The following is a 110,653-nucleotide window of genomic DNA, read 5'->3' on the forward strand; positions in this document are numbered from 1 at the left end:
TTTCTTCCTTAACCTGTACCTGCTAATTTCAACTCCCCTAACCGAAATATTCATTAGAGGTGCAATTTCTTTTGTGGATAAATTCATTCTAAGATAGGCACACATTCTTAAATCCTTTGGTGTTAATTGCGGAAAAGACGACCGTAGTCTCTTTATAAAGTTTTCATGCACCTGATCAAAATGCAACTCAAATTGTTCCCAATCCTGATCGCTATTAAATTCTGAATCCAGGGTTTTCATCAACTGACGCACTTGAACCAATGCAGTTGGGTCCTTTATCTTTTTTAAAGCCTTTTTTAATTCTCCTACCGCATACGAAAGCACCTCATTCTTATGGATAATATTCATTGTAGAACTTGCTAATTCACGAGTTTTAAAATCGACCTCACTTTTTAACTTTTCATTTCTTAATTCTACAATCTCTCTCTCTGCAATTAGTGCCTCTTCCCTAAATTTTTGTTCCTTAGCTTTAAGTTCTTCCTTCTGCTGTTTCTCCAATCTGTCTTGAATCTGTTTCATTCTTAAACGAACCAATAAAATCACACCATAAATAATGAGTAGTGAAATGAATACATATATAAAATATGCCAGTTTAGACCTGTACCAGGGAGGTAGAATTACAAATTTAAACTCATCGGGAACAGATTGAACCCCATATTGATTTTGTGCCAAGACTCTAAATACATATTCTCCCTCGCGCAAATTGGTGTATTCCTTACTTGTGATTGCCTCCCATGCCGAAGTATCCTGATCAAATCCTTGTAATTGATATTTATAATTTAACAATTGTGCATGACTTGATTGAGGAGCACTAAACTGAAAACGAATCTCATTATTCTTAAATTTTATATATTCTGCTGAATTTTCATTATTTGTTTTTTTTCCAGCATAAATCACTGAATCTTTCTTTTTACCTGAAATTCGCACCTCTCGAATCAATGTATGAAATTTATTTTCATACACTTTTCGAATTTCAGGATTGTAGTGAACAAATCCCTCTACAGTGGAAATTAATACATTTGATCTGTCTATTTCATAAACATTCTCAAAAGCCCCAATAAAAGAACCTCGAATGGAAGAAAAAGCCATTTCACGTTTCTCATAAGAGTTATCTACTTGTAATTTCAATACTCCTAACTTTTCATCCTGAAAATACCAGATGTCACCATTTGATTGCTCAAAAAGTTTTGTAACCTCCTTTTCCTTGCCAAATAGATTATTTAATGATTGGTAAGATTCAAATTTGTTGATCTCAGGAACATACTCATAAAAGCCCTTGCTAGTTGTAAAAACCTCTTTATCGCGAATTTTATGAATTCCAATACTTAAATCGGAAGGAAGACCATCTTCCTTTCCATACAGTTTAAAATTAACACATGAATCCAATGCATTGTTTAAAATAATACGATACAGTCCTTTATAACCATGGCTCATCCATATACTATTATCATCATTCCAAATTATTTCTCTGGATGATTCATGAAAACCACCAATTTTTTGTTTAAACTTCCATTTTCCCCTTTCAGAATCCCTTTCGAAAAGGATCAAGCCAGAATAAGTTCCACCTATCATTTGATTTGGGAATTCACTTTTATATAAATATTTCCATCCTCCTTCAACATCACAAATCATCTCGCCTTTATCCTGATTGATCCTAAAAGTACCTTTAGTGTGTCCACATAGGAGCTCTCCCCCTATTACTTGCAAACTCCAAACCTGACCCGAGGTTTTCTCAACAAGCCTAAACTTTTCGTTCAAATTTAAAGCCATATCTGTGAAATCGTACTTACGTGCAAACAACCCCATATTTGTTCCCAGGTACAAATATCCCTTAAAATAAATTGAGGAATATCCTGCTCCAATATCTCTAACTCTAGGAAAAGTAGTTACTGGCGAACTAATTTCAAGGAGATTAATTCCATTATCTAAACCTAGCCAAAGATTCTTTTCCGAATCCTGAAATAAACTAAGTATCGTATTATTAAGCAGGCCTAAATCGGTATTAACATGCTGAATAATTTGTCCTCTTTTGTTGAGGATATATAAACCATTTCTAACCGTTCCAAAAACAAAATGGTTATCTCTTAATGCTAGACCTGAGTAGATTTGCTCTTTAGCAAATGACTTATTTGCATCAAGATTCCAGGATTCCGTTTTTCTTCCATTATATCTAAATAAACCATTTAGAGCTGTTGCAATTAGAAGTTCATCTTCAGAGTATGGCAGTACACTTACAATTTCGATATCTTTAAATTTTTCACCGCCTGCTACCAATTGAAATCCTTGTCCATTCAATTTACAGAGCCCTTTTCCTAGAATCTGTACATAAAACGAATCATCTATTACAAAACTCTTCCGAAAATTCATTCTGTCACCAATAATGGACAATTTATTATCCTTATAGAAAATGATTTTTTCAAAGGTGTGAAATACGATTCCATTCCTGAAGTGGTAAATTTGCCATATTTCTTCGAAATCTCTTTCCGCTTCGGGAAGTAAACTGACCAAAGACCTATAAACCAACTTGCCTTTTAAATCGGGTTCCAAATACCCAAATTCATTGTATGCTCCAACATAAACCTTATCCGACTTGTCAATTGTTAAAGAACGTACCACCGATCTATTAGGCACCTCTATCAATCGCCAGCTAGTTCCGTCGAATTCCAGCACTCCTTCATTATTGGCAAAGTACATCAATCCTTTAGAAGATTGTATAATGTCCCAATTTTGAGTTCCTCCACGATATTCACTTCTTGGAAAATTCTGAATAAAGGGAACTCCTTTGTTTTTGACCTTGGCTAAACAAGAAAAATTTAAAATTAGAAATAGGAGTAGTATTGTAGTAGACTTATTCAAAGCAATGGCGATTTTGTTTATTGAAATATATGATGATTCATAAAAATATGCAAAGTTGTTTTAATACTACAAAACATCAAGAATAATTTTCCTCGCTGAAAGAAAGATTTACAATTAACAATTCTTAACATTAAAAACACCACCTCAAACACACAATCAACTATATAACTAACATTTACATCCAAAAAGCAATTTCTATAATTAACCTTATTTAACCTTGATTCACCTTAAATCATCTAATGATAAATGGATGTGAACCTATCTTTGAATGGAAATTTAAACCGAAAAATTAATGTTCAGAATTTTACTATCTATATTTTTCATCCTAATTGGATTATCCTTATTTGCTCAAAAGAGTTATACATTAACTGGAAAAGTGCTCGATTCGCAGGAAGAAGGTTCTTTACCTGGTGCAACAATTCTATTAATTAACAAATCGGATACCATTCAAAAAACAGGTACCATAACCAACGAATTGGGTAGTTTCAATATTAAGGTAAAACCGGGAGAATATGATTTTCAAGTTTCTTTTATCGGCTATAAGGATATTAAAAAATCAATCACCGTTGATAAAACAGCCCTGGATCTAGGTCAGTTTAAACTGATTGAAAACTCTGAATTTCTTCAGGAAATTAACATCACAGAAACCCTGCCTCCAACAAAAATTAAAGGCGATACCACAGTGTTTAATCCTGATGCATTCAAAGTAAATCCGGATGCTACTGCAGGAGAACTCTTGGCCAAAATGCCTGGGTTTTATGAAGTGGATGGTAAGCTGGTAGTAGAAGGACAAGAGGTTGCAGAAATATTGGTTGATGGAAAAAAGTTTTTTGGAAATAATATGAATAAGGCTTTGGCTACGATTCCAAACGATATAATTAAGAATATTGAAGTTTACGAATATAAAAGCGATGAAGAAAAGTTCACCGGCTTAAAGAGAAATGAAGAAGATAAAAAAACGCTAAATATTGTTACCTCCAAGAAAAGCAAAAGACTTGTTTTTGGAGATGTGGCTGCAGGATTTGGCAAAGACAACAGGTATGGTTTCGATGGGAATATTAACAGTTTCTCGGATAACAATAGCATTACCCTAACTGCAAAATCGAGAGATGTAAATGCACCTCTAAAATTAAGCAACCGAAATTTTGGAAACAGAAGCATTGACGGGAATGACATTCAGGATGATTCTTTCGGAATCAACTATGTGAATTCTAAAAATAAAAATGACATTGAGTTTAGTTACGAATATGGTAATCAGGAATATGAAAACAAGAGTAGCAGCGTAAGAAATTATACTTCTGATGCTCTTCTTGGCCAAATTCAAAATTCAACAAACCACTCGACCAATGACAATAATGATCACCGTATTAACCTGAGAGTATCTTTAAATTCCAATCCGAAACACAGATTAATGTTGAATACCAACATCTCTACAACAAACAGGGAATCAAATTCCAATTCGATTTCTGATACCAAAATAAATGGTAATCCTTTAAACTCGAACAATAACCATAACTCTTCTGAGAATAAAAACTACAATCTATACCAAACCGTAAATTATTCAAAAAAATTAGGTAAACAAGGCCGCTCCTTGAATTTAAATGCTGGATTTAATTACTCCAACAATGAATCGGATGGAAAGCAATTGTCCGAAACTTTAAATGAAAGCAATGAAGTAAGTCAAAGCATCAACCGAATTTCTGATTCTAAAAGGAAAAATACAGGTGTTAATGCAGGAATATCGTTTAGCGAACCCATTGGCAGAAAAGGATTTGCCAGCTTAGGATATCGTTTCAAGTTTAACGAACAAAAGTCAGATAAGTACGGATATAACTTTAATGAAAGTGAAAACTCATATAGCGATTTGGATGAGCTAACCACCAACAATTTTGAAAATTCAAGTATCAGAAATGCCGGAAGGTTCTCGTATAACCTACATGGAAAAACTCATGGTTTTAGCTTAGGGGCCGATTTTGAAATGACCACACTAAAGAATGAAGAGTCATTTCCGAATCAGACAGATTTTAACAAGGATTTCTTCTCATTCAAGCCATATGTTAGGTATTCGCTTAATTTGAAGAATCAAAAAAGAATCAACCTTAACTATATGTCGCGAACCACAACTCCAAATATTCGCGATTTACAAGAAGTTGTAGATCTTTCGAATCCATTGTACATTTCTACTGGTAATTCCGAATTGGAACAATCAAACTCTCACACTTTAATGGCACTTTATTCAGCATCAAACATGAAGAAAGGAAGTCATTTGTCGATTCATGCCATGGCAACTTCAACAAACAATACTGTAGGAAGAAGAACAATTGTTGCAGCTAAGGATACAACCATTAATGGATTGTACTTTCTGCCTGCAGGAGGGCAATTCTCGGAACCTGTAAATCTTGATGGACAATATTCAATCGGAACAAGTATTTCGTATAGCTTTCCTCTTAAAAAGTTAAAGTCTAAATTAAATATCAACACAAGAGGGCGATTTTCTCACAACCCTACTTTTGTAAACGATAAAAAGGCATATACCGATTCGTGGAACTTGAATCATGGAATGACTCTAAGCTCCAACATTAGCGAAAAAATCGATTTTACATTTACCAGCTCAAGCAACTATCAAAAATCCAATAACACATCAAATACTGGTTCGGAGTATTTATCTCAAACTACCTCGCTAAATATGTATTGGAATTTTTATAAAGATTTGGTGTTTAGAACAAATGCAAGTAACAATTATCAAAATAACTTTTCGACCAATGATGTAGATAACTTTTGGCACTTAAATCTTGGCTTATCTACGAAAGTATTTAAAAGCAAACGTGGAGAATTATCATTCACGGCCTATGATATTTTAAGTAAGGATGATCAAAGGTCTCACTTAGTTTCAGATTTATATACGGCAGATTACTACACAAATAAATTGAACAAATTCTACATCCTTACTTTCAGTTATAAATTAAGAGATGGCAAAGGAAAAGGCAGAAAGCACAGAAGAGGACATGGCATGTATCCTAGTTATGGCAATTACAACATGATGATGTAATTCCATAAACATCAAAACACCAGATTATTTTCTTTTAAATTTTCATAGTCAATATTGGCCATTCCGAAAGGGATGGCCTTTTTCAATCAAAAATTTCCAATGTGTTGTTCAAGAAAACACATTGCTAATTGGCCAACTCAAAAAAGTTCTCTGTATTTTGGTTAATTAAGGTTAACAATCCGAACATTTGCTGCTGAAAGCCAGTATATTTGTTTCATGTCTAAAAACCGATTAAATCAAAAGAAGTTTAAAATCATTTCACCAATGGTTTTAAGTATGTTTTTATTGGTAACTTTTGTAGGATACTGGTTACATTCTCAGTATAACAATGAAAAGAAAAACCTGCAGGTAGAATTATCCAGGCTTTATAATACATCCATAAACGATGGAGAGTTTATCTTCTTTTATCGAAACGTGATAAAACCGGCTTTGAATTATCAAGACACCATTAATTTCGATAGTTTAAAAATTGGAACGAAAAAAACCAATGCTGAGTTTAAAAAGGCTTACGTTAAAGATTTAAAAGCATTTGTAGATACCAATCAAATCTATATAAATGCATTTAGAGCTATTGAAAAAAATTCATTTATCCCTGATAGTTTAAAAGATGAACGATATTATGATATTTTAAGATTAGGTTATCGATATCAAATCTACCCCGCTCAAATTCTTTACAACCAAAGTAAAAATCCTAATGATACTACTCAACAATTTTTGAGAAATATATTCTTAAGAAATGTTACAATCAATTTCCCAAATTTAAAAGCTGGTCAGGAAGAAGAAATTGATAGAGAAAATATTGAGTCAATTGAAAAAACCAACAGTGAAATATTAAGAAGAGGGAGATTGGGTATCATTGTATATACCCGCAGATATGATAAAGCAAGTGTTCTATACTTTGAACATTACTTTCTTTATCTAATTACAGAAATCCTGGCACAAATTATATTTGGAATTGTATTGATTGGTTTATCCATTTTTGCCTTGGTATTTGCTTATCGGAGCTACCTTACACAAGCAAAGTTGAACATGCTTCGCTCCGATTTTGTTAGTAATATTACTCATGAATTAAAAATTCCGGTATCTACAGCCAAAGCCGCCATGGAAGCCATTCTGAATTATGGCATTACCGACGATAAAGAAAAAACAAAATCCTATTTGAAAATGGTAGCTTCGGAGATGAATCGATTGGATAGCCTTACCTCAAGGGTACTGGAACATTCAAAGCTTGAGTCAAATCAACATCTACTAAAGAAGGAAGAAACCAATTTAAACGAATTTGTCGATCGAATTGTAAAGTCGGTTCAACTCTTTTATGCAGATACGATCAATATCAAGTTTACGAAACCCGATGAATTGATAAGCATATCAATCGATCGTGTGTATATTGAAGGAGTTATTCGTAATTTGATTGAAAACAGTAAAAAATATGGTGGAAATGATGTAAGTATTGTTGTTAACCTATGGCAGAAAGGCGTACATGTTTACATATCGGTTATAGATAATGGACCAGGAATTCCAAAAGAATATTTGAGTAAAATTTTCGATCGATTTTTCAGAGTGCCAACTGGCAACCAGCACAATATAAAAGGATTTGGTTTAGGCTTGAGTTTTGCTTCTTTGGTAATGAAACAACACAATGGTTCTATTTCCGCAGACAACCTTTCAGAACAAGGTTGTGAGATTAAATTAGAGTTTCCAGCTTAAACAGTAAACAAAATTAATATATTTCGATATTCAAGCGCAACTGATATTTAAGCATTATTAACAAAATCAAATTCATATAATCATCTTACATTTCTTATCTTGCAGGGCACTCTAGCTAAGATCAATATGAATAAAACCAAGATACTTTACGTTGAAGATGAACCTAATTTAGGGCAAATTGTTTACGACTCTTTAATTTTAAAAGGATTTGATATCATTTGGGTAACAGATGGAGCCCAGGTAATGTCGAAATTTCATGATTTTACTCCTGACATTTGCGTTCTGGATATCATGCTGCCAAACGTTGATGGCTACCAACTTTGCGATCATATCAGATCCAAATTTCCAACTCTTCCAATTATTTTTCTTACAGCCAAAACTGAAACTACAGATCTTGTAAAAGGTTTTGAAGCTGGCGGTACAGATTATATCCGCAAGCCTTTTAGCATAGAAGAGTTGGTGGTTCGAATTGATAACCAATTAAAGTTACATGGCATCGGCGAAAACAAAGAAACAACGCAGGAGCAAAAAATTGAGCTTGATGAAATTAAATTAGGAACTTACACCTATTTTCCTAAAAGATATGAGCTGATCACTCCTTCAAAAACCATTAACCTTTCGAATCGTGAAGGCGAATTGCTGAAAAAATTAACCGAAATGGGAAGTAAGGTTGTGGAACGAAAAGACATTTTAATGCAGGTTTGGGGTGATGATTCATTCTTCAATTCCCGCAATCTTGATGTGTACATTAAAAAACTTCGCAACTACTTTGTCGAAGATGATAATATTGAGATACAAACATTACGAGGCAGAGGATATTTATTTTTGGTGAAATAAACAACTCTTCAAAAAATACAAAAAGGAGTATTCTAGAAATAGGTACTCCTTCTTTTGCATTAAGTGGTTTAGTTTCTATTTAAAGGTAGAATCAAGTGTTTTAATCTGAATCACACTCTTAATTTCTTCCAGTGATAATTTTGTTTCCAACTTGATGTTTACTGATTCTCCTGCCAATAAATCGAAATAATTATCAGAAAAGAATCCATCTTCATCACCAAGGGTCAAAAATACATTCTTTGCCAACACATCCGATGATATGTTTATTTGGTAGTTTTTTTCTCCTTTAACAATTACGTACTCCACATTTGGCTTAGGCAATTTGAGATCTTTCACCGGCTTAAAATATAAGGTATTCCTTGCCACTACTTCTTCACCCATTTGCAATTCAACCAAAATCATTTCCTTGTCAGGGTTTCTGTTCTGTAAGAATGATTTAAGTTCCTGCGCAAAGAAAACTTCGCTTGAATTTTCACGGATAACAATATCTTTAATCTCCGCCCAGTTTTCTTTCCCTGAAAAATCAAGCACTCTCATGATCAATTTGGCTTTGATTTCTTTCTGATGGTCATTTACCACAGCTACCTTAATACTGTCATTTTCGGCATAAGGAGAAACCAACAAAGGTTCAAAGCCTTTTTTCACATAGTATTGTAGAGCTTTCCATTCCTGGTAATAATCAGTAGAACTCCATGACGCCACAGGCCAGCAATCATTAATCTGCCAGTACAAACTTCCCATACAATATGGCATGGCTCTTCGGTGACCTTCCAAAGCAAACTTAATTCCCTCGGCTTGCAATACATGATTCACATACAGGAATGACTCAAAGTCCTTAGGCTTCTTGTAATCTTTTAGCATGTAATATTCAATGGTTTCATTCCCAATCGACGATCGCTGATGTGACTTCATAACCTCCGAATAGATATCGTAATCCTCGGGCTCGGCATATTTTCTTACCGATTTCATTTCCGGAAAAGATTGAAAACCATATTCGCTCATGAATCGTGCAATATGTGTAGCATAGGTTTCAAATGGTTCTTTTCCCCACCATACTCCCCAATAATGATCATCACCATTAATTAAATCCGGCTTTATGCCTGTTCCTGATGAAGGGCTTGAGCTCCAGTAAAATCTTGACGGATCATATGTTTCCACTGCTTTAGGCAATACTTCATGGAAGATATCAGTGTAAGCTTTCCATACCTTAGCTGTTACCTCCTCGCCTTGTTCATTGGCTTGCCTTTTCCATCCCCAATTGTTCCAGGCAACCAAAATTTCGTTATTTCCGCACCAAAGAGCAATACTTGGATGATTTCTTAGTCGCTTGATATTATCTATTGCCTCCAGCTTCACATTTTCTAAAAACTCTTGGTTTCCAGGATACATGGCACAAGCAAACATGAAATCCTGCCAGACCAAAATTCCTGCCTCATCACATAAGTCATAAAACATATCATCTTCGTAGTAACCACCTCCCCAAACGCGCAACATGTTCATATTAGATTTTTGGGCAGTAGCAATTACCTTTTTCAATTGTTCTTGACTCACTCTCGAAGGGAATATGTCATTGGGTATGTAATTGGCTCCTTTCATAAATACTGGCACACCATTAACTTTGAAGTAGAAAGAAGTCCCCTTCTCATTCTTTTCTCTAACTAATTCTACGGTTCGAATACCAATTCTATGACTTGCTTCCTCCTTTTTACCATTAATATTTACCTGTGCCTTGATATGATATAGGTTTTGATCTCCCAAGCCATTGGGCCACCAAAGTTTTGGGTTTTCAATATCGAAATTCAATTCGTATTTATAAATTCCCTTTTTCAATTGTACTTCTGAAGTAGCTAACTCCACCCCATCATTCATAATGTGAATATCGGCCTGAACTTCCTGCTCTGCTTCCAGTTCAAGAACCGCTGTAAATTTGGCAAGATCTTCACTCACCTCATTTTGTACAATCTGTAAATCCTTAATTCTTGCATTGTCCCATGCTTTGAGATAGACAGGACGCCAAATACCACTAGACACCAAGCGTGGGCCCCAATCCCAACCATAATGATAGCCTGCTTTACGAGTATAGATACTTACCCTTTTATTTCCTTCAACCTGGCCCAATTCTGCCTGATCATTCTCCGCTCCGGGATATACAAACCCATTAGCATCGTACAACTTTAAACCTTCATTAATTGGCGACTGAAACTCAATTTTCAGTTTATTTTTCCCGGTTTTTAGATATTTCTTTACATCAACAGTCCACTCTCGAAACATGTTATTTGCCGAAAGCACTTTCTGATCGTTCAGGTAAACATCAGCATAGGTATCTAAACCTTTAAAATCAAGAACAAGTCTATTTTTGTTCAAAAAATTCTGATCCAGGTCAAATTCCGTTTTGTAGATCCAATCCTTTTTATCGATCCACTGCAAATCATGTTCATATAAGCGATAGAAAGGATCTTCAATCTTACCGTTTGCAATCAAGTCGGTATGAACACAACCTGGAACTTTAGCAGGCAACCAGTTAACCGAATCCTTTTCAGAAAACTCCCAATTGGAGTTCAACTTTTTCACAATCATCGAGTTTTGATTTTGTGATTTGCAGCCCAGAAGAAATAGCAGGACCACAAGCAGCGCAAGACATAGTCGAGACATAAGTTTGTTTTTATTGTTTGGCTTTGGCTTTTAGGAATTCAAGTGCTAAAATAATCAGAAAAAAGAAACCGATGAATTGTAATCCAAACAAGTTGACAATTCATCGGTCATTATACTATCATTATTATACTCTTTTATATAAACAACACTTTTTTATCTCTGAATAGTTCTCCAAATTCGGGAGGCAAATCAATTAAATCGGCTGTTAGATCATTGATAATATCCAGACTTTTATTTGACAATAAATTCATGATATCTTCTATGGTATCTCCACAAAGCATAAAAGGCATCTGATGAAAAACCATCTCATCCTTCCAGCACAAAGCGTAAATTTGATATTCATTTACCTCATCCATAGCCTTATTTTTCACAATACAATTGTTCAGCCAAATATCGGCATCCATCAAATCATGCTTTTTCAACTCTTTATCTCTTTCTTCAACCCTACTGTTGGCTTCAAAATAGGCCGCAATTTTCTCATTCGATTCTTCTGACAGAGAATCGTGCATTTCCTGTCGGCAATCCATACAGCAGGCCAATTCGAAAACCAATTGTGGCTTATCTAAGCCAGGCTTTCTTTCGAATGCCTTCTCAATCAGATACAACTCGTTACCACCTGTTAAATTCTTACCACAAATGGTACACTCAGTGAATGGTTTCTCCTCCTTCTCCGAATAGTATATTTCAGGAATGGGTGCTGAATGTGTTATTTCAAATAATTCTGACATGCCATAATTTTTATTCAAAAATAGCAATTCAAAGTTACATTCTATTTTAAATTATATTTTAATCATATATCAATAATACTTTTTCAAAATCATTTTATCTATATAACAACACGTTCAACATTATCTGGCAGATGTGTTAATATTTCATAATTAAGACTTTCAGCAATATCGCTAAATGCAGACACTTTAATTTCCCTTTTCCCTTGCATTCCAATAATTACTACATCATCATCAACTTTCACATCTGGTAATTCCGTTACATTCGCAATGATCATATTCATATTCACCATGCCTATTATACCGCATCTTTGACCATTAATCAGAACTCTGCCCCGATTGCTTAAAGACCGACTATACCCTCCAGAGTATCCAACCGGAATTAAGGCTGTTTTAATATTCGCCTGAGCCAAAAATGAAATACCGTATCCAACAAACTCACCTTTCTTTACTTCTTTTATCGACATAATCTGACTCCTCCAACCCAATATGCGTTGAAGAGGGTCTTTGTCTCGATGAGTATAGCGTAAAAATGTTTCGGTACTTGACCAAAACCCATACTGCATAATTCCTATTCTCACCATATCCAATCTTGATTTTGGATACACAAAGGCAGCGGCCGAATTGGCTACGTGCCTGTACTCAGGAATCACCCCACTGTTCTCAAGAACACGATGTAGTTTGTGATAAGTCTTTAATTGTTTTTGAATGCGCACATGGTTTGAAATACTTTCTGCTCCTGCAAGGTGAGTGCAGAATCCTTTTACTTCAAAAATTCCAGGATTGTTTTTAATTATCGAAATTGCTTCTTCCAACTCCTTAATTGTTAGTCCTGATCGGTTCATTCCTGTTTCCACTTCCAGGTGAATTTTGGCCTTTATTCCAATTTCAATTGCTGCTTCAAGTGCTACCCTCAAACGATCAATATTGAATATATAAAACTCTATTCCTCTTTTTATGGTTTCAACAATGTTTTCATCGGCAATCCATCCCATAATCATTATACCCTTGTTATTTTTAAGGCTATTCTGAACTCTTACCCCCTCAGTAAAGTCAAAAACAGAGAAATGATCTACACCCTCATTTTCGAGTAAAGGAACAATCTGTTCTATCCCATGTCCATATGCATTCGCTTTCACAACTGATGATATACGAACATGAGTCCCCAATTTTTTTTTCAGGAATTTAATATTGTTATGAAGGGCTTCTTTTTTCAAGGTAATAAATGAACTTCCTTGCATTGGACTATTGTTTTTATAATGGTTAGTGATTTCAGTTATTTACAATTGATTTTATGATATATTGAGAAGAATATATTTACTCCTGTGCTAATAATTTCATCAGGGAAATTGTAATTGGGATTATGCAGGGCAGGTTGATTGAGACCAGCTCCTATGCCGAAAAAGCCACCCTTGTATTTTTCGGTATAATATCCAAAATCTTCTGACCATTTAAAAGGTTTTGAAATGGTTTTTATGCTCAACTGATTCTCCCTGGCAGATTCCTGAATTAACTCAACACACTCCTTATCATTCACCGTAGCAGGAAAAACTTCCGAATATTCCATTATCGATTTTAAGTTTTCTTCCCTTGCAATCCGCTTAATGATTTGCTCTGTATGGCTTGAAAGCAAATCCATATCATTGTTGTTAAAAGAACGAAGGGTAAGCCTGATTTCTGCATATCCGGGTGAAGTTCCAAAAGCAATATCGCCCAGTTGAATATGGATAATTGTTAATAAAATAACATCTTCAAATTGAGTTTTACGATTTCGAAGCTGATGTAATTGCTGAATTATTTTTGAGATTGCATTGGCAGGATTGATACCATTTTCAGGTTCTGCAGCATGAGAAGTTTTGCCAAATAGCTTAATGGTCAATCCCTTTGAAGCTGCAGCAAAACTATCTTCTTTGATCAGAATTTTATGTTTTTCTTCGCCTGGAATATTGTGTAAAGCAAAAATATAATCTGGTTGTATTTTATTAAAATCAGGATGATTAACAACATCATATGCTCCTTGCTCTACTTCCTCAGCAGGCTGAAAAAGCAGAACTACCTTTCCGTTCAGGGGACGGTGGTCTGTTATTTTTTGTGCCAAACCCGAAATAATTGCCATATGGCCATCATGCCCACAAGCATGTGCTACTCCATCATTTGCGGAGGCATAAGTCAAATTGTTCGTCTCAGCTATTGGCAATGCATCAAGTTCGGCACGAAACATTAGAGTTTTGCCATTTTCCTTCCCTTCAAAAACAAAGGCAAGCCCTGTAGGTCCAAGTTTTATGATCTTATCCGGGCACAAGTCTTCAAAAAATCTAACAATACGTCCAGATGTTTCGAATTCTTTATTGGAAAGCTCTGGATATTTATGTAATTCTTGTCTTAATGCAATTATATTTCTCATATTTTTTCTTATAAATTAATGAGAATATCAGATAAACGAAAACAGAAATTGAAATCCCAAAAATATTGGCATCCAAATCAAATGGTAATTTAACTTTTAAAGTGGTTAGGAGAACTGTTGTTGCACCTCCTGAAATCATAGAAAAGATAGCAGCAGTGGCATTTGGTTTTTTACCGTACAATGCAGCAATTACCGGAACAAACAAGCCTGATACCATAAATGCATATGAGTAAAGCATAAGTTCAAGTACATTGGTCATATAGGAAGCCAGAAACAGTGCTAGTGCACCTATCACCAAGGTAATAATCTGTGAAAGCCTCAACTGAAACTTGGAGTTTTGCCTGAATTTGAAAATTTTCTCTAAAATATCTGTTTGCACATTTCCCGAAGCAGCCATTAGGCAACTATCAGCTGTTGAAAGAATGGCCGAAAAATATGCTGAAAGCATCAGTCCCATGATCCCTGCTGGCAGAACTGTATTAAGCAAAACCGGCAAGCCCATCTCGGCATCCAAACTTGATCCTAAAGCATAGCCCAAATCTGCAAACATTGCATTTTCATATGCCACACGAGAAAACAGTCCTAATGTTACGCCCATAAATGCCATTAGTGGCCATTCAAACAAACCGGCAATAAACCATGCTTTTTTAGCTTCTTTTTCATTTTTAGAGGCATAAATACGTTGGTAAAGTGTCATACCTACAAACCAGATGGGTATAATCGTAACTCCCCAATTTACAATCTGTTGCCAAGATACATTCCCCAAGGAAAGAAATTCATTTCCAAGCGTTGATCTAATAGCCTCTATTCCTCCAATTTTGTAATAGGATACAGGTATTCCAATAAATATCAGGCCTGCCATTAAAATTATCCATTGCACCGTATCAGTATAGATTACCGCCTTCAACCCTCCAATACTGGTGTAAACAACTGCAAGCGCTCCCATAATGATTAAAGCGGTATTTAAGTCAATTTCGGTGAAAGTAGCTGAAGCCAATTTGGCACCGGCCAAAAGTTGCGAACTTGTAAATCCAATGTATCCAATTGCCGATATAATACCTGCAATCAGTGCAACCTTATGATTGTAGAAATATTCAAATATTTGAGGAAATGTAAATAGTTTCTGTTTTTTTGAAAGTTTACTAATTACCGGAATTAGCACAACCGCACTTAGCCATGCCCCAACCAAGCCAGTAAATAGCATCCATGATCCACCAAGACCTATGGCAAATCCCAAACCTCCCAATCCAATGGAAAATCCACCTCCTACATCGGTGGCTACTACCGATAGTCCAATATGCCAGGCTCCAAGTTGCCTACCGCCAACATAATAGTCTTCATTGCTTTCATTTTTCTTGAAAAAATAGACCCCAATCCCCAGCATCACAGCGAAGTAGACGAAAAAAATGATAATATCAATAATATGCATAGGAAATTTTATTTTATATAGCCTCCAACTTTTAGCTCTTACTAAAAGTACTATCTATGGATTAAATATTGTTGCGCTAATTAAACAACGTCACCAGAAATCTGATGACGTTGTGCATTTTTAGGCAATTGAGAGTAAACCTCTATAACATGGGAACTATTGACTTGGCACATCTCCACTACCTAAAAACAACTCCTGTTGAAATTAATTAGCTTATACTATTTAATCAAGATACGCTTTCCACTATCTGAATATTTTAATTTCTCTTTCTGAATTAGTTCCAAAACAATTTTTGCACCTGAATAATGTGACAAATTTAAACCTGCTAAAATATGCCCTAAGCCAACAGGCTGATTCAAACGAACAAATTCTATTATTTCTTCTTTCAATATTTTATTACTTCTCATTTACAGTACACTTTTATCACAGGGGGCCTAATCAACAACCCTTTTTTCGATATATCGGGAAGACATAATTCGTAGCACTCCCATATAATCCAAGGTAAATTCAATCAAACCACCTACTTTATACTCGTTAATATTATCACCCAAATCAACCACCAACATATCGGAGCTAGCCCCCACAAGTTCAAGAGAATGATCCTTTGGAGTAATATGTTTACTATCAACATCCAACATCCCCAAGTCGATAATTGCCCGGTAAGATGTCTCTCCAACCTGATCTACTTCCATTGTATGACTTTCGCCTTCAAGATTTGTACCCAACTCACCAGCTGGGACCATTGGCTTCTCAATTAACTCGATTATTTCAGCATATAATTTAAATACATCAGTATTTAATCCTTCAAGGGCTGTATCATTGTACACATCAGTACCCATAAACAATGATTCTCCAACCCTAAAATGATTTATACCTTTCGGCAAAATTTCATGAAGTAAAAGAGGTATGGTTACCGAAGCTCCTCCGGAAACCAAAGGAATTTTCTTATTAAACATAGCCTCTATCAACTGTCGGTACAAACTAAGCTGTATTAATTTGTCCTCGTTAGGTAATACACCATTTAAACAAGTAAGATTTGTGCCAATCCCTACAACTTCAATATTCGGCAATTCAAACACCTTCTTGTAAAAGTCGATAAAATCTTCGCGCATCACACCTTCTCTTAGTTCTCCCATTTCAATCATGATAATGATTTTATGCTTTTTATTCTGCTTTAAAGCCTCTTGAGAGAGTAAGTCAATGGTTTTTAACTCAGTGTTTACACTAACATCCGCATATTTAATAATTTCGCTTACAGATAATTTTGGTGGAGGTTTTATATATATGGTCTCAATGCTAGGATCTAATTTTTTAATCATTTTCAGATTAGATACCCTCGAATCACAAAGACTCTTAATTCCTAAAGAGATTAAGTTTTCCAAAAACAATTTGTTTCCACACAACAATTTTGAAACTACAGTCCATTGAATGTTGTTTTCTTTAAATAATTTATCCAAAAAACAGAAATTTTCCTGCAGTTTGGTAGTATTAAGAGTTACAAATGCCATTACATTTTATTTGGTGAACCTCATTTCAAGGTATTTATTCTCAAACCCCATTTTTTCATACAAATGCTTTGCAGGATTATCTGGTTCGACATGTAAAGCAATTGAACCTTTTGCAATTTTCATGGTCTCTTCCATAAGTTTTTTACCAATCCCTTTACCTCTGTGTTGCTTATGAGTTGCGATGTATACAAGTATGTTCTCAGGAATATACCCTTCCATTCCGGTCCTATTTACTACTACAGCTCCAACAATTTCATTTTCTAATTTTGCAACTATAGTAAATCCGCCCATCGATGGTGTTTCTTTCAATGCATACTGTATTGCTTTTTCTATATCTGCTTTATCATCCCCGTACTCCTCAAGATGTTCATACAAAAAATCAAGCAATTCTTTTTTTTCATAATCTTCCGGACGAAGAAAGGAGGTCATAAGTTTAATTGTAATCATACTTATATTTTTAATATTTTTGTTTCTACACAACAAATATAACAATTCAAATAGTGTAGCCAAAATATTTACTAAAACTTATAGACATTAATTAAACTTCCATAACACTCATATACGCCTCTTTACATGACTATTAAATACAACAAAACTCCTTTTGCATTATTTCAAAAAACTTATATCTTTAATTTCCTGTAAGCATTTTGTTTGCACAGAACTATTTTTATAAAATTCGTGACCAATGAGCTATCATTTAGGATTAATTTATAAGGATTCACTTTGGAAAAAGTGGAAAAAAGATCAGAATATAAAAAAGGAAAATTCGATAAAGAAAAAGACTACAAATAAAGCTCAAAGCTCTTCTTCAAAGCAAAATGAAAAACTTTAATCAAATTATTAATAACATACCTGAATCATATGGCTGCACTTGTATTCTTCATTATGGAAATCATAAAGGTAATTGCAACATTCTAACTGGCTTTTTTTAGTAGTCGTTATAATACAAGTAACTTATAAAATAAAAGCTTGGGGGATTCTAATAACATTTACATTGCTTTTAATAAGCATATCGGCATGCAGAAATCACATAGCTTGCGATTTATATCACATTCACTTTATTTCTTTTATATATTTACTCAATATCTCACTCTTTACCTTATCGATTTTGAAGAGGGTAAAAAAAAAGAGGTCTAATGACCTCTTTTTTTTAAATCTTGGCTTATAAGCCAATATGAAAATTTATATCTAAAATGATATAACAAGAAAAACCTTATTTATGAGTTTTTAATTATTTAATATCAACTCAAATTTACTATTACCTCTTAATTTTTTAAAATGAATCTCCTTATCCAACTCATCTATAAATGTCTCAGATAACCCTATCGCTTTTTCAATATCCTTTATTGCTTCATTATCTTTTTCTAAATGAGCATATGCACAAGCTCTTTGCCAATAGGCCAATGCATATTGATTATCTTTTTCAATTGCTGTATTTGCTAAATTAAGGGCCCACCTAACCTCGCCGATTTCAAGAAGAGCATCAGCCTTATACGTCATAGCTTCTACATCACTTGGATTTATATCCAATATCTCATCATAAATTGATATCTTCTCCTCTTCACTTTTCTCAATCCCAGCTCTCATCCATAATGAATGAATGGAGTTAGTTGTACTAATCTTCTTTTGCGTATCTACAATAATTTCAGATCTTTCCTTTGCTTGATTTTCTATTGCATTCAATCTCTTTTCATAATCAGCCGTAAGCTGTTGAATTTTAGCTCCAGTATCTTTTTTAATGGACTTTTTAATATCACTTAGAGACTTCCATCCTAATAACACAAGCAATGATGCTGCAGCAGTAATTATATAGAAAATATTATTTATCGTACTTGTTGTGTAATTTATTGCTCTATCAGATGACTCAAGCTTTGCATCTGCAAGTTTCTCGGCTACATATTTTTTTAGCTCAAGATTTTCCTGGCGCAAACTTTTTAATTCATCTAATATATACCTTTCTATAAATGGCTTAAACATCGGTTGATCAAGCGAATCAATTTTCACAACTTTTTCTTCTCCAACTGCTTTAAAAGAAACAAACAAAACAATTAATAAAAATAAATTCTTCATACATCTTTTAAATAACTGAATTTCCATCAATAAATTTGAAACACGCCCCATTAAAATAAGTACTATATAATCCTAATTAGCTTGCCTTAGCATTATTTACACTATAATCCTTTTTTAAGGATTTTAATAAGCTATAACACAACACCAAAAGCAGTATTGCGAAGGGCAAACCTGTAAGTATGGTTGCCGTTTGCAAGGCAGATAAGCCACCTCCAATCAGCAATATAATTGCAATCAAACCTTCCATTGAGGCCCAAAATATTTTTTGTCCAACAGGAGCATCCAGCTTTCCTCCAGATGTTAATGTATCAACCACCATGGAGCCACTATCGGATGAAGTAACAAAGAAACATGCTACCAAGATAACTGTTAGCAATGATGATATAAATGGAAATGGGTACTGCTCCAACAAATGGTAAATGGCTGTAGCAATATTGGCGTTTACTGCTTCTGATATTTGAGTATTTCCCAACAGTTCCTGATAAATGGCACTTCCTCCGAATACAGAAATCCATAAAAAGGTCAGCAGTGCTGGCACAAAAAGTACGCCCAAAACAAATTCACGAATGGTTCTTCCTTTGGATATACGAGCAATAAAAATACCTACAAATGGCGACCATGCAATCCACCATGCCCAATAGAATATGGTCCAAGAATTTTGCCAATGAGTCCCTTCTTTTGCACCCATATATGATTCGGTCCAAAAACTTAACTCCATAAAGTTACTTAGGTAATAACCTAAATTTTGAACAAATGTCTTCAATAAAAATGCAGTTGGACCAATCAACAATACAAACAATAGCAGTATAAGCGCAAGGCGCAAATTAATCTCACTTAAACGTCGAATACCTTTATCAAGGCCTAAAATTAGAGAAAGTGTAGCAAATAAGGTAATTACAGAAATCAAACCAATTTGCCAAGTTGCCCCATACTCTATATCAAACAAATAGGTTAAACCTGCGTTTACCTGCTGCACCCCAAAACCTAAAGAAGTAGCCAATCCAAATAGGGTAGCAATAACCGATACAATATCAATAATATCCCCAATTGGTCCGTAAATTTTTTCTCCAAACAAAGGGTAAAACACAGAACGAATGGTAAGTGGCAATTTTTTATTAAATGTAAAATATGCAAGAGCCAATCCTACAATAGCATACACACCCCAAGCATGAAACCCCCAATGCAAAAAAGTAACTCCCATGGCTGATTTCGCCGAGGCAACCCCTTTCATCGCAAAAGGATTGTTATCAAAGTGGAAAACTGGTTCAGCAACTCCCCAAAACAACAAACCAATCCCCATACCTGCACTAAACAACATCGCAAACCACGATGTCATCTTGAATTCAGGTTTTGCATCCTGACCTCCCAAACGGATATTTCCAAATTTTCCAAATCCCAAAAACAGGGCAAAACCAAGAAAAACATTCATTAGCAGAACAAACAACCATCCCACATTATTAGACAAAATAGTTTGTGTATTTGAGAACCAAGTTGCCATTGGCTTTCCTACAATTAAAGTAGTTGCAACTAATGCAAATACGACCAAAAAAGAAGTAATAAATACCGTACCATTGGCCTTTATTCCTAAAAAAGATTTACGGTCTGAACGAACATATACCTTTTCTTCACCAGCATTAATTGATATCGATCTTACTTTATCATTTATTTTATCAATCTTTCTTTTTAATCCCATATCAATATATATTCTTTTTATACAGTAACTTTTAAAAATAATATCCCACATTCACATTAAACCATGAGTGCCATTCCGGATTTGCAGCTCCTCTACCAAAACCATACTCGTTGGCGGATTCTCCAAATGCACCCCATGGACCTAACCAATCCTGATTTTTGCCTGATGCATAATCGATATAAGTATAAATCGGACCGGCTTTCACCATCATCCCCAATACATTCATTTGGGTATCGTTGAATTGGGAATTGCCTTTTTTCATGTAATTATAATTGTCATACACTTGCACCGATTCAATTGGTCCCCACTCCACGGGTATGGTATAAGCAATTCCTCCACATACAATACTTGCTTCGCTGGCAATATCGTAGGTGTAATTGTAGGCAGCCATCTTTATCAAATCATTATCGGCACCTTTATAATCGTATCGGGTTATCTCAAACTTCACATCCAATCTTTCATCTTTAAGAAAACGACCATGGTAATGAAGAGCGAAGGCATTGTAGTGATAATTTTTATCTTCTACATGATTTCTGTATCGAGCCAACTGTGCCGACAAACCAATTTCCTGATTGTTGAATTTTCGGGCTACACGAATGTTGAATTGCCCATTCTCTTCATTATCGCCAGCCAAATCGTAAGAGTATCTTGCCAAATCAACCGCATTTCCTGCCGATCCGTTTGAAAAGGTTGTCCACGACCTACCTCCCTCAGCATTCTTATAAAATGCAAAGGCAAAGTTCCACTTGTTCGTATCGAACACATACTTTAATCCTGTATCGTAATCATCTTCCAGTCCCACGTAGTATGGTAGATTAAAGAACCATGAGTGTGAAGCAAATGGCTGAATGCCAAATGGAACTTGATGTACTCCCAACTCCAAATGTGACTTCTCATTGAAATTATAGCCAATAAACCCATGATGTAGCATACCTCCACCAAATTCTGATGGATAGAAACGATATTCAGCATCTAGGTATAATTTTTCATACCTTGCTTTGGCATTCAAACGAAAAACATCAAGCACAGCATCTCCGCCAACGTCCTTGTTGTTTTCATCCCAATCTTTGTATCTGAAGTTAAATCGAAGGGCTCCTCCTATCTTAACATCCTTTATTTTTTGAGCTTGTGTAACATTAGCAATCACTATAAATGCCAACATTAATTTAAATCTTCTTAAGAGATTTTCTTTCATAATTCAAGTTTACCTTTTCCAATCCTCAACTACCTATCTCTTGACCACATGAAATAAAGAACAAATAGCACAGATTTAGTTTCTGCGCGACAAATCTATAAGAAATTTTATTTCTACACAACACAATTGTCGTATAACACACCATATAGAATCCACAAACTAAATATTAAGTGCTGTTTTTATGCCAGTTACAAACCATCTCCATTTGTTCAATTTAAATTACCCACTTTCATCCCCACCTATTAATTCGTGTAAAACCGTTTTCCTCTCCCAATTTAAATAGGTGATCGATACCGATTAATCACTAGTTTCAATAGCCATCCCTTAGGTTTACATGCTCCTGGTTAAATGATATAGATATAAAAGAATCATTGGAACTGAGTAAAATGGATTGTTATTTTAAGATTCAGCAAGACATTTGAAGAAATCAATATTAGTTGCGTTAAAATTAAGGCACAAAAAAAGCCATCACATTCATGATGGCTTATTCATATCATTATTTTATTCTATATATCCAGATTTTCTTCTTCCGAGTTCAATTCCTCTTTAATGATATCCTCTGCAGTAAGTAACGGCGAAGCTTCTAATTCTTCAATCTCAAGCATGTTTACAAGAATCTCCAGTGTCTCTTCAATTCTTTCCAAATCCGTATCGGGAATCTTCTTCAATTTCACAGCCAGTCGCTGCTGTAGTAAATCTGGAGTATTCTTAAGTAACTGATCTCCCAAAGATGTTAAGGCAATCACGGTAGTTCTTCGGTCTCCGGCTTTTGGCAAGCGAGCAAGAAACCCCTTTTTCTCCAATCGGCCGATAATTCCTGTTACTGTACTTGAGTTTAGGTTTAGATGTGCACGGATAGATTTTTGAGTAGCCTGATAGGTTGGTGAACTCTTTAAATACTCCAGACATAAAATCTGTGGGATGCTTACTCCATGATCCTTCTGAATCTTTTTAGACTCGAGATTAATCGATCGAACAATTCTTCTGATTTTAATAATAATATTCTTGTAATCCATATAAATCTAATGTTAGAAACTCTGATTCGGTTACAAAAGTAAGCAATCCTGCACAATTATTGAATACTACTTATTGTAAGGTTTTATTTTTTTGCATACTGCAAACGGAAATATTGCCTTGAAAGCAAATAAATGAATATCAAACACCAGTAGAATCAAACTTTCATATTACCCAACATACAATATGACTCTTATAAAAACAAACATTTTTATTGAATAACAAAGGTAGCAAACGGATGCAGCCTTTTTTATTATTAGTTCCATATAACTATAAGGCATTACCTCCAATAGTTACAACTATACACTTCTTATAGCAGTAACTATAAGCAATCCATAATTAGCACTATAATATGCCAATAATTTAAAAAACAGCTACAGTCGCACACCATAAACTGGCAAATTAATTTATCGCTTCCACACTATTTTCTTTCAACATAGAAATGGTGGCGAGCATGCAATGTATTTCCAGTGGCATCTGTCACATAGATATGAAATTTGTAATTTCCGGGTATGGCCTTGTTATTCACTTTTAATTTAAAGCTTAAAAACTCTTCTTGCTTACAACAAATTATTTCTTCATTGGTAAACGATTCATTAATAGAAGAACTGAAATATTCCTAACAGTTTAATTTCGAAAGTCCTCCCTTTTCCAAATGCATTTGATAAAATCTCAATTTTCTATCTGCGGTAAGCAATATTTCAAAAGTTAGAGTATTGCTTTGAAGTACAGTATTGTATGGAAGTGGACTTAAAAATTGAATACTATTTTTAAGTTTTTCCTTATGCTTTTTAGGTTTAACAGCCAATAGCACAGTTGTTAATAGCATAAACCCTATAAATAGAATACATCTCATATTAGAATTAGAGCTTTAATATTTTATGCTGAAGGGTTTAAAAGAGCAGAGTACGAGTAGTTGATATAGATACTACTCGTTCACTCTACCCCTTTTCATTGTATAATTAATACTAAAATTTAGACATGCTATTATCTAATTTTAGTTTCTTTGCTCACGATTCTAAGCTGAACCTGAGTCATATCTTAAGTCTCTTTTTAATAATCATATTGCCACTTACTAAAACAAGCTTTTGTACTTTTTCTTTACAGATTCATATCAATTGAAAATTAAATCTCTTCTTTTGAAATGAACCTATACTACAGAATAACTTATATTTCAACTCATTAGACATGCTACAGTTAAGGCAACACAATTCTATATCAGGTTCATAAAACCCAATACCAGATTGTTTATTTTTTTATGCAAAAACAGATATCAAGGGCAATCGGATCAAGCACAATTGCCCTTGAATTTCAGAGTATACTTATATAACGAGACAATGTGTTATATGTGTAATTTAAAGGTTAATATTCTGACACAAATGACCGAAGTTCAACTTCTCATTTTTTATGTAGGAGTACACAGCCCAGACCTTATTGCCATCATTTTTGATGATTTCAACAGTAACAGACTCTTTTAAGGTAATGCCTGCAAAGTAAAGATCAATGTCTAACACTCCATCAGGTTTAACCCCAACCGACTTGTCACCAGTGAAAAACAACTTATAGTAATAGCCATAACTACTATTCAATCCAATCATGGTCGTTCCATCAACATACGAGCTTTCTTCACTTAAGTAATACTCGTGCATATCATTGGTGTTAAAGATGTATCGACTCTCTTCATTCGCCATAATCTCTTTCAGTTCTTTTTCATCGTAAGGAATTGTAGTGGTACGAATGCTTACCGGAATGTCCAATGTTAAACCATATGAATCTGTCAATGTAATTGTTGCCTCTCCTTCTTTTGTAGCTACAAGTACAATTTCGCTATCATTTTCAATTGTTGCCGAAACAATTTCACTTTCAACACTCACCTCATAGCCCCCATTACCTTTTGTAATTGGAATTCTCATGGTTTTGGGATGTCCTAATGGCATTTTAACATTAATTTCTGTTGTTTCAATCTCAAGTACATCGTAAAAAGCCACTACGCCCAACTCTTTGTATTGGCTGTTTTTATCAGAGATAATAACAGATGTTCTCCCTCTTGATAAAGCACTCAATTTTACCACATTGCCTTCTAGTTCTACTGCAACAATATCAGGATTAGAAGAAAACACATGGTATTCTCCTCCACCCTGTGTAATTTTCACTGTACCCGTATCATCAACTTCCACATCTATAGATGATTTCTCAAGAATCAATTCCGTAACTTCTTCTGTTGGCTGCACATCAACATCATCATCGTCATCATCGCAAGCAGTAAAGCCTAAAGGCAACACCATAATTAGCAATAACAACAGTTTATTTTGTAATTTCATTTGTTTTAATTTAAGATTTTCAATTTCACTCTATAAAACCTTTCATTCCAATGTATTGAAATTGCCATTCGGCTTGTTCTATAGATTCATCATTAAATTTTAAAAGCTTCCCCCAACCGTTCTTCGCTGGGAGAAAACTTAAACAATATCAATTTGCTTAAAAAAAGGGTCAAATAAATTCCTTATTTAAGTCTACCAGTCTTTTTTATATGGCTTCTCATCATAAACCAATTCATCATCGAACAATTTGTTGGCGATACTTTCCATTGCTTGTTTCTGACGATCGAAATTATTTCGATAAGGATCCATTGCAAAAATCATGTGTGAACCATAACCATCATTTCTCATCCTCTCCAGATCTGAATCTGAGGCCCAGTAACCACGGCTAAATTCCTGTGAATATAGAGCCATTCTCGATTTTGGCATTCCCGGATAGTTCGAACTCAAATCTGAACTTCTGCCATAATCATGAATACCATAATCAACAAACTCACCTGACTGGTGTCCGTCAATCTCAGGTAAAGAACTTGTAGAACCATAAGCATAAGCACATACTAATCTATCAGGCATAGCTTGTTTGGCTTCATAGCACAAACGTGATGCTGCAGCCGATGAAGGTGCAACAAATCCTGGAGGAACAGGATTTTGATATGTCGAATACTCGTCATCAATAAAGATTCCATCTAGGTGGTAAGAGTCGCAAACCACCTTTAACTCCTGAGCAAATACTTTAGCCGTTTCATCTGCCAAATTGGAAACTCCGGCACGGTCATGATTTCCTAAAATACCCAATACAATCTTCATACCTCTGTCCTGCAATGGTTTTAAATACTTCTCTCTGTTATCTAAAATGTGCTGAACATTTGGGTTGTTGTATACATATACCTTACCCGTTTCATTATTGTAATTAATGTTCGCCGAGAAAAGAATAACGATATCAACTAAAGGTTTGCCACTCTCTTTAAGCGTAAAACACAGGTTGTTTAATGGATTGGTATCGTTCACTTCCATACAACTAATGATTTTGATACCACTAGCTTTATCAACAGTAGGAATCGTGCTTAAATCCTTTACAAAAATCAGATAAACCGATTCTTTTTCTGATAATTTAATATTACCGGATTTTACCACTGCACGAACTGGAATTACATAGGTTTTCTCGGCACTTAAGGCATCTGATGTTGCAAATTGAACCAATGTTTTTCCAGACTTGTTACTTCCCTTGCTCAATTCAATATCACTTTCAAAGCTTACCAAATCCACTGGAAACAACTCATAGTCTGAGTTATTTTCGTAATTGTAAGCATCAAGTACTTCTGCATCAAATTTCAAATTGGCCACAACATCCGTTTCGGTATTTTTTGAGGATGCCAAATAGATTTCTGCCTGGCCTTGATTGCGAAATTCTACCAATGAAGTTCCTCGTCTTCCGGCATTGTCAACAAGGTAGCCTATTGCATCAGAGCTTATAGTGTATTGGTTTTCGTCAACACTTGTCACATCAATGCTATTATCACAGGCGGTAAACATGCCCATTACTGCCAACACAGCAGCAAGCATTACATTTCTTTTGAATGATATGTTGTATTTCATCATTTTTCAGTTTTTAATTACACCTCAATTACTCACCAGGTACAGGCAATGTAACCGGAGTCCATCTTAAAGTAGAATTCGCTACTGCATTATTTCCATTCCCTGTATGATCTTCGACTGATAGTGCCGATTCATCATCAAATTTCCAGTAGGCAACCAAAGCTTCAGAAGCTGGATCTACATAATATGGATTGGAAGCAATTTCTTCGGCTGTACGTACTACATTCCAGATACGACACTCTGAAATATCACCAGCAAGGTAACGCTCATCAGCATAAGATCGACCAATACAAAATCCACTTGTTCCACCTTGTCCCAGATTTATATTTCCCAATGATTTTATGGTTTCAGACTGTTTGCTACCATTCACATAAACAGCCATTGCTCCGGTTGATGAATCGTAGGTTAATGCAATATGTACCCATTCGTTAGTTGGTAGTCCTTTGTTGGAATCTCCATCAGGGAAATTTCCGCTATTCGTAGCAATCTGTATCTGATTGCTTGGGAAGCCTGCATCTCCTAAACGAATCAAGAATTGCCCCTCAATTCCCATCACAGTGCTAATCATTCTATCAAAATTTCGCACTCTAACCAGAGCTTCCATTGTAAGTTGTGACAAATTATTACAAACATCAGGTTTGGTCCAGTTTACAGTTAAATAGTTCTCCTCAATATCAGCAACAACATTAATAAGAGCAGCACCTTTGATCACATAATACATTGTTTTGTCACTTTTCAACACATCGATCTCTTCGCTATCCATGGTAATTGGCAAAACATATACAATTTCACGATCAAGTTGACTCAAATCTTTAAACAACACTTTTAACTCTTTTGAAAGAACATTACCTGCAGTAATGGTCACCGTACTTTCAGGGAATGAATAATTTTCAGCAGGAAGCATTACAGCATTATCATAATATGCCATATTATAGGTTTCCACTAAAGCCTGATCAACTCGATATTTCACAAGAATATCCTGATTGTTAGGTTTGGCAATAGCAGCCTGAATGCTCTTCTCAACATCATTAACTCCTGCTTTTACCAACAACTCGCTTATTTTTGATGAACTACTAACGTATGCTTTATTGTCGAAATCATCATCGGAATTGTCACAACCAAATGTAAAGGTCATGAAGAATAAAACGGTATATAATATATAGTGTTTCATATCTATTTAGTTTTTAAGTGATGGATTAATGTTATCAATCGCCATTCTTGTATAATGATATACACGCTCTGAACTAAAGAAATCATTACTCACATTATAAATCCCCATACCTGCAACTGTAAAGCCTTCGTGTTCCGCAGCAACCCAAACAGATGCTCCTTCAATCGAATGCGTCTCTCCATCGGCCCAATAACCAGTCTTCTTATCTGCCGGGTCAAGAGAAATGGTTTCAACGGCAACAATAAATCTGTCTGTTGGTACTCCTTCAACAGCCGCTGAATAGATGTTGTAACTCAATTTTGAACTATTTCCTGCATCAGAACATGGTATAATGATATACTTACAGTCAGCAAGAAAACTCTTATCTAAAAGATTCTGTGGTTTCCCCTGAAACAAGACCATTTTATCAGCATTTCTGGTACTCCAATCTTTCAAAATTCCAATGAATGCATTATGATAGCTCATGTATTCTGCTTTTTCTTGCTCTGTCATGTGAAGGATACTTTTTCCTTCATAGGCGAAACATACACCATCGTAATTGTATTTCTTCACTAAAGAGAAAGAGTTGTGCAAACTGTCAACCATATAATTAATAAAAGTTGGTAGTGGAGATACGATTTCCACACCATCTTCTCTGGCTTTATCTTCCTCACTCTTCAACTGAGTATAATTTAATTTAATGGCATCGAAACTAACAGTAAATACAAACTTGGTTCCTTTATTCTCTCTTGTTTCATTGATTTCTTGAATTTCTCTTTCAACCAAATTATTTGGATAAATTAATGAAACAATATCAGTACTGTCAGGAATCACATTGATATGTTGAGCACGATTATAAGGCTGCTTTATCTGGTTATCGAAACTTACAAATATGCTTTTATGATCAGAATTCTTATATGCTCTTAAATTTTCAAGATAATCAGCATAAAGTGCAGGATTTTCACCTTCGATACCAGCTTGGTTAATATCCAATGATTCAGTCTCTACCCAGTCATCACATGAGCTAAACAGAGAAGAAACAATTAGACCCATTCCATACAGTACAAATTTATATTTTGATATATTCTTCATGTTGTGCTAGTTTTTATTCTTACAATCCCACCATACTTTAGTAGCCATATTATCAGGTCCGCCCAAGTTGTTAATGGCTTGCTGCAAATTATCACTATTTTCCTTGTACTCGCGCAAAGGATATGGAAGACGACGAGCCATTTCAGCTCCATTAACAACTCCATTACTCTGGTTGTATGGAACCTCCATCAAGCGTGGATATCCCGTACGACGGAATTCAGACCAAGCTTCGTGTCCCAAAGGAAAATTGGCAATCCATTTCTGAGTGATAATGCGTTCCAAACTTACCTCGAATTCATCCGCATCATCCCATTTAATTGTAATTGATGCTGGAACTCCTGAGTTATCGTTAGCTCCAAGAGGGTCTTTATAATTCTCAGGAATACTGGTTGCATTCTCAGCATAAGTAGCTGCACCAGAAACACCCCATTGATTGAAGGACAACTCAATACCTTGATTATAAAAATCATTGGCAGAGCCCCCCATATTCCATCCGCGCAAAGCACCTTCAGCTTTCAGAAATGCACTTTCGGCAGCATTCATCCAAAGTAACTTATTATATGATTCAGGAATATTCATATTACTGTACTTGTGAGCTGTTGCTGATGACGCAATATTGGCACCTGATCGTAAGCCATAATATCCATTTTCGAATGCAGCATTGTCGGTATTCTCGAAAGTACTCATGGTAAAATACTTTTCTCTTCGTGGATCAGCATAGCCATTCATATAAGAAGTAATATCTGCAGATACACGTGAATCACCTCCATTGTATTCATACATCACTACTCTGAATGGTGACTTAGAAACCATATTGTACGCATTATCTTCATTGCTTAACATGGTTCCTATTTCATGATTAACTGCTTCTTCAGCCTTGGATTGAGCTAAGGCAGGATCAGCATAAACAATTCTCATCGCCAAACGTAACTTCAACGAGTTGGCAAATTTGATCCACTTTAAAACTTCACCTCCATATACTTTATCTGCGTAAGGACTAAAATCGGAAGTTTGATTTGGTGTTAAAACCTCAATCGCATGGTCTAATTCTTCGAACATTTTATTATACACATCCTTTTGTAAATCGTACGGAGCTTCTAATTTACCGTCTTCCCCAATTTTAGAATAAGGAATGTGACCGTAGATATCAGTAACACGATGAATCGCTGCTACTTTAATAATATCGGCCACAGCCAAAGGTACCGGATCTGTGGTAACATTCTTTAACTGAATTTGATTGGCATAAATTTTAGGAATAATATCATTAAATGGTACTTGAATCCAGTGTTGTTCCGGATTATAAGTTGCATAATTTTTACCTACAAACCCAGAGTTTGAATCTGCCAAATATCCGCCAAAAGATCCTCCAAGCAAACACTCTGTGAACTGATTTAAATTAACATCAGCAGGAATAACATAGCCCTGCATAGCCACCATAGCTGCCCTCAAGCTATATGCATCGTATTGCATTTGCTCATCGTTGGCATCATATGGATTGGTGTTGTATTCCTCGAAATCTGAAGTACAAGAAGTAATCAATAAAATCGAAGCAGAAAACAACAAATTTATAAATGATTTTTTCATAATTATCAATATTGAATTGCTTAGAATTTAACTCTTACATTGAAACCATAACTGCGCTGGCTCGGCATCATAAAATAATCTATTCCCTGATAGTAGTTCCCGGTTGAAGCAACTGATTCAGGATCGAATGGAGCCTTGTTGTAGAACATGAATAAGTTTCTTCCAACCAGTGTGAATGTCACATCAGCGAAATTATTCAACTTGTCTCTAGTAATGGTATAGCCAATACTTGCTTCTTGCAATCTTACATTTGTAGCACTATAAGTATAAAACTGTGGAATTCCGGATTTTGCCCCAATAGTGGTGTACCAATTCTTAGCATCTATCACATCACCACCATTCACAACTACTCCACCATTATCACGGGCTTTAGCTGAAGCTTCTGATACACCATAACGATCTAAAGTAGCCTGAGTAGCAGAGTAAACAATACCTCCCAAGCGAGCCGAAAGCATAAATCCAAGTCTGAAGTTTTTGTATTTAAAATCGTTTCTCCATGCCATATTTGCATCAGGAAATACCGAGCCTAATTTTATATCCTCTACATTGTATTCTGCAGCAACATTTCCATTCTGATCTACGAAAATTTTCCCATCGCTATCGCGCTTTAGATCCGCAATGGAATACAAGTCTCCAAGGCTTCCTCCTTTTTTCAATATAAACCTTGCGTTTGATAAACCACCAATATCCAATCGATCTTTAGTAATAACTGCATTCGTTTCAGGATGAACGTAATTGTCTACCAATTCTGAAATCTCATTTTCGTTCGAACTTAGTGTAAAATTAGAACTCCATGAAAAGTCATTCCAAGTATTTTGATATCCTAATGCCAACTCAATCCCTTTGTTTTTAACACTACCAGTTTGAACATACAAAGTAGAATAACCAGAAGAAACTGATATTTGAGGATCGAAGGTTTGATTAAATGTTTTGGTACTATACAAGCTTAAATCCAAATCGAAATGTTTCAACAATTTTGTTGTCAAACCCAACTCCCATGATTGGGTTCTTTCTGGCTTTAAATCGTAAAGTGGATAGTGTGTTTTTGTTTGCCACACCTTATTTGCATTATCCCAGGCATAAGTAGGATTTGCCAAAAAACGTGCAAAAGGAAGACCTACAGATGCATAGGATGCTCTCACTTTTGCATATTGAATTTGCCTTGGCAAATCAAATATTTCAGAAAGTACAAATGAGGTACCTATGGATGGATACATAAAAGAACTCTCATTTGAATGAGGTCCTGCCAACTGAGAAGCCCAATCGTTACGACCAGTAAGAGTTAAATAGTAAGCTCCTTTATATCCCAATTCTGCACTTGCAAAAACAGATTTAGTTTGATCGTGCCATCCCGACTGCTCACGCTTGGTAGTCACATCGTCTAATTGAAATACATTAAATAAGTTTGGAATACCATCAGCACGAATCGGTCCTCGATTTGACAACACATCTTCTTTCATATCGGAGTATGAAACACCAATATTAGCCTGAATTGAAAAATCCTCACCAAACGACTTGTTGATGTTTACAAGGAAATCGGCATATGTTTGTTTTGCTTCACTTCTTGCAATACCATACAAACCATTATTAGATCCTTCGGTAAGAGTTCTGTTAGATGTGGCATATAGTTTTTCCGTGAAATCGTTAGTTGAATTATCAATTCTCACACGACCAGCAAAGTTCAACCAATTTGTTGCATCGAAACTAAATCCTGCATTCAACATGTAGCGATCCTTCTTGTTCTTTCTTATATTTCGATGTGCAATCCAATACGGATTTTGTCCTGCAAATTCATCAATTCCTTGTGGCCAATATTGTGTATATATTTTACGAGAAGAATCATATCTTTCATACATTTTGATATCTTCCCAATCGTCACCTCTCGGAAATAGATAAGCCGTTACCAATGGATTCGCATAAATCCCTTGGTTCACCATATTTTGATCTTCCTGTTTGATGTAGGAACCTCCAAAATCAATTTTCATTTTGTCATCCAAACAACTTGTTGTATTTCTGAATGTAAAGTTGTAACGATCATAGCTATTGTTTGGAACAATACCTCCTGAATTAACAGTACTTGCAGATAAATAGGTTTGGTTTTTGTCTGTTCCTGTTGAAAATGACATAGAATTTGTGAACACCATTCCGGTTTCGAAGAAATCACTCTTTGGTGAGTATCCCATTCTATTTGCATCATTCAATTTGTGTCCCCAACTAATATCCGATACCTGAACATCAGAACTCAAATCCCCAGTGCCATAAGTGTTTTGAAATTTTGGTAATGCAAAGGATTGCATCATTTCAACATTACTTGTTAGGGTCAGTGAAGTTGATCCTGCTTTCCCCTTTTTGGTTGTAATAACAATTGCGCCATTAGATGCATGGCTACCATAAAGGGCAGCAGCGGCAGCCCCAGTTAAAACAGACACATTTTCAATATCTTCCGGGTTAATGTCAGCTATTGCTTCTGTAGAACCATTAGAACCAAATTCGGTTTCGCCAGCACCACCAAAATTAAACATTGGCACCCCATCGATCACATACAATGCATTACTTGATTGAGCAATCGTTTTCGTACCACGCATAACAACTTTACTAGCTCCTCCAACTCCTGATGAACTGCTATTAATATTAACACCAGCTACTTTTCCTGAAAGAGAATTTACAAAATTGGCATCCTTATTTGATAAGATGTCTTCGCTTGAAACCTGCTGTACATTATAACTCAATGCCTTTTCGGCACGCTTAATACCCAGGGCCGTAACAACAACTTCATTCAAGCCTACAACCGATGGAACCAAAACAATATTAAAATATTCCTCTTTTGTTATAACATATTCCTGATTTTCATATCCAATAAATGAAATGGCCAAAACTTCGGATGTGAATGCTGTCAATTCAAACTCCCCATCAAAATTTGTAATCGTTCCGTTAGTGGTTCCTTTAATACTTACAGATGCACCAATAATGGATTCTCCAGTATCATCAATAACTTTCCCTTTTATTTTTACTTCTTTTTTTGCTGAGATAGCATTCTTACCTAGATCTTTCTTGGTTACGGTAATGATATTATCCTTCACAAAGCACTCAAAGCCCTGTCCTTCAAATATTTTATTAAGAACCTCCTTAAGTTCAACGTTCTTTGCTTTGTAGTCAACACGTTTATTCATATCTATATCACTGGTATTCATAGAAAAAGAATAGTTGTGTTTAGATTGTAGAACTTCAACCGCTTGTTTCAATGTTAAGTTCTTGAAATCAACCGATATTTTCTGAGAAAATATTGGTGTAATTCCTCCAAATAGCGCTACAATCAACATTATTATTGATTTTTTCAATCTTAACTGCGCCAGATTGAGGTTTACTGAAATTAAATTCATATTCTTGTAATGTTTTTTAGTTTTTTTATTAGAATTTAACTGAAAAATGTAGGTAGAGAATGTACGAGATTCTCTGCCTTTTTTGTGATTAGTATTTCTTCATTGGCAATTTTTAGATTTTGGGTTATACTTTATATTTCATTTTATATATATCATATTATTTTTTCGTTCAATAATCATCTTTCCACTTGCATTTAAAGCCGATAAGATTTCATCCAGACTTTCATTATTTACAAACATTGAATAAAAGCGCTCTTTTTTAAGAGATTCATTCTCAATATTAATCCTCACATCAAAATACCTTTCAAGAGCAACAGAAATTTCACTTAATGATTCATCCATAAAGTAGAATCCCTTACTATTAAACCATTGTTTGCGTGTTGCAATTACAAAATCACTTTTCTGTAATTCTCCTGTACTCTTCGAATATCTAACAATCTCACCCGGTTTTAATAACTTCGTCTTGCTTTCCCCTTTATAAAAGGCATTCATTCTAACAGAACCTTCCATTAAAGAAACTGCGATATATGAATCTTCGCTATAGGATTTGACATTGAATTTTGTACCCAAAACTTCAACTGTCACTTCTCCTGCCGACAAAACAAATGGACGAGACTTATCATTTGTAACCTGAGCGTATGCTTCACCTGCTACATAAACCTGACGAAGAGAATTATTAAACTTCTTTGGATAAATTAATTTGGTACCTGCATTCAACCATAGCTTAGAACTATCTGGCAAACAAACCATTTTACTTTGTCCGTATGGTACATACTCTTCAACCCATTCTTTAGGGTTTGTAGTTTCTTTATAAAAATAAAGACTCGTCAATAAAATAGGAATCAATAAAACTGCTGCTGCAATACGATACCACTCTCCAATTCTTCTAACAATCGGAGTTTTTTCAACTTTATTCTTGTCATCTAAATGAATGGACTTCTTGAATTTCTCAAATGCTTGATTCACCAGACGATCATCCTTATCAACATTTATCTCATTCAAAATCTCCTTGAGCAAAGCTTCATCCTGACTTTCAGCTTCGATAGTAGAAAGCCATTGTTGAACTTCAAGTGCTTGTTGACTGGTACATTGATTGTAAAAATAATTTTGTAATTCCTCCTTCGTCATATTATTCTAAAAATGCATTTTTTAATTGGTCGACATTAATAGAACGAAACAAGAGAGTATACTACGCAATGGAAATAAGATTTTTTTTACTTTTTTTTAATGAGTGATAACACACAACAAAAAACTGCACCTAAAAAGCTCATTTATTGAAACATTACATCCCAAGTAAAATTCCATCAAAACTCAAAAACAGGAAAAGATAATAAATAGGTAGGTGTTTACGAATGTCTTGTAATGCCAAAAACACATGACGCTCAACTGTTCGAACAGACAATTGTAACTGCTCTGCAATTTCTTTATTCGACAACATTCTGTCGCGACTCATCTGGTAAACTTTTCTTCTCTGTTCAGGCATTTTTGCAACGATTCTTGCTACACACTCGGTCATTGCTTGAACATCTAATGACTCTTCAAAATCTTCAACAAATACCCTATGATTTTCTTGCACCTCCTGATGATGCTCATTGCATTTTAGCCTAAAGTGGTCACGAATTTCATTTTTTGCTAAAACATACAAGTAATTGTGAATGGATTGATCAGGATTCAGTTTGCTCCTATTGACCCAAACTTTCATGAATATATTTTGCGTAATATCCTCGGCTAGCCAAGCATTTTTAACCATTCCTTTAATAAAAGAATGGAACAAAGTATACTTTTCATCAAAGAGTATGCGAAAGGAATTCATGTCTCCTTTTATTAACCCTTCAACCAAATCACGATCACACAAATCATTCATCACATTAAGTAAATTGGGGAAAATGACACACAAACATAAAAAATATTTGCAATTTTATACAATTATTAAAAATGTTATCATTCAACAGATAAGGTTAACAATCTATATATCCATAAAAAATAATCTCACCAGATACAGATTCAAGTGGTAATAATATAATTACACACAATTCTCGCCATTTCAAGATCTTAATATTTAAACCAATATGTTCTTCCACTTGTAATAATAAATGTTAATTATTAATGGTAAAATCTTTTTTGAACGGGTTTTTTATGATGTTATTTATATCCATTCTAAACACTAGCAAATTTTAAAGCGTTTTGTTAAGACCTAAATATTTAATGAATAAAAAATTGCCATAAACAAAAAATTAGCCTCATCAGCCTATTTTAACAGATGCTTTTGAGCAAACTCCTCAGCCGCCATCTCCAAGTATTTCCCCGCATTTTGCATAGAGTCCTGCAGATCTTTGGCGTAAACCGAAGTTTCGGAGATGTAATCTACTTTCAGCTTCTCCCTTTCTGTTTCTGACAGGTCTACCAAACCACAGAAGAGCGCCAGTTTCTGATCTTCCAATGAATCCAACACACCTCTAATTACTTTGCCTGAGAAGGTTTGAGAATCCAGTTTTCCCTCTCCTGTAATGATCCAATCGGCACCTTTAATTTTTTGATCAAAATCTGCTTCATTTTTGATGAGTTCAATTCCTGAATTCAAGTTTGCCCCAAGAAATAGTATGCATCCTGCACCAAGTCCTCCTGCGGCACCTGCTCCTTTTATATTTTGCAAATCAAGATGAAACTGAGATTTCACCACCTCATTAAAAACAATGAGACCATTATCGAGTTGCCTTACCATTTTGGGAGTAGCTCCTTTTTGAGGTGAATATACATAAGCAGCACCATTGGGTCCATATAAAGGATTATCAACATCACAGGCTACTTCGATTTTTACATTTTTGATTTGAGGATGAACGCCAGAAATTTCAATGGTTTCAATCTCTTGCAAATCTTTCCCTACTCCTGACAACTCCTTCTTATCCTTATTATAGAAGCGATACCCCAAAGCTCGAGCCATCCCCATACCAGCATCGTTGGTAGCGCTTCCTCCTATTCCTAAAATAATGTGCTCTACCCCTTTACCCAGAGCATCCTTAATGAGTTCACCTGTTCCGTACGTGCTGGTTTTTAAAGGATTTGCTTCTTCATCTCGAAGTAAACGAATCCCAGAAGCTTCCGCCATTTCGATAAAAGCAGTCTTCTTGACTTTGGAATACAAGTATGCGGCATTGACTTCTCGTCCTAAAGGATCGTTAACATTCAATGAAATCATTTCTCCATCCAAGTAGTATTGCAGTACCTCAACGGTTCCATCACCTCCGTCTGCCAAAGGCAGCTTCTCAATTTCAACATCAGGCACATGCTTTCTGATTCCTTTTTCAATGGCATTACAAAACTGAAGCCCAGTAAGAGATCCTTTAAATTTATCGGGAGCTATGATTATTTTGGTCATTTTTAATAAATCTGTATCAACAAAAGCAATATATGAATTACCTTTAATTGAATTGTAAAAACAGGTATAAAATATCATTTTTGCAGAAACATTAAATTTTAAAACATAAAATGAAACTTCCATGGCAAATAATTATGTCCCTGATAGCTATGGGAACACATTCAAGAATGATTATTTACGAATGGCAAGTTCCATCTGATAACTGGAAGAAATTACAACGATATGAAAGGAATACAAGATTACTATCCCGACCATTTTGCACAATGCTATGGATGCGGAAGATTAAATGAACATGGTCATCAATTAAAGACTTATTGGGAAGATGAACATACCGTTACCAAATTTGTACCGAAGGAATATCACACAGCAATTCCGGGATTTGTATATGGAGGCATGTTGGCTTCTGTGATTGACTGTCATGGAACTGGTTCGGCAGCATTGGCCTTTGCCAAACAACAAAACATCGACTTGTGTGAACACAATGCTCCAAGATGCGTTACTGCTTCGTTACAAGTAAAATATTTAAAACCAACACCCATTGATGGGGAGATTGAAATAAAAGGTACAATTGCCGAAATTACCGATCGTAAGGCGACCATTGTTGCAGAACTTTATGCTGGCGGCAAACTTTGTGTAACAGGTGAAATTGTTGCAGTATTGGTGCCTGATAATTTTGGAGAATAAGAGCAAAACAAAAGGCTATTCACATCAGTTGAATAGCCTTTTTATATTTTATGAGATTTCTTATTCGTTTAAGATTCCTCCGGTTAGTCGAACCAATGAGGTTCTGGATTGAATCAAATTAAAAATTGCATTCAATCGGGACAAAGCTACATTCTGATAGCCAATTTGAACATCACGGTAGTTAAAGGAATTAATACTACCCGATTCGTATTTGTCTTTCGAGATAGACAAATTCAACTCAGCAGCTTCCAAATTCTCTTCTGCCAATAAATACAACTCCCTCCTAACCTGGTACAATTCATAACTTTGTGCTAAAGCATTCGTTAGCGTATGTTTTAAATCCTCTGTTTCAATCTTACCGATCTCTTCCTGGATTTTTGCAATTTGTAATGCTCTACGATTCGAATTCCCATTAAAAATCAGATAACTCAAACTAATGTTAGCATACAAATTATGGGAATCAGTTGTACTCGACGACATGCCATCAGGTTTTAATTTTACTCTGTTTCCTTGAATCCCTGCGCCAAAATTCAACTTGGGATAAAAATTGCTTTTAGCCAGCTCAACATCTCTTCTTAAAATCATTTCCTGGATGTAACGATTTTTTAAGTTGTTGTTATTACTTAGCATTTTATCCAATAAATTGGCCAATTGATATTCGTCACTTACCGGCAAAAACTCATCTGAAAACTTGTAGGTTTTACTCTCTTTAACTCCCAATAAAAAGTTCAAATCGCGCACTGCATTGTTAAAATTAACCTCTTGCAATAAGTATGATGAGCGATCTTCGAGCCAGGCATTTTTCGATTGTAAAACATCGTAGGTAACTGCACTTCCCAGTTCTTTGCCAACCTTACTCCTTTCATACCTGTCGGAAGACAAGTTCATAATTTTCTCACTTACTTTCAATCTCTCCTTTTCGAGTAAGATTTTATAATAAGACAGGATAATCAACTCAATTCTATTTTCAATCGCTATCAGCGTATTTCCTTTTGAGAGTTGTTCCAGATCATCGAATTTATCCTTTCTGATTTGCACAGCAAAACCTTCAAAAAGTGTCCAGTTCAGATCTAGTGATGGAATTACACTCAAGCGAGTAAAATCATTGCTTTCATTATAATCTTTTATTCCTCTTCCCTGAAGATTAAACTGAATTCGCGGATATCTACCAACATTTCCCCACGAATTATTTAATTCAGAAATCTGTTCCGCTTTACGGATGATCTTTAGTTCATAGTTGTTTTCCAAGCCAACCTGAATGGCTTTTGACAAGCTCAACTCTTCCTGGGCTATCAAGCTCAAAAAAAGACAACTCAATAATAGGCTTAATGATATCTTTTTTATCATTTTTGTCTTTGTATAATGGTTCAGAGAAATTCTCTCTCCGATGATTAATCTAAACTTACTTTTGATTCTTTTACTTTAGGCTCCACATCCCTTGGATCAATTTTATAGCCTTCCCAAATTTGTTTTGAATATCGTTTCAAATCATTCAAAATCATTATTAAAACAGGAAAAAACAATAAAATAAACATCGTACCAATTAGTACTCCATATGCCAATGCAATAGCCATTGGAATCAGAAATTTTGCCTGAAATGAATTTTCAAGAATAAGAGGATACAGCCCTACAGATGTTGTAATGGTTGTTAAAACAATAGCTCTAAACCTTGCTTTTCCTGCCGCTTTCACCGCTACAAGAGGAGTCATTCCTTCCTGAATTAAGGAGTTGTACTTAGAGAGGAATACCACAGCATCGTTAATAATTACACCCGATAAGGCAACCATCCCCCATACACTCAACATCGAAACAGGAAAGCCTTCCACTCCATGTCCCCATGCAGATCCTAAAAATCCTAATGGAACCATCATTAAAACAATAATACCTTGAGTAAAACTTCGGAAGTGAATCATCACAATAAAAATGATAATCATGAATGCAATTGAGAAATAAAGCATCAATTCCTCAGCATCTTCCTTCGAACGTTTCTGCTGTCCTTGATATTCGGTTCTAACTCCTGGAAATCTATTATCCAATTCAGGGAAAATATTTGCTTCTACATATTCTAGAATTGGAGGTACAGGTTCGTTCGGATCCAAAAGCTCTGCCTCGACCCTAATCTCACGAGATCCATTATAGCGCTGAATGCTTACAGGGCCACGCTGTATATCATACTCAATTAGTTCCGACAAAGGGAAGGCGCCTTTAAGAGTTCGAATTCTCATGTCCTCCATCTGACCAATAAATATCCTATCACTTTTAGGATATCTAACCCAAACTTTTATTTCATCTTTTCCTTCCTGTAATCGTTGGGCTTGTCCTCCGAAAAAACCCTGTCGTATTTGAGAAGTAATGGTTCTAATATCCATACCCAAATAATAGGCTTTTGGTTTCAACCTAAGTCTCACCTCTCTACTTCCAAGCGGGTTATTGTCACTTATATTATATAAAGATGCCATTTTTCGAAGCTCATCCTGAAAAAATTGATTGGCACGATTCAACTCGTCCAAATCACTCCCCAACAAACTAACTGAAACTGGTGCTCCCCATCGGTTAAATGCACCAATTGTGAATTTTTCAGCCTCTGGCACTTCTCCAATTTTTGCTTTCACCCTATTTGTTATCTCAAAACTAGATATGGGAGCTCCTTCCATATCACGTAGCATAACCCACATATTTCCTGCATGCGGACCATTTTCCTGTCCACTAAATGATGAGCCTGTTGATACACCAGTATATTTAATATAGCTGGTTGTATCATTGTATTCTTTCATGATATCATCGTTCACCTCCCAGACTGCTTTCTCAAAATCTTTAAGGTAAGCAGTGGTAATATCTTTATTGCTTCCTGGCTTAAAGGCTACATTGATATTGAATGAATCAAAAGGCATATTCGGAAAGAATGTACTCTTAATCAATCCACCACTAAACAAACCATAGGTTATTAAGATTAAAGCAATAGGTGTAATAACAACAAACCATCGCCACTCAACTACCCAGCTTAAAACACCAGCATAAACCTTGTCACGCATAAAAAGGATTCCTCTTTCAATTTTGGCTCTGAATCGGTTAAATACGTTCTTGTTCTTCTTCACATTTAAAACTACATCATTCCCAACATGGCTTGGCAAAACAAAGAAACTTTCGAAGAGAGATAAGAACAAGCAACCACAAACTACAAATGCCATTTCGTAAAGAAATTCCATATTTCCTGTTACCAATAGCAGTGGCGAAAATGCCACCATGGTTGTTGTAACCGAGGTTAATACTGCTGGTATTACTTCCAATGTGCCATCTATGGCAGCTCTCCTCGGACTCTTGCCTTTTTCAAAATGAGAGTAAATATTTTCTCCAATCACAATGCCATCATCAACCAGAATACCAATAATCAATATCATTCCGAAAAGAGAAATCATATTTATGGTAACGCCCATTAGGTTGGCAATAATAAACATTCCTAGAAAAGATGCTGGAATTCCCCAGGCAACCCATAATGCCAATCGGAAACTTAAGAACAATGCAAGTGAAATTACTACCAAAGCCAGTCCGTAACCACCATTTTTATACAGGAGATCCAATCTGGATTTTAGCATATCAACAAAGTCAAAAGTCACAATCATTTGTGCATCATCATGACTGGCATTGAATTCTTCCACATACTGGTTACAGAATTCAGAAATCTCTTTTAAATCTTCATTATTCAGCTTGTTGACTACAATGTAAACCGCTGGATTTTGATTTACATAGGTAGAATTTGGAACATCCTGAAATTGAAAGTGGGTACTAGCTACATCTCTAATCCTAAGATAACTTCCATCAGGATTTGCCTTTAAAATGATTTCTCCGATCTTATCAGGATCTACAGAACGATTTCTACTTCTTATTAAAATTTCCTCTACCTCATTTTTTATGGTTCCTCCTGAAATATCAATATTATTGCTAGCAATAGCATTCGATATTTCACTAAAAGTAAGATTGTATCTTCTTAAGTTTTCTTCTTTAACTTCCACCGATAATTCTAACCTCGGAAAACCCGAAAGGCTAATCTGTGACATTTTTTTAGATCGTAGTAAATCATCATATATCTCATCGGCATATCTCTTTAGGGTTAACAATTCCACATCTCCGGTAACAACCATATTAATTGCCGGAGTTGTTGACCTTCGTTTTGCAATTACTGCTTTCTCTGCACCTGTTGGAAAACTAGGAATTCCATCAACCGCATTTTTAATATCAGCCAATGTTTCATCTAAATCGTATTCTCCCGTAGTGGTAATGGTTACCCTCGAAAAACCTTCTGACGAAACCGAGTTCATTTCCTTAATTCCCACAATTCCTCTTATGGCATCTTCAATTCTGGAGGTAATCCCTTCCTCTACTTCCTTTGGACTAGCTCCAGGATAAACCATAGAAACTGTTATGGTTTTTGATTCGGTTTGCGGAAAGAATGATTTTTTCATGAATACCAAAGAGGTAATTCCAGCAATAAGCAATAAGGCAATAATCATCTTTCCGTAAAACGGATACTTTACAAATCTTGTAACAATTCTTTCCATCTCGTAATATCTGATTAATTACCAAACTATTGTACCTGAACCTTCATATTCTCAGTCGCTTTTACTGGCGGCTCAACCACAAGCAATTCACCTTCTTTCAGTCCGTTAAAAATCAATGAATTTTCATTTCTTTTTAAAACATTAATCCTTCTCGATTTCATCACCTCATTTTCCAATACATATACCTTATTAGAACTGAAAACCGCAGTTCTAGGAATTTCCATGGCTTGTGCAATTTTTTTGCCATTGAATCGAGCTGTTAAAAATTGTCCCTGGTACAATTCTACATCATTATTCTTATAAAGTTTAACAAAAACGGAAACAGATTGAGTCCCTTGATCAACAAACTCAGATTTACGAACCAATTTGCCCTTACAAAGCACTTCTCCATTAGAATCCAAAATTTCTACCTCATCGTTGAGTTGTAGCCATTTAATGTCTTCTGATTCAATTGGCACTTGTAGTTCCAACTTATTGGATTCAATAATGCCTGCCAATTTTGAACCCATTCCTGCTACCGAACCTACCTGTGTATTCACCTCTACAAAAGATCCATTAAAAGGTGCATAGATGTTTCTCTTTTCAAGCTTCACTTCGGCACTTTTAATGGCATAATAATCACCCAAAATATTTCGGCTTGCCATAAATACTTTTTCCTGTGTAGTTTTAACCTTAGGCAATTCAGGAACATTATCATCCAAATTAATCGAATTGAAAAAATTCATCCAACTTTCGAAGTTATCTGCGTAATCAACCTTGATATCCGGAAGATTTTCAGCCAGCTTATTTAAGAAACGACTTTTTTGTGCCCTTAGATCCATTTTTGCATCCTTGTCGTAAATCTTAATCAACAAATCTCCCTTATTAAATTTCTGGCCAACTTTCAATGGTACTCCAGCCTCAACTATTCTTCCTGCTACTTCAGAACTTAAATTTACTTCCATATTAGAAGCCAACCTTCCTTTCTCAACGATAGGAGATTCAATGTAGGAATACTCAACTTTCTGGATTTTTACCGTAGGCAGTTTGTTATTATCTAGATTTTTGGCAGGATCTTCTTTCATGCCCTTAAGAAACATTGCCAAAAACATTGCTATACCCAATGTGGCTAATACAAGGATGACAATTACAATTTTCCGATTCATACAACTTTTAGGTTTAGTATTTGGTTTGTTTTACTGGAGCTTTATAAAGTTATAAATATAAGCTTTAAAGGAAAATTAATCTTTGTATTCAAAAAACAAAAATCTTACTGAAACGTTAATTTTTCGTTTAAACGGAACTAAAACTTCTTTCTTTATGTTTCTCTTTAAAATACAGATGAGATTACACGAAATACCAAAAATATTTCCATTTTTGTGCCTCCTAAACTTATCTTTGCAAAATGGATCAGGAAAAATATAATCGAATCAAACAACAGTTGCTGGATTCAACAAAATGGCCTTCGTTGTACATGTTTAAATTCATAGTCCCAAACAACGAAGAGAAACTAAATGCTGTAAGAAACTTATTTCCAAAAGAAACTGAATTCTCCTATAAAACCTCAAGGGACATTCGATTTATAGGTGTAACTGTAAAAATAATGATGAACTCTGCCGAAGATGTAGTTGAAATATATTCACGGGCACAAGGCATTAGAGGGATAATGGCACTATAAAATGAAATTAAAAATACTTAAGCTGATGTAAAATCAGCTTTTTTTATGCCCTTTTTGAAAATGCAATTACAGCATAAATATGTTCGTTTTCAATACAAACTTACTATAGGTCTATTTTTTTTTACTTTTTTTTAAATTCTCTACCAACCATTAAAACATCAATAAAAACAATACATTCAAAAACAATAATCAATCTCCTCCTGTAAAAATCTTATTATTTTTTCACATACTAGTATGTACTGGTAGTGTTTTTTTATATATTTGCTGCAAAGGTTTCCAATTAGACCTGGAGATTGAATAAATGAAGTTGAATTTTAATTGTTTACACGTTAACGTTCATTCCCATGCAAACAACAACCGTTAGACTAGTATACAGACATTCTCATCGCGGATTATTTGAATGTCTTATTTGTTGATATCTCATAATATTTGAAATAGCTACCAACTATTTCAACACCACCCAAAATTAAGCCAATTAATTTTTACAGAGAACTATTGGAGCAATACTACTGTCGTAGTATCTAATGTAATGCATTAGGATTGAAATTATGCACCAATTAGTTTTTGCCAAACGAAGAAATAAAGAAAACAGGGAAAGCTACCAACAATCCCTGTTATCAAATATTAATCGTTTGTTGTTCTGAACGCTTAAATAAAGAACAACAAAACTAACTTTTAACGCATCTAAATTTATGAAAAAAAACGCAAAAACTATTGCGCGGAATACGTACGTGCAAAAGGGCTTGGTTTCATGGATCATGAAACTTTGCATCTTAGCTGTTTTGATTGGTCCTCAGTCGCTTCAAGCAGCCGGATCTATGAAAACCAATGCAATTCAACAAAGCCAAAAAAACATTACGGGTAAGGTTGTTGATGAGCAAAATCTACCTTTAATTGGTGTTAACATTCTTGTAAAAGGAACTACTATTGGTACAGTAACTGACTTTGATGGTAATTTCCAACTTGATGTTCCTGCAAATGGTGTTATCAAATTTTCATTCATTGGCTATGTTGATCAGGAAATTACAATTGGCAATGAAACTACCCTAAACATAGTTCTTAAAGAAGATGTTCAGGGCTTGAACGAAGTAGTTGTAGTAGGTTATGGAACTCAGAAAAAATCTGATTTAACTGGTGCTGTTGCTTCTGTAAAAGCAGAAGACTTAGCAAAAACTCCATCTTCGAATCCGGTAAATGCATTACAAGGTAAAGTAGCGGGGGTAACCATTACCAAATATGGTGGAGCTCCGGGTGCAGGTTCAAACATTACTATCCGAGGAATTGGTACCATTGGCAACAACAATCCATTGTACATTATTGATGGATTACCAGGTTCAATGTCATTGCTTAATCCTGATGACATTGCTTCTATTGAAGTTTTGAAGGATGGAGCTGCTGCTGCAATTTATGGTTCTCGTGCTGCAAATGGTGTAGTTTTAATTACTACCAAAAAAGGAAAAGCTGGTAAAGTAAATGTTGATTTTAATATGCATATGGGATCGGTTAAGGCAATTGATCAATTAGACTTATTGGATTCTGAAGGGTATGTAAAAGTACACAAGATGATGTATGAAAATGCCGGCGAAGCAATTCCTGCTTATGCAACTGATCCAATCACAGCTAATACAGATTGGCAAGATGAAATAAATCAAACTGGGTTGCAACAATTCTATAACGTCAATATCAATGGAGGTAACGAGTTAGGTTATTATGGTCTTTCAGGAAGTTGGAATGATGAAGAAGGTTCTCTAATAGGTACTGAATATTTAAAAAAGACTTTACGTGCCAAATTGGGTATGAAAAAAGGTATTTTAAAAGTAGATGGTAACATTTCCTATGCTGAAACAAATTACAATTCTGTTGGAACCGATTTGAACAGCTCTTCACAGCTTAGATATTCTCTTTCCGACACTTACAAGCTAACACCATTAATCTCTCCTTTTGATGAAGATGGAAATGTGCAGCTAACTTATGGGGATATGCCTGCAAATGCCAATCCTTATGCTAATTATAAAAACAGAAAAGGTGAAACTGACCTACAGTATTTTACAGCGAATGTAACTGGAAGACTTCAATTTACAGAATACTTATCGTACCAAGTAAACCTTGGTTTAGTAAATAGCAATAAAACCAAATGGACTTACCATCCAAAATTTCAACGTAGCCCTAAAGATGGTGAAGATTGGATTTACTATGGAGAAGCAAGAAACAACTACCGCTCACAAATCATGGAGCACTTGATCAACTTCAATAAAGATTTTGGCAAGCACTCTGTAACTTCTGTAATTGGTTATACCGCATCAAAAGATACAAACCACTGGATTGGAGCTAATGTAACGGGTAAAAAAACAGAATACTCTGCCGAAGACGATAATGTGGTAACCAACGATATCCCTGCAGGTTTCCTTGATCCAAATTTCTTGACTCTGAATGGAGGTGAAGGTGGTACTTACGATGCTTATGGTAGCAAGAATGAATATACTCGTACTTCAATCTTAGGTCGAATCAACTACTCATTCAACAACAAATATTTAGTACAAGTAACTGCTCGTCGAGATGGTTCTTCTAAATTTGGTGAAGACTCACGTTTCGGTACTTTCCCATCGGTAGCTTTAGGTTGGAGAATTACTGAAGAAGACTTTATGTCGAACTACGATTTTATCGATAACCTGAAATTACGCGCATCTTGGGGTAAACTAGGTAATGAGGTAACACTTGATCTATACTCATACCAAGCTTTAATCAGTTCGGGGACCGATTCAAATACAGGAGCTGTAAAAGGAACGGGTGCGAATCCATGGACAGGAAGCATTGCTCGTGATCTTGAAAACAAGGAATTGCAATGGGAAACCACAATTTCAAAAAACTTGGGTTTAGATTTTGCTCTCTTTAACTCGAAGGTTACAGGTACAATGAACTACTATAACACAACAACAGAGGACATGTTGGTAGTTCGAAAATTACCAGGCTCAGCTGGTTTAAATGATCCTACTCTTAATGTTGGTGAGATCGAAAACAAAGGTCTTGAATTGGAGTTAGGCTATCACAAAAACCAAGGTGATTTCACATTTAATGTAAACGCTACTTTCACAACCATCAAGAATGAAGTAATTAGCTTAGCCAATAGCGATCAATCATTATTTGGTGAAGGCTTGAAATATGGTGATTCACACTTCCCAACCCAAACCAGAGTTGGTTCTGAAATTGGTGCTTTCTACCTGTATCAGACAGATGGAATCTTCCAATCGATGGATGAAATAAATGCACACGTAAACGAAGAAGGCGATTTATTACAAGCTAATGCAAAACCTGGTGATATTCGTTTTAGAGATATGAATGGTGATGGTGTTATCGACCCAGAAGATAAGGTTTATTCTGGCTCTGGCATTCCAGACTTCACTTACTCTATTAATTTCGACGCTAAATACAAGGGATTTGATTTCTCTATGATGTTCTATGGTGTTCAGGGTAATGAGTTGTATAATGGCAACCGCTACTATTTGGAAAATATGTCTGCAGGACAAAACTTCCTTGCTTCAAGCTTAAACGCATGGACAGAAAACAACCGTAATACAAATGTTCCTAGAGCTGTATTGGGTGACCCGAATATGAATACAAGAGAATCAACCAGATACCTTGAAGATGGTTCATTCTTAAGATTGAAGAACATTGAATTGGGATATACTTTACCAAAAGATGTGATCAGCAGAATTGGACTTACCAAATGTAGAGTATATATAAATGCACAAAATATTTGGACAATGACTGATTACTCAGGTATTGATCCTGAAGTTGGACGTGGTGATGTTTTGAGTTTAGGTATCGACCGTAGCTTCTATCCTATCAACAAATCATTCTTTGCTGGAGTTCAATTATCATTCTAACCAACAACAAAAAAAACATGAAAAAATTATTATATATACTTAGTGCAAGTATCCTGTTAGGATTGTCTTCATGTGATGAGGATTTTATGGATACAAAATCACCAGATCAATTGACTGGAGACAGCTTTTGGAGAAATGTAAGTGACGCCGAAGCTGGTTTGGCTGCTGCCTACTCGCAATTAGAATGTGCAACAAGTTACTGGGGTTTTGCAGAAATTAAATTTCCTGTTGAGATGTACCCTTCAGATTTAGTAAGAATAGGTGGTGACGCTTACAACTATGAAGATTGGTTATCAATCTACAACTTTAACGTAAACTCTGCGAACACACAAACTACTTCTTACTGGAATATCCATTACAAAGGAATCAACTTTGCCAACCAGGTAATCGAAAAGGTTGGTGAAATGACCGAGGAGCAAATCGATCAAACAAAGAAAAATGAAATAATTGCCGAAGCTCATTTCTTAAGAGGATACTATCATCTAAAGCTTCTATTAGCTTGGGAAAAGATTATAGTAAGAGATGCTTATCCTAAAGGCCTTTCTGATATCGATAAAGCCTTAAGTGAAAGATCTGAATGTTGGAACTTTATTATAGCTGATTTTGAAAAAGCTACAAAAAATCTGCCTGCCTCTTATGATGCACAAAATGTTGGTAGAGCAACCAAATGGGCTGCGTTTGCATACCTTGGAAAAGCAAACCTTTTCCGTGCTGGAGAAGATAGTGCAAATGCAACCGAATATTACAAAGCTGCTAAATCAGCTTTAGCAGAAGTTGTAGGTTCAAACAATTTCTCTTTGGTAGATAACTTCATTAGCATGTTTAATGGTACTAATCAAAACTCAAGTGAAGCAGTTTTCGAGTTACAGTTATCCAATAATACCGATAATGGTGCTTGGTTCAAGTTCCCACATCACCGTTGGATCAAACCTAAAGGCTTGTTTGGATGGGACGAAATTGCTGGTAGTGATTTCTTATTAGAAGAATTCAAAAAGGAAGGTAAAGTAACTACTGATGGTCGCTATGATCACCGCTCTTACGCCACTCTATTCTTTGATGATGAATACTTTAATGACTCAAGCAACCCAAGAGTTTACGGTTATACATTCAGAGAATGGTGGGACGCAAGTAGCACTGCATACGACTATACAGGCTTCAGAAAATACTTGCCATCAACTAAAAGTGATCTGGATGCCTACAGTCACGGTAACAATATGCCTTTAATGAGATATGCAGATGTATTGTTAATGTATGCCGAAACATTAAACGAACTTGATGAAACTTCATCAGCAATACCTCATATTAATAATGTGAGAGCTATACATGGTGGGCTACCTTCTATGACAGGAAGTGATAAAGCGGCTGTTAAGGCACAAATTGAACATGAAAGAATTTGTGAATTTGCTATGGAAGGATCTCGTTTCCACGACTTACGTCGATGGGGAAAACTAAATGAAACCATGGCAGCACATGGAAGAACAGGAATAACTGATGCATCACACTTCTTCCCGATTCCTGAATCAGAAGTAAACTCAAACAACGAAATAGAGTAGATTAGGTTAGTTAGTTAATTATTAAATCAGAAGTGCCCTCCGTTTGTTGAGGGCACTTCATTTGATTAGCCAATCTAACATTACGATAAAATTTAAGTAAATTCACCCCGAAGAACAAAAAGATTATTTATCATGATTACAGTTTTAGTATTAATGACCTTAGGTATCGGCTTGGGTTTTTTCGTAGGGAAGTTTCCGAAAGTGATTAAAGGAGTCGACAAAATGACTACATGGTCAATTTATTTACTTCTGTTCCTTTTAGGTATAGGGGTAGGATTAAATGAGAAAATCATTAACAACTTGCATACAATTGGATTACAAGCACTAATTCTAACGATTGGTGCCATTGTGGGTAGCTTGGTTTTCGCATACATCACCTACAAGTTATTTTTTAAAAGTAAATAAGCCAACCACAGAATAATTTTTACCATGAAAAACAGCCTTATCATACTTGGATTTTTTGCCTTGGGATTGATCTTGGGTTTAACAAGATTTCTTCCAGAAGTAATTATGGAATCAGATTTTTCACTATTTGCTCTTTACTTACTGATGTTTTTAGTTGGTATTGGAATTGGTGCTGACCGATCATCCTGGAGAGTAATTAAAGAAACCAATATTAAAATCATACTTGTCCCGTTATGTGTTATCATTGGATCGTTGGTTGGGGTTGGAGCAATTTCAATATTTACTCCAGAAATTCAATTAAAAGAAGCTTTGGCTGTTGGTGCTGGTTTCGGATACTATAGTTTATCTTCTATTTTCATTACTCAAATTAGTGGAGAAACACTAGGTGTAATCGCTCTACTTTCTAACATTTTACGTGAAATAATAACCTTACTTGCTGTACCTATTTTTGTAAAATATTTTGGCAAGCTTGCCGGTATTGCTTCGGGTGGTGCTACAGCAATGGATACAACACTTCCAATCATCTCAAAATATACAGGTAAAGAATGGGCCATTATTGCAATTTTCAGTGGAATTGTATTAACCATTCTTGTTCCATTTCTTGTTCCATTTATACTTGAAGTCCTTTAATAATAAAACCAAGTTCAACCTATATTCAATAAATATCAAATTTGTTCCTTCTCAATTCATGCTTCTACATATAAAATAACCTCTGAAAAACTACCATCCAAAAATCTAGAATTATAACTGATTAATAATTATTTAAATCAGTTATAGTTTTTACAATTTTAAAATAATTATTTGCATTTTTTTTCTAAATTTACCCAAGACAAATTCAATTGTATGTTTTTATTTAATGACTATATAACACACTACAATGATTCGTACAAAGGATTGTACGAATGCTGGATTTGTTAATCTCCCCCTTCTACAAGAACATTTCAGATATTTTTATTTATCAACAACTTATGCTTTCTATTGGAATCATTGTATCCTTTAGAATTTAATACAGCACCATAAACCCAACCTTATGTTTACGAAAGAAACTTATCAAAAACGTAGAGAATTATTAAAATCGACGGTAAAATCAGGCATTCTTCTATTTTTAGGAAATGATGAATGCGGAATGAATTATGCCGATAACACATACCATTACCGTCAGGACAGTACATTCTTGTATTTCTTTGGATCTGATTATGCTGGCTTAAACGCAATAATCGATATCAATGAAAACAGAGAAATTATTTTCGGAGATGAACTAAGCATCGATCACATTGTTTGGATGGGAACCCAGCCAACCATCAAAGAAAAAAGTGAAGCTGTAGGTATTTATGAAACAGCTCCTAGTAATGAACTTCAAGATTATTTAACTAAAGCAAGCTCGCAAGGAAGAAAAATACATTACTTGCCTCCTTATCGACCTGAACATCAGGTTAAGTTGCTTAACTGGTTGAATATTCATCCAAATCAAGCCGTAGAGAAAGCATCCGCAGAATTTATTCAAGCAGTTGTAAATCAAAGAAATTATAAATCTGAAGAAGAAATCATTCAGATTGAAGAAGCAGTAAACATTACGGCTGACATGCACCTTACTGCCATGAGAATGGCTAAACCTGGAATGAAAGAATCGGAAATTGCAGCTGCAGTACAAGAGGTTGCCATTAAAGCCGGAGGACAGCTTTCATTTCCAACCATTGCTACAATAAATGGACAGACACTTCACAATCACTATCATGGGAACACAATTAAAAGTGGCGATATGGTTTTAATTGATTGTGGTGCTGAAAATGGCATGCATTACGCAGGTGATATGTCGAGTACTTTCCCTGTGGGCAAAACTTTCACAGAACGTCAAAGAGAAATTTATCAAATCGCATTAAATGCACATGAAGCTGCTATTGCGGAACTAAGACCAGGTGTTCGATTTAAAGATGTACACTTGAAAGCTTGTAAAACCATTGCTGAAGGAATGAAACAAATGGGTTTCATGAAAGGCGATATGGATGAAGCTGTTCAGCAAGGTGCTCATGCTCTATTTTTCCAATGTGGACTTGGACATATGATGGGCTTGGATGTTCATGATATGGAAAACCTTGGAGAAGTATATGTAGGTTATAATGGTGAAGCTAAAAGTACTCAGTTTGGCTTAAAATCATTACGACTGGGAAGAGAACTAGAACCTGGATTCGTTTTGACAATCGAACCGGGAATCTATTTTATTCCGGAATTAATTGACAGATGGAAAGCTGAAAAGAAATTCACCGATTTTATCAATTACGATAAAGTAGAACAATATAAAGATTTTGGAGGCTTAAGAAATGAGGAAGATTTCTTAATTACCAATGATGGAGCTCGTCTTTTAGGTAAGCCTATTCCAAAAACCATTGAAGATGTAGAATCTCAAAGATCATAGTTAGTTTTTGTTTCCATCAGGAGGGTGAGAACTTTAGAAACTCCCCTCCGCCATTTTTGAATCCATGCTAATTCTCAACCAAAAACAAATAGAAAGCCTACACTCAAGAAGTGAGGTTCTGGAAGCAATAGAAAAGGCATTTAATGTATTTCATGAAGGCAATTTTAATATGCCAGATAGAATGCATGCACACTACGATGACATCACCCTATTGTTGATGCCATGCTTTACAAGTGAGTATTTCGGCACAAAATTGGTTAGTGTAAATCCCAAAAATCAAGCGATTGGGAAACCTTCCATTTATGGGAACATGATTTTAAATGATTCCGAAACAGGTGAACCTTTGGCGCTATTAAACGGGGCAGCTTTAACAGCCATAAGAACTGGTGCTGTTGGCGCAACTGGCATGAAATACATCAGCAAAGAATCATCCGAAAGTGTTGGAATTATTGGCACAGGAACTCAAGGATTTACTCAAACATTATTTGCTTGTGCTGTGCGTCCCATAAAAAAAATCAATGTATTTGATTTGGATGACAAGAAACGATCAGACTTCATCAATAAACTTCAAGAAAAATTACCTGGAATTGAAATTCACGCGATGAATTCTTCAGAAGAATTGGTCAATGAATCTGATATCATCGTTTGTGCAACAAGCTCAGAAAATCCGGTAATTCCAAATGATCCCAATTTACTTAAAGACAAATGCTTTATTGGGATTGGATCATACAAACCAAACATGAGAGAATTCCCAGATGCTCTGTTTTCACTAATCACAAAGGTATGGGTGGATACACCTTTTGCAGCCAAAGAAAGTGGCGATATCGCAACGCCTCTGGAAAATAATCTCATACAGGAAAACCAGGTAAATACCATTAGTAATTTGGTTGCTAACAAGCAATATGACCAAAGCGGAACAAGCTTTTTTAAATCAGTAGGAATGGCACTGTTTGATGTCGTTGTAGCTGAATATTTGTACAAAAAAGCAATTAAAGAAAATATCGGAACCCAAGCAGACTTATAAAATGAAAAGAACTCCTTACATACTCCTATTTGTTTTAATCCTTAGCTCATGCAAATTATTTGCCCAAGGAGAGCTTACAGATTACCAGGAAGCTGAAAAATGGCTTTGGAACAACATCGAAAATAAAATTTACAATAGCAATATATATCCCAATTGGATTGGAAAGGGTGATTCCCTTTGGTACAGTACAAAAACTCGAAAAGGTACAGAATACTTTCTTGTTGATATTAAGAACAAGAAACAAAAAGAGCTTTTCGATCACCAAAAAATGAGCGAGATCCTTAGCTCATATACTGGTAAAGAATTAAAAAGCTACGGCTTAAAATTAAAAAACATCAAACTTAAAAATCAAAAAGAGCTAAATTTTAGATTGGATACCTTCTTACTGTCAGTTGATTTAGTATCCTACAATGTTTCGAAAAGAGATAAACCAAAGAAATACACCAGTCAGGAATTGGTATCTCCAAACAAGGAAAAAATAGCCTTTATTAAAGATTACAATCTATTTCTTAAATCTGGCGATGAGAAAAAGCAGTTGACCACAGATGGCAATGAAGAATTGAGTTATGGAACCTCAATTTCCTGGTACTTTGTTCGAAATGAGAGTAAGAATCAACAAATGGAATACGAGATTGATGCCTATTGGTCTCCTGATTCAAGATACTTGATATGCACAAAGTACAATCGTAAGCATACGCAAAAGCTTTTCATGTACAAGTCTAAACCAAAAGATGGCTTTAGAGCTGAAGTTTATTCTTATGAAAGGCCTATTGCCGGTGACAAAGACCTTACCAGAGTATCGTATGTAATTTTTGACACGGAAACAGGCAAAACAATTGATTGCAACCTTCCTGAAAATGCAACTTTTCTGGAGTATGGCTTTCAATGGAAATCGAACACAAAAGCCTATACTTTAAGATACTATCGTGGATATCAAAAAAGAGAATTGATAGAGATAGATGTGGAAACTGGTAAAAGCAGAACAATTGTTTCAGAAACAGCTGATACCTATGTCGATCCAAACATGCACATCTATAAAGTAAATAAAGATACGGATGATGTAATTTGGTCTTCAGAGAAAGATGGTTGGCACCATATTTATCAATACGATTATGCAAGTGGTGAGTTAAAAAACCAAATCACGAAGGGTGAATTTGTTGTAAGGGAAATCTGCAAAGTAGACTATAAAAAGAAGAAAATCTACTTCAGAGCAAATGGAAATGAAAAAGGAGATCCTTACTACACCTACCTCTACTCTATCAATTTTGATGGAAATGGGATGAAGTTGTTATCACCTGAAAATGCCTACCACACTTGTAACATAAGCCCTAATGGCAAATACATATTCGACAATTACTCCCGTGTAGATCTTCCGGATCACTTTGTAATTAGAAGTGCCAAAAATGGCAAAACTTTAATGAGTGTTGCCAAAACAGACATTGAGGACATTATTAAAATGGGTTGGAAAGCTCCGGAAATGTATACAGTAAAAGGTCGAGACAATGAAACCGATATTTATGGTGTAATTTTTAGACCATTCAAATTAGATGCTTCAAAATCTTATCCGGTTATTGATGGCACCTATTCTGGACCACAAACCATTCGTACACCCAAAACTTTCCGTCGCGGATTAATCAACATGGATGTTCCGATGGCACAAATTGGTTTTGTTGTAGTTACAGTTGATGGATTGGGTTCTGCTTTTAGATCGAAAAAATTTCACGATGTTTCCTATAAAAACCTGGGTGATATCGGTGCACCAGATCATATCAAAGCAATCAAAGATCTTGCTAAAAAATATCCATACATGGATGTAAATAATGTTGGTATTTACGGACACTCAGCAGGTGGTTATGATGCTACACATGCACTATTAACTCATCCTGATTTTTACAAAGTTGGAGTATCTTCAGCAGGAAATCACGACCACAGAAGTGCTAAAGCCTGGTGGCCTGAATTGTACATGGGATTCCCGGCTGAAAAGCACTATGACAAACAATCCAACTTCTTTTTGGCTGATAAACTAGAAGGAAAACTGTTGATGGTTCATGGAAATATGGACAATAATGTGAACCCTGCAGCTTCAATTCGCATGGCCGATGAATTTATCAAAGCGAATAAGGATTTTGAATTAATTCTGCTTCCTGGTAAGGATCATGGTACTTGCTACTATGACAAATATTTTATTCGCAAGCGTTGGGACTTCTTTGTAAATTACCTGATGCACAAACAAGCGCCAAAAGAATTCAAAATCAACTAATCAATTGGCTATGGAAATTACAGATAACTGGACCTGGCAACCACCAAAGGATTGGCTAAAGATCAAAACCATTGATCTTCATACGGGTGGTGAACCTTTAAGAGTATATACCAGTGGGCTTCCTGAAATCAAAGGAAATACCATTCTGGAAAAGAGAAGATACTTTAAAGATCATTTTGATTACATCAGAACAGGAACCATGTGGGAACCTCGCGGGCATGCTGATATGTATGGTGCGATTATTACTGAAGCTACTACCAAGGATGGTGATTTTGGAACTTTCTTTTTACATAACGAAGGCTACAGTACCATGTGTGGTCACGCAATGATTGCCTTGGTAACATTGGTTTTGGATACAGGCATGATTGTTCGCGAAGAGCAAAATCCAACGATTAAAATTGATGCTCCTCCCGGAAGAATTACCTGTAAAGCATTCAGAAAGAATGGGAAAGTTGAAAAAGTTTCTTTTCAAAATGTTCCTTCTTTTATGCCTTTAAGTGATCAAATTGTAGATGTTCCGGAAATTGGAAAGGTAAAGTTTGATATTGGTTATGGTGGAGCTTTTTATGCCTATGTACAAGCCAAAGACTTAGGACTAAAATTAGACGAAACGGATTATAACCGATTAATTGATTATGGCAGAAAAATCAAATATGCTGTAATGAATCAGTTTGAAATCAAGCATCCGCTAGAAGAGGATTTGAGTTTCTTGTACGGAACAATTTTTATTGGCCAAGCCAAAGATCCCAATCACCATACCAGAAATGTATGCATTTTCGCTGAAGGTGAAGTGGATCGATCATCAACAGGATCGGGTGTTAGCGGACGAGCTGCCATACATTATGCCAAAGGTGAACTAAAAAAAGATGAAGAAATTATCATCGAAAGTATTTTAGGTACTTGCATGAGTGTAAAAGTGGTTGAAAGCTGCGATTATGAAGGAATTGATGCAATCATTCCTGAAGTAAGTGGTACAGCTTCGATTACCGGACAAAATGAATTCTATTTCGATCCAAATGATCCATTAAAGGATGGATTTATTTTCAGATAAAAACAAAACCTAATCATGAACAAACTAAGAACTAAAATTTTCTCTCTTCTTTTTGTACTAAGCATTGGACTTGCTGCTTGTACTCAACCTTTAACACTGGAAGAGAAACTAAATCAAATTCCGAATGTAACAGTTCAAAAAATTACCGGCGATACAACATATGCCGAATACTATGAATTGTATTTCACTCAAGCTTTAGATCATGAGAATCCTGAAGCAGGAACATTTAAACAAAGAGTACTATTAGGACATCATGCCATTGAAAAACCAATGGTTGTTGAGATTCAGGGTTATAATATCTGGACAGAAAAAGCTGGTGAATTGAGCAAACTTTTAAATGCCAATCAATTGACCATTGAGCATAGATATTTTAAGAATTCAATGCCTGATAGCCTGGACTGGAAATATTTAAATATCAAACAAGCCGCAGCAGATCAGCACATAGTAATACAAGCATTAAAGAAAATTTACAAGAACAAATGGATTACTACAGGTATTAGTAAAGGTGGACAAACAACCATTTATCACCGCTTTTTCTACCCAAATGATGTTGATGTAAGTGTTCCTTATGTAGCTCCTCAAAATTTAGTACGAGAAGACAAGAGAATACACAAACACCTGGCAACAGTTGGCAGCAAGGAATGCAGAGATAAGATCTATCTGTTCCAATTGGCTTGTTTCAAAAACAAAAAAGAGCTTCTTCCTTTGGCAAAAACTCATGCTGAAGAGAAAGGATATTCATTTTCTATGGGATTGGAAAAGGCACTTGATCTTTCCATCTTAGAATATTCCTTTGCTTTCTGGCAATGGGGAGGTACGAAGTGTGAAGATATTCCATCTCCTGATGCAAAAGCTCAGGATTTATTTAAGCATTTGATTCGTGTTTCAGGCATGGATTTCTTCGATGAGATCAGCTTGAAACCAAGTTTGGCTTTCTACCACCAGGCACTTACTGAAATTGGAATGTACAGTTATGAAGTAGCTCCATTTAAGCCATACATTAGCTATGAGAAGGACTTAACTTTCGATCATGTGTTTCCCAATGAACCGATCAGAAAATTCAATCCTGAATCGATGATTCAAGTGAACAAATGGTTACAAACTGATGCTGAGAAAATGCTTTTCATTTATGGAGAATGGGATACATGGTCGGCTACGGCAGTTGATCTAAAAGACAACACAAAATGTAAAAAGTTTGTAAACCCCGAAGGATCTCATGGAACCCGAATCCGTAATTTCCCTGCTGAGATGAAAACTGAAATTATCAAAACCCTGGAAGAGTGGTTGGAAATGCCAATCGAGAATTAATAATGAATAATTAACACCTCACCCTCGGTCCCTCTCCTTGAAGAGAGGGATGACCTTAAAATTTTGCAATAATTATTGGTTGAGGTAAAAATATAAAATCATGAAAAAACTAGTTTTGCTTACAATCTTAGCTTGCCTGACTTTACCAAAGAGTCATGCTTGCACCGATATTGTAGCGGGTAAAAAAGCTACAGTTGATGGTTCTGTAATTACATCTCACACCTATGGTGGGAATGATACCAGAATTAGAGTGGTTCATGGTCGTAAGTTTCCTGCAGGATCAAAAACTCCTGTTTATTATGGACTACAGGAAATCAACGGCGGGTTGGAAGAGTATGGTGAAATACTAGGCTACATCCCACAAGTTCAACAGACCCATACTTACTTTCATTCTGCTTACTCTCACATGAATGAGTTTCAGTTGGCTATTGCCGAAAGCACTTTAAGTCAGAAGAAAGAATTACAAGTTGATAGAGAATCCGGTAAGCAAATCATGACTGTTGAGCAAGCTCAGATTTTTGCATTGCAAAGATGTAAAACTGCACGCGAAGCCATCAAACTAATCACTTCACTAATGGAGGAATATGGATTCTTGCCATCATGTGGACCTGAATCAGAAGCATTATGCATAGCAGACCCGAATGAAGTTTGGGTTTTGGAAATTGTGGCTGTAGGTAAAGATTGGGAACCAAATTCTGGTAAATCAGGAGCAATTTGGGCTGCACAAAGAGTTCCGGATGATCACATTGCCATTGTTCCTAACTGGAGTATCATTAAAGAGATCGATTTAAGCAAACCTGAATGGTTTATGGCTTCAAAGAATTACAAGCAAGTTGCTATCGATCATGCTTGGTACAATCCAAAATCGGGCAAACCATTTATTTGGCAAGAGGCATACAGCCCTACCCTTCGTGAATGGTCGAGCGGAAGATTTTGGTTGTTCTACTCTAAATATGCTCCAAATTATAAAGAATGGCCAAACAGAAAGTTAAGCGATCCTTTTAAAGGGCAAGATGCTTACCACCAATATGTAGAAGACATTTCCATGTATCCTTTTTCGGTTAAACCGGAGAAAAAGATTTCTGTTCAGGATATCATGGAATTTCAACGTTCAACTTTTGAGGGAACCATTTACGATAAAACCTCTGATCCTGATTGGTATGTTCCAAGCAAGGATGGCAAGTTGATTAAAAGTCCATTAACAACACCTTTCCCAACCAAGGCAATGCGTGAACTTCTGGATATTACCAATCGCAGAAATGTATCGAAAGGAAATTATGGAATGATTTGTCAGTTGAGATCCTGGTTGCCAGATCCAATTGGTGGAATTTACTGGGTATTCCAGGATAACCAGTACACTTCACCTTATGTGCCAATCTACTGCGGAACACAAGAGATTCACGAATCTTACAAAATTTATGATCCAAATCAGTATGATCCAAGATCGGCACGATGGGCAATCGATTTTGTAGACAATCTGCTTTATTTAAGGTGGCAGGATGCGGTTGAAGATCTGTTTACAATGAGAGGGCCGTTGCAGGCTGATTTTTTCAATCAGATTGAAGAAAACGACAAACAAGCACAAAAGCTATACGATAAAAGCCCTAAAAAGGCGAAGGAATTCCTGACTAAAAAGTGTCATGAAAACATGCAGAAGGTGTTGGATGTATACAATCAAATCAGGAATACATTAATTACTAAATACACAAACAACAAACAAGGATCGTAACTGGTCCAAATAGGAAGAAAAGAGAAATCCGGCAGGGTTGTGGTGATTGTTTGCCGGACTCTCTTTTCAACCAAAAACACAAACAAGAACATTTAAACTAAATAATTAGCAATTCTAAATTTGACTTGATTTTTGAATTAATCATGAGAACACTTTTAACGATTATGCTTCTTCTCTTCTACCAGGGCATTTATGCTCAAGAGAACGGCAAACAGAACGACTGGGAAAATCCAGAGATTGTTGGTATCAACAAAGAGCAAGCAAGAGCATCTTTCTATGCTTACAGAACCGAAAACAAAGCCATTCAAAATAGTAAAGCCAATTCGAACTATTTTATCAATTTAAATGGCACGTGGAAATTTAACTGGGTAAGAAAACCTGCCGATCGTCCGGTAGATTTTTACAAAACCAACTACGACGTATCTAAATGGGATGATATTAAAGTTCCTGCACATTGGGAGCTGGAAGGATATGGAGTGCCAATCTACACTGATGTTTCCTATCCTTTTCCAAACAACGAACCATACATTCCTCACGATTACAATCCGGTAGGATCGTACAAGAGAAACTTTAGCATTCCGAAAAGCTGGAAAGGTCAGGAAATCTATATTCACTTTGGTGGAGTTCGTTCTGCTGCATACGTATGGGTAAATGGAAAAAAAGTTGGATATACACAAGGAAGTAAAACACCAGCAGAATTTAACCTTACCAAATACGTAAAACCAGGCAAAAACCAATTGGCTGTTGAAATTTACCGCTTTAGCGATGGAAGTTACCTTGAAGATCAGGATTATTGGAAAGTAAGTGGTTTTGAGCGTGATGTATATCTGTATGCCAGACCTAAAACCCACATCAGAGATTTCTTTGTTCAAGCAGGATTGGATGATACCTATACAGATGGGGAGTTTTCTTTGAATGTTAAAGTAAATCAGATTGCAAATAAAGGTGCCAACAGATCTGTACAGGTAAAAGTTTTGAATGGAAAAAAAGAAGTCATCAACTTGAAATCAAACAGCAAGTTAGTACAAGGTGACAATGATTTTATTTTCTCAAAAACAATTCCAAATGTGCGCAAATGGACTGCTGAGACACCTAATCTTTATACTCTTCAAATCGAATTGAAATCAGGCAATAAAACCATTGAGGTAATTCGTAGAAAAATTGGTTTCCGCACTAGTGAAATCAAAGATGGATTGCTACAAATTAATGGTGTGCCGATTACAGTTCGCGGTGTAAATCGCCATGAGCATGATATGGATAATGGTAGAGTGATAACTGAAGAATCGATGATTCAGGACATTCTATTGATGAAGCAATTCAATATCAACTCTGTTCGTAACTCTCACTATCCAAATCGTGAACGTTGGTACGAGCTATGTGATGAGTACGGATTGTACATGATTGACGAAGCAAATATTGAGGCTCACGGTTGCGAACCATACAACAAAGAAAAAACACTAGCCAATAAGCCACATTGGAAAAAAGCATTCATGGACAGAACCGTTTCAATGGTGGAACGTGACAAAAACCATGCATCCATTATCATTTGGTCTCTGGGAAATGAAACCGGCAGAGGCCGTAACTTCCATGCCACTTACAAATGGATTAAAGAGAGAGATAAAAGCCGTCCTGTTCAATCGGAAGATTCAGGCAGAGAGTTTAATACTGACATCTTTTGCCCAATGTACGATCGCATGTGGGAAATGATTAAGTATGTGGAGTATGTACAGAAACGACCTTTAATCCAATGTGAGTATGCCCATGCCATGGGAAATAGCGTTGGGAACCTGAAAGATTACTGGGATTTAATCTACAAGCACCGCCAATTACAAGGTGGATTTATTTGGGATTGGGTAGACCAGACTTTCAGAAAAACCAATGAAAAAGGTGATACCATTTTCGGCTATGGTGGCGATATGGGAGTTTATAAAGTTCAAAACGATTCTAACTTCTGTGCCAATGGATTGGTAAGTGCCGACAGAAAACTTCATCCTCACATTTGGGAAGTGAAGAAGGTATATCAACCCATTGCAATAAAAAAAGTAGATCATTCTGCAAACCAGTTTGAACTGATCAACAGATATGATTTTATCAATCTGGATGATGTTGAGATTACCTGGACTTTGAAAGAAGATGCTACAGAAATTGCAAATGGAATGGTTGACACTAAAGGCTTGTATGCTCATCAAAGCAGAAGGTTTAGTGTTGGAATGCCTGATATTAAGGCCAAGCCAGGTAAGGAATATTTCTTGCTGTTCGAAGCTCATAGCACTTTTGAACAACCAATGGTTCCTAAAGGACACCGAATTGCTTGGGAACAATTCCAGTTGCCAATTTATAAGAAGGTGAAAGCCATTGCAGCAAAACAATTGCCTGCACTTACTCTAAAAGAAGATCAGAATGAGATTAAGATCGATGCAAAAGAATTTAAACTTCGTATTTCTAAATCAAACGGAAGTTTAAACTCTTATAAAATAGATGGAACAGAATTAATTGAAAATGATTTGAAACCTTTCTTCTGGCGTGCGGTTACCGATAATGACTTAGGGAATGGTACCCCTGCCAGATGCAAGGTCTGGAAGACAGCTGGAGAAAAACGTGAGTTGCTTTCCATTGAAATCAATCAAATTTCAACACAACAAATCGAGGTGATCGTAAAATACAATTTACCAACAGCTTCTAGCAGCTACAAAACGAAATATCTGGTATCAGGTAATGGTGATATCGAAATCGAAAACACTTTTGTTCCTCAATCAAATGATCTACCTATGATGCCTCGTTTGGGAATGCAAATGGAATTGCCAAAAGAATTTTCAAACATTGAATGGTTTGGCCGTGGACCACAAGAAAGTATGTGGGACAGAAAATCAGGTGCGATGCTTGATCATTACAAAGGAACAGTTTGGGAACAATATCACCCATATGTTCGTCCGCAGGAAACAGGTAATAAAACCGATCTTCGCTGGATAGCACTTACCAACAACGATGGTAAAGGTTTAATGGCTATTGGAGCTCCATTACTATCAGGTTCGGCTCTAGGATTCGATTACAAAGAGTTGTATCATGGTGGAAAGGACAAACCAAACAAACATGGCAATGCAATCAAACAAGGAGATGTAATTAGTTTTCAGATTGACTACAAGCAAATGGGTGTTGGTGGTGATAACTCTTGGGGCGCTCCTGTTCATGCAGAATATTGTATTCCTTCTCAACCATATAAGTACAGCTTTATCCTTCGTCCGATTAATGGGGAAAAGGATTTAAATGAATTGAGTAAGACGAGAGTAAAATAATTAACAGCTTACGCCCTTTCAGGGCTTAAAATAAAATACATCAATACAACGGGCTCTGCCCGTTGCTATTGCTAAAGGCCATTCAGGCCAAGCTTAGCTAATATATTTCCCTGAAGGGGAAAGAGCATTAACATAGGTCGAAGGCCTATGAAAAAGAATAAAATAAGTAACAAAGCCCTGAAAGGGCGCAAGCTATTTAAGTAATATGAAATTCATACACATCAGCTTAATTGCAGCAATACTATTGTTCTCTTCCTGCGATCAAAAAAAGCAAGAGAAGAAAGATAATGCAGCAATAGATCTACAAGAAAAATATACCAATGTACTCAACATACAAGGAGTACCTACAAAACAATACGATTTAAAACCATTCGGATTCTCTGATATGGGTGCCTGGCATGGATATGCTTTGCCTCATCAGGATAGTACTGCCTACTATGGTGGTTTTGCCGGACCATTAAGCATGAAAATGTGGGGTCAATGGTTGGGTAAGAATCTATGTCAGTTGGTATTGACTGATGCCAATACAAATCAGGAAATTGACTTGAGCAAAGCCAAGGCCGAAATGATTTACAAACCTGGTAAGTTGCAGCAGAAATTACAATTGCAGGACATTATAATCGATATTCAGCTTGTATTTGCCAGCAACAGAACTTCTATAATCCAAACATCCATAAGCAATAATTCCAAGGAAGATATGCAGCTTAAAATGGGTTGGAAAGGAGAATTGTTCGAGAAGGAATTGCAATTGGCAAAAAGCACCAACGGTGTTCAGGTAAATTACAAAAAGAGTGATGAAATCTTCCTAATGCAAACTCATCTTCAAAATGAAGTTAGCATTGCCAATAACAAGCTTTCCTATCAAATGAATCTTACAAAAAACCAATTGGTGAAAGCTGGTCAGAAAAGTGAAATTAGCATGCTTCACTCCCATTACTTTAATGAGAAGGAAGCCATGGCAGAAGGAAAATTGCTTAGCTTATGGCTGAAAAATCCACAAGATGTTTTCTCACAAAACAAATCGCGTTGGAACGGATATTTAAGCAAAGCTTTGGATAGCAAGAATCCATTACTAGATAAAGAAGAAAACAAGCGACTTGCAGTTAAATGTGTTCAGACCTTACTGACCAACTGGCGTTCTCCTGCAGGAGATTTGCAACATGATGGTGTATTTCCATCGGCAGCCTACCAGGGATTTTACGGTTTCTGGTCGTGGGATAGCTGGAAACAGGCAGTAGCATTGGTTCGTTTCAATCCAGAATTGGCCAAGAGCAATATCCTATCCATGTTCCAGTATCAGGATGAGATGGGAATGGTAGCGGATTGTGTTTATTTCGATCCTAAGGATAATAACTGGCGCGATACGAAAGCACCACTGGCAGCCTGGGCTGTATTGGAAATCTACAAACATACCAATGATCTGGATTTTGTGCGTGAAATGTATCCTAAATTGGTGAAGTATCATGAGTGGTGGTATCAATATCGCGATCACGACCAGAATGGTTTGTGTGAATATGGTTCGACCGATGGAACATTGATTGCTGCAAAATGGGAAAGCGGAATGGACAATGCCGTTCGTTTCGATGATGCAAAAATGCTAAAGAATAACGATCATGGATGGTCGATGGATCAGGAATCAGTTGATTTGAATGCCTACTTGTTTGCAGAAAAAGAACAGTTGGCTGAACTGGCTGATCTTTTAGGGAAAACCGAAGATACCAAAGCATTTACCAAGGCTGCTAAAGCACTAAAAGAAAGAATCGTAAAAGACTTCTACGATGCCAAAGAGGGATTCTTTTACGACAGGGCAATTAAATCAGGAAAACTGCTAACCGTACAACAAGGACCAGAAGGATGGATTCCTTTGTATACAAATATCGCAAACCAGGAGCAGGCAAAGGGCGTTAAAAACTTACTAACAGATAGTACAAAATTCGCAACCAAAGTGCCCTTTCCTACCCTGGTTGCCGATCATCACAAATTCAATCCTTTAAAAGGATACTGGCGAGGTCCGGTGTGGTTAGATCAGGCGTATTTTGGAGTACAAGCTTTGAAAAACTATGGCTACAAGCAAGATGCTGATGCATTGACTCAAAAATTGATTAAGAATGCAGAAGGTTTATTGCAGGATGCTCCAATCCGCGAAAACTATCATCCAATTACGGGTAAAGGATTAAATGCCAATCATTTTTCATGGTCGGCAGCACATTATCTACTATTGCTAACAGACGAAATTTAAAATTCAACAACAACAAACACCGCTCATTTTTTGAGCACATCTAGTTTTTCATTAGTTAATAGTTGAACACCTTGACTTCCTATGGGAGGTTAAGGTGTTTTTGTATTCAACATTTGCATTTTTTATTTATTGCTTTGATTTATGATTATTGCTACTTTCACCATATAAAACCTAATAAAAATTTCTATGAAACAAATTGAAACCTGTAAATCATGTAGCAATCGTAAATTTGATTCACAGCAGGGTATTCTATGCTCATTAACTGAAGCGAAACCTTCTTTTGAAGACATCTGTCCCGATTTTATTCAAGATGAAAAAATTATAAAAAAGGAAGTTGAAATTAGCAAGTACATTCTTCCTAACAAAAAATTGGCGAATGCTGTCATGTGGATCATGTGGCTGGTTCTTTCAACTCAATTACTGGGCATGTTATCGCATTACATGCAGTATAACTTATTAACATCAGCTCTAAATGGTGAAACAGTAACAACTCAAATGGCAGAAGATAATGATTTAAGACATACCTTAATCATGGTAATTCATTATTTAGCCTTTATCACATCTGCGATACTATTTGCCATTTGGTTTTATAGAGGATATAAGAATTATCATACCAGATTTAAACATCCTTCTTATCAAAAAAGTTGGGCCATTTGGGGATGGATTGTTCCTATTGCCAGTCTTTTTATTCCCTATAAAATTATGAAGGAGATGTATGAAGATTCTAAAAAGAAACTAATTGAGTTCTCGGAAGATTATTCATTTATTAATATGACAAGCTTAATCACGATTTGGTGGACACTTTGGATTCTTGCCAACTTTATCACCAATATCGTATCTAAATTCTTTGATGACGAAGAGACTTTACAAGGTTTAATTGATTACTCGATGGCCGAAATGATATTAGGATTCTTCTTTGTTCCTGCAGCAATTGTAACCTTTAAATTAATAAAGGATTACTCCTATATTGAGGAAAAATTAACAACACTTGAAGCCGAAATTAAATCACATAATTCTTAAAATTCCAAATGAAAAAAATAGAACTAATTGCCATTATTGCTACAATTGTTGCATTACTTTTAAAACAATTTGGACTACATTATTCTGGTATAATTCTAACTATAAGTCTCAATTTATTAGCTATTTATTATTTCTTGTATTATTTAAGCAGTAATGATCCAATTGCCTATCGAATTAGAAAAGTATTTATAAAGGAAGAGGTTAATAATTCAATTAAAGTTAAAATCTGTGGAATGGGTTTACCAATTCTACTGATTTCAATACTTTTTAAATTAATGTATTATCCTTATGCAACAACCTTATTTTACATTGGGTTGTTAGCTTGTTTTCTTAGCTGTTTACTATCCTTTATTGAGTATCACAATACAAAGGATATATTCGTTCGACAGATGATGACAAGAATCTTAATTATTGGAGGTATTGGTTTATTCCTATTTTTTATTCCAACTGAAATCCCAAATGATCAAGGTAATCTAAAATCAAACAAGATGGAGATAAACAAATAAGTAATTCCCTCTGTTCCAAGTCTAGTTGGGAAATTGAAAAAACAAAAAGGAGCACCAAACGATGCTCCTTTTCACTTCTATCCGATCAACTGTTTATTCCTCTTCTTTGTTTTCTTGTTCAGAAACATCTTCGAAGTCTACAGTCTCATTATTTTCTTCTACTTTTTTGCCCAGGTAAGTTGGCAATTCCATTCCAGCCATTTTGAACAATTCTTCCATTGGAGGAATCGATCCCATCATGCCTTGCATAAAGTTAGCAGTAGATGTTTTGCCATCTTTGCCATTACCATTTTCCCAAACAGTAACCTTATCAATCTTGATGTTCTTGATGGCTTCAACTTGCGTAGATACCAATTCTGGCAATTTATCCGCAATCATCAACATTACAGCATCCTTAGCGTCGCTACCAGCAGCATTTACAATCTTATCGAAACCTTCGGCTTGCTTACTCAAAATCTCATAAATACCTTTCGCTTCTGCCTCCATCTTCATGTAAATCGCATCGGCCTCCCCTTTCGCATGACGACGGGTTTGCTCTGCAATTGCTTCTGCTGCAATCTCAATCTTTTCCTTATCAATTTGTGCTGGCACAACGATATCTGCAGTCTGCGATGCTTTATCACGAACCGCACGAGCAGCTTCCGCTTTCTGCTCAGCCGAATATGCTTCCTCTAATGCACGTGCCGTAGCAACTTTCTCTGCAGCCGTAGCCAAACGTTCTGCTTCCGCTTCTTTCTCACGTCTGTCAGCATCCGAATTTGCAACGGTAATCTTTGCCGTATTCTCCCCTTCAACTGCTGTTGCATCTGCCGCAGCCACCTGAACACGTTGTTCCTGTAATGCATTAGCCTCACCAATAGAACCATCACGATTCTTCTCAGCTACACTCTTCTTCGCATCATTTATCGCCTTTGCAGCAGCTTCCTTACCCAATGCATCGATATAACCCGATTCGTCGTTGATATCCGTAACGTTCACGTTGATCAGTTTCAAACCGATCTTTTTCAATTCCGCCTCAACGTTTGAAGATACAGCAGCAAGGAACTTATCACGGTTGCTGTTGATCTCCTCGATATCCATAGTAGCAACTACCAAACGCAACTGACCAAAGATGATATCCTTTGCCAAATTGCTCACATCCACTTGTGACAATCCTAAAAGTCGCTCAGCAGCATTGGTCATCACACCTGCTTCGGTTGAAACCCCAACTGTAAATCGAGAAGGCACGTCAACACGAATGTTCTGCTTACTCAAAGCATTAGTCAAGTTAATTTCAATTGAAATTGGTGTAAGATCAAGAAATGCATAATCTTGAATAATTGGCCAAACAAATGCAGCTCCACCATGAATACACTTGGCTGAGCGCGATTCGGCACCACCACCTTTTCCTACCTTACCATACACAACCAAAACCCGGTCGGATGGACAACGCTTGTACCTTTTAAAGAAGGATACAATTAGTACGAAAACGAATATTACTGCAGCAGTAATCAAAAGAACAATATATTCTCCCATAATGTTTTATTATTTAATTGGATTTAATGATTATTAATAGATTAACCGATTGGATATACAACAAGAATTTGATCGTTTAGGATCTCGACAACTTCCACAACAGCACCAGTTTTGATATCGTTTTCAGCATCGGTAATGGCATCCAAAGTTTGTAAGCCTTGTACCTGAATCTGCACTTTACCCATGCCTTTGCGATTACCTGGAATGGTGAGGTATACATTACCAACTTTGCCAATTGCATTGTTTAGGTTTAATGTGCCTTCTTCGGTCAATTTTCCCATAAAGTAAAGGATTGAGGCCATTATTACCATCATAATTAAACCTGCAATTGTAGCAATAAAAGTAGATATGAAGGGTCCAAATCCAATGTGAACACAAATGATTCCAGTCCAACCAAAAATGGTAAAAAAGGCGATCAGGTTCTTTAAGGTTAAAAACTGAAAATCGATCCCCGTATCTCCAGAAACATCTGCATCACCGTCAGCAGCAACATCGTCCACATCTCCTCCAAGAAAAGTCATTACCATTTGAATAAGAAACAGAACTGAAAATGGTACAGAGATACCCCAGAATATCTTTTCAACAATATCCATGGCACTCCACCAGTCAGAAATTTGTAGTATCATAATAATTGATTTTGATTTGATCTAAAGTAGTAAGAATTCTTGACCTAACAGTGATTATGCTTAGCTGTTTTTTGCTTTTTAGTTGTATTCTATATTTCACATGTTTTTGATTGATTTTTATCAGATAAAAAAAAGGAGCATCACTCTGGATGCTCCTTCCATTATTTCTTGATAAATCTTGTTTATTTTTCTTTTGGAGACATTACCACTTCTACTTTTCCTGTTTTAGCAAAGTATTTCTTTGCAAATTTCTCCACCTTTTCTTTGGTAATGGCGTTAATCATTTTTTCATAATCTTCAATTGCATCAACACTTTCGCCATAAGTATAGTAACGATTAATTGCATTAATCCAATAACCGTTCTTACGAAGATTTTCCTGATATTCTTTGATGAAGTTTTCCTTCGTTTCAACCAAGTCATCCTCCTTTACTCCATTTTTAAATAAGCCTTGAATTTCATCATAAACAATACCTTTCAACTTGTCAGCCTTAGCTGGGTCAGTATCAAAGCGAATAACTAAGTTGTACTCTTCACGTGGGAATTTAGATACATATCCTCTAACTCCAACACCATATGATCCACCTTCTTTTTCACGAATCACTTCAAGATATCTCTTATTCAATAGACTAGACACAAAGCTCATCATAAGTTTATTATCCCTTGAATATTTGATATCACCATGTAAGTCGATATGAATGGTTGTTTTTGGAGTTTCCATTTCTCTTGTAAAATGGTTGTAAGTGTCCTTTTTAGGATAATCTACACCATTATCTTTCCAAGTTTCATCACGATCGATATCCTTGATACTTCCCAAATATGTTTCGATTAATGGCTTGGCTTTTTCTACATCAATATTACCAACAAATACGAAAGTAAAATCACTTGCATCAACGAATCTTTCTTGATACACTCGCTTCATTGTTTCAAGATTCAAGCTTGCAATCATATCTGTGTTGAATAAGATTGTTCTAGGATTGTGATCAGTTGTAGTAAGCGAAACAGAATCTCTGAAAGCCTTGTTAACATCAGCACCCATATTGGCTACATAAGCCATATATCTTCCTTTTAATGCGGTAAATGCTTCTTCATCGAAACGTGGAGCAACAAAATACATGTGCACCAATTGCAACATGGTTTCAAAATCCTTAACAGATGAGTTTCCACTAAGTCCTTCAGACAATTCACTAATATAAGGTGAAACGCGAACTGATTTTCCTGTCAATAACTTTTGCAAGCTAGTCTGATCAAACTTACCTAAACCGAAATTAGCAATAAATCCACCTGCCATTTCTGCTGAAGCTAAATCTTCCACACCGTATAATGAATTTCCACCTTTACTAAATGCTTGCAAACGAATTTCATTTTCTTTGAAATCAGTCTTCTTTACTACTACTTTTGCTCCATTGGCTAAAGTCCACTCTGTAGCATCAAAACCATTAAGTTCTGCCTCTTTCTTTACCTCACCTGCTTTTGGCACTTCTGCAATTAAAGGTTCGGTAATTACCTTATCTACGTAAGGTTTTAAATCTGCTTTTCTTACTTTTTCGAGCAAAGCCAATAGTTGCTGTTCAGTTGGCAATTCAACATTTTCTTTTTCAGGAGCTGTAAATGTGATAATGACATTTTCCTTTGTCATCCATTTTTTCGAAAATGCATTTACCTCTTCAGCCGATATGCCTGGCAATAATTTCTTAATTGCTTCGAATTCAAATTCAATTCCCGGAACAGGTTCATTTACCAGGAAGTGTCTTTGGTAACCTCTCACCAATCTATCGTTATGTTGCTTGTTACGATCTTTGTATTGTTTTTCAATACTGCTCAACATTTCTGTTTTTGCTCTTTCCAATTCTGTAGCAACAACACCATATCTATTTGCTCTTTCAATTTCTTTTAAGAAGGTTTCAGCTCCACCAAGTAAATTACCTTCTTTCAAAGTTACACTGTTGTGATAAACATCCATTTTACGAGCTTTATTGTAATAAGCAGCCCATGCATTAATAAATGGAGCATTGCCTTTTTGAAGCAATTCATTTAAACGATTTCCTAAAATACTTGAATGCAAATTCTCAATAAGAGAATTACGATAGTATTTCATGTTCTTCTCGTTAAACGGAGTTGCCTTATGCTTGTAAAAAACCTCAAATGAATAATTGCTTACCTCAGGATCGGTTATAATACCAACAATTGGTTCTTTATTGCCTGGAACATCATAATAAATTCTTTCCTTAGGATTTTTAACAGCTGGAATGTGAGCAAACATTTCTTTGATCTTGTTTTCAAACTTTTCAGCATCAATATCACCTACAATTACAATAGCCTGTAGGTCGGTACGATACCAGTCATGATAAAAATCGCGAATAACCTTATGATCAAAGTTATCAATCACATCCAAGTCACCAATTACATCACGCTCAGCATACTTCGATCCTTTGTAGATTACTTTATTCTTTTCCAGGTAAGCTCTCATACCACCTGATCTTCTGGTTCTCCACTCTTCGTGAATCACACCACGTTCGCTGTCGATTTCCTTACCTTCTAAACTTAGGTAATTCGACCAATCATGTAAAACCAATAAAGCCGAATCCAAAAGGTTTTCGTTTGAGGTAGGAATGTTACTCAAATTGTAAACCGTTTCATCAACATTTGTGTAGGCGTTAATGTTTCGACCAAATGCAACTCCATATTTCTCAAGGTAATTTAGAACTTCTTTTCCAGGGAAGTGTTCAGTTCCATTAAAAGCCATATGCTCCAGAAAGTGAGCCAATCCGTTCTGGTTGTCATTTTCCAGAATTGCTCCTACATTCTGTACAATATAGAAACTTGCACGATCCTTAGGCTCCTCATTGTGTCGTACGTAATAAGTTAATCCATTTTTTAACTTTCCCGTTCTTACATTTGGATCCATAGGAAGTTTGGAATCCATTTGATTTTGGGCTGTTAACATTCCTGTTCCAGCCAATAGCAAAGTCCCACAAAGGCTAACTTTACCAATAAAATTTTTAATCATTTGATATCTGTTTTGGTGATTTGATTTTAAAAACTTACCCAACATAAGTGTAAGTTCTTTATAAAATAACGAAAGAAATAGTTATTTAACAATTCCATTTACACTTTTTAACAATTGGATGATTTCATATTTACAATATAAATCCAAATGTAAATCAATCCCAAAAGCTTCTAGAACATTCACTTTTCTTCAAATATGCTCGCATTTATTTTCATAAATTTCTAAATTCACCCACCCTTTAATATAGATTTAATCTAAATTCTACATCAAAGCCTAATTTTGATTATAAAAAAAAGGAGCATCAAATCTGATGCTCCTTCCTCTAATATCGATACACTTACTATTTGATATCTTCTTCAATCCACTCTGATCGGTTAGGGTTAGCAGGTGGAATAACTTTTTTCTTTGCTGGCTTATTTTCCAGTTCCTTTAACAACTCTTCCACAGCTCTTTTAACACAAGGATCAATTCCTTTTGCCACCAAGTGTGGTTCATCGTAAACTTCGATATCCGGATATACACCCACTCCTTCGATAATCCAGTTTTGGTTTTCATCGAAGATACCAAAACGAGGAACTGCAATATAACCACCATCAACTAATCCTGCATTACCCGACATGCCAACTAATCCGCCCCAGGTACGAGTCCCAATCAATTTACCCAATCCTTTTTTACGGAAGAAATATGGGAATGCATCTCCACCTGAAGAAGAATAATGGTTGATTAACATTGCTTTAGGTCCATCATGAGCCACACCAGGTGTTTTCCATGGTTCCAATCCACGTAAGTGCCAGTATGAAAGTACATCTCGATCTAATAAATCAGCCATATGATCAGGAATGAATCCACCACCATTGTAACGATCATCTATAATCAATGCTTCCTTATCGTGATATGCATACATCCCTCTGTGCAATTCACGATTACCTTCTACGGCCGTGTTTGGAACATGAATGTACCCAATTTTTCCGCCTGATAATTTTTCAACCATTGCTCTACGTTCGTTAACCCAATCCAGATAAATTAATTCCAATTCGCTGGCTATTGGTTTAATGGTATAGGTTTTAGCTCCCTCATTACTTGGAGTCGAGTTTACAGTAATTTCAACTCTCTTGCCAACCATATTCTCAAGATACAAATATGGATTTACCTTGGTGGTAACATCATGTCCGTTAATGCTAATCAAGTACTGACCTTCTGTTACATTTACACCTTGTTCGGTTAAAGGAGAACGTCGTGCCGAATTCCAGTTTTCACCATCGTAGATTTTTGAGATGATGTATCTGTTGTTTTTCAAATCAGCTTTTAGTTTTGCGCCCAATAAGCCAGTTTGAACTGATTTTACTTTCTCAAAATCACCATAATTCACGTAGGCATGACCTGTATTCGTCTCCGAAATGATTTCACCCAAAATGTAATCCAAATCTGCACGGTGTGCAAGGTCTTTCACCATCGGTTCATAATCAGCCTTAATTTTCGCCCAATCAACACCATGAATGTTTTCTACATAGAAATAATCTCTGAAGATTCTCCAACCGTCGGTATAGATCTGATTCCACTCCTTAACAGGATCAATCTTCATTTCCATATCATCAAGATCCAATGCTCCAGACTTTGGTGCCTGACCTTTTGATAAATCTGTAATGCCATAAGTTGAACCAGAACGGTACATGATCTTGCTTCCATTATCAGCTAATTCATAATCTGAAACAGACTCAAGTACCACCTCATCCTTTTCTTTTTTAAGAATGTAGTGATGCAAACTACCATTGGTTCTATATAAAATACCATCTTCCACAGCCTTTAATCCACTGTAGTTTCCTGATGATACCGGGAAAGCAACTATGCGATTGTTAATGCCATCAAAATCGATCTTAACCTTTAGCTTTCTCTCTTCTTTTGCATCAGGTTTCGATTTTTTCTTCGATTTTGATGATTCTTTCACCTCTTCCTTATACTCTTCAACATCAGTTTTTAGTGGGAACAATTTTGGTCCATCGGCTTTTAAAGCCATTGCATAAATTCGAGTTGCATTATTATACAAGTAATTGAACTCAAAACTTGAAAAATCAAGGTTAAAATCTCTATTCGATAGGAAATAAATAAAGTTTCCATCTTTAGAGAATACAGGAGAAGAATCGCCAAATGTATCATTGGTTAAAGCATGTTTCTTACCTGTTGAAAGTTGGTAAACCCAAATTGCACCTTGTCCGTTAGAGCTATCTTTTACGTATGCAATCCAATCTGAATCTGGCGAAACAGAGAAATCTCTAATTTCATTTCTATTGGCTTTATCAATCACTTTTAATTCGCCAGTTTCAACATTGATTAACTTCAGTTTTAAACTGCGATCGAAGAAAACCAGATACTTACTATCTGGAGTCCATTTTGGTTGATACATCCAAGAAGAAGATCCTTTGGTAATTTGTTTTGCCTTAGCTCCCTTCTTGTTTTCCAATAAATAGATTTCATACTCTCCAGTAGCATCCGAATAGTAAGAAATATACTTTCCATTAGGAGACCAGCTTGGAGACATTTCCCTAACACCTTGTGTTTGCGTTAAGTTAATTGTAGATCCATTTTTAGCCGGAACAGAGAAAATATCACCACGAGCATCGAATAAAGCACGTTTTCCTGAAGGAGAAACAGCCCAATTCTCAATGAATCCTTTCACATTTTTGTAGAATGGTAATGTGTTTGGATTATCAAAATTGATATTTACAACTACGCGTTCTTCCTTACCTGTTTCCAAATTTAATTTGTATAGTTGTCCTCCATTTTCATAGGCAATTTGTCCATTCTCTCCCGATGGCCACATCACATCAAAATTCTTGTGATGAGTTATTTGAGACAATTCCTTACTGTCTACATCATATTTGTAAATATTCAGTTTCAAGTCACGATCTGAAGCAAAGTAAATTGCATTCTTGTACCATGAAGGAATCTGGTCGGAACCAACAAACTTCGTTATTCTTTCCGATTGATCCTTCTCTAAATCGTAAATCCAAAGATCGGCCGCACGTCCTCCCTTGTATCTCTTCCAAGTACGGAATTCACGGCTAATTGGAGCAAAACACATTTTAGTGGCATCTGGTGAGAACACACCAAATCCACCTTCCGGAATTTGAAGTTCTTCTTCCATTCCTCCATCAATACCAACTTTAAAGTATTTACCATTTCTTTCACCAAAAGCAGTACGATTCATACGCACCAGGATAGATTTACTATCTGGTGTCCAGTCCAGAACAACATTATCAAAACCTCCACGTGGTGGCATTAAACCAACCGAATTGTAATAAGTTAACTGTTTTGGAGTACCTCCTGTTGCAGGCATTACATAAACCTGACGACTGCCAGAATATTCACCTGAAAATGCAATCCACTTTCCATCTGGAGAAATTTTAGGGAATAATTCCATTCCCATATGAGAAGTTAAACGTGTTGCGTCGCCACCATTTGAATCTACAGTCCAAATATCGCCAGCATACACAAATGCGATTAAATTGTTATTAATGTCAGGATATCGCAATAAACGAACATCCTCTTTTGCATGAGCACTTCCAATAATGCTCATAAGAACGGTGAACAATACACCAATTCTCAATCTGATTTTTAGCATGTTACTAGTATTTGTGAATTAAGGATCTCAATTAAAAAATTGATGTAGTGAAGCTACAAAAAAAGTGGCATCCTCCGAGAAGAATACCACTTAAAATGATTTATTTCCGATTTGCGTAAAGTTTTATACTCAATATCAAAAAGCTGTCGGTATAATACTCGAAATAACACTTTTAATAAAATGAGTATTAAAAACTACTTCTTTTCGATCAGACTAATTGCAGCTCCACCACCTGCAGCTAATTTTAGGTTCAATTCGGAAGTGTTATCAACTTCCATTTTTTCAATCTTGTATTCAGTAGGGTTTTTATCCCAATGTGCATTGTCACCATCCGTGTATAGAGTAGCCATATATTTTTTACCTGCTGGCAAGAAATCCAGAGCAACTTTCATATCACGAGCATTTTCGTCGGTAATAGCACCTACAAACCAATTATTCGATTCACGGTCCTGACGTGCGATGGTAACAAAATCACCAATCTCACCATTCAATACTTTTGTTTGCTCCCAGTTTACAGCAACATCACGTATAAATTGGAATGCATCATTTCCTTTATAACTTTCAATCAAGTCTGGCACCATTTGAATAGGACTGTTAATCACAACATACAAAGCCAATTGGTGAGCCAATGTAGTATTAACCTGATTCTCTTTTTTATATGGTTCCAATTTGATATTGAAAATACCTGGTGTGTAATCAATAGGTCCAGATAACATACGTGTAAACGCAACAATTGGCAAGTGTTCTGCCGGATTTCCTCCATCAGAAGACCAAGCATTAAATTCTTGCCCGCGAAGACCTTCTCTTGCAATCGCATTTGGATAAGTACGACGTAAACCTGTACCCTTAATTGGTTCGTGAGCATTAATGGCAATCTTGTTCTCAGCTCCTTTTACCAAAGCTCTTCTGTAATGATTCACCATCCATTGTCCGTGATGGAACTCTCCTTTAGGAATAATCTTTCCAACATAACCGGTTTTCACAGAGTGAATTCCCAATGAGTTCATTAAATGGTATGCTGTATCCATTTGCTGGTCGTAAGTACGTGGAGCAGCCGATGTTTCGTGGTGCATAATTAACTCAACACCTTTTGATTTTCCATAACGAGCCACTTCGGCTAAATCGTAATCAGGATAAGGTGTTACGAAATCAAAAACACCTTCACGATCCTCAAAACCAATCCAATGTTCCCATCCTGTATTCCAACCTTCAACCAAAATACCTCCAAGATTATTTTCTGATGCGAAATCAATTAATTCTTTTGCATATTTGGTAGTAGCACCATGGCGTCCACTTGCTTTATCCCAGGTTTTGGTTCCCAAGTGCATGTCCCACCAGATGCCTACATATTTCATTGGCTTAAAGTAATCAACCTTACCAATTTTATTTGGTTCGTTCAAATTAACAATCAGATCCGATTCAATTAAATCACCTGCTTTCTCAGTAATTTGAATGGTTCTCCAAGGGGTATTAAACGGAACGCTACGTTTTACTTTGTAATCGTTATTTAATGATCCAACCAAACAAGATTCCCACATCATGTCTTCCTTGTTTACTTTTAGGGTCATTCCAGAGTAATCCGTTAAGTTTGCTTCGTGAAAACTTAAGTAAACACCTTCATTAGTTTTCATCGAAACCGGAGTATTCACAGCATTATTTGGAATAGATGTTTGCGCTAAACTTGCATGATTTCTCAATTTTGTAGCATCAATTTCCGAAAACATTGTTGTATTATACAAATGCTCATAAATATCCCAATCGCCAGGAATCCACCAAGTTTTGTGATCTCCTGTCAAATTAAATTGAGTATTTTCCTCAGTAATTAATACTTCCTTCATCGAATCCTGCTCAGGGAACTCATAACGAAATCCCAAACCATCGTTATAAACTTTAAATACGATGTTCATTTTTCTGTTTGGAGCTTGTTGTTCTTCCAAACTCAGTTTTAATTGATTAAAATTATCAACTACAACTCGTTTCTCTCCCCATTGCATTTCCCAGCTGGAATTGCTCGATGAACTTTCTGATTCTATAATTTTCCAACCTTTTTCAATGGCTGGCATGTTTTTCAAGTCAAATCCCATTGAAGAAGGTTCAATTACTGGCTTACCTTTAAAAGAAACCTGGTAAGTAGCCTGACCTTCTACCATACTCACTTCAACACCAATTTTACCATCAGGCGATGATACATTGGTTGTCATTTTCCCTTTGGTACATGATGCAAAAATCATCAAGCAACCAATTAACAAACTTTGAATTGATTTATTTTTCATTGCTGAGTTTATTGATTTAGTTAATCCGTTTTCTTCAAATTCAAAATAACAGTAGAAGTTAATCAATATCTAAAAACAAACCCAAAATATAGAAATCAAACACAGCACCAAAAACACTAAAGATTGATAGTGTGATACTTTCATCAAAACAAGAAACTATAAAATATAGATGGCATATAGATCAAATATCCATTTAAACCGACTTAATTTCCATTATTTTCGCCTCGAATTCATCATTTGAAATGAGAGATCGATTCTTGATTTTCGTTTTATAGGTATAAATTGTATTTACAGAGAAGTTCAAAATACTTGCAATTTTTTCATTATCGTTTACACCCAATCTAATTAAAGCGAATATTCTCAAGTCTGTATTTAGACATTGAGAATCTTTTAATATTATCCTTTCGGATTCCTCAAACAACAAATTGAATCGCTTCACAAAATCAGGGAAAAGTTTCAAGAAAATTCTGTCAAAATCTTCGAATAATAATTGTCGTTCTTTTTTAGGATTGTAATTTTTCAATTCCGATTCAATCGCATCGTATTGTTTTGTCATTAACTGTCGGGATATGGCCTTCTTCATACCTTCCATTTTCTCAATAAACTGAGAACTGAAATTAAAATAATACCCAACGTACTCCTCCTTTATTCTACTTACCTCTCTTAAACTTTCATTTACTATTCGAAGATTTTCGTTACGTTCGCCAATTTCCTTTCTAACCTTTTTTAACTCCTGCAACTGTTTAAAGAATACAATTGCCAAAAAGATAATTACAATTAGTAATACAGAGATTACAATACCAATGATGACAGCTAGCTTTTTCTCTTTCTCCAGCTCTCCAACAACAGCTGCATCAATATCTGGTTGTATGAAAGATATTTCCAATCTGCGGGCATTACTACCATAAAATTCAGCATCTTTTCTTGCCTGTTCTATAAGTTTATTAGCTTTCTCAAGATCTCCTTCGTGAAATAGTATCTCGGCTAAAATTTTAGAAGCTAATGTTTCTTTAGTAGCCGATAATACATCTCCAATTACCGCCTTTTCAATGGCTTTTTTGGCCTCATCTTTTTTTCCAAGTCTAGCCAAAGCAACTCCCATACCACTCTGGCATATTGCCATTTGGTGAGGATCGAGATTTGAAGCTTCTATTATTTTAGTGTAATATGTTACCGCACTCTTATCCTTTTGATGATTTAGACTTTTAAGAGCCAAAGCCAAATTATAATGAAAAAAATTGTCTTTTCCCTCCTCCTCAATTTTGTCAACATACTGATCTCCTAATTTCCTATACTTTGGTGAATAAAATCCCCAACGAGAGTTTGCCAAATCATAATATGCACGATATGCTACGGCATAAAATTCAATTCTTTTTTCATTAGGCAAATCTTGCCCTCTTATGGTTTGTATAGTATCAATGGTTTCTTTGTATAAACCTTTTAAGAGTAAAACCAGTGCCAAGTTCGATTTAGATTCTGCAATTTTCTCTGCATCCTTTAACTGGTAAGCCATTTGTAAAGACTGATTGCCATAATGAAAAGCAGAGTCATAAACGAAATATTCATACTCTTTGCTTAAACTTGAAAATAAATGGTATTGATCTTCTAAGTTGACTTTCTTATCGAATCTATTTACAGAATCAGTAATTGAGTTTATTTTCCTCCATTTTGCATCATCGATACTATCCTTTAAATTCAAATAATAATTTACATTCTTTTCTTTACTAGTTTGAAATATAGAATTGGAATGAGATGTAAATGATACGAGAATCAGAAATAGTAAGATGAATTGCTTTGAGTACATATTTTTAAATTAAAATCAGTTTAATTCTGTTTGATCATTTCGCATTACAAAAATAGGTCTGTTCGGAACAAAATCCCAACAGACCCTACTATTTAAATTTTTAGAACAATATTTTACAATCCACTAAAATCAATTCCTTCAAATAGCATACTTGGTGTTTGCCATGAACGATCGGTTAATGGATCATTTCCTACAGCAGCCAGTTGATTCCAAATCTCTTTATGATTCCCTGTAATGTTCATTCCTGCAATAGGATGAATTACTTCACCATTTTTCACATAGAAACCTTCAACCCCAACCGAGAAATCACCAGTAGCAGGATTAGAGTTACCGCCATTAAAACCAGTAACCAAAATACCTTCTTTCATTTCTCTGGTTAAGCCGTTTAAATCTTTACTTCCTTTTTCGAAAATTAAATTAGACGGTGAACCAGTAGTTGGTTGCATATCTAATTTTTTCCCGTAATAATTACCAATGTAATAGGTCTTAAGGATTCCTTTTTCAATTACAGTCATTTCTTTGGCTGCCAATCCATCTCTGTCGAAAAGACGAGAATTACGCCCCGATTCAATAAATGGATTATCAATAATGGTTAAAGCGTCTGAAGCCACCTTCTGTCCAATTTTACCTTCCATAAAGGAACGCTTTTGCTGCAAATTATAACCATACAGTGGTTGAAGTAAAGAGCTAAATACTCTACCAACAGAACGATTTTCAATCAGCATATCCATTTTACCTGATTTGATTTTTTTCGCTCCAATTTTCTGCAAAGCTCTTTCAACAGCGTACTTTCCTACTCCTTCAGGATTTAATTTATCCCAAAAACGAGTTGCCATATAATGACCTGCCGAAGGTCTGCTATCGCCACCATTAATGGAAGCACTGGCACTTACGTAGAAAGAAGTAGATTCATTGAATCCTTCTACTCCATTACTCATCACCATATAACCACGTGATGATCCATCGCCATAGGAACCTGAAACGGTAATGATTCTATCATCCATTCCCATAGTTTCTGCTTCAACTTTCATAGCTACGTCAATCTTATCACGAGGATCAACTGCATCGTAGGTTGAGTCAGAAAGTTTCAAATCACGCTCTTCACCATTGTAACAAAGTTCACGATCTGGTAAAGATCTGTATTTATCTTCAGCAAGATAATTGGTTGCTAAAATTGCTTCTTTAATAAATCTTTCCAATTCAGGTTTATTCAATCGATTGGTAGAATGTGTTGAATATCTGCCATTCACATAAAGTTTAATACTTAATCCACTTTCGATTGACTCCTGAATTTTATCGATCTTTTGTTCTCTAATCTCAACATCGGATTGTTTAGAGTCGTATACAGAAACTGAAACTTCATTCGCTCCATTTTCCTTTGCATATTTGGAAGCCCAATGGGCCAATTCCATTTTTTTATTGTCTTTCATTGATTCTTCTTTTTAATTGATAAATGATACTAGAATGCAACTATGCATTTACTCCACCAACAGTAAGTTTCGAAACTTTTATTGTTGGTAATCCTAGTGATACAGGAACTCCTTGTCCACTCTTACCACAAGTCCAGGTACTGCAATCCATTTTAAAATCGTTGGCTACCATTTCAATTTCAGCCAATGATTCCGGACCATTACCAATCAGGTTGATATCCTTAATTGGTTGAGTCAGTTTTCCATTTTCAATTAAATAGCCTGATTTCACATAGAATGTAAAATCTCCAGCTCCAATTTTCACCTCACCATTGGTGAATGAATCAACAAATACACCTTCTTTTACACTGGCAATGATTTCCTCTTGGGTATGAGGACCATTTTCCATATAAGTATTTCTCATACGAGGAAGAGGTGCATATCTGAAAGATTCTCTTCTACCATTTCCAGTAGGATCTACACCATAATGCTTGGCACTAATTCTATCGTGAATGTAACTTGTTAATACTCCATCTGTAACTAGCTTGGTTTTTTGTGTATCAATTCCTTCATCATCGATATTCACCGAGCCTCGAATATTTGGGTTGGTTCCATCATCAACAATGGTAACGAAATCTTTTCCAATCTTCTTACCCATTTTATCAGAGAAGATGGAAGTTTCCTTGCGATTGAAATCTGCTTCAAATGCATGACCAATAGCTTCGTGTAATAAAATACCTGAACTACCAGCAGCCAGAACAACAGGCATTTCACCAGCTTTAGGCTTTCCTGCCAAGAATTGTCTTTTTGCTCCATCCACAGCTTCTTTGGCAACTTCATCCAGTAAGTCTTCAGTAAGATATTCGAATCCAACTCTCATTGATCTAGATGAACCAAAATCTTCTTTTTTGTCACCATCAATCATTACTACGCTGGCATACAAGCTAAACATTGGTCTGTAATCACAACTCATAATGCCTTCTGAATTAGCAAACAAAACATAGCTAGATTCATCATTTAGATATACTTGAACTTTATCCACTTTTTCATCTAAAGCAAAAATCTTGTCGTTCAATTTTTGTAGATAAGGGATTTTCTGTTTGATAGATACATCTTCCCAAGCAGTCTTGAACTTGTAATAATCAGGATTAACCTTTTCACTTAAATTGATAGAAGGAAAATCTTTACTTTCATTAGCTATACTTGCAGCAGTTTTAGCAACTTTAAGCATTGCTTCCAAACTTACTTCTTCAGAAAAAGCATATCCTGTTTGGTCACCTTTTAATACCCTTACACCAACTCCATAAGCAATATTAGAACCTGCACGATTCACTTCGTTATCCATGAGGCCAACATTGTTCGAAAGGGTGTGCTCAAAATACAAGTCACAATAGTCTCCTCCTCTCGATAAGGCTTCAGCCATTACTTTTTGTAACATTTCCTTGCTCACGCCGAAATGTTCCAGATACTCATTTAGTCCTGATTGTTCTGTTAATCGATTGCATCCAAAGCTTAGAAAGGAAGGAAGAATCGCCATTCCTGCAAGAGAGACAGATCCTGTTCGGATGAACTCTCTTCTTGAAACTTCATTATTCATACAAATGTGTTTAAGGTTAGGGTTTTCTTTGATTTTTCTGGCAGACAAAAGTTAATAATTTTTATTGTCATAATAAAATGATTTTTCCTAAATTCGTCGCTCCTTAACAATACAAACACTTACATTAACTTTTATACAATGATTAAATCCATTACAAAAGTTTTGACTGTTCTTGCCCTAATACTTAGCTTTTCGGCAACAAAAGCTCAAAATTTAGAATATCCGTTCTGCCCAAAACATACTGTTGCAGATACTTTTTTTAATAAATATATAGTAACTGAAAATTACCGATGGCTGGAAAATGTAAGAAGTGATAGTGCTGTTAAATGGATTGAAGCAGAGAATAAATTATCACGAAAGTTTTTATCGAAAGCATCGGCAAAATACAATTGTAAAAGCCTACTAGATAAATTCAGTTACGTTAGAAGCAAGAAAGCAGTTAAAAAAGGGAAATACTTCTATCGTAAAGTTATAAGAAACAGTATGGCATCAGCAAGTTTATACATTGGCGAAAAATACAATGAAGTTGATCAAATCTTAATCGATCCTAATTATAACAATAAAGGTGACAAAGTTTCCATTACCAGCTATCACCCTTCTAAAGATTCAAAGCTTTTAGCATACACAATCAATAGAAATGGAACCGATTGGAGAGAAATAAAAGTTGTTTCATTACCTTCTGGAAAAAAACTTTCTGACCACATTAAAGGAGTGAAATTTTCATCTACTGAATGGAAAGGAGATGGTTTTTATTACAAAAAATACCCAAATAAAGGGGAGTTTTATTCCAGCATCGGAGAGGAAATTTATTATCACAAGCTGGGTGATCCTCAAGATAAAGACAAACTAATTTTTAAAAGAAAAGATCCATCTGTTCATTTTGGATTCATGACAAGTTCAAATGAAAGGTTTTTCTTTTTATATGAAGAAACCAAAACTCATTGTAATTATTTCTTCATTGATTTTAACTCTGATCAACCTTACTTGCGTCCATTGTTAATGAAACAAAAGAATTTCATACATATATTGGATAGTCAAAATGGTAAAATCATTGCTAAAATAACAAAAGGATCAAATGGGGGCTCTATTGTTGAAATAGATCCATACAATCCATATCAATGGAGAGAAATTGTACCTGCAATAAAGAATGGTGTATTGCTTAGATGCATACCAAAAGCTGATCGTTTAATCACTATTTTTCAACGAAACCAAACTCCACTTCTAAAAATTTTTAAATACTCGGGAGAACAACTGTATAGTTTAGAATTACCACAATCAAGTTCTGTAAATGGATTTTATGGCGAAAAAGGTGAAGAGGATATTACTTTTACACTGCAAGAACTAACTAAACCTGCCATAACATTTCATTTTAACACCCGCACATTTGAGAGAAAGTATGGTGATCCGGTAAACGTAACTTTTGCTTTTAAGAATTATGAAACCAAATCAATAAATTATACAGTAAATGACAGTATCAAAGTACCATTAACCTTGGTTTATAAAAAAGGATTGAAGTTAGATGGTAATAACCCCTGCATGTTGTGCGCTTATGGTGGTTTTGGTAGAATATTTAAACCAAAATTTGACCCCGGTATCGTGTATTTTATTGAAAAAGGAGGTGTGTTTGCCTATGCTAATGTTAGAGGTGGTGGTGATTTAGGAAAAAAGTGGACTTTGGCGGGTCGCAGACTAAATAAACAAAATGCTATTGATGATTTTAATGCTGCTGCAGAATTCCTAATTAAAGAAAAATATACCAGCTCTGAGAAATTAGCGGCTAAAGGTAGTTCTCACGGTGGATTATTGGTTGCTGCAGCTGCTATACAACGTCCGGATTTATACAAAGCTGTAGTTCCTGTAGTAGGTGTAATGGATATGTTACGATTTGAAAATTTCACGGTAGGCAATTTTCACATTGATGAATTTGGTTCAGTACAAAACTCTTTGGATTTTGTAAATTTAAAATCCTATTCTCCACTACACAACATCAAAGAAGATGTAAATTACCCTTCGATGCTTGTTATGACATCAGAAAACGACGACAGAGTTCCTCCTTTTCATTCTTATAAATTTGTTGCCAGGCTTCAGAATCGTAAAGCACAAACAAATCCAATATTGCTACGTGTTGAACAAGATGCAGGACACAATGGTGCAATGAATAAAAATGGACACTTAAGAAAAAAAGCTGATATGTACGGGTTTATTTTAAAGATACTAAATCAGTAGTTTTACTATACATTAAAAAAGCGATATCTGATTTACAGGTATCGCTTTTTAATCGTTATAAACATTGAATATTAAACTATGAACTGAAACAAATCAGTCTTATCATTCAGGTACTCAAACACAAAGTTTCTTTCCGTCATTCGTTCTTGTAATCGCTTTAGATCGTCTGGTTGACGGACTTCTATCCCAATTACAGCTGGACCTTTTTCTCTACTGTGCTTTTTGTAATACTCAAAGTGCGTAATATCATCCCCCTGATCTAAAACATCATTTACAAACTCTTTTAATGCTCCTGATCGTTGAGGGAAACGAACAATGAAGTAGTGCTTCAAACCTTCATACAGTAAGCTTCGTTCCTTGATTTCTTCCATTCTTGTGATATCATTATTGCTACCACTTAGTATACAAACCACGTTCTTACCCTTTATTTGATCCGATATCAATTCCAAAGCAGCAATCGATAATGCTCCTGCAGGTTCTGCTACTATCGCATCTTCGTTGTACAACCTTAAAATTGTAGAACAAATCAATCCTTCAGGAATCACGACCACATCATCCAATACCTTTTCGCAAATGCGCCAGGTTAAGTCTCCCACTTTTTGCACTGCAGCACCATCCACAAATCGATCGATACTTTCCAGAGAAACATTCTCCTTTTTCTCGAATGCCATTTTCATTGATGGAGCACCCTCTGGTTCTACACCAATAATTTTGGTCTGTGGACTAAATTCCTTTATCCATGCTCCAAGTCCCGAAGCCAAACCTCCTCCACCTATTGGCACAATAATATAATCAATAGGATCCGGACAATCTTGCAGGATTTCAAGACCGATGGTTCCCTGTCCTTCAATAATTTTCGGATCATCGAAAGGATGAATAAAGGTTTTTCCATGCTCTTCCGCATCAGCCAATGCTTTGTTTGATGCATCATCGAAAGTATCACCAGTTAGGATTACCTGAACATACTCGCCACCAAACATTTTTACCTGTTTGATTTTTTGACGCGGTGTGGTTTCCGGCATGTAAATTACTCCTGAACAGCCCAATTTCTTGCAAGAGTATGCTACACCTTGTGCATGATTGCCAGCGCTGGCACAAACAATCCCTTTCTGGAGTTGTTCCTTGCTTAAACCAGAAATCTTATTGTAAGCACCTCTTATTTTGTAAGACCTTACCATCTGAAGATCTTCACGTTTTAAACGGATATTGGCATCATATTTTACAGACAGGTTCATGTTCTTCAATACTGGAGTGCTTTCTACCACTTCCTGCACCGTTCGACCGGCCTTCACAATATCTGCCATTTTTGGATAATAATATTCTGTTTTTGTTGTCACTTTTCCCCCTTTGGTTAAAGAGCATACAGCAACCAGCTTCCATTACTTTCTGATAGCTAACTGCTGTTTGCTGATCGCTTTTTTTTATGCTTTTTCTATATATTCTGCCAACCAATCACCTACTTCTGATGTGGAGTAAGCTTTCTTACCATCGGCAATGTCTTCGGTAACTACACCTGTCTCCAGCGACTGATCAACTGCTTCGCGAATCAAAGCCCCTTCTTTCATCATGCCAAATGCATATTCGAACATCATGGCTGCAGAAAGTACCGTTGCACATGGATTGGCAATGTTCTTGCCTGCTGCCTGTGGATACGATCCATGAATTGGCTCGAACACAGAAGTGTGTACTCCAATTGATGCTGATGGCAACATTCCCATTGAACCTGAAATCACACTTGCTTCATCTGTAAGAATATCTCCAAACATATTTTCGGTAACCATTACATCAAAACGCTTTGGCCAGGTAATGATCTGCATAGCAGCATTATCAACAAACATGTATTCCACTTCGATATCCGGATAATCAGGAGCAACCTTCTGTCCGATTTCTCTCCATAATCTTGAAGTTGCCAATACATTTGCCTTATCAACAATGGTCAGCTTTTTTCTTCTTTTTCCGGCATATTCAAAACCCAATCGAATGATTCTTTCGATTTCTTCTGTCGTATACACACATGAATCGTATGCAGTCTGTCCATCTTCGCTTCTTCCCTGCGGACGACCAAAATAAATTCCTCCTGTCAATTCACGAATACACATAAAATCGGCACCGTCAACCAACTCGGTTTTCAATGGTGATTTGTGAATTAATGATTTAAAAGTATTCACCGGACGAAGATTCGCATACAAACCCAAGGTCTTTCTCATTTTCAAAAGTCCCTGCTCTGGACGAACCTTAGCCGAAGGATCGTTATCAAACTTTGGATGACCAATTGCACCAAAAAGTACCGCATCCGAATTCATACACAATTCATGAGTCTCAGCAGGATAAGGATCTCCTACCTGATCAATCGCGGTAGCTCCTACCAAAGCCTCTGTATATTCAAATTCATGTCCAAATTTCTTTGTGATTGCGTCGCATACTTTCTTTGCCTGCTCTACAATTTCAGGACCAATTCCATCTCCTGGTAATACTGCTATTTTGTAAGCCATTGTTTTTAAGTTATTCTGTTTTTATTTTTTTGTATTCTACATTGTTTTGTTGCTCCAAAAGGTTCAACATTCGAGCTGTTGCTTTAATCGCTGCTTCCACCTGATCGGGATCCAGTCCTCGAGTTTTAAACTCTTTTCCATTAAAATCCCAGGTAATTAAGGTTTCTACCAATGCGTCGGTTTTACCTCCGGGAGGAATCCTCACGAAATAATCCTTCAATACCGGTCTATCTTTTCCCAGCTGTTCGTACACCGACCAAATTGCATTCATGAAAGCATCGTACTGTCCATCGCCCGATGCCGTTCCTTCGTGCATTTGTCCGTTAATTTCAAGGTTCACAGATGCAAAAGGCCTCATTCCTTTCGATAAAGACAAGGAATAATGCTTGATTACAATTGGCATTTCTTCCATGCTCTGATTCAAAACATCAGAAACAATGTAAGGAAGATCCTCTGTGGTAACGGTTTCTTTCTTGTCGCCAAGCTCAATTACTTTCTGAGTTACCTTTTTCATGGTTTCCTCTTCCAGTGTCATTCCCAGCTCTTCCAGGTTTTTCTTGATATTTGCCTTACCTGATGTTTTCCCCAATGCATACTTTCGTTCGCGACCAAATCGCTCAGGCATTAATCGGTTAAAGTACAAGTCATCCTTGGAATCACCATCGGCATGAACACCACAGGTTTGCGTAAACACATTCTCACCCACCAATGGTTTGTTAGCAGGAACTCGAATGCCTGAAAAAGTTTCAACAATACGACTTACCGTATTGATCTTTTCCTCGTTTACATTGATTTGTCGCGATAAGTGATCTTTAATTACTCCTACCACCGAAGCCAGAGGAGCGTTTCCAGCTCGCTCACCCAAACCGTTTACTGTGGTATGAATTCCGTTTACTCCAGCCAACACCGATGAATACACATTGGCCAGAGCCAAATCGTAATCGTTATGAGCATGAAAATCGAAATGAAGTTTTGGATATCTTTCGCGACAAGCATAGCAAAAATCGAAAGCCTGAACCTGGTTCATTACTCCCAAAGTATCAGGCAACATGAATCTTTGAATGTTATCATTTTGCAATTCATCCAAAAGGTACCAAACGTAATCTCTCGAAGTCAGCATTCCATTCGACCAGTCTTCCAGGTAAAGGTTCACCTTTATGCCTAACTCTTCTGCGTAAGCAACGGCATCCTTTACATCCTGAACATGCTGCCCGGGAGTTTTTCGCAACTGTCCCTGTAAATGCTTTAATGAGCCTTTCGACAACAAGTTTACTACACGTGCACCACTCTTGTAAATCCAATCCAGCGAAGCTTTCCCATCAATAAATCCAAGTACCTCGATTTTATCAATCATACCATGTTTTTCGGCCCATTTGGTAATTCGTTTTACCGCCTGAAATTCTCCTTCTGATACTCTCGCGGAAGCAACTTCCAATCGATCTACTTTAACGGATTGCAGCAAGAGCTTAGCCACACCCAACTTTTCGTCGGCATTGAAACTAACTCCCGAAGTCTGCTCACCATCCCTAAGGGTGGTATCCATTATTTCTAAGCTACGCAGTTCGTTCATTTTTTATTAGTGATTGAGTGAATGAGGGCTGAGTGAATGAGGTTTCGGTTTAATGAGTTGATATCCTACTACAGATATTTTTTTAAGCAATATTCTTACTCATTAACACATTAACTCAGCTACACATTAACTATTTTTCGAATTCTTCTATGTTTTCTTTCTTATCCAGGAGGTAATCGATATCATCGAATCCATTCAACAAGCAGTTTTTCTTGTAAGGATTGATTTCAAACTCCTCTTTCTCACCATTAAGTGATATGCTTTGTTCTTCAAGATCTACAACTAGTTTCTGGTTGTTATCTGCTTCAACAGCAGCAAACACTTTGCTTAAAAACTCAGGAGATACCACTACCGGCAACACGCCATTGTTTAGTGCATTGTTTCTGAAAATGTCAGCAAAGAAACTGCTAACTACTACCTTGAATCCATAATCGTGAACAGCCCATGCTGCGTGTTCTCTTGAAGAACCACTTCCGAAGTTTTTACCTGCAACTAAAATTTGTCCTGAATACTTTGAGTCATTAAGAACGAAATCCTCATTCGCTGATCCATCCGGATTAAATCTCCAGTCTCTAAACAAGTTTTCTCCGAATCCTTCACGACTGGTTGCTTTAAGAAATCGTGCAGGAATTATCTGATCCGTATCTACATTCTCGATTGGAAGAGGTACATAACTCGACTCTAATACGGTAAATTTATCTATTGGCATTTTTTTATCTTTTAAGCGATTAGCTTTCAGCCACAAGCCTTCAGCTAAAAAATATTTGTAAATATTTTATTAAAACAATTCTCTAGGATCGGTGATTACACCAGTAACTGCAGCAGCTGCCGCTGTTAGCGGACTCGCCAATAGCGTTCTTGATCCCGGACCTTGTCTTCCCTCAAAATTTCTGTTCGATGTAGAAACACTGTATTTCCCTGCAGGAACCTTATCATCATTCATGGCCAAACATGCCGAACATCCCGGCTGACGCAATTCAAATCCTGCTTCTTCCAATATTTCGACCAATCCTTCTTCCTGAGCTTGTTTTTCCACTTGCTTGGAACCTGGAACAATCCATGCGGTTACCGAATCAGCTTTTCTCTTGCCTTTAACAAGAGATGCCAACATTCTTAGATCTTCGATTCTACCATTGGTACAGCTTCCAACAAATACATAGTCTACCTTTTTGCCAAGTAGTTTATCACCCAATCCAAAGCCCATGTATTCCAATGATTTTTTGAATGTAGGCAATTCCGATACTTCAACTTCCTCAGCCGTTGGAATGTTACCAGAGATTCCTGTTCCCATTCCCGGGTTTGTTCCGTAAGTCAACATTGGTTCAATATCCTCTGCTTTGAATGTGTATTCCTTATCGAACACAGCACCTTCATCGGTCTTTAATTCTTTCCATTTGGCAAGCACTTTGTCCCAATCTTCACCTTTTGGAGCAAACTCACGACCTTTTACATATTCGAAAGTGGTTTCATCAGGTGCAATCATTCCACCACGAGCCCCCATTTCAATACTCATGTTACAAACCGTCATTCTGCCTTCCATGGTCAAGTTGCGTACTGCAGATCCTGCATACTCCACAAAATATCCGGTTGCTCCACCTGTTCCCAATTGAGCAATCACGTATAGGGTAAGATCTTTAGCTGTAACGCCTTTTTGTAGCTCTCCATTAATGGTTATGCGCATTTTCTTTGGCTTAGGTTGAAGAATACACTGTGTAGCCAAAACCATTTCAACTTCCGAAGTACCAATACCAAAAGCAACAGCTCCAAAAGCACCATGAGTAGAAGTGTGGCTATCTCCACAAACCATAGTCATACCTGGTTGCGTATGTCCCAATTCTGGTCCAACCACATGAACAATACCATTCTTTGGATGATTCAATCCGTAAAGGGTAATATCATTCTTTTTGCAATTTGCTGTTAAAGTTTCTACCTGATTTCTTGATAAATCATCCTCAATTTTCAAGTGCTGATTTACAGTTGGAATATTGTGATCGGGAGTGGCAACGGTTTTTTCTGGTCGGAAAACTTTTAAGCCACGAGCCTCAAGACCAGCAAATGCCTGCGGACTTGTTACCTCATGTATAAGGTGTTTATCGATATACAATACACTAGGACCTCCATCGATCTTCTCAACCACGTGAGCATCCCAAACTTTATCAAATAATGTTTTTGGTTCCATTTCTTTTTAGCTGATAGCCTTTAGCATAGTGCCATTGGCTTATTTATTATTTTTCATTTTGGATTTTGCTTATCTCATCAAAAGTGAGACAATCAATTATTCTTTATTAATTTAGTATACCACTTTTGAAAGTGAATCTACCAATGCTTCAACCGAAGCGGTAATGATATCTACATTGGCTCCAAAGCCGTATACTACCCTACCATTGTGCTCTAACTGAACGTGAACCTTTCCAAGATCATCGCTTCCTCGGGTTAAGGCCTGTACCAGAAACTCTCCTAAGGTGAATTTTTGCTTGATCAACTTCTTCACTGCATTGAAACAAGCATCGATTGGACCATTTCCTTCGGCAGTTGCGGCACAACTTTCTCCTTTAATTTTAAGGTGAACCGTCGCCATCGGAATGGTTGATTTACCTGAAACAACCTGCAACAATTCCAACTCCACCGTTTTGTCCAAGTTCTCTTTTTCACCCATCAACTCTGCAAGGTCTTTCTCGCTCAAATTCTTGCGCTGATCGGCCATCACCAAGAAATTAGAATAGGCTTCATCCAATTCTTCCTTTGCCAAATTGTAACCCATTTGTTCCAAATGGTGATTCAAAGCTGCACGACCACTACGAGCTGTCAATACAATTGCTGATTCCTGAATACCCACTTCAACCGGGTCAATAATTTCGTAGTTCTCCCTGTTTTTCAAAACTCCATCCTGGTGGATTCCCGAAGAGTGAGCAAATGCATTTCTACCTACAATTGCCTTGTTGGCCTGTACTGGCATGTTCATTAATGAGGATACCAAACGACTTGCTCCATAAATTTCCTTGGTATTGATATCAGTATGCAATGGCAAATCATGATGTGTTTTAATAGCCATCACAACTTCTTCCAAAGAAGTATTTCCTGCACGTTCTCCAATACCGTTAATGGTTACCTCAACCTGACGAGCTCCATTAATTACACCACTTAATGAGTTGGCTGTTGCCATTCCCAAATCGTTGTGACAGTGAGTAGAAAGAATCGCCTTGTGAACGTTAGACACATTCTCCATCAAGTATTTGATTTTAGCTCCATACACTGCTGGAAGACAATATCCCGTGGTATCTGGAATATTAATTACCGTAGCACCTGCAGCAATTACCGCCTCAACTACTCTGGCCAAATATTCATTGTCCGATCTACCTGCATCTTCTGCATAGAACTCAACATCCTCAACATATCGCTTTGCGTATTTTACCGCACGAACCGCACGTTCAAGAATTTCATCTGGATTTGAATTTAATTTTGATTTGATATGATATGGTGAAGTTCCAATTCCCGTGTGGATTCTTCCTCGTTTAGCATACTTGAGCGCCTCGGCAGCAACATCAATGTCTTTTTCAACCGCACGTGTTAACGCACAAATGGTTGGATTACTTACTGCTTTAGCGATCTCGACGACCGACTGAAAATCCCCTGGACTTGAAACCGGAAAGCCTGCTTCGATTACATCAACACCTAATGCCTCAAGTGTTTTTGCCACTTCAATCTTTTCAATAGTATTCAATTGGCAACCTGGCACTTGCTCACCATCGCGCAATGTAGTGTCGAAAATAAATAACTTATCACTCATTTCTTTCGTGTTTTGATAACTTGGTTAATAGTGAAACGGTTAAAAAATTATTCTATCAATAATCTTTCACCCGTTTCTTAGTTTTTGCTGTAAAAAAAAAGTTCCTCCATCTTGGAAGAACTTTGTATTATGATCATTTTATATTTCTCAGATTATAACACAGTCTTCCTACTCGATCTTTTAATAATAATGAGATCAAGAATGAGAATTAAACCAATAATAAATGAACTTGCGTACATCATCGTTTTGTTTCTGTGTTAATGTTTTAGTTGATTTTTTTATGCTGCAACAAACCTAAGAACTAATAAGAATGAGAGAAAACAATTTATCTCAACAGGCTACGATATTCAAAGCAATCCAATTTTATTTTTTTCGCTGAACCTTCAGCCATACCCTCCTCATTTACTTTAAATTAAATCTTGTTTCAACAAATCTAAATATGGGATATTCAAGCCGTTTCAAAAAGTGAGTTTTGAGCGATCATGTGAATGGAAAAAGTAAAAACGCAATACATTTTACCCTCCCATTCACACAATTTCTGCTTTACCTAACTAACTGCACTAATTATTTTCTGGGCGAAGCTTACGAACAGCTGTTCCTGCTTGCCACATTTCGCTTTCGCGTAATTCCTTCAATTCTTCTTCCAACTTCACACGGTAGTTTTCTTCACTATTTGAGTCAATAGAACGTTGTGCCTCGTTACCAGCAGCAACTTCTTTATACAGTTTTTCGAAAACTGGCTTGGTAGCATCACGGAATGGCTTCCACCAATCCAAAGCTCCACGTTGTGCTGTAGTTGAAGTATTCGCATACATCCAGTCCATACCGTTTTCAGCAACCAATGGCATCAAACTTTGAGTCAATTCCTCAACAGTTTCGTTGAAAGCTTCAGATGGAGAGTGACCATTGGCACGAAGGACTTCATACTGGGCTGCAAAAATACCTTGAATACATCCCATCAATGTACCACGCTCACCTGTTAGGTCTGAGTATACTTCTCTCTTGAACGTAGTCTCGAAAAGGTATCCTGAACCAACACCAATACCCAATGCAACCACTCTATCGAAAGCTTTTCCTGTTGCATCCTGGAAAATTGCATAAGAAGAATTCAAACCTCTACCTTCCAAGAACATTCTTCTTAAACTGGTTCCCGATCCTTTTGGTGCAACCAGGATTACATCAACATCTTTTGGAGGAACAATACCTGTACGTTCTTTATATGTGATTCCAAATCCGTGCGAGAAATACAATGCTTTCCCTGGAGTCAAATATTTCTTAACGGTTGGCCAAACAGCAATCTGTCCAGCATCCGAAAGCAAGTATTGAATGATCGTTGCCTTCTCTAAAGCTTCCTCAATTTCGAAAAGCGTTTCTCCCGGAACCCAACCGTCGGCTACGGCCTTATCCCAAGTTTTTGATTCTTTACGCTGACCAATGATTACATTAAAGCCATTATCTTTTAGGTTTAGTGATTGACCTGGCCCCTGTACACCATAACCAATAATTGCAATGGTTTCATCTTTTAATACTTCGCGAGCTTTATCCAATGGAAATTCTTCACGAGTTACTACTTGTTCTTCTACACCGCCAAAATTAATTGTTGCCATTTTGATTTAAGATTATTAGATATTGGTCTTGAATTTAAATTTTCCAAGTCCAAAATCATGGTTAATTTATTAGATTCTATTTTAGTACTTTTCTATTAATACATTGCTCATTACTAAGCAACAAACTCTTTTAAATATTTGGTGAAATCCTTTTGCAAACAAGAAACTGCCACTCTTCCTGAACGCGCAAACTGTAACACTCCATACTGTTCCAATTCGTTAAAAAGCTGTTGATTTTCGGCTTTATAACCCACTTTTTCTATTACAAGAAATTCAGGATTTACAGTCAAAATTTTTGCATTCTGATTTCTTACCAAAGCTTCCAAATTACCATTCAACTTGGAAGAATTTGCAATTTTAAACAATGCTACTTCCTGATGAACAATCTCTTCTGCTTCAAAATAAAGTGCCTTAAAAACACCGATGATCTTCTCCAATTGCAACACCACATTCTCTACTTTGCTCTCATCCATAAAAGCTACAATGGTGTATCGAGAAATTCCCTTCACTTCTGATTCTGAAACTGTTAAGCTTTCAATATTGATTTTGCGACGAGAGAAAACTATGGTTACCTCATTCAACAATCCTATATTATTTTCGGAAAAAACCGTTATTGTATACTCTTTCATATTCTTTGATATTTAGTAACTAGTATTAAATAGTTAGATTATTTACAGATTGTATAATCAATCTTTTATTACTCATTATTAATTCTTAATTACCAATTATTCCAGTCTCATTTCAGATACTGCAGCGCCCGGAGCAATCATTGGCAATACATTGCTTTCCGTTTCTACAACCACTTCAAGGAAGAAAGCTCCCGGAAAGTCAAGCATCTCCTGAATCGCATCCTGTAGTTCCTCACGCTTGCTTACCCTTTTGGCCTTAATGCCGTATCCTTCTACAATTTTCACAAAATCAGGATTGTCCATCTCTGTGTATGAGAATCGCTGTTCGAAGAATAAATCCTGCCACTGACGCACCATTCCAAGGAATGAATTGTTCAATACAATCGACTTTACCGGCAATTTGTACTGGCGAATTACTGCCAATTCCTGAATGGTCATCTGGAAACCACCATCACCCGAAACCGAAACAACGGTTGCATTTGGATCTGCAATTTGAGCTCCAATTGCTGCTGGCATGCCAAAGCCCATAGTTCCCAATCCACCAGAGGTAACCTGTGTATTCGGATTCTTGAACTTGTAATACCTTGCACTGGTCATTTGGTGCTGCCCTACATCTGTACAAAGCACTGCCTCACCATTTGTTTTTTCCGACAAGCAATCAATTACCTCAGCCATATTAATTCTCTCTCGAGATGAGTGCGTTTGATTTTCAATTACCTTCTCATACTCCAACTGATAATAATCTTTGAAAGACTGCATCCACTCTTCACGTTCCGACCCCCTTACCACTTTATTCAATTCCGTTAATGCCTGCTTGGCATCTGCCAATACCGGAACATCAACGCTTATATTTTTGTTGTGCTCAGATCTATCAATATCGATGTGAATGATTTTTGCTTGCTTGGCATATTTCGATGTATCCCCAGTTACACGATCATCGAAACGCATTCCAATGGCAATCAAAACATCACATTGATTGGTATTCATATTGGGACCGTAGTTCCCATGCATTCCCAACATTCCAACATACAATGGATGATCAGTAGGGAATGATGACAAGCCCAATAAGGTACAAGCAACTGGTGTTTGCGTCTTTTCAGCAAACTCCATTAACTCCTGCTCTGCTCCCGACAATAAAATTCCCTGCCCTGCAAGTATCATTGGTTTCTTGGCAGAATTAATCAATTCAGCTGCCGCCGATATCTCACCCATATTTAGCTTTGGTACCGGCTGATACGAACGAATCCCTTTACATCTTTCATACTTGTATTCAGTTTTCTGAACCTGTGCATCCTTAGTGATATCAATCAATACAGGTCCCGGACGTCCTGTGCGTGCAATGTAAAAGGCTTTTGCCATTACCTCTGCAATCTCTTCCACTTTTGTGATTTGGAAATTCCATTTGGTAACTGGCATCGAAAGTCCAACCATATTGGTTTCCTGGAATGCATCTGATCCCAATAAACCACTAGGAACCTGTCCTGTAATTACAACCATTGGAGTTGAATCCAAATAAGCATCAGCCAAACCAGTCAAAAGGTTTGTTGCTCCCGGTCCCGAAGTGGTAAAACAAACACCTGGTTTCTTGGTCAATCTTGCATAAGCCTGTGCACTGTGAGTTGCACCTTGCTCATGGCGCGACATATAATGTTTTAGTTCTTTCTGATAATCGTATAAAGCATCGTAAACAGGCATGATGGCACCACCGATGTATCCAAACATGGTATCAACACCTTCTTGTATTAAACTACGAACCAGTATTTCTGCCCCAGATAAGGTTTCACCTGTATTATTCATCTCCTTGATATTTTCTGCTTTTGTTGCTGTTTCCATTTTGTTCGTTTTTTGCTGTTCCATTACAATTGTCGTATCGCTCCTTTGTCTGCCGAGGAGACTAGTTTTGAATAAGCCTGCAGTGCTTTCGAAACGACTCGGCCTCTGCCTCTTGGCTGGTAAGCCTCTTTTCCGAATGCTTCCTCTTCGGCTTTTCTTTCTTGCAGTTCCTCATCCGAAATACAAACATTGATACTTCTGTTTGGGATACTGATTTCAATTTGATCTCCATCTTTAATGAGTGCGATAGCTCCTCCCGCTGCTGCTTCCGGAGAAACATGCCCAATGGATAAGCCTGAAGTTCCTCCTGAAAATCTTCCATCGGTAATGAGTGCACATTTGGCTCCCAATCCCATGGATTTCAGATAGGAAGTTGGGTACAGCATCTCTTGCATTCCTGGTCCTCCCGATGGCCCTTCATATCGAATCACCACTACATCACCAGCTTCTATTTTTTTGGTAAGGATGGCTTCACAAGCATCTCTTTGCGATTGAAAAACTTTTGCCTTTCCTGTAAAATTGAATACCTCTTCAGCAACTCCTGCTGTCTTCACAACACAACCATCAGGTGCAATATTTCCAAACAGTACAGCCAGTCCGCCATCTTTGGTGTAAGCATGTTCCATGCTTCGGATACATCCCTTTTCACGATCTGCATCCAAATCGGCATATACTTCATTCTGAGATGCAAAGCTCAAGTTTCTTCCCTTTTTACCTGGACTTGAATGGTAAGTGGACAAAGCTTTATCGCTTACCGTATTCGAGTTTAGATTGTAATCGTTCAAGGCTTCCTGCAATGTGGAGTAATCCACTCTACCAACATTGGTATTCAACAATCCACCAGCTGCCAACTCTCCAAGAATACTCATGATTCCACCAGCACGATTCACATCTTCGATGTAATACTTATCAGAGTTTGGTGCTACCTTACAAAGGTTTGGTGTTTTGCGTGATAGCTCATCCATGTGCTTCATGGTAAAATCAACTTCTGCCTCGTTTGCAATTGCCAAAAGGTGCAGTACAGTATTGGTCGATCCACCCATTGCAATATCCAAAGTCATTGCATTTTTAAAGGCTTCGAATGTTGCAATTGATCTAGGCAAAACACTCTCATCCCCATCCTTGTAGTAAGCATTGGTAATCTCAACAATGCACTTTGCAGCATCCATAAACAGGCGCTTGCGATTCGTATGAGTTGCCAAAACAGTACCATTTCCTGGCAATGCCAATCCCAATGCTTCGTTCAAACAGTTCATCGAATTGGCTGTGAACATTCCTGAACACGATCCGCAAGTTGGACAAGCAGATTCTTCAATCTCTTGCAATCTTTCATCGCTTACGCTGTCGTCTCCAGCTTTTACCATGGCATCTACCAAATCCAGCTTTTCACCTTTCGATTCTCCAGCCTCCATCGGACCTCCTGATACAAATACAGTTGGAATATTCAGCCTCATTGCCGCCATCATCATTCCAGGCGTAATTTTATCACAATTCGAGATACAGATCATGGCATCTACCTTGTGTGCATTACACACATACTCCACACTATCAGCAATTACTTCTCTTGAAGGAAGTGAATACAACATGCCGTCATGTCCCATGGCAATCCCATCGTCTATGGCTATGGTGTTAAACTCGGCAGCAAAGCAGCCCGATTTCTCAATCTCTTGCTTTACCATCTGGCCAACATCCTTTAAATGAACGTGTCCAGGAACAAATTGCGTAAAAGAGTTTACTACAGCAATAACAGGTTTGCCAAACATCTCTTCTTTCATTCCGTTGGCACGCCAAAGGCTTCTGGCTCCCGCCATTCTTCGACCCTGTGTGGTTTGATTACTTCGTAACGGTTTCTTATACATTTCGGTTAATAGTTAAATCGTTTATCTTGTGTTTGTTCTCACTTAATCTCTTACTTATTTGGCGCCTTCAAACTTGTGCTGAGCGCAGTCGAAACAAAAAAAACGCCCTTCCTTTTGGGAAGAGCGCTCATAAATTCGTTTGTTTCGAAGTTATTGTATATGCACGTCTTCCCTGATCCTCATTCTAATAATGACGATAGAAATAATAATGACAATAATGATTACGTTAAATGATAACATACAATAACCTGATCAAAAAAAAGCCCCTTCGTTTTGAAGAGGCTTTAGATATTTTGTAAGAATTAAATTCGTTTACTTAAACATGCAAAGCCCCGTTCTGTGTCCTAGAAGGACAAGAATAATGACGTTAATAATAATGACTGTGCTTAAACGCATGTTGTAATTTTTTTTGTTTGTTTTTAATTTTGTCAACGAACATTTACAATCTTCTTTCGATCTGATTACGCTGACAAATCTATGCGACAAATGTATGTGAAAAAATCTTTTTTTTCCAAATCCTACGATTCCCAATTCCTATTTTTACAAAAAATAAATTCTAAATAAAATTCATAACTAACTGATCTTCTGATATTATTATTTTTACAGGTTTTTTCTGAAAATGTAAGCTTCAATTCAATTTTATGACTCCAAACTTATTTTTCGCAAAGCTTTGCGCTGACATTTTTTCATCCAGAATCAATAAAAAAAGAGAATCACACTACAATTTTTTGCATCTGATTAAATCTCATTTTTTGGCTAGATGGAACTCTCGATGAATTTAATCATTCTCGTGTATGTATTTTAGAATGCTAAAATTCATGTTCGTTTGATGTATCCATTATTCGATTTGAACAAATTAACACATCAAATTTTCGCTTTTTCTTTTTTAGTGATTGCATGAGTGTCCATCAGCTCCATGTTGATGATTACATGTTTCTCCACTATCTTCTACCATTCCTGAAATAAATTGTTGAACCAATTCATCGGCATTACCAGAACATCCACGAACCACTTCAATACCATTGTTGTAAAGTACATTAATGGCACCTTGACCAATTCCTCCTGCAAGCATTACCTTTACGCCAGCTTCTGCCAATAATGGTGCAATATTCGACTTACAACCACAACCTTGCGGCGAATCCATTATTTCACTGCCTACAATCTCGTTTTGCTCTGAAATCGTATAAATATTATAAAATTCACAATGTCCGAAATGGCCATCAACCTGTTTGTTACTGGTAACTGGTACTGCAATTTTCATATTTGTTTTATTTTCTTTTGATTAAGTACTACTAAATGAGAATATACTCATTTCAGACCTCAAAAGTACAAAACAATAATAATCGTGCAAACTTCTGTGCTTTCTATTTGTATTTTACCGATTAATAAGATGATTGAGAATAGGTTTCTGCATCACATTACCTTTCTACTATTCTACCTTTTGACTATTCGACTTTTCGACTGTTTGACTATTCGACTTTCTATTCCTTATTCATATTTTATCGAATCCACAGGATTTAAATTGGCCGTTTTGTAAGACTGGTAACTTACCGTTAAAATGGCAACCATTCCCACTACAAACACAGGCACAATAAACAGCAATACTGATATTTCCATTTGTGATGCAAAGCCATTCAACCAATAGCGAATGCCAAAGTAGAACAATGGCAACATTACCACTGTTGCAATAATCAGAAGTCTAAAATATTCCTTCGATAGCATCAGCAGAATGGTTTTAACACTTGCGCCCAAAACCTTACGTACTCCGATTTCTTTTTTGCGCTGATTGGCTGTAAAAGCTGACAAGCTCAACAAGCCCAGAGTGGTGATGATAATCCCCAATAAGGCAAATATTCCAAACACTTTTCCAAATCTGATATCATCCTGGTATTGTGCTTCGTAAGCTTCATTCAATACATAGTAGTTAAAAGGATTCCCATCAAACAAAGTCTGATATTGATCCTCAATGAAATGAATCAGCTTCTTGGAAACCGGGGCCTCTAGTTTTACAGACAGGCTGCCCAAAACACCAGGTTGGGTAAGAAAAATAATCGGCTCATGTTCTTCCTTAGGAGTTTGATGTGCATAGTCCCTGATCACACCAATCACTTTTCTCTTGTCCCTACTCAAAAATATACTTTCCCCAACGGCATCTGCTGGATTCTCATATCCCAAATGGTAAGCCGCTTTCTCATTTATTACCACAGCCTTACTATCCGAAAGATGGAGCTTAGAGAAATTTCTTCCTTTTAGCATTTTCATTTCATACAAATCAAGGAACTCCTCGTTTACCTGGATCAACCTGTAGTTTTTACTGGCTGTGGGTTCATCGCCTTCGCGGTAAATACTTCCCAAATTTGATTTGATGTCCTCTCCAGGCACATAAGAAGAATAGGAAACTGATTTAATTTGCGGATGGCGTTCCAGCTCTTCCCTAAAGGCATCTCTTCGGTGAATTAAAGTAGAATCGCCCACCATTGGCGTACTCAACACAATGATATCATTCTTATTAAAACCCGGATCCAACTTGTGCATATGATTCAACTGCATCATCACACTTAAGGTACCGGCAATCAACACAATGGAAATGACAAATTGCAACAAGACCAGTCCTTTGCGAAGTACCAATCCAGACTTACTTCCCTGGTATTCTCCTTTCAACATCTTATTCATATCCGTAAAGTTCAACCCCCAAACGGGATACATTCCTGATATGAATACCCCAATAAAAAGCATGGTCAGCAAGTTCCAATAAAACCAGGATTGCTGCCAAATGCTGTATTCCAATGGTATGGCTGTTAGGTTTTTAAATCCAGACATGAACAACTCTATGAAGATCACAGCCAAACCTACTGCAATCAAATTGATGAGCAAAGACTCCAGTAAAAACTGAAGGATCACCTTGCTTCTTGAAGCTCCTACTACTTTTCTGAGACCTACCTCCTTGGCTCTTCCGATGTATGATATGGTTGACAAGTTTAGGAAGTTTACCCAGGCAATCAGTATGATGAAGTAAGCAATGATGTATAGAAAACTAACTGTCTTTTTATCGCCATTGGTTTCCAGCTCTTGCATATAATGAGAGGTCAAATGAATGTCCTTAACAGGTTGCAAATAGAAAAACATTTCCAACTGGAATTTCTTCAGCACTTCACTGATTTTATTCTCTAGCAAAGCAGGAACCTTTTCCTCAATCAGTTTGGGGTCGCTTCCTTTTTTTAATCTTACGTATGTATAGAAACCACTGTACAACCACGATTTCATTACCCTCGGACCATAATGACGGGCCAAAGTTTTGTAAGAAATCAACACATCGGTTTTACAATGTACATTTGAAGGTCTATCCTTAAAAACCCCTGTCACTTCCAAAGTCAAATCCTTATTCATCTTCATAAGTTTACCAACAGGATCTTCAGCTTGGAAATATTTTCGGGCTGTACTTTCCGAAATCACGACTGAATTTTCTGCAATCAACGCTTTCGATCGATCTCCTTTAACAAACTCGAATGAAAATAGGTTTAAATATTCATTGTCTACCCAATAAGCTCTTTCTTCCTGAAACACCCTATCCTTATAGCTAAAAATACCATGTGCATTGTAACAATGTGCAACGGCTTCAACCTCTGGAAATGCCTCTTGAAAAGTTTCCCCTACGGCAGGACAAGCGGATGCAAAACGAATTTCATCTCCTTTTTGAGAATGTCGTTCCCATCTAACGCGGTAAATATCATCCACATTATCATAAAAACTATCGTAACTGTTGTGATAATTCACATACAAGGAAATAAACAAACATGCAGCTATACCAATGGCAAGTCCAAGTATATTTACCAAGGTAAACACACGGTTCTTTAACAAATTGCGCCATGCAATCAGGAAATAGTTTCGTATCATAAGTTTGGGTTTTGATTTACAAGCTGCTTCAAATACCACACCAGTATTCACTTAGCATTAAATATCAATAAATTGTAAAATACCGTCACTGTATTTCTGCTCATAATCTGTTCGCCTTCGAACACTAAGCTGTACGATTTTCAGTACTATTTACATTTCAACACAAGTTCTTACACATCCTTCCCAACTCCTCACACATTCTCCTATTTAGACAATTTGACTGTTGGACTATTGGACCATTTGACTGTTCGACTGTAAAAAAAGAGCCCCCAACGAGAGCTCCCACAACAACAATAACCTAAACTAATGATTCATCTGTTTTAATCAGACATAAGTACATTGCAAATATCGTTTTTCTTTTCTCCTGCAATGTTTGCTTAGTGTGAAGTCTGCTTTAAGTTTATGGGATAAAAACGAACAACTTATAACACGAGGGTCTCAGTTTAAGTGAGGCTCTCATTCATTATATATTGATACCCTCACTTTGAGTGAGAGCATCAAAGAGGCACTCCTTACATTTACAATGAAAACAGATTTTCCAATAGAGCTTTTACAGCACCCTGAATTCCCGGAGCATTTGATTCACTTGGTCCTGCTACATTCAAAACAGATGGTCTATGCTCTTTCAGCCAGTTTTGAATAATGTGCTTGTTTTCCTTTTCGTGAGGATCACAAATCAGATAAGGCTTATTCATTGCTGTACAACAATCAATGGTCCATTTCGTTCCAGAATCAATAAGATGTGTAGTTGGCATCAAAATCAAACTGGCATCCGCATCTCGCACATTCCATTCGGTTCGCAGGGAACGTGCTACATGACTTGCTGCATTGCTGCGCTCATATGGACTTTCCGTCAAGTCAAATTCCAATGGAATCTTTCCATCTTCCGCTTCCCGATTGGGCGGACACCATCCACCAACGGAAATTCCCAGTTCCCGTGCTGCCTGCAGAGCACCACGATCAACTCCAGTTTGACCGCCTGATATGATTTGTTTGGGGATGTGCATTTGATCTTTGAATTGATTCCTTACTTACAAGATAGCACAAAAAAGCAATGAAGTTTGGAATTCATTTCCAAACAATCATCAAGCAATTTCTTTTCCTCTAATATCCAACAGCTAATATATCACGTAGTTCTCATCATCATACTGAAAAGTCCACTCCCTCTCTACAGTACCAACCAAATAACCATCACTGTCGTACGATTTTTTTATGTACCCAATATAGTTATTCGTCGACAAGGATCTATTAAAGCACTCTTTAAAAATGAATAGATTCTTGCATAGGTTAGGAGTATTGTCATATCCTAAATAGAAGGTAGTATCTTTTTCTTGGGTATAGGTATTCTGAGTACTAATCTGCAATAAGTTTCCCGATTCATTGTAAACATACTTCCGAATTAAGTCCCGAGAAGTGGTTTTTTCAAGCCTTTCATTCTTATAATAATAATAAGTGGTATCATTGTCAAATGCTTCTAAATGACGATTATCCTCTATCTTTTTTACCAACTTACCATTTTCTAAAAAGAGAGTGCGTTTAAAAGGAAGACAGCTAGTAAATTCAGAATCAGCTGTTAACTTTTTAGTAATGGTAATAATATCATTGTCATACACAAGCTCATCATAAACCTTGTCATAAGTTCTATAATTAAAACCCGTCGACGGACTCCTTCTGATTAAGTCACCAATACGCTTCGATATCTGATGCTTTCTACTGTATTCAAGTTGTATCGCAAAGTCTTTTCCCACATAAACACTTTGTGGATAATCCATAATTTCAATACTATATTTTTCCAAAAGTGGACCACTGGGTGTATCACTGTCGTCTCCACAGCTCATTAGAACCACTGAGCAGAGTATTATGATTAGGTAGTTTTTCATTTTTAGTAGTTATTAGATTACTGATTTCATAGAATTTCGTTTCCAAAGATAAGATAGCAATTATTCATGAGGATCTCACTCAAAGTGAGTCTCTTATTCATTGTGTACTGATCCCCTCACTTGAAGTGAGAGAATCAGATCTTTTTCATTCATTTCCCAACAACAATCACCCAATTCGCTCCAATATGATCTCTTTCACCTCATCAATATTGTTGCCATCATACACCACCACATTCTCATGGGTAAATCCCTTGTTGTATTCATTCAAAGGCATTACAACCAATCCTCTCGGACGGTGCTTTAGCCATGGAATGATGTAACCAGGATAGTCATCCACCAATATTTTTCCATAATGCCTGCTTTTATTTCGGGTCATGGTAAACTCAATTTCCCCATCTATGTTATTGATGATCCATTGTAACTTACCCGCTAAGGCTGCCGGATTCTTCTTTGGTGCCTGGGTCAAAATCTCATTGTGATAACCCAACTCTTTGGTCAGCTTAAAAATATCAAATCCCAATTGGTATTTAGGCAAATTGGCCCACCACTTCTCATCTGATTTGATCAACTCCATCCTGTCCCAGAGGTATTGATATTCGGGTGCATCACCCACCACAAACGGATCTACAATTGGTTCATTGGGTGCTCTCAATTTTTCCAATTCCAATTTCATCGAACCAACATAGTCACAAATGGTTCCGTCCATATCAAATAAGGCTATTTTTTCGCTATCCATAACTTGATTTATTTTGCATGTAACATGAGGGGCTCACTATAAGTGAGGCTCTCATTCATCTCATATTGATACCCTCACTCTGAGTGAGAGCATAATGTATTTTTATTCATTGTTCTTACTAACAAGTGCATTTCTCCAAATGCATTCAAAAATCATTCTGCTTATTTTCTCCATCCTTTTGTAATTGACTTTATTCACTGTATCCGTTGGCTTGTGCAAGTCATGATTTTTACCATCGAAGAAAAAAATACTTGGAATTCCTATTTCCGAGAATGATCTATTATCTGAATAATCTGTAATTGATGAATAGTTAGACGTGAGCTTGTATTTTTTACTAAGCTGCTTCTCTTGAGTATAAAGAGAGTCCGCCAGATGTTTACCGATAAAGTAGAAGTAGCCCGGATCATTCTCATGATGATAATCAGCACGTCCGATCATATCGATATTGATCATGAGTTTCACTTGCTCTTTATTTTCAAGATGATCTGCAAAATACTTTGAGCCCCATATCCCAGCTTCTTCTGCCGAGAAAGCAGCAAATATGATGTTCTTCTCAGGTTTGTATCCATCTTGATAAGCTTTCTCGAATGCTTTGGAAAGTTCTATCAATGCTGATACTCCCGAAGCATTATCATCAGCACCATAGTATATTTTATTGTCTACCGTGCCCAAATGATCGTAGTGAGCTCCAACAATAATCGATTCATTTGCATTTGTTCCCGGAATATATGCCACAACATTGTTTTCTACAATGGTATCCACCTTCATTGGCTCAACCGACAGTTTTATTTCTCCTATAGACTCATTACCCACTATAGCTTCATTTTTCCAATGCTGTATACTTTTGCCTGTTAATTTCTTTACATTTTTAGAGCTAATGGTCATATACCTGCAATCCAACACACCTTTCATAGCATCATCTACATCAACTTCATTGGGCAATTTACATTTCTTAAACCTGTTAAAATCTTTGAATTGTAAAACAATGCTTTCAAATTGATTACTACTTTTCGGATTCGCTACTATGCTTAATTCTGCACCATGTTCTTTAGCTATTCTGGCATTTCTGATTGCTGCTCTCAGATTATCATTCAAAGTAAATACCGCTTTTCCTTTTACATCCAAATTTTTAAAGTCTTCCTCTCTCCCATATCCAGCAAAAACAATAGGAAGTTCTTTGTTGAAATCATCAAAAAAACCTGAGTACATAAAGTCTTTATCAGAGAAAAGCTCTGTGTTATTGGTTTGTAAGTGGGGCACTTTCTTTTCAAAAGTGAGCAAGGGGAAAGCTTGTAAGCAAGTCTTTTCAAAATAAGCTTGAAGTACGGCATTTTCTTCCCACTGAGAAACAATATAGTCTCGAGCAATTTTAATTCCCAAAGTTCCAACCTCTCGGCCTGCACACGAATCCGATGCTAAAATGTAAACATGCTCTTTCAAATTTTTAGCCTTAATGTCTTTGCTATACAAATCAGCATGGCTTTGTGCTCTGATGGCTGTAAATGAAAAAATGATTCCAATAAATGCTAACAATATTTTCTCTTTCATTGTATATTAATGATTTAATTTTCATTCATTTCATCCTACCTTTCCAATCACGAATGCTTTCTCTTACCAGTGAAAGTTATAAGCTAAAATCCACAAGTTCTCTCTATCTAAGTGAACCAATTACATTATTGTTCCGATTCCGTATTTTTTAGTTCCAATCTAAAAACCGTATCAATATCATCAGGCAATTGATATGAAAAATGAGGATAGTCTTTTACATTGATGAAGAAATTATCCTTATTCTGATTTCCCCACCAGGAGGTAAATGTGTGTGCCTCGGAACCATCATGCAACAATATCACCTGCTTTGTTTTTTCGGCATAGCCTTTTATATTTATTCCCCCAAGATGCGGATACATCCAGTGCGCATACAACTTATTGCCATTCTGCGTATAACGGCCCCAATCGGTTTTAGACAATTCAGGTATTCCGCAAGCATATATACTTTCTCCATTTTTAGACATCCATTTGCCAACTTCCTGCAAAATCTTGACTGATGGTTCAGGAATAACTCCTTTTGCATTAGGCCCCACATTCAGCAGTAGGTTACCGCCTTTGCTTACGCTATTTACCAGCGTGTGAATAACAAGCTGTGGGCTTTTCCAATCACTGTCAGTGGCTTTATATCCCCAACTATTATTCAGGGTCAGGCAGGTTTCCCATGGAACCAGATTTCCGTATTGATCTTTTACCGGAGCCTCGGGGATTTGTTGTTCGGGTGTATTAAAATCGCCGAGCGGATATTCTGCATCAAAAATACTACTCCCTCCATCTCCTACCAATCTATTGTTTAGTATGATATCAGGCTGATGTTTACGAACCATTTCAATCAGTTCACGCGATTTCCATTTCTCATCTTTGTATTCGCCAAACGAATAATCGAACCACATGATGTCAATATTGCCATAGTTTGTAACAAGCTCTTCAACCTGGCCGTGCATGTATTTTAAATAGTTGTCCCAATCGAATTTTTGCTTGCCATATTCTTCATCCTCTCTTTGAGGATGGTTCCCAACATTTGGATAATCCTTGTGATGCCAGTCGATTACCGAGTAATATAGCCCCACTTTCAAGCCCTCGGCTCGGAAAGCCTCCAAATACTCTCGCACCAAATCTCTTTCAGGCATGTAAGTTGAGATTTTATAATCGGTTAATTTGCTATCGAACAAACAGTAGCCATCATGATGCTTGGCAGTAAGCACGGCATATTTCATTCCGGCTTCTTTGGCTAGCTTTGCCCATTTCCTGGCATCAAACAAATCAGGATTAAAATCATCGATGTATTTCTGGTACTCCTCTGTAGTCAATTTTTTATTGGACTTGAACCACTCGCCACTTGCAGGAACTGCATAGGCTCCAAAATGAATAAACATTCCAAATCGTGCTTGTCGCCACCATTCCGTACGATTCATAATGGTCTCGTAATTGCTTTGATAAGTCTGGTTTGGAAAATTCTGTGCACTAGCACCATAAACCACAAAGCAAGTTAGAATAACTAATAGGTACTTTTTCATTCTCTTCGTTTTTTCATTCTAAAATTTCCTACCATAATGAGGAGTAGGTTTATTTTTACCTGGTGATTGATATAATAATCAATCCTTGCTGGTTCGAGTTTGAAACTCAGACCTTGCCCAATGCAAAATATCCCTTCCTCTGCATAACAGAACTCAAGCGAAACACTCTCGCCATCAGGGGGCTTTAATCCCCTGTATGAAGCCAAACATATTTATCATTCTGCCAGGCAATCAAGTTTGAAGCACTTTCACTTTTTGAAACTAAAATTGCGTCATTTTCTATTTTAATTTCTTTGCTTCCAAGAATGTCTCCATTTTCAGCGAATTCCATTAATTCAACTGCTCTATCTTTAAATATTTTCCAAAGTTCAACAAATTTGAAATCATCGCCAACATGAGCAAAACTATTCCCTGCGCCAATTAAAAATGTTTTAAAATCTCCACCATGAATAATCAGGATTCCTTTTTTATTGGTCAATTTGTCCTTAACACAAAAAGCTATATCTAATTTATCATCTCCGTTTAAGTCTGTCTCCAAATAAAAAGGATTCATTTCTTTATCAAGTATTAAGACTTTCTCGGTTTTTATATCATCAAGCTTAAAAGCAATCCAATCCGGTAGGCTCTCGACAAATTTAAAATCATCAATGTTCAATCTTTGTCCGAATGAGTTTAATCCGATTATGCAAGTCAAAATTAATAGATAAGTCCTTTTCATTATTTGTTTTGTGTCAATTTGCAGCTGTCGCTCTTAATGCATGGTAACGGTTGGTACATGCTGTCGTTGCGGATTTTGGAGCTCGTTCCTGTCCTGCAGGACGGAACGATGTTGCGAGAATCCAGCGAACGACACACCACGAACCCCGCAATGCAATATGTCCAGTGTTACAGGGCGTTTTTTAATATTTTAATCTATCAAAGTCTTCATTTACTTCCACTCCAATCGAAGTAAATGTGTCTATATAGATATTTAGTTCTCGGCGTACGGAATCAATGTTATTACCGTGACCATGAGGTCTCATTACTCCAGCAGCTTGTTCACTTGGTTTACAATAGTGACTTACTCTGCCATGATAAATTTTGCTCGAATTTCTTGATTTTTTTTGAAGAATTCGCGCTTTAATTTTAAATGGATAACCATTAATTGGTTTTTCAAATTCTTCTTTTATTATCCATTCTTCTAATGCCATAAGTCTATTATTTTAGGTTTATTTTTATGTCTTTTTCACATATTTCAGTGAATCTGGGAAGGTTATTTCTCATAAATTCTGCGGAACCAGAAAAGATGCTAATTACGAATAAGAAACTCGATTGAAAAAAGTCAGTCATAGAATGCTCCGTCGTTATGATTTTTTGAACATGAGTACAGTGGTTAATTTCATCAAGCTCTGAATAGCTGCCTTCAACTCCATCCCAATTCGGATGCGTAAATTCGCATAAAGCATCATAATACTTTCTTATTCCATTAAATTGCTTGTCTAATTTGTTTATTTGAGTTAGAACATTCGTTGATACTATTTCATCACTATATCTTGTACCAAATTTGATATTTGTGATTAAGTCATCAAAATCATTTGTCAGTTTGTTGTTTAATACTGATGATTCCACTGCTTTAACCAAAGTGCTTGTAATTGCTGTGTTTTCAAACAATGAACGAATCAATGGAATTGCCGGTACAACTTTGTCCTGTTTTAATAGGAGCTGGGCAGCTTCACTAAAATCCAGCATTCTTAAATTCATTATTTCTATGAAAGAGTGAACTTTAAAAGGAATTTTAGCAATCCGGGAGTAATGAAAATGCTCGACCTTATCTGTTAAGTGCATTCTCAACTCGCTAATTATTTTATCTATTTGTTCAGATTCATTCATCCTCATAAGTTGCACATTTTTTATTGGCTCAATTCAAAATGCCCTGTAACGTAAAAGTGTTTTATTCTTTCGTTTGATAAAATTAACAAAACATTATTAAGAGAGTTTAATTTTCTTTACAGAATAATTCCAAATAAAGGA

Annotated in this window: 74 protein-coding genes (1 of these 74 only partly in view); 21 read left to right on the forward strand and 53 right to left on the reverse strand. The window is 36.4% G+C overall.

Annotation, left to right across the window (positions count from 1 at the left end; genetic code table 11):
• Window positions 1–2,856, reverse strand: partial view of a triple tyrosine motif-containing protein gene (locus M0051_RS08320; RefSeq protein WP_306741069.1) — the 5' portion only. Its footprint begins 51 nt before the window's first position; only the first 2,856 of its 2,907 coding nucleotides appear in the window; the start codon lies at window positions 2,854–2,856; the stop codon falls past the left edge of the window.
• A 292-nt stretch (window positions 2,857–3,148) separates the two neighbouring features.
• Between M0051_RS08320 and M0051_RS08325 the strand changes: the two genes are divergently transcribed.
• The 3 genes from M0051_RS08325 (at window position 3,149) to M0051_RS08335 (ending at window position 8,449) form a co-directional block, all read left to right on the forward strand.
• Window positions 3,149–5,905: a TonB-dependent receptor gene (locus tag M0051_RS08325; RefSeq protein ID WP_306741070.1), complete on the forward strand. Its 2,757-nt coding sequence runs from the start codon at window positions 3,149–3,151 to the stop codon at window positions 5,903–5,905.
• A gap of 216 nt (window positions 5,906–6,121) precedes the next feature.
• Window positions 6,122–7,612, forward strand: coding sequence for a cell wall metabolism sensor histidine kinase WalK (locus tag M0051_RS08330; RefSeq protein WP_306741071.1), 1,491 nt, complete (start codon window positions 6,122–6,124; stop codon window positions 7,610–7,612).
• A 126-nt stretch (window positions 7,613–7,738) separates the two neighbouring features.
• Window positions 7,739–8,449 carry a response regulator transcription factor gene (locus M0051_RS08335; protein WP_306741072.1) on the forward strand — a complete coding sequence of 237 codons (711 nt, stop codon included), beginning with the start codon at window positions 7,739–7,741 and terminating at the stop codon, window positions 8,447–8,449.
• A 75-nt stretch (window positions 8,450–8,524) separates the two neighbouring features.
• Here M0051_RS08335 and M0051_RS08340 read toward each other — a convergent pair whose 3' ends face one another.
• The 8 genes from M0051_RS08340 to M0051_RS08375 all read right to left on the reverse strand — a co-directional run bounded on the left by M0051_RS08340 (window position 8,525) and on the right by M0051_RS08375 (window position 17,614).
• The gene (locus M0051_RS08340; RefSeq protein ID WP_306741073.1) at window positions 8,525–11,026 is read right to left on the reverse strand and encodes a glycoside hydrolase family 2 protein; all 2,502 of its coding nucleotides are present in this window, start codon (window positions 11,024–11,026) and stop codon (window positions 8,525–8,527) included.
• Window positions 11,027–11,235: 209 nt separating this feature from the next.
• Window positions 11,236–11,829: a hypothetical protein gene (locus M0051_RS08345; protein ID WP_306741074.1), complete on the reverse strand. Its 594-nt coding sequence runs from the start codon at window positions 11,827–11,829 to the stop codon at window positions 11,236–11,238.
• Window positions 11,830–11,927: 98 nt separating this feature from the next.
• Window positions 11,928–13,067, reverse strand: a complete 1,140-nt coding sequence (gene alr, locus M0051_RS08350; RefSeq protein ID WP_306741075.1) for an alanine racemase — start codon at window positions 13,065–13,067, stop codon at window positions 11,928–11,930.
• Window positions 13,068–13,102: 35 nt separating this feature from the next.
• A complete protein-coding gene (locus M0051_RS08355; RefSeq protein ID WP_306741076.1) occupies window positions 13,103–14,230 on the reverse strand; it encodes an amidohydrolase in 1,128 nt (375 codons plus the stop codon).
• Entirely contained in the window at window positions 14,193–15,659 is a 1,467-nt protein-coding gene (locus M0051_RS08360; RefSeq protein WP_306741077.1) for a sodium:solute symporter, read from the reverse strand. Before M0051_RS08360 ends, M0051_RS08355 begins: the two co-directional genes overlap by 38 nt.
• Window positions 15,660–15,877: 218 nt before the next feature.
• A complete protein-coding gene (locus tag M0051_RS08365) occupies window positions 15,878–16,066 on the reverse strand; it encodes a hypothetical protein (RefSeq protein ID WP_306741078.1) in 189 nt (62 codons plus the stop codon).
• 27 nt (window positions 16,067–16,093) lie between these two features.
• On the reverse strand, window positions 16,094–17,167 hold the full coding sequence (locus M0051_RS08370) for an alanine/ornithine racemase family PLP-dependent enzyme (RefSeq protein ID WP_306741079.1): 1,074 nt from the start codon (window positions 17,165–17,167) through the stop codon (window positions 16,094–16,096).
• 6 nt (window positions 17,168–17,173) lie between these two features.
• Entirely contained in the window at window positions 17,174–17,614 is a 441-nt protein-coding gene (locus M0051_RS08375; protein ID WP_306741080.1) for a GNAT family N-acetyltransferase, read from the reverse strand.
• A gap of 238 nt (window positions 17,615–17,852) precedes the next feature.
• On the opposite strand from M0051_RS08375, the gene M0051_RS08380 reads away from it, so the two are divergent.
• A complete protein-coding gene (locus tag M0051_RS08380) occupies window positions 17,853–17,999 on the forward strand; it encodes a hypothetical protein (protein WP_306741081.1) in 147 nt (48 codons plus the stop codon).
• 395 nt (window positions 18,000–18,394) lie between these two features.
• Here the strand turns inward: M0051_RS08380 and M0051_RS08385 are convergent, their stop codons facing one another.
• The 13 genes from M0051_RS08385 to M0051_RS08445 form a co-directional block, all read right to left on the reverse strand.
• Complete coding sequence (locus M0051_RS08385; protein ID WP_306741082.1) at window positions 18,395–19,237, reverse strand: hypothetical protein; 843 nt, start codon at window positions 19,235–19,237, stop codon at window positions 18,395–18,397.
• Window positions 19,238–19,313: 76 nt separating this feature from the next.
• A complete protein-coding gene (locus tag M0051_RS08390) occupies window positions 19,314–20,930 on the reverse strand; it encodes a BCCT family transporter (RefSeq protein WP_306741083.1) in 1,617 nt (538 codons plus the stop codon).
• Window positions 20,931–20,961: 31 nt separating this feature from the next.
• A complete protein-coding gene (locus M0051_RS08395; protein WP_306741084.1) occupies window positions 20,962–22,125 on the reverse strand; it encodes a hypothetical protein in 1,164 nt (387 codons plus the stop codon).
• A 506-nt stretch (window positions 22,126–22,631) separates the two neighbouring features.
• Window positions 22,632–23,141 carry a MarR family winged helix-turn-helix transcriptional regulator gene (locus tag M0051_RS08400; protein WP_306741085.1) on the reverse strand — a complete coding sequence of 170 codons (510 nt, stop codon included), beginning with the start codon at window positions 23,139–23,141 and terminating at the stop codon, window positions 22,632–22,634.
• 1,353 nt (window positions 23,142–24,494) lie between these two features.
• Window positions 24,495–25,460 (reverse strand): hypothetical protein, encoded by a 966-nt coding sequence (locus tag M0051_RS08405; protein WP_306741086.1) that lies wholly within the window; start codon window positions 25,458–25,460, stop codon window positions 24,495–24,497.
• A gap of 192 nt (window positions 25,461–25,652) precedes the next feature.
• Entirely contained in the window at window positions 25,653–27,056 is a 1,404-nt protein-coding gene (locus tag M0051_RS08410) for a BT_3987 domain-containing protein (protein WP_306741087.1), read from the reverse strand.
• Window positions 27,057–27,081: 25 nt separating this feature from the next.
• On the reverse strand, window positions 27,082–28,224 hold the full coding sequence (locus tag M0051_RS08415) for a DUF1735 and LamG domain-containing protein (RefSeq protein ID WP_306741088.1): 1,143 nt from the start codon (window positions 28,222–28,224) through the stop codon (window positions 27,082–27,084).
• 6 nt (window positions 28,225–28,230) lie between these two features.
• Complete coding sequence (locus M0051_RS08420) at window positions 28,231–29,295, reverse strand: glycoside hydrolase family 18 (protein ID WP_306741089.1); 1,065 nt, start codon at window positions 29,293–29,295, stop codon at window positions 28,231–28,233.
• A 6-nt stretch (window positions 29,296–29,301) separates the two neighbouring features.
• Entirely contained in the window at window positions 29,302–30,879 is a 1,578-nt protein-coding gene (locus tag M0051_RS08425) for a RagB/SusD family nutrient uptake outer membrane protein (protein WP_306741090.1), read from the reverse strand.
• 20 nt (window positions 30,880–30,899) lie between these two features.
• Window positions 30,900–34,259, reverse strand: a complete 3,360-nt coding sequence (locus M0051_RS08430) for a SusC/RagA family TonB-linked outer membrane protein (protein WP_306741091.1) — start codon at window positions 34,257–34,259, stop codon at window positions 30,900–30,902.
• 138 nt (window positions 34,260–34,397) lie between these two features.
• Window positions 34,398–35,387 (reverse strand): FecR family protein, encoded by a 990-nt coding sequence (locus M0051_RS08435; RefSeq protein ID WP_306741092.1) that lies wholly within the window; start codon window positions 35,385–35,387, stop codon window positions 34,398–34,400.
• Between the two features lie 154 nt (window positions 35,388–35,541).
• On the reverse strand, window positions 35,542–36,123 hold the full coding sequence (locus M0051_RS08440; RefSeq protein WP_306741093.1) for an RNA polymerase sigma-70 factor: 582 nt from the start codon (window positions 36,121–36,123) through the stop codon (window positions 35,542–35,544).
• Window positions 36,124–36,507: 384 nt separating this feature from the next.
• The gene (locus tag M0051_RS08445; protein WP_306741094.1) at window positions 36,508–37,758 is read right to left on the reverse strand and encodes a glycerate kinase; all 1,251 of its coding nucleotides are present in this window, start codon (window positions 37,756–37,758) and stop codon (window positions 36,508–36,510) included.
• 99 nt (window positions 37,759–37,857) lie between these two features.
• Between M0051_RS08445 and M0051_RS08450 the strand changes: the two genes are divergently transcribed.
• On the forward strand, window positions 37,858–38,319 hold the full coding sequence (locus M0051_RS08450; RefSeq protein ID WP_306741095.1) for a PaaI family thioesterase: 462 nt from the start codon (window positions 37,858–37,860) through the stop codon (window positions 38,317–38,319).
• 60 nt (window positions 38,320–38,379) lie between these two features.
• Here M0051_RS08450 and M0051_RS08455 read toward each other — a convergent pair whose 3' ends face one another.
• The 3 genes from M0051_RS08455 to M0051_RS08465 are packed head-to-tail and all read right to left on the reverse strand — an operon-like array spanning window position 38,380 to window position 44,020.
• Entirely contained in the window at window positions 38,380–39,666 is a 1,287-nt protein-coding gene (locus M0051_RS08455) for a TolC family protein (RefSeq protein ID WP_306741096.1), read from the reverse strand.
• 44 nt (window positions 39,667–39,710) lie between these two features.
• Window positions 39,711–42,875 carry an efflux RND transporter permease subunit gene (locus M0051_RS08460; protein ID WP_306741097.1) on the reverse strand — a complete coding sequence of 1,055 codons (3,165 nt, stop codon included), beginning with the start codon at window positions 42,873–42,875 and terminating at the stop codon, window positions 39,711–39,713.
• 26 nt (window positions 42,876–42,901) lie between these two features.
• Window positions 42,902–44,020, reverse strand: a complete 1,119-nt coding sequence (locus M0051_RS08465) for an efflux RND transporter periplasmic adaptor subunit (protein ID WP_306741098.1) — start codon at window positions 44,018–44,020, stop codon at window positions 42,902–42,904.
• Between the two features lie 239 nt (window positions 44,021–44,259).
• Here M0051_RS08465 and M0051_RS08470 point away from each other — a divergent pair, with 239 nt between their 5' ends.
• The 15 genes from M0051_RS08470 to M0051_RS08540 all read left to right on the forward strand — a co-directional run bounded on the left by M0051_RS08470 (window position 44,260) and on the right by M0051_RS08540 (window position 67,217).
• Window positions 44,260–44,532 (forward strand): DUF493 family protein, encoded by a 273-nt coding sequence (locus tag M0051_RS08470; RefSeq protein ID WP_306741099.1) that lies wholly within the window; start codon window positions 44,260–44,262, stop codon window positions 44,530–44,532.
• Between the two features lie 692 nt (window positions 44,533–45,224).
• Window positions 45,225–48,416: a TonB-dependent receptor gene (locus M0051_RS08475; protein WP_306741100.1), complete on the forward strand. Its 3,192-nt coding sequence runs from the start codon at window positions 45,225–45,227 to the stop codon at window positions 48,414–48,416.
• Between the two features lie 17 nt (window positions 48,417–48,433).
• Window positions 48,434–49,969: a RagB/SusD family nutrient uptake outer membrane protein gene (locus M0051_RS08480; protein WP_306741101.1), complete on the forward strand. Its 1,536-nt coding sequence runs from the start codon at window positions 48,434–48,436 to the stop codon at window positions 49,967–49,969.
• Window positions 49,970–50,101: 132 nt separating this feature from the next.
• The gene (locus M0051_RS08485) at window positions 50,102–50,374 is read left to right on the forward strand and encodes a LysO family transporter (RefSeq protein WP_306741102.1); all 273 of its coding nucleotides are present in this window, start codon (window positions 50,102–50,104) and stop codon (window positions 50,372–50,374) included.
• Window positions 50,375–50,398: 24 nt separating this feature from the next.
• A complete protein-coding gene (locus tag M0051_RS08490) occupies window positions 50,399–51,004 on the forward strand; it encodes a lysine exporter LysO family protein (RefSeq protein ID WP_306741103.1) in 606 nt (201 codons plus the stop codon).
• A 400-nt stretch (window positions 51,005–51,404) separates the two neighbouring features.
• Entirely contained in the window at window positions 51,405–52,787 is a 1,383-nt protein-coding gene (locus tag M0051_RS08495; RefSeq protein ID WP_306741104.1) for an aminopeptidase P family protein, read from the forward strand.
• 64 nt (window positions 52,788–52,851) lie between these two features.
• Window positions 52,852–53,811: an ornithine cyclodeaminase family protein gene (locus tag M0051_RS08500; protein ID WP_306741105.1), complete on the forward strand. Its 960-nt coding sequence runs from the start codon at window positions 52,852–52,854 to the stop codon at window positions 53,809–53,811.
• A 1-nt stretch (window position 53,812) separates the two neighbouring features.
• On the forward strand, window positions 53,813–56,071 hold the full coding sequence (locus M0051_RS08505; RefSeq protein WP_306741106.1) for a DPP IV N-terminal domain-containing protein: 2,259 nt from the start codon (window positions 53,813–53,815) through the stop codon (window positions 56,069–56,071).
• A gap of 10 nt (window positions 56,072–56,081) precedes the next feature.
• On the forward strand, window positions 56,082–57,122 hold the full coding sequence (locus M0051_RS08510) for a proline racemase family protein (protein ID WP_306741107.1): 1,041 nt from the start codon (window positions 56,082–56,084) through the stop codon (window positions 57,120–57,122).
• A gap of 15 nt (window positions 57,123–57,137) precedes the next feature.
• Complete coding sequence (locus M0051_RS08515; RefSeq protein WP_306741108.1) at window positions 57,138–58,430, forward strand: S28 family serine protease; 1,293 nt, start codon at window positions 57,138–57,140, stop codon at window positions 58,428–58,430.
• A gap of 100 nt (window positions 58,431–58,530) precedes the next feature.
• A complete protein-coding gene (locus M0051_RS08520; protein WP_306741109.1) occupies window positions 58,531–60,159 on the forward strand; it encodes a dipeptidase in 1,629 nt (542 codons plus the stop codon).
• A 143-nt stretch (window positions 60,160–60,302) separates the two neighbouring features.
• Window positions 60,303–63,452, forward strand: a complete 3,150-nt coding sequence (locus M0051_RS08525; RefSeq protein ID WP_306741110.1) for a glycoside hydrolase family 2 TIM barrel-domain containing protein — start codon at window positions 60,303–60,305, stop codon at window positions 63,450–63,452.
• A 205-nt stretch (window positions 63,453–63,657) separates the two neighbouring features.
• Window positions 63,658–65,691, forward strand: coding sequence for a trehalase family glycosidase (locus tag M0051_RS08530; protein WP_306741111.1), 2,034 nt, complete (start codon window positions 63,658–63,660; stop codon window positions 65,689–65,691).
• Window positions 65,692–65,877: 186 nt separating this feature from the next.
• On the forward strand, window positions 65,878–66,711 hold the full coding sequence (locus M0051_RS08535) for a DUF4328 domain-containing protein (RefSeq protein WP_306741112.1): 834 nt from the start codon (window positions 65,878–65,880) through the stop codon (window positions 66,709–66,711).
• A gap of 8 nt (window positions 66,712–66,719) precedes the next feature.
• The gene (locus M0051_RS08540; protein WP_306741113.1) at window positions 66,720–67,217 is read left to right on the forward strand and encodes a hypothetical protein; all 498 of its coding nucleotides are present in this window, start codon (window positions 66,720–66,722) and stop codon (window positions 67,215–67,217) included.
• A gap of 93 nt (window positions 67,218–67,310) precedes the next feature.
• Here M0051_RS08540 and M0051_RS08545 read toward each other — a convergent pair whose 3' ends face one another.
• From M0051_RS08545 to M0051_RS08580, 8 genes are all read right to left on the reverse strand, one after another.
• The gene (locus M0051_RS08545) at window positions 67,311–68,732 is read right to left on the reverse strand and encodes a flotillin family protein (RefSeq protein ID WP_306741114.1); all 1,422 of its coding nucleotides are present in this window, start codon (window positions 68,730–68,732) and stop codon (window positions 67,311–67,313) included.
• A gap of 41 nt (window positions 68,733–68,773) precedes the next feature.
• Window positions 68,774–69,358: a hypothetical protein gene (locus M0051_RS08550; protein WP_306741115.1), complete on the reverse strand. Its 585-nt coding sequence runs from the start codon at window positions 69,356–69,358 to the stop codon at window positions 68,774–68,776.
• 182 nt (window positions 69,359–69,540) lie between these two features.
• Entirely contained in the window at window positions 69,541–72,366 is a 2,826-nt protein-coding gene (locus tag M0051_RS08555; protein ID WP_306741116.1) for a pitrilysin family protein, read from the reverse strand.
• 340 nt (window positions 72,367–72,706) lie between these two features.
• Window positions 72,707–75,985, reverse strand: coding sequence for a S41 family peptidase (locus M0051_RS08560; protein WP_306741117.1), 3,279 nt, complete (start codon window positions 75,983–75,985; stop codon window positions 72,707–72,709).
• A gap of 194 nt (window positions 75,986–76,179) precedes the next feature.
• Window positions 76,180–78,258, reverse strand: a complete 2,079-nt coding sequence (locus M0051_RS08565; RefSeq protein ID WP_306741118.1) for a glycoside hydrolase family 97 protein — start codon at window positions 78,256–78,258, stop codon at window positions 76,180–76,182.
• A 193-nt stretch (window positions 78,259–78,451) separates the two neighbouring features.
• The gene (locus tag M0051_RS08570; protein ID WP_306741119.1) at window positions 78,452–80,062 is read right to left on the reverse strand and encodes a DUF6377 domain-containing protein; all 1,611 of its coding nucleotides are present in this window, start codon (window positions 80,060–80,062) and stop codon (window positions 78,452–78,454) included.
• 113 nt (window positions 80,063–80,175) lie between these two features.
• Complete coding sequence (locus M0051_RS08575; protein ID WP_306741120.1) at window positions 80,176–81,492, reverse strand: TldD/PmbA family protein; 1,317 nt, start codon at window positions 81,490–81,492, stop codon at window positions 80,176–80,178.
• Between the two features lie 40 nt (window positions 81,493–81,532).
• Window positions 81,533–83,068: a TldD/PmbA family protein gene (locus M0051_RS08580; protein ID WP_306741121.1), complete on the reverse strand. Its 1,536-nt coding sequence runs from the start codon at window positions 83,066–83,068 to the stop codon at window positions 81,533–81,535.
• A gap of 138 nt (window positions 83,069–83,206) precedes the next feature.
• Between M0051_RS08580 and M0051_RS08585 the strand changes: the two genes are divergently transcribed.
• Window positions 83,207–85,294, forward strand: coding sequence for a prolyl oligopeptidase family serine peptidase (locus M0051_RS08585; protein ID WP_306741122.1), 2,088 nt, complete (start codon window positions 83,207–83,209; stop codon window positions 85,292–85,294).
• A 71-nt stretch (window positions 85,295–85,365) separates the two neighbouring features.
• On the opposite strand, the gene ilvA is transcribed toward M0051_RS08585, so the two are convergent.
• The 20 genes from ilvA to M0051_RS08685 form a co-directional block, all read right to left on the reverse strand.
• Complete coding sequence (gene ilvA, locus M0051_RS08590) at window positions 85,366–86,631, reverse strand: threonine ammonia-lyase (protein WP_306741123.1); 1,266 nt, start codon at window positions 86,629–86,631, stop codon at window positions 85,366–85,368.
• A gap of 84 nt (window positions 86,632–86,715) precedes the next feature.
• Complete coding sequence (gene leuB / locus M0051_RS08595; RefSeq protein WP_306741124.1) at window positions 86,716–87,786, reverse strand: 3-isopropylmalate dehydrogenase; 1,071 nt, start codon at window positions 87,784–87,786, stop codon at window positions 86,716–86,718.
• Window positions 87,787–87,796: 10 nt separating this feature from the next.
• Complete coding sequence (locus M0051_RS08600; protein WP_306741125.1) at window positions 87,797–89,356, reverse strand: alpha-isopropylmalate synthase regulatory domain-containing protein; 1,560 nt, start codon at window positions 89,354–89,356, stop codon at window positions 87,797–87,799.
• Between the two features lie 130 nt (window positions 89,357–89,486).
• Window positions 89,487–90,065 (reverse strand): 3-isopropylmalate dehydratase small subunit, encoded by a 579-nt coding sequence (gene leuD / locus M0051_RS08605; protein WP_306741126.1) that lies wholly within the window; start codon window positions 90,063–90,065, stop codon window positions 89,487–89,489.
• A gap of 69 nt (window positions 90,066–90,134) precedes the next feature.
• Window positions 90,135–91,535, reverse strand: coding sequence for a 3-isopropylmalate dehydratase large subunit (gene leuC, locus M0051_RS08610; protein WP_306741127.1), 1,401 nt, complete (start codon window positions 91,533–91,535; stop codon window positions 90,135–90,137).
• A 111-nt stretch (window positions 91,536–91,646) separates the two neighbouring features.
• Window positions 91,647–93,143, reverse strand: coding sequence for a 2-isopropylmalate synthase (locus M0051_RS08615; protein ID WP_306741128.1), 1,497 nt, complete (start codon window positions 93,141–93,143; stop codon window positions 91,647–91,649).
• A 560-nt stretch (window positions 93,144–93,703) separates the two neighbouring features.
• Window positions 93,704–94,750, reverse strand: coding sequence for a ketol-acid reductoisomerase (gene ilvC, locus M0051_RS08620; protein WP_306741129.1), 1,047 nt, complete (start codon window positions 94,748–94,750; stop codon window positions 93,704–93,706).
• Window positions 94,751–94,863: 113 nt separating this feature from the next.
• Window positions 94,864–95,379 (reverse strand): acetolactate synthase small subunit, encoded by a 516-nt coding sequence (ilvN, locus tag M0051_RS08625; RefSeq protein WP_054718418.1) that lies wholly within the window; start codon window positions 95,377–95,379, stop codon window positions 94,864–94,866.
• 96 nt (window positions 95,380–95,475) lie between these two features.
• On the reverse strand, window positions 95,476–97,212 hold the full coding sequence (gene ilvB, locus M0051_RS08630; protein WP_306741130.1) for a biosynthetic-type acetolactate synthase large subunit: 1,737 nt from the start codon (window positions 97,210–97,212) through the stop codon (window positions 95,476–95,478).
• 23 nt (window positions 97,213–97,235) lie between these two features.
• Window positions 97,236–99,071 (reverse strand): dihydroxy-acid dehydratase, encoded by a 1,836-nt coding sequence (gene ilvD / locus M0051_RS08635; protein ID WP_306741131.1) that lies wholly within the window; start codon window positions 99,069–99,071, stop codon window positions 97,236–97,238.
• A gap of 886 nt (window positions 99,072–99,957) precedes the next feature.
• Window positions 99,958–100,332, reverse strand: a complete 375-nt coding sequence (locus M0051_RS08640; RefSeq protein ID WP_306741132.1) for a NifB/NifX family molybdenum-iron cluster-binding protein — start codon at window positions 100,330–100,332, stop codon at window positions 99,958–99,960.
• Window positions 100,333–100,559: 227 nt separating this feature from the next.
• Complete coding sequence (locus M0051_RS08645; RefSeq protein ID WP_306741133.1) at window positions 100,560–102,965, reverse strand: ABC transporter permease; 2,406 nt, start codon at window positions 102,963–102,965, stop codon at window positions 100,560–100,562.
• Window positions 102,966–103,483: 518 nt separating this feature from the next.
• Complete coding sequence (locus M0051_RS08650; RefSeq protein ID WP_306741134.1) at window positions 103,484–103,972, reverse strand: putative molybdenum carrier protein; 489 nt, start codon at window positions 103,970–103,972, stop codon at window positions 103,484–103,486.
• Between the two features lie 111 nt (window positions 103,973–104,083).
• The gene (locus M0051_RS08655) at window positions 104,084–104,845 is read right to left on the reverse strand and encodes a hypothetical protein (protein WP_306741135.1); all 762 of its coding nucleotides are present in this window, start codon (window positions 104,843–104,845) and stop codon (window positions 104,084–104,086) included.
• Between the two features lie 166 nt (window positions 104,846–105,011).
• Window positions 105,012–105,581 carry a hypothetical protein gene (locus M0051_RS08660; RefSeq protein WP_306741136.1) on the reverse strand — a complete coding sequence of 190 codons (570 nt, stop codon included), beginning with the start codon at window positions 105,579–105,581 and terminating at the stop codon, window positions 105,012–105,014.
• A gap of 102 nt (window positions 105,582–105,683) precedes the next feature.
• Window positions 105,684–107,129, reverse strand: coding sequence for a M20/M25/M40 family metallo-hydrolase (locus M0051_RS08665; RefSeq protein ID WP_306741137.1), 1,446 nt, complete (start codon window positions 107,127–107,129; stop codon window positions 105,684–105,686).
• Window positions 107,130–107,254: 125 nt separating this feature from the next.
• A complete protein-coding gene (locus tag M0051_RS08670; protein ID WP_306741138.1) occupies window positions 107,255–108,643 on the reverse strand; it encodes an alpha-L-fucosidase in 1,389 nt (462 codons plus the stop codon).
• A 184-nt stretch (window positions 108,644–108,827) separates the two neighbouring features.
• Window positions 108,828–109,361 (reverse strand): hypothetical protein, encoded by a 534-nt coding sequence (locus M0051_RS08675; RefSeq protein WP_306741139.1) that lies wholly within the window; start codon window positions 109,359–109,361, stop codon window positions 108,828–108,830.
• Window positions 109,362–109,542: 181 nt separating this feature from the next.
• The gene (locus M0051_RS08680) at window positions 109,543–109,833 is read right to left on the reverse strand and encodes a hypothetical protein (protein ID WP_306741140.1); all 291 of its coding nucleotides are present in this window, start codon (window positions 109,831–109,833) and stop codon (window positions 109,543–109,545) included.
• 7 nt (window positions 109,834–109,840) lie between these two features.
• Complete coding sequence (locus tag M0051_RS08685; RefSeq protein WP_306741141.1) at window positions 109,841–110,518, reverse strand: hypothetical protein; 678 nt, start codon at window positions 110,516–110,518, stop codon at window positions 109,841–109,843.
• Window positions 110,519–110,653: the final 135 nt, after the last annotated feature.

This window comes from Marinifilum sp. D714, assembly GCF_030851345.1.
GTDB lineage: Bacteria > Bacteroidota > Bacteroidia > Bacteroidales > Marinifilaceae > Marinifilum.

Coding starts and splice junctions, on each gene's coding strand:
- M0051_RS08325 (WP_306741070.1), top strand. CDS start 3,149: ATGTTCAGAATTTTACTATCTATATTTTTCATCCTAATTGGATTATCC.
- M0051_RS08330 (WP_306741071.1), top strand. CDS start 6,122: ATGTCTAAAAACCGATTAAATCAAAAGAAGTTTAAAATCATTTCACCA.
- M0051_RS08335 (WP_306741072.1), top strand. CDS start 7,739: ATGAATAAAACCAAGATACTTTACGTTGAAGATGAACCTAATTTAGGG.
- M0051_RS08340 (WP_306741073.1), bottom strand. CDS start 11,026: ATGATTGTGAAAAAGTTGAACTCCAATTGGGAGTTTTCTGAAAAGGAT.
- M0051_RS08345 (WP_306741074.1), bottom strand. CDS start 11,829: ATGTCAGAATTATTTGAAATAACACATTCAGCACCCATTCCTGAAATA.
- alr (WP_306741075.1), bottom strand. CDS start 13,067: ATGCAAGGAAGTTCATTTATTACCTTGAAAAAAGAAGCCCTTCATAAC.
- M0051_RS08355 (WP_306741076.1), bottom strand. CDS start 14,230: ATGAGAAATATAATTGCATTAAGACAAGAATTACATAAATATCCAGAG.
- M0051_RS08360 (WP_306741077.1), bottom strand. CDS start 15,659: ATGCATATTATTGATATTATCATTTTTTTCGTCTACTTCGCTGTGATG.
- M0051_RS08365 (WP_306741078.1), bottom strand. CDS start 16,066: ATGAGAAGTAATAAAATATTGAAAGAAGAAATAATAGAATTTGTTCGT.
- M0051_RS08370 (WP_306741079.1), bottom strand. CDS start 17,167: ATGGCATTTGTAACTCTTAATACTACCAAACTGCAGGAAAATTTCTGT.
- M0051_RS08375 (WP_306741080.1), bottom strand. CDS start 17,614: ATGATTACAATTAAACTTATGACCTCCTTTCTTCGTCCGGAAGATTAT.
- M0051_RS08380 (WP_306741081.1), top strand. CDS start 17,853: ATGAGCTATCATTTAGGATTAATTTATAAGGATTCACTTTGGAAAAAG.
- M0051_RS08385 (WP_306741082.1), bottom strand. CDS start 19,237: ATGAAGAATTTATTTTTATTAATTGTTTTGTTTGTTTCTTTTAAAGCA.
- M0051_RS08390 (WP_306741083.1), bottom strand. CDS start 20,930: ATGGGATTAAAAAGAAAGATTGATAAAATAAATGATAAAGTAAGATCG.
- M0051_RS08395 (WP_306741084.1), bottom strand. CDS start 22,125: ATGAAAGAAAATCTCTTAAGAAGATTTAAATTAATGTTGGCATTTATA.
- M0051_RS08400 (WP_306741085.1), bottom strand. CDS start 23,141: ATGGATTACAAGAATATTATTATTAAAATCAGAAGAATTGTTCGATCG.
- M0051_RS08405 (WP_306741086.1), bottom strand. CDS start 25,460: ATGAAATTACAAAATAAACTGTTGTTATTGCTAATTATGGTGTTGCCT.
- M0051_RS08410 (WP_306741087.1), bottom strand. CDS start 27,056: ATGATGAAATACAACATATCATTCAAAAGAAATGTAATGCTTGCTGCT.
- M0051_RS08415 (WP_306741088.1), bottom strand. CDS start 28,224: ATGAAACACTATATATTATATACCGTTTTATTCTTCATGACCTTTACA.
- M0051_RS08420 (WP_306741089.1), bottom strand. CDS start 29,295: ATGAAGAATATATCAAAATATAAATTTGTACTGTATGGAATGGGTCTA.
- M0051_RS08425 (WP_306741090.1), bottom strand. CDS start 30,879: ATGAAAAAATCATTTATAAATTTGTTGTTTTCTGCTTCGATTTTATTG.
- M0051_RS08430 (WP_306741091.1), bottom strand. CDS start 34,259: ATGAATTTAATTTCAGTAAACCTCAATCTGGCGCAGTTAAGATTGAAA.
- M0051_RS08435 (WP_306741092.1), bottom strand. CDS start 35,387: ATGACGAAGGAGGAATTACAAAATTATTTTTACAATCAATGTACCAGT.
- M0051_RS08440 (WP_306741093.1), bottom strand. CDS start 36,123: ATGAATGATTTGTGTGATCGTGATTTGGTTGAAGGGTTAATAAAAGGA.
- M0051_RS08445 (WP_306741094.1), bottom strand. CDS start 37,758: ATGGAAGTTTCATTTTATGTTTTAAAATTTAATGTTTCTGCAAAAATG.
- M0051_RS08450 (WP_306741095.1), top strand. CDS start 37,858: ATGAAAGGAATACAAGATTACTATCCCGACCATTTTGCACAATGCTAT.
- M0051_RS08455 (WP_306741096.1), bottom strand. CDS start 39,666: ATGATAAAAAAGATATCATTAAGCCTATTATTGAGTTGTCTTTTTTTG.
- M0051_RS08460 (WP_306741097.1), bottom strand. CDS start 42,875: ATGGAAAGAATTGTTACAAGATTTGTAAAGTATCCGTTTTACGGAAAG.
- M0051_RS08465 (WP_306741098.1), bottom strand. CDS start 44,020: ATGAATCGGAAAATTGTAATTGTCATCCTTGTATTAGCCACATTGGGT.
- M0051_RS08470 (WP_306741099.1), top strand. CDS start 44,260: ATGGATCAGGAAAAATATAATCGAATCAAACAACAGTTGCTGGATTCA.
- M0051_RS08475 (WP_306741100.1), top strand. CDS start 45,225: ATGAAAAAAAACGCAAAAACTATTGCGCGGAATACGTACGTGCAAAAG.
- M0051_RS08480 (WP_306741101.1), top strand. CDS start 48,434: ATGAAAAAATTATTATATATACTTAGTGCAAGTATCCTGTTAGGATTG.
- M0051_RS08485 (WP_306741102.1), top strand. CDS start 50,102: ATGATTACAGTTTTAGTATTAATGACCTTAGGTATCGGCTTGGGTTTT.
- M0051_RS08490 (WP_306741103.1), top strand. CDS start 50,399: ATGAAAAACAGCCTTATCATACTTGGATTTTTTGCCTTGGGATTGATC.
- M0051_RS08495 (WP_306741104.1), top strand. CDS start 51,405: ATGTTTACGAAAGAAACTTATCAAAAACGTAGAGAATTATTAAAATCG.
- M0051_RS08500 (WP_306741105.1), top strand. CDS start 52,852: ATGCTAATTCTCAACCAAAAACAAATAGAAAGCCTACACTCAAGAAGT.
- M0051_RS08505 (WP_306741106.1), top strand. CDS start 53,813: ATGAAAAGAACTCCTTACATACTCCTATTTGTTTTAATCCTTAGCTCA.
- M0051_RS08510 (WP_306741107.1), top strand. CDS start 56,082: ATGGAAATTACAGATAACTGGACCTGGCAACCACCAAAGGATTGGCTA.
- M0051_RS08515 (WP_306741108.1), top strand. CDS start 57,138: ATGAACAAACTAAGAACTAAAATTTTCTCTCTTCTTTTTGTACTAAGC.
- M0051_RS08520 (WP_306741109.1), top strand. CDS start 58,531: ATGAAAAAACTAGTTTTGCTTACAATCTTAGCTTGCCTGACTTTACCA.
- M0051_RS08525 (WP_306741110.1), top strand. CDS start 60,303: ATGAGAACACTTTTAACGATTATGCTTCTTCTCTTCTACCAGGGCATT.
- M0051_RS08530 (WP_306741111.1), top strand. CDS start 63,658: ATGAAATTCATACACATCAGCTTAATTGCAGCAATACTATTGTTCTCT.
- M0051_RS08535 (WP_306741112.1), top strand. CDS start 65,878: ATGAAACAAATTGAAACCTGTAAATCATGTAGCAATCGTAAATTTGAT.
- M0051_RS08540 (WP_306741113.1), top strand. CDS start 66,720: ATGAAAAAAATAGAACTAATTGCCATTATTGCTACAATTGTTGCATTA.
- M0051_RS08545 (WP_306741114.1), bottom strand. CDS start 68,732: ATGGGAGAATATATTGTTCTTTTGATTACTGCTGCAGTAATATTCGTT.
- M0051_RS08550 (WP_306741115.1), bottom strand. CDS start 69,358: ATGATACTACAAATTTCTGACTGGTGGAGTGCCATGGATATTGTTGAA.
- M0051_RS08555 (WP_306741116.1), bottom strand. CDS start 72,366: ATGATTAAAAATTTTATTGGTAAAGTTAGCCTTTGTGGGACTTTGCTA.
- M0051_RS08560 (WP_306741117.1), bottom strand. CDS start 75,985: ATGCTAAAAATCAGATTGAGAATTGGTGTATTGTTCACCGTTCTTATG.
- M0051_RS08565 (WP_306741118.1), bottom strand. CDS start 78,258: ATGAAAAATAAATCAATTCAAAGTTTGTTAATTGGTTGCTTGATGATT.
- M0051_RS08570 (WP_306741119.1), bottom strand. CDS start 80,062: ATGTACTCAAAGCAATTCATCTTACTATTTCTGATTCTCGTATCATTT.
- M0051_RS08575 (WP_306741120.1), bottom strand. CDS start 81,492: ATGAAAGACAATAAAAAAATGGAATTGGCCCATTGGGCTTCCAAATAT.
- M0051_RS08580 (WP_306741121.1), bottom strand. CDS start 83,068: ATGAATAATGAAGTTTCAAGAAGAGAGTTCATCCGAACAGGATCTGTC.
- M0051_RS08585 (WP_306741122.1), top strand. CDS start 83,207: ATGATTAAATCCATTACAAAAGTTTTGACTGTTCTTGCCCTAATACTT.
- leuB (WP_306741124.1), bottom strand. CDS start 87,786: ATGGCTTACAAAATAGCAGTATTACCAGGAGATGGAATTGGTCCTGAA.
- M0051_RS08600 (WP_306741125.1), bottom strand. CDS start 89,356: ATGAACGAACTGCGTAGCTTAGAAATAATGGATACCACCCTTAGGGAT.
- leuD (WP_306741126.1), bottom strand. CDS start 90,065: ATGCCAATAGATAAATTTACCGTATTAGAGTCGAGTTATGTACCTCTT.
- leuC (WP_306741127.1), bottom strand. CDS start 91,535: ATGGAACCAAAAACATTATTTGATAAAGTTTGGGATGCTCACGTGGTT.
- M0051_RS08615 (WP_306741128.1), bottom strand. CDS start 93,143: ATGAGTGATAAGTTATTTATTTTCGACACTACATTGCGCGATGGTGAG.
- ilvC (WP_306741129.1), bottom strand. CDS start 94,750: ATGGCAACAATTAATTTTGGCGGTGTAGAAGAACAAGTAGTAACTCGT.
- ilvN (WP_054718418.1), bottom strand. CDS start 95,379: ATGAAAGAGTATACAATAACGGTTTTTTCCGAAAATAATATAGGATTG.
- ilvB (WP_306741130.1), bottom strand. CDS start 97,212: ATGGAAACAGCAACAAAAGCAGAAAATATCAAGGAGATGAATAATACA.
- ilvD (WP_306741131.1), bottom strand. CDS start 99,071: ATGTATAAGAAACCGTTACGAAGTAATCAAACCACACAGGGTCGAAGA.
- M0051_RS08640 (WP_306741132.1), bottom strand. CDS start 100,332: ATGAAAATTGCAGTACCAGTTACCAGTAACAAACAGGTTGATGGCCAT.
- M0051_RS08645 (WP_306741133.1), bottom strand. CDS start 102,965: ATGATACGAAACTATTTCCTGATTGCATGGCGCAATTTGTTAAAGAAC.
- M0051_RS08650 (WP_306741134.1), bottom strand. CDS start 103,972: ATGCACATCCCCAAACAAATCATATCAGGCGGTCAAACTGGAGTTGAT.
- M0051_RS08655 (WP_306741135.1), bottom strand. CDS start 104,845: ATGAAAAACTACCTAATCATAATACTCTGCTCAGTGGTTCTAATGAGC.
- M0051_RS08660 (WP_306741136.1), bottom strand. CDS start 105,581: ATGGATAGCGAAAAAATAGCCTTATTTGATATGGACGGAACCATTTGT.
- M0051_RS08665 (WP_306741137.1), bottom strand. CDS start 107,129: ATGAAAGAGAAAATATTGTTAGCATTTATTGGAATCATTTTTTCATTT.
- M0051_RS08670 (WP_306741138.1), bottom strand. CDS start 108,643: ATGAAAAAGTACCTATTAGTTATTCTAACTTGCTTTGTGGTTTATGGT.
- M0051_RS08675 (WP_306741139.1), bottom strand. CDS start 109,361: ATGAAAAGGACTTATCTATTAATTTTGACTTGCATAATCGGATTAAAC.
- M0051_RS08680 (WP_306741140.1), bottom strand. CDS start 109,833: ATGGCATTAGAAGAATGGATAATAAAAGAAGAATTTGAAAAACCAATT.
- M0051_RS08685 (WP_306741141.1), bottom strand. CDS start 110,518: ATGAGGATGAATGAATCTGAACAAATAGATAAAATAATTAGCGAGTTG.